The 115,343-nt window shown below is 42.7% G+C and carries 92 protein-coding genes, 3 tRNA genes, 2 pseudogenes and 1 other annotated feature (2 of these 98 only partly in view); of the genes and pseudogenes, 47 read left to right on the plus strand and 50 right to left on the minus strand.

The window, feature by feature from the left end; translation table 11 throughout:
* On the plus strand, positions 1-468 hold the 3' portion of the coding sequence (gene creA, locus WDV74_RS13655; protein WP_338883334.1) for a protein CreA. The gene continues 9 nt to the left of window position 1, outside the view; only the last 468 of its 477 coding nucleotides appear in the window; its start codon lies off the left edge, out of view; the stop codon is at positions 466-468.
* A gap of 98 nt (positions 469-566) precedes the next feature.
* Here the strand turns inward: creA and arcA are convergent, their stop codons facing one another.
* Positions 567-1,283, minus strand: a complete 717-nt coding sequence (gene arcA / locus WDV74_RS13660; protein WP_074022800.1) for a two-component system response regulator ArcA — start codon at positions 1,281-1,283, stop codon at positions 567-569.
* A 427-nt stretch (positions 1,284-1,710) separates the two neighbouring features.
* Positions 1,711-1,857, minus strand: a complete 147-nt coding sequence (locus WDV74_RS13665; RefSeq protein WP_338883335.1) for a hypothetical protein — start codon at positions 1,855-1,857, stop codon at positions 1,711-1,713.
* A gap of 120 nt (positions 1,858-1,977) precedes the next feature.
* Positions 1,978-2,093 (plus strand) — a sequence feature (Thr leader region).
* Between the two features lie 25 nt (positions 2,094-2,118).
* Between WDV74_RS13665 and thrA the strand changes: the two genes are divergently transcribed.
* The 3 genes from thrA to thrC are packed head-to-tail and all read left to right on the plus strand — an operon-like array spanning position 2,119 to position 6,820.
* Positions 2,119-4,593, plus strand: a complete 2,475-nt coding sequence (thrA, locus tag WDV74_RS13670) for a bifunctional aspartate kinase/homoserine dehydrogenase I (protein ID WP_338883337.1) — start codon at positions 2,119-2,121, stop codon at positions 4,591-4,593.
* On the plus strand, positions 4,575-5,525 hold the full coding sequence (gene thrB / locus WDV74_RS13675; RefSeq protein WP_338883338.1) for a homoserine kinase: 951 nt from the start codon (positions 4,575-4,577) through the stop codon (positions 5,523-5,525). Before thrA ends, thrB begins: the two co-directional genes overlap by 19 nt.
* 2 nt (positions 5,526-5,527) lie before the next feature.
* Positions 5,528-6,820, plus strand: a complete 1,293-nt coding sequence (gene thrC, locus WDV74_RS13680; RefSeq protein WP_338883340.1) for a threonine synthase — start codon at positions 5,528-5,530, stop codon at positions 6,818-6,820.
* A 55-nt stretch (positions 6,821-6,875) separates the two neighbouring features.
* Here the strand turns inward: thrC and yaaA are convergent, their stop codons facing one another.
* Positions 6,876-7,652 carry a peroxide stress protein YaaA gene (gene yaaA / locus WDV74_RS13685; RefSeq protein WP_338883341.1) on the minus strand — a complete coding sequence of 259 codons (777 nt, stop codon included), beginning with the start codon at positions 7,650-7,652 and terminating at the stop codon, positions 6,876-6,878.
* A gap of 170 nt (positions 7,653-7,822) precedes the next feature.
* Here yaaA and tal point away from each other — a divergent pair, with 170 nt between their 5' ends.
* Both tal and mog read left to right on the plus strand, forming a co-directional pair.
* The gene (gene tal, locus WDV74_RS13690) at positions 7,823-8,776 is read left to right on the plus strand and encodes a transaldolase (protein ID WP_338883343.1); all 954 of its coding nucleotides are present in this window, start codon (positions 7,823-7,825) and stop codon (positions 8,774-8,776) included.
* A gap of 123 nt (positions 8,777-8,899) precedes the next feature.
* On the plus strand, positions 8,900-9,475 hold the full coding sequence (gene mog, locus WDV74_RS13695; RefSeq protein ID WP_273558054.1) for a molybdopterin adenylyltransferase: 576 nt from the start codon (positions 8,900-8,902) through the stop codon (positions 9,473-9,475).
* 68 nt (positions 9,476-9,543) lie between these two features.
* Here the strand turns inward: mog and ascB are convergent, their stop codons facing one another.
* From ascB to WDV74_RS13710, 3 genes and pseudogenes are all read right to left on the minus strand, one after another.
* Positions 9,544-10,944: a 6-phospho-beta-glucosidase gene (ascB, locus tag WDV74_RS13700; protein ID WP_338883345.1), complete on the minus strand. Its 1,401-nt coding sequence runs from the start codon at positions 10,942-10,944 to the stop codon at positions 9,544-9,546.
* A gap of 90 nt (positions 10,945-11,034) precedes the next feature.
* A pseudogene (locus WDV74_RS13705) lies at positions 11,035-12,398 on the minus strand (PTS transporter subunit EIIC); the annotation flags it as partial.
* A gap of 40 nt (positions 12,399-12,438) precedes the next feature.
* Entirely contained in the window at positions 12,439-13,080 is a 642-nt protein-coding gene (locus WDV74_RS13710; protein ID WP_338883347.1) for a metalloregulator ArsR/SmtB family transcription factor, read from the minus strand.
* Positions 13,081-13,215: 135 nt separating this feature from the next.
* Between WDV74_RS13710 and WDV74_RS13715 the strand changes: the two genes are divergently transcribed.
* Both WDV74_RS13715 and WDV74_RS13720 read left to right on the plus strand, forming a co-directional pair.
* Positions 13,216-13,713 carry a DUF2938 domain-containing protein gene (locus WDV74_RS13715; RefSeq protein ID WP_338883348.1) on the plus strand — a complete coding sequence of 166 codons (498 nt, stop codon included), beginning with the start codon at positions 13,216-13,218 and terminating at the stop codon, positions 13,711-13,713.
* A gap of 509 nt (positions 13,714-14,222) precedes the next feature.
* Entirely contained in the window at positions 14,223-15,410 is a 1,188-nt protein-coding gene (locus WDV74_RS13720; RefSeq protein ID WP_338883349.1) for a Cmx/CmrA family chloramphenicol efflux MFS transporter, read from the plus strand.
* A 230-nt stretch (positions 15,411-15,640) separates the two neighbouring features.
* Here the strand turns inward: WDV74_RS13720 and trxA are convergent, their stop codons facing one another.
* Entirely contained in the window at positions 15,641-15,961 is a 321-nt protein-coding gene (gene trxA / locus WDV74_RS13725) for a thioredoxin (RefSeq protein ID WP_338883350.1), read from the minus strand.
* A 733-nt stretch (positions 15,962-16,694) separates the two neighbouring features.
* Here trxA and WDV74_RS13730 point away from each other — a divergent pair.
* From WDV74_RS13730 to WDV74_RS13765, 8 genes are all read left to right on the plus strand, one after another.
* Positions 16,695-20,126, plus strand: coding sequence for an amino acid adenylation domain-containing protein (locus tag WDV74_RS13730; protein WP_338883351.1), 3,432 nt, complete (start codon positions 16,695-16,697; stop codon positions 20,124-20,126).
* Positions 20,110-21,762 (plus strand): GMC family oxidoreductase N-terminal domain-containing protein, encoded by a 1,653-nt coding sequence (locus tag WDV74_RS13735; protein ID WP_338883352.1) that lies wholly within the window; start codon positions 20,110-20,112, stop codon positions 21,760-21,762. Before WDV74_RS13730 ends, WDV74_RS13735 begins: the two co-directional genes overlap by 17 nt.
* Positions 21,752-22,480: a thioesterase domain-containing protein gene (locus tag WDV74_RS13740; RefSeq protein ID WP_338883353.1), complete on the plus strand. Its 729-nt coding sequence runs from the start codon at positions 21,752-21,754 to the stop codon at positions 22,478-22,480. Before WDV74_RS13735 ends, WDV74_RS13740 begins: the two co-directional genes overlap by 11 nt.
* Positions 22,481-22,516: 36 nt before the next feature.
* Complete coding sequence (locus WDV74_RS13745) at positions 22,517-23,653, plus strand: acyl-CoA dehydrogenase family protein (RefSeq protein ID WP_338883354.1); 1,137 nt, start codon at positions 22,517-22,519, stop codon at positions 23,651-23,653.
* Positions 23,654-24,042: 389 nt separating this feature from the next.
* Positions 24,043-24,507 (plus strand): group II truncated hemoglobin, encoded by a 465-nt coding sequence (locus WDV74_RS13750; RefSeq protein WP_338883355.1) that lies wholly within the window; start codon positions 24,043-24,045, stop codon positions 24,505-24,507.
* 41 nt (positions 24,508-24,548) lie between these two features.
* A complete protein-coding gene (locus WDV74_RS13755) occupies positions 24,549-25,394 on the plus strand; it encodes a metallophosphoesterase (protein ID WP_338883356.1) in 846 nt (281 codons plus the stop codon).
* 34 nt (positions 25,395-25,428) lie between these two features.
* The gene (locus WDV74_RS13760; RefSeq protein ID WP_338883357.1) at positions 25,429-26,004 is read left to right on the plus strand and encodes a flavoprotein; all 576 of its coding nucleotides are present in this window, start codon (positions 25,429-25,431) and stop codon (positions 26,002-26,004) included.
* Positions 26,005-26,311: 307 nt separating this feature from the next.
* On the plus strand, positions 26,312-27,583 hold the full coding sequence (locus WDV74_RS13765) for an MFS transporter (protein ID WP_338883358.1): 1,272 nt from the start codon (positions 26,312-26,314) through the stop codon (positions 27,581-27,583).
* 72 nt (positions 27,584-27,655) lie between these two features.
* Here WDV74_RS13765 and satP read toward each other — a convergent pair whose 3' ends face one another.
* Positions 27,656-28,228, minus strand: a complete 573-nt coding sequence (satP, locus tag WDV74_RS13770; protein WP_338883359.1) for an acetate uptake transporter — start codon at positions 28,226-28,228, stop codon at positions 27,656-27,658.
* Positions 28,229-28,576: 348 nt separating this feature from the next.
* On the opposite strand from satP, the gene dnaK reads away from it, so the two are divergent.
* The gene (gene dnaK, locus WDV74_RS13775; protein ID WP_273558057.1) at positions 28,577-30,487 is read left to right on the plus strand and encodes a molecular chaperone DnaK; all 1,911 of its coding nucleotides are present in this window, start codon (positions 28,577-28,579) and stop codon (positions 30,485-30,487) included.
* Positions 30,488-30,591: 104 nt separating this feature from the next.
* Complete coding sequence (gene dnaJ / locus WDV74_RS13780) at positions 30,592-31,728, plus strand: molecular chaperone DnaJ (RefSeq protein ID WP_338883360.1); 1,137 nt, start codon at positions 30,592-30,594, stop codon at positions 31,726-31,728.
* A gap of 108 nt (positions 31,729-31,836) precedes the next feature.
* On the opposite strand, the gene tnpA (WDV74_RS13785) is transcribed toward dnaJ, so the two are convergent.
* Positions 31,837-32,253, minus strand: coding sequence for an IS200/IS605 family transposase (gene tnpA / locus WDV74_RS13785; protein WP_338885602.1), 417 nt, complete (start codon positions 32,251-32,253; stop codon positions 31,837-31,839).
* Positions 32,254-32,275: 22 nt separating this feature from the next.
* Between tnpA (WDV74_RS13785) and WDV74_RS13790 the strand changes: the two genes are divergently transcribed.
* Positions 32,276-33,484, plus strand: a complete 1,209-nt coding sequence (locus WDV74_RS13790; RefSeq protein WP_338883361.1) for a transposase — start codon at positions 32,276-32,278, stop codon at positions 33,482-33,484.
* Positions 33,485-33,554: 70 nt separating this feature from the next.
* Here the strand turns inward: WDV74_RS13790 and WDV74_RS13795 are convergent, their stop codons facing one another.
* The gene (locus WDV74_RS13795; protein WP_338883362.1) at positions 33,555-34,400 is read right to left on the minus strand and encodes a DMT family transporter; all 846 of its coding nucleotides are present in this window, start codon (positions 34,398-34,400) and stop codon (positions 33,555-33,557) included.
* A 207-nt stretch (positions 34,401-34,607) separates the two neighbouring features.
* Here WDV74_RS13795 and nhaA point away from each other — a divergent pair, with 207 nt between their 5' ends.
* Positions 34,608-35,792, plus strand: a complete 1,185-nt coding sequence (nhaA, locus tag WDV74_RS13800) for a Na+/H+ antiporter NhaA (RefSeq protein WP_338883363.1) — start codon at positions 34,608-34,610, stop codon at positions 35,790-35,792.
* A gap of 213 nt (positions 35,793-36,005) precedes the next feature.
* Positions 36,006-36,932, plus strand: coding sequence for a transcriptional activator NhaR (gene nhaR, locus WDV74_RS13805; protein ID WP_338883364.1), 927 nt, complete (start codon positions 36,006-36,008; stop codon positions 36,930-36,932).
* Positions 36,933-37,006: 74 nt separating this feature from the next.
* Here the strand turns inward: nhaR and rpsT are convergent, their stop codons facing one another.
* Complete coding sequence (gene rpsT / locus WDV74_RS13810; RefSeq protein ID WP_038240544.1) at positions 37,007-37,267, minus strand: 30S ribosomal protein S20; 261 nt, start codon at positions 37,265-37,267, stop codon at positions 37,007-37,009.
* Positions 37,268-37,615: 348 nt separating this feature from the next.
* On the opposite strand from rpsT, the gene ribF reads away from it, so the two are divergent.
* From ribF to ispH, 5 genes are all read left to right on the plus strand, one after another.
* The gene (gene ribF, locus WDV74_RS13815; protein WP_338883365.1) at positions 37,616-38,560 is read left to right on the plus strand and encodes a bifunctional riboflavin kinase/FAD synthetase; all 945 of its coding nucleotides are present in this window, start codon (positions 37,616-37,618) and stop codon (positions 38,558-38,560) included.
* A 26-nt stretch (positions 38,561-38,586) separates the two neighbouring features.
* Positions 38,587-41,400 carry an isoleucine--tRNA ligase gene (ileS, locus tag WDV74_RS13820; protein ID WP_338883366.1) on the plus strand — a complete coding sequence of 938 codons (2,814 nt, stop codon included), beginning with the start codon at positions 38,587-38,589 and terminating at the stop codon, positions 41,398-41,400.
* On the plus strand, positions 41,400-41,912 hold the full coding sequence (gene lspA, locus WDV74_RS13825; RefSeq protein ID WP_338803733.1) for a signal peptidase II: 513 nt from the start codon (positions 41,400-41,402) through the stop codon (positions 41,910-41,912). Before ileS ends, lspA begins: the two co-directional genes overlap by 1 nt.
* Before the next feature lie 115 nt (positions 41,913-42,027).
* Positions 42,028-42,498, plus strand: a complete 471-nt coding sequence (gene fkpB, locus WDV74_RS13830) for an FKBP-type peptidyl-prolyl cis-trans isomerase (protein ID WP_273558062.1) — start codon at positions 42,028-42,030, stop codon at positions 42,496-42,498.
* Positions 42,479-43,432 carry a 4-hydroxy-3-methylbut-2-enyl diphosphate reductase gene (gene ispH, locus WDV74_RS13835; RefSeq protein ID WP_338883367.1) on the plus strand — a complete coding sequence of 318 codons (954 nt, stop codon included), beginning with the start codon at positions 42,479-42,481 and terminating at the stop codon, positions 43,430-43,432. The genes fkpB and ispH overlap by 20 nt, the downstream gene beginning before the upstream one ends.
* 145 nt (positions 43,433-43,577) lie before the next feature.
* Here the strand turns inward: ispH and WDV74_RS13840 are convergent, their stop codons facing one another.
* Positions 43,578-44,219, minus strand: a complete 642-nt coding sequence (locus WDV74_RS13840; RefSeq protein ID WP_338883368.1) for an alanyl-tRNA editing protein — start codon at positions 44,217-44,219, stop codon at positions 43,578-43,580.
* 93 nt (positions 44,220-44,312) lie between these two features.
* On the opposite strand from WDV74_RS13840, the gene WDV74_RS13845 reads away from it, so the two are divergent.
* The 4 genes from WDV74_RS13845 to carB all read left to right on the plus strand — a co-directional run bounded on the left by WDV74_RS13845 (position 44,313) and on the right by carB (position 51,100).
* Positions 44,313-45,299 carry a LysR family transcriptional regulator gene (locus WDV74_RS13845; RefSeq protein ID WP_338883370.1) on the plus strand — a complete coding sequence of 329 codons (987 nt, stop codon included), beginning with the start codon at positions 44,313-44,315 and terminating at the stop codon, positions 45,297-45,299.
* A 138-nt stretch (positions 45,300-45,437) separates the two neighbouring features.
* A complete protein-coding gene (gene dapB, locus WDV74_RS13850; RefSeq protein WP_338883372.1) occupies positions 45,438-46,259 on the plus strand; it encodes a 4-hydroxy-tetrahydrodipicolinate reductase in 822 nt (273 codons plus the stop codon).
* Between the two features lie 438 nt (positions 46,260-46,697).
* The gene (gene carA / locus WDV74_RS13855) at positions 46,698-47,858 is read left to right on the plus strand and encodes a glutamine-hydrolyzing carbamoyl-phosphate synthase small subunit (RefSeq protein ID WP_338883374.1); all 1,161 of its coding nucleotides are present in this window, start codon (positions 46,698-46,700) and stop codon (positions 47,856-47,858) included.
* A gap of 17 nt (positions 47,859-47,875) precedes the next feature.
* Positions 47,876-51,100, plus strand: a complete 3,225-nt coding sequence (gene carB / locus WDV74_RS13860; RefSeq protein WP_338883375.1) for a carbamoyl-phosphate synthase large subunit — start codon at positions 47,876-47,878, stop codon at positions 51,098-51,100.
* Between the two features lie 90 nt (positions 51,101-51,190).
* Here carB and WDV74_RS13865 read toward each other — a convergent pair whose 3' ends face one another.
* The 19 genes from WDV74_RS13865 to WDV74_RS13955 form a co-directional block, all read right to left on the minus strand.
* Positions 51,191-51,430: a helix-turn-helix transcriptional regulator gene (locus tag WDV74_RS13865; RefSeq protein WP_338883376.1), complete on the minus strand. Its 240-nt coding sequence runs from the start codon at positions 51,428-51,430 to the stop codon at positions 51,191-51,193.
* Between the two features lie 54 nt (positions 51,431-51,484).
* Positions 51,485-52,318 (minus strand): pilus assembly protein, encoded by an 834-nt coding sequence (locus tag WDV74_RS13870; protein ID WP_338883377.1) that lies wholly within the window; start codon positions 52,316-52,318, stop codon positions 51,485-51,487.
* A 64-nt stretch (positions 52,319-52,382) separates the two neighbouring features.
* A complete protein-coding gene (locus WDV74_RS13875) occupies positions 52,383-52,946 on the minus strand; it encodes a fimbrial protein (RefSeq protein WP_338883379.1) in 564 nt (187 codons plus the stop codon).
* Positions 52,947-53,056: 110 nt separating this feature from the next.
* Positions 53,057-53,815, minus strand: coding sequence for a fimbria/pilus periplasmic chaperone (locus tag WDV74_RS13880; protein WP_338883380.1), 759 nt, complete (start codon positions 53,813-53,815; stop codon positions 53,057-53,059).
* Positions 53,816-53,945: 130 nt separating this feature from the next.
* Positions 53,946-56,633, minus strand: coding sequence for an outer membrane usher protein (locus tag WDV74_RS13885; protein WP_338885616.1), 2,688 nt, complete (start codon positions 56,631-56,633; stop codon positions 53,946-53,948).
* Between the two features lie 434 nt (positions 56,634-57,067).
* On the minus strand, positions 57,068-57,607 hold the full coding sequence (locus WDV74_RS13890) for a fimbrial protein (protein ID WP_338883381.1): 540 nt from the start codon (positions 57,605-57,607) through the stop codon (positions 57,068-57,070).
* A gap of 723 nt (positions 57,608-58,330) precedes the next feature.
* Positions 58,331-59,047, minus strand: a complete 717-nt coding sequence (deoD, locus tag WDV74_RS13895; protein ID WP_338883382.1) for a purine-nucleoside phosphorylase — start codon at positions 59,045-59,047, stop codon at positions 58,331-58,333.
* 73 nt (positions 59,048-59,120) lie between these two features.
* Positions 59,121-60,344 (minus strand): phosphopentomutase, encoded by a 1,224-nt coding sequence (gene deoB, locus WDV74_RS13900; RefSeq protein ID WP_338883384.1) that lies wholly within the window; start codon positions 60,342-60,344, stop codon positions 59,121-59,123.
* 77 nt (positions 60,345-60,421) lie between these two features.
* The gene (gene deoA / locus WDV74_RS13905) at positions 60,422-61,789 is read right to left on the minus strand and encodes a thymidine phosphorylase (protein ID WP_338883385.1); all 1,368 of its coding nucleotides are present in this window, start codon (positions 61,787-61,789) and stop codon (positions 60,422-60,424) included.
* Between the two features lie 84 nt (positions 61,790-61,873).
* Complete coding sequence (gene deoC / locus WDV74_RS13910; protein WP_338883387.1) at positions 61,874-62,653, minus strand: deoxyribose-phosphate aldolase; 780 nt, start codon at positions 62,651-62,653, stop codon at positions 61,874-61,876.
* Positions 62,654-62,761: 108 nt separating this feature from the next.
* Positions 62,762-64,027, minus strand: coding sequence for a NupC/NupG family nucleoside CNT transporter (locus WDV74_RS13915; protein WP_338885617.1), 1,266 nt, complete (start codon positions 64,025-64,027; stop codon positions 62,762-62,764).
* A gap of 300 nt (positions 64,028-64,327) precedes the next feature.
* On the minus strand, positions 64,328-65,098 hold the full coding sequence (locus WDV74_RS13920) for a TatD family hydrolase (RefSeq protein ID WP_338883389.1): 771 nt from the start codon (positions 65,096-65,098) through the stop codon (positions 64,328-64,330).
* Positions 65,099-66,217, minus strand: coding sequence for a DUF6363 domain-containing protein (locus WDV74_RS13925; protein ID WP_338883391.1), 1,119 nt, complete (start codon positions 66,215-66,217; stop codon positions 65,099-65,101).
* A 269-nt stretch (positions 66,218-66,486) separates the two neighbouring features.
* Complete coding sequence (locus WDV74_RS13930) at positions 66,487-66,885, minus strand: BON domain-containing protein (RefSeq protein WP_338883392.1); 399 nt, start codon at positions 66,883-66,885, stop codon at positions 66,487-66,489.
* A 208-nt stretch (positions 66,886-67,093) separates the two neighbouring features.
* On the minus strand, positions 67,094-68,683 hold the full coding sequence (prfC, locus tag WDV74_RS13935) for a peptide chain release factor 3 (RefSeq protein ID WP_338803746.1): 1,590 nt from the start codon (positions 68,681-68,683) through the stop codon (positions 67,094-67,096).
* A 197-nt stretch (positions 68,684-68,880) separates the two neighbouring features.
* Positions 68,881-69,864: a nucleotidyl transferase AbiEii/AbiGii toxin family protein gene (locus WDV74_RS13940; RefSeq protein ID WP_338883394.1), complete on the minus strand. Its 984-nt coding sequence runs from the start codon at positions 69,862-69,864 to the stop codon at positions 68,881-68,883.
* Positions 69,865-69,880: 16 nt separating this feature from the next.
* On the minus strand, positions 69,881-70,486 hold the full coding sequence (locus WDV74_RS13945; RefSeq protein WP_338883395.1) for a DUF6088 family protein: 606 nt from the start codon (positions 70,484-70,486) through the stop codon (positions 69,881-69,883).
* Positions 70,487-70,590: 104 nt separating this feature from the next.
* Positions 70,591-71,043, minus strand: coding sequence for a ribosomal protein S18-alanine N-acetyltransferase (gene rimI, locus WDV74_RS13950; RefSeq protein ID WP_338883396.1), 453 nt, complete (start codon positions 71,041-71,043; stop codon positions 70,591-70,593).
* A complete protein-coding gene (locus WDV74_RS13955; protein WP_338883397.1) occupies positions 71,012-71,422 on the minus strand; it encodes a DNA polymerase III subunit psi in 411 nt (136 codons plus the stop codon). The genes rimI and WDV74_RS13955 overlap by 32 nt, the downstream gene beginning before the upstream one ends.
* A 135-nt stretch (positions 71,423-71,557) precedes the next feature.
* Here WDV74_RS13955 and rsmC point away from each other — a divergent pair, with 135 nt between their 5' ends.
* The 3 genes from rsmC (at position 71,558) to WDV74_RS13970 (ending at position 73,008) form a co-directional block, all read left to right on the plus strand.
* Positions 71,558-72,571 (plus strand): 16S rRNA (guanine(1207)-N(2))-methyltransferase RsmC, encoded by a 1,014-nt coding sequence (rsmC, locus tag WDV74_RS13960; RefSeq protein ID WP_338883399.1) that lies wholly within the window; start codon positions 71,558-71,560, stop codon positions 72,569-72,571.
* A 217-nt stretch (positions 72,572-72,788) separates the two neighbouring features.
* Positions 72,789-72,875, plus strand: a tRNA-Leu gene (locus tag WDV74_RS13965).
* A 46-nt stretch (positions 72,876-72,921) separates the two neighbouring features.
* A tRNA-Leu gene (locus WDV74_RS13970) sits at positions 72,922-73,008 on the plus strand.
* Between the two features lie 32 nt (positions 73,009-73,040).
* Here WDV74_RS13970 and WDV74_RS13975 read toward each other — a convergent pair.
* The 5 genes from WDV74_RS13975 to WDV74_RS13995 form a co-directional block, all read right to left on the minus strand.
* Positions 73,041-73,319 carry a DUF1435 family protein gene (locus tag WDV74_RS13975; RefSeq protein ID WP_273558088.1) on the minus strand — a complete coding sequence of 93 codons (279 nt, stop codon included), beginning with the start codon at positions 73,317-73,319 and terminating at the stop codon, positions 73,041-73,043.
* 136 nt (positions 73,320-73,455) lie between these two features.
* Positions 73,456-73,998 (minus strand): GNAT family N-acetyltransferase, encoded by a 543-nt coding sequence (locus WDV74_RS13980; protein ID WP_338883400.1) that lies wholly within the window; start codon positions 73,996-73,998, stop codon positions 73,456-73,458.
* Positions 73,999-74,071: 73 nt separating this feature from the next.
* Positions 74,072-75,565 (minus strand): aldehyde dehydrogenase family protein, encoded by a 1,494-nt coding sequence (locus WDV74_RS13985; protein WP_338883401.1) that lies wholly within the window; start codon positions 75,563-75,565, stop codon positions 74,072-74,074.
* 15 nt (positions 75,566-75,580) lie between these two features.
* A complete protein-coding gene (locus WDV74_RS13990; protein ID WP_338803755.1) occupies positions 75,581-75,961 on the minus strand; it encodes a cupin domain-containing protein in 381 nt (126 codons plus the stop codon).
* Positions 75,962-75,993: 32 nt separating this feature from the next.
* On the minus strand, positions 75,994-77,295 hold the full coding sequence (locus WDV74_RS13995) for an FAD-binding oxidoreductase (protein WP_338883402.1): 1,302 nt from the start codon (positions 77,293-77,295) through the stop codon (positions 75,994-75,996).
* Between the two features lie 439 nt (positions 77,296-77,734).
* Between WDV74_RS13995 and WDV74_RS14000 the strand changes: the two genes are divergently transcribed.
* Positions 77,735-78,685 carry a nucleoside hydrolase gene (locus WDV74_RS14000; RefSeq protein ID WP_338883404.1) on the plus strand — a complete coding sequence of 317 codons (951 nt, stop codon included), beginning with the start codon at positions 77,735-77,737 and terminating at the stop codon, positions 78,683-78,685.
* 28 nt (positions 78,686-78,713) lie between these two features.
* Here the strand turns inward: WDV74_RS14000 and WDV74_RS14005 are convergent, their stop codons facing one another.
* The 3 genes from WDV74_RS14005 to WDV74_RS14015 form a co-directional block, all read right to left on the minus strand.
* Complete coding sequence (locus WDV74_RS14005; RefSeq protein ID WP_338882223.1) at positions 78,714-79,613, minus strand: IS982 family transposase; 900 nt, start codon at positions 79,611-79,613, stop codon at positions 78,714-78,716.
* A gap of 154 nt (positions 79,614-79,767) precedes the next feature.
* On the minus strand, positions 79,768-80,556 hold the full coding sequence (locus WDV74_RS14010; protein ID WP_338885618.1) for a sulfite exporter TauE/SafE family protein: 789 nt from the start codon (positions 80,554-80,556) through the stop codon (positions 79,768-79,770).
* 266 nt (positions 80,557-80,822) lie between these two features.
* Positions 80,823-81,062, minus strand: coding sequence for a helix-turn-helix transcriptional regulator (locus WDV74_RS14015; protein ID WP_338883405.1), 240 nt, complete (start codon positions 81,060-81,062; stop codon positions 80,823-80,825).
* A gap of 149 nt (positions 81,063-81,211) precedes the next feature.
* On the opposite strand from WDV74_RS14015, the gene WDV74_RS14020 reads away from it, so the two are divergent.
* The gene (locus WDV74_RS14020; RefSeq protein ID WP_338883407.1) at positions 81,212-81,424 is read left to right on the plus strand and encodes a helix-turn-helix transcriptional regulator; all 213 of its coding nucleotides are present in this window, start codon (positions 81,212-81,214) and stop codon (positions 81,422-81,424) included.
* 39 nt (positions 81,425-81,463) lie between these two features.
* Here WDV74_RS14020 and sugE read toward each other — a convergent pair whose 3' ends face one another.
* Positions 81,464-81,778 (minus strand): quaternary ammonium compound efflux SMR transporter SugE, encoded by a 315-nt coding sequence (sugE, locus tag WDV74_RS14025; RefSeq protein ID WP_338883409.1) that lies wholly within the window; start codon positions 81,776-81,778, stop codon positions 81,464-81,466.
* Positions 81,779-81,980: 202 nt separating this feature from the next.
* Positions 81,981-82,547 (minus strand): elongation factor P, encoded by a 567-nt coding sequence (gene efp / locus WDV74_RS14030; protein ID WP_189758276.1) that lies wholly within the window; start codon positions 82,545-82,547, stop codon positions 81,981-81,983.
* A 40-nt stretch (positions 82,548-82,587) separates the two neighbouring features.
* On the opposite strand from efp, the gene epmB reads away from it, so the two are divergent.
* Complete coding sequence (gene epmB / locus WDV74_RS14035; RefSeq protein ID WP_338883411.1) at positions 82,588-83,616, plus strand: EF-P beta-lysylation protein EpmB; 1,029 nt, start codon at positions 82,588-82,590, stop codon at positions 83,614-83,616.
* Between the two features lie 170 nt (positions 83,617-83,786).
* Here epmB and WDV74_RS14040 read toward each other — a convergent pair whose 3' ends face one another.
* The 4 genes from WDV74_RS14040 to WDV74_RS14055 all read right to left on the minus strand — a co-directional run bounded on the left by WDV74_RS14040 (position 83,787) and on the right by WDV74_RS14055 (position 86,939).
* Positions 83,787-84,128, minus strand: coding sequence for a DUF4156 domain-containing protein (locus tag WDV74_RS14040; RefSeq protein WP_338883413.1), 342 nt, complete (start codon positions 84,126-84,128; stop codon positions 83,787-83,789).
* Positions 84,129-84,237: 109 nt separating this feature from the next.
* A complete protein-coding gene (gene groL, locus WDV74_RS14045) occupies positions 84,238-85,884 on the minus strand; it encodes a chaperonin GroEL (protein ID WP_338883414.1) in 1,647 nt (548 codons plus the stop codon).
* Between the two features lie 58 nt (positions 85,885-85,942).
* Complete coding sequence (locus tag WDV74_RS14050) at positions 85,943-86,236, minus strand: co-chaperone GroES (protein WP_074020370.1); 294 nt, start codon at positions 86,234-86,236, stop codon at positions 85,943-85,945.
* 175 nt (positions 86,237-86,411) lie between these two features.
* Positions 86,412-86,939: an FxsA family protein gene (locus WDV74_RS14055; protein WP_338883415.1), complete on the minus strand. Its 528-nt coding sequence runs from the start codon at positions 86,937-86,939 to the stop codon at positions 86,412-86,414.
* 379 nt (positions 86,940-87,318) lie between these two features.
* Between WDV74_RS14055 and aspA the strand changes: the two genes are divergently transcribed.
* From aspA to WDV74_RS14085, 6 genes are all read left to right on the plus strand, one after another.
* Entirely contained in the window at positions 87,319-88,743 is a 1,425-nt protein-coding gene (aspA, locus tag WDV74_RS14060) for an aspartate ammonia-lyase (RefSeq protein ID WP_338883416.1), read from the plus strand.
* Positions 88,744-88,883: 140 nt separating this feature from the next.
* Positions 88,884-90,185 (plus strand): anaerobic C4-dicarboxylate transporter, encoded by a 1,302-nt coding sequence (locus tag WDV74_RS14065; RefSeq protein WP_338803762.1) that lies wholly within the window; start codon positions 88,884-88,886, stop codon positions 90,183-90,185.
* Between the two features lie 147 nt (positions 90,186-90,332).
* Positions 90,333-92,105 carry a protein-disulfide reductase DsbD gene (locus tag WDV74_RS14070; RefSeq protein WP_338883417.1) on the plus strand — a complete coding sequence of 591 codons (1,773 nt, stop codon included), beginning with the start codon at positions 90,333-90,335 and terminating at the stop codon, positions 92,103-92,105.
* Between the two features lie 18 nt (positions 92,106-92,123).
* The gene (locus tag WDV74_RS14075; protein WP_338883418.1) at positions 92,124-92,696 is read left to right on the plus strand and encodes a transcriptional regulator; all 573 of its coding nucleotides are present in this window, start codon (positions 92,124-92,126) and stop codon (positions 92,694-92,696) included.
* A gap of 129 nt (positions 92,697-92,825) precedes the next feature.
* A tRNA-Phe gene (locus WDV74_RS14080) sits at positions 92,826-92,901 on the plus strand.
* 1,609 nt (positions 92,902-94,510) lie between these two features.
* Entirely contained in the window at positions 94,511-95,680 is a 1,170-nt protein-coding gene (locus tag WDV74_RS14085; protein ID WP_338883419.1) for an MFS transporter, read from the plus strand.
* A 221-nt stretch (positions 95,681-95,901) separates the two neighbouring features.
* On the opposite strand, the gene WDV74_RS14090 is transcribed toward WDV74_RS14085, so the two are convergent.
* From WDV74_RS14090 to WDV74_RS14100, 3 genes and pseudogenes are all read right to left on the minus strand, one after another.
* Entirely contained in the window at positions 95,902-97,215 is a 1,314-nt protein-coding gene (locus tag WDV74_RS14090; protein ID WP_338883421.1) for a sodium-dependent transporter, read from the minus strand.
* Between the two features lie 38 nt (positions 97,216-97,253).
* Positions 97,254-97,373, minus strand: a pseudogene (locus WDV74_RS14095) (branched-chain amino acid transport system II carrier protein); the annotation flags it as partial.
* A gap of 1,544 nt (positions 97,374-98,917) precedes the next feature.
* Positions 98,918-100,114 carry an MFS transporter gene (locus WDV74_RS14100; protein WP_338883422.1) on the minus strand — a complete coding sequence of 399 codons (1,197 nt, stop codon included), beginning with the start codon at positions 100,112-100,114 and terminating at the stop codon, positions 98,918-98,920.
* A gap of 148 nt (positions 100,115-100,262) precedes the next feature.
* Between WDV74_RS14100 and WDV74_RS14105 the strand changes: the two genes are divergently transcribed.
* From WDV74_RS14105 to WDV74_RS14125, 5 genes are all read left to right on the plus strand, one after another.
* On the plus strand, positions 100,263-100,850 hold the full coding sequence (locus WDV74_RS14105; protein WP_338883423.1) for a TetR/AcrR family transcriptional regulator: 588 nt from the start codon (positions 100,263-100,265) through the stop codon (positions 100,848-100,850).
* Between the two features lie 1,103 nt (positions 100,851-101,953).
* Positions 101,954-109,120 carry an amino acid adenylation domain-containing protein gene (locus tag WDV74_RS14110; RefSeq protein ID WP_338883425.1) on the plus strand — a complete coding sequence of 2,389 codons (7,167 nt, stop codon included), beginning with the start codon at positions 101,954-101,956 and terminating at the stop codon, positions 109,118-109,120.
* Positions 109,117-110,316, plus strand: a complete 1,200-nt coding sequence (locus tag WDV74_RS14115) for an FAD-dependent monooxygenase (RefSeq protein ID WP_338883426.1) — start codon at positions 109,117-109,119, stop codon at positions 110,314-110,316. Before WDV74_RS14110 ends, WDV74_RS14115 begins: the two co-directional genes overlap by 4 nt.
* A 453-nt stretch (positions 110,317-110,769) precedes the next feature.
* Positions 110,770-111,705, plus strand: a complete 936-nt coding sequence (locus WDV74_RS14120; protein WP_338883428.1) for an SDR family NAD(P)-dependent oxidoreductase — start codon at positions 110,770-110,772, stop codon at positions 111,703-111,705.
* Positions 111,683-113,425, plus strand: coding sequence for an aldehyde dehydrogenase family protein (locus WDV74_RS14125; protein ID WP_338883430.1), 1,743 nt, complete (start codon positions 111,683-111,685; stop codon positions 113,423-113,425). Before WDV74_RS14120 ends, WDV74_RS14125 begins: the two co-directional genes overlap by 23 nt.
* 18 nt (positions 113,426-113,443) lie before the next feature.
* Here WDV74_RS14125 and WDV74_RS14130 read toward each other — a convergent pair whose 3' ends face one another.
* Both WDV74_RS14130 and tnpA (WDV74_RS14135) read right to left on the minus strand, forming a co-directional pair.
* Positions 113,444-114,484, minus strand: a complete 1,041-nt coding sequence (locus tag WDV74_RS14130; protein WP_338883023.1) for an IS630 family transposase — start codon at positions 114,482-114,484, stop codon at positions 113,444-113,446.
* Positions 114,485-115,039: 555 nt separating this feature from the next.
* Positions 115,040-115,343, minus strand: partial view of an IS200/IS605 family transposase gene (gene tnpA, locus WDV74_RS14135; RefSeq protein ID WP_338885602.1) — the 3' portion only. 113 nt of this gene lie beyond the right edge of the window; only the last 304 of its 417 coding nucleotides appear in the window; the start codon falls outside the window, past its right edge; the stop codon is at positions 115,040-115,042.

Below are 115,343 nucleotides of genomic sequence, written 5' to 3' on the forward strand. Positions count from 1 at the left end.
ATGAAGAAAATAGTGATAGCGGCTACCTTACTTTTTTTGCCTGTAGTTCTGCATGCCGAAGAGATCGGTTCTGTTGACACAGTGTTCAAACTTTTTGGACCCGATAACAAGATAGTAATAGAAGCCTTTGATGACCCTGACGTGACAAATGTCACCTGTTATCTGAGCAGAGCCAAGACAGGAGGGCTTAAGGGAGGATTGGGATTGGCAGAAGATACATCTGATGCAGCCATATCCTGCCAGCAAGTTGGACCGATTGAAGTAGCAGATAAGATAAAGAAATCCCCAAAAAAAGGGCAAGTCGTCTTCCAGAAACGCACGTCCTTGGTATTTAAAAAATTGCAGGTTGTCCGCTTCTATGATCCAAAGCGTAATTCACTAATTTATTTAACTTACTCTGACAAAGTCATCGATGGTTCGCCTAAAAATGCAATCAGTGCTGTGCCGATTATGCCGTGGAAAGAGTGAATAACTCATCACCGAAACAAGAAAAGCCCTGATGCCATAAGACATACGGGGCTTTTAAGATACGCCATGTAGAAAATCTACTTACTAAAAAGTATTAATTAGTCTTCTAAATCACCACAGAAACGGTAACCTTCACCGTGGATGGTCGCAATAATTTCTGGGGTATCTGGTGTCGATTCGAAATGTTTACGAATACGACGAATAGTCACATCAACAGTACGATCGTGAGGTTTCAGTTCACGGCCCGTCATTTTTTTCAACAATTCTGCGCGAGTTTGGATTTTTCCTGGATTCTCACAGAAATGAAGCATCGCACGGAATTCGCTACGCGGCAGTTTGTAATGATCTCCCATCGGGCTAACCAAAGATCGGCTATTAATATCCAACTCCCATCCATTGAACTTATAACTTTCAACTTGGCGACGCTCTTCACCTGGATGACTCAGGTTCATTGTCCGCGAAAGCAAATTACGTGCACGGATGGTTAATTCACGTGGGTTAAATGGCTTAGTTATATAATCATCAGCACCGATTTCGAGACCAAGAATTTTGTCCACTTCATTATCACGGCCGGTTAAGAACATCAACGCAACATTTGCCTGCTCACGTAATTCACGGGCAAGAAGTAAGCCATTTTTACCTGGCAGATTGATATCCATAATGACTAAATTGATATCGTTATCTGACAAAATGTTGTGCATTTCTGAACCATCATTGGCTTCATACACAACATACCCTTCAGCCTCAAAAATACTCTTAAGGGTATTGCGTGTGACAATTTCGTCTTCAACAATCAAAATGTGCGGGGTTTGCATGGTTGCTACCTAAAATCGCTAAAAAACAGAATCTGTATGGCACAAGCTGCTATTATTAAAAGAAAATATGCTGATCTTGTTCTGAATGACAGAAAACCAGCTTATGCCCGAAATAAACGTTTTGATATGTTTTACGCTAAAAGCTAGCGTCGCTTTCCTAGAGGGCACATACCCGATTAAACGAGGCTTCTATATTAGTCTATTAACAGCAATATAACAGCTAGTAATGCATTTGCCTTCTAAAAAAACTAACTTTTGTTGATACATATCAAAATCAATTGTAGCACGTTAACATTAATTGTAATTGTTAATTTTTATCCAGGCCATTTGTTATTAAATTGAATAAATTGCGTTAATGAATGTTAAATTATCGTGAATACTTACAAAGATTCACTTGACATTAAAATATCCAGATGACACTTTTTTATCATAAAGACAAAATAATTACAAAATATGTTTTTTGTAAAATTAAATGCTGATAAATAACCTGATTAACCAAATAATGATTTGCCACTTGGGCTATATTTTGAATAATTTCAATACGGAAAATGACGTTTTTTTCTTCTTTCGCCATAAAAAATATTTGACATTGACCACAATTTAATTTAACCAATAGGGGGTCAAGCGGATCAAAAAGACAGACAGGAAACTATGCACCACATCAGCCCGAAAAAAATGGTTCTTGCAAACACCACTACAACCATTACTACAACCACGATTACCACCGGAACCATGAGTTGCGGTGCGGGCTGACGCATACACATAAAACAACAATAAGCCCGTATCCCACAAGATACGGGCTTTTTTTTGGACAGAAATCAGGAGAAGAACGTTAATGCGAGTATTGAAATTTGGCGGAACCTCAGTTGCGAATCACCAGCGTGTACTGAGTGTTGCAGATATCGCCGAGAATGAGTTATCCCTTGGGCAAGTTGCCTTAGTACTTTCTGCACCAGCAAAAATCACAAACCATCTGGTGGCGATGATCGAAAAAACGGTTGCCGGGCAAGATATTGTTTCCAACATGAGTGATGCTAGCCAAATCTTTACTGATTTGCTGTCAGGATTGAAAGAGCAACAGCCAGGGTTTGATTATGAACGTCTGAAAGGACTAGTAGAACGTGAGCTAGCCAGCCTTAAACAGACTCTGCACGGCATTTCCTTGTTAAAACAATGCCCAGATAGCATTAATGCCTCCCTGATCTGTCGTGGCGAAAAACTGTCGATTGCCATCATGGAATCCGTATTACAGGCTCGTGGTCATAAAGTGACTGTCATTGATCCGGTCAAAAACCTTTTAGCGCATGGGCATTGTCTCGAATCCACCGTCGATATCCATGAATCGTCCAAACGCATTGCAGCACTTAACATTCCTGCTGACCATATTATCCTGATGGCGGGTTTCACTGCGGGCAATGAAAATGGCGAATTGGTCGTGTTGGGACGCAACGGTTCTGACTATTCAGCCGCAGTATTGGCAGCATGTCTACGTGCGGATTGTTGTGAAATCTGGACGGATGTAGACGGTGTTTATACTTGTGATCCAAGGGCAGTGAAAGATGCACGCTTACTGAAGAGTTTGTCATATCAGGAAGCAATGGAATTATCTTATTTCGGCGCGAAAGTCCTCCATCCTCGCACTATCGCCCCGATTGCCCAGTTTCAAATTCCTTGCCTGATAAAAAATACTGCCAATCCCGATGCACCGGGTACTTTTATTGGCGATGCACGCATTAATGATGGGCAAAAAGACCAGAACATGCCGATTAAGGGCATTACGAATCTAAATCATATGGCGATGTTCAACGTTTCTGGCCCTGGCATGAAAGGTATGGTCGGGATGGCGGCACGGATCTTTTCCGTCATGTCACGCAAAGGTATTTCCGTTGTATTAATCACACAGTCTTCGTCAGAATACAGCATCAGCTTCTGTGTACCACAAAAAGAATTGGCAAAAGCACAAAAGGCACTGACAGAAGAATTTTACCTGGAGCTGAAAGATGGAGTGCTTGATCCCATCGACGTGATCGGTAATCTTGCCATTATTTCTGTCGTTGGCGATGGTATGCGCACTCAGCCAGGAACGTCTGCCCGCTTCTTCTCCGCATTGACTCGCGCCAATATCAACATCATTGCCATCGCGCAAGGCTCTTCTGAACGTTCCATTTCCGCCGTTATTGAAAACGATGCCGCGACCACAGCTGTTCGTCTTTGCCACCAAATGCTGTTTAACACCGCTCAGGTTGTTGAAGTCTTCGTTGTCGGTGTGGGGGGGGTAGGCAGTGCGTTGATCGAACAAATACGTCGTCAGCAAACCTGGCTCAAACAGAAACACATCGATCTGCGCGTCTGTGGTATTGCTAATTCCCGCGCTTTATTGACTGATGTACAAGGCATCTGTCTGGATAACTGGCAACAGGCTCTCTCAGAAGCCACCGAACCTTTTAGCTTGAGTCGCCTGATCCGCCTTGAAAAAGAGTACCATCTCCTGAATCCTGTCATTGTCGACTGCACTTCCAATCAGTCGATTGCGGAACAGTATGCAAGTTTCCTCAGCGATGGCTTTAACGTTGTCACCCCCAATAAAAAAGCCAATACCTTATCAATGGCTTATTATCACCAAATCCGTCAGGCCGCCGAGAAATCGAAACGTAAGTTCCTGTATGACACTAACGTAGGGGCTGGATTGCCGGTTATCGAAAACTTACAGAATCTGCTTAATGCCGGTGATGAATTAGTGCAGTTCAGTGGCATCCTGTCGGGTTCTTTGTCCTATATTTTCGGTATGCTGGATGAAGGTATGACGCTGTCACAAGCGACCTGGCTAGCCAAAGAGAAAGGCTTTACTGAACCCGATCCACGCGATGATCTCTCCGGCATGGATGTTGCGCGGAAGCTGCTGATCCTGGCACGTGAGGCAGGTTATGAACTGGAACTGGACGATATTCATGTCGAACCCGTTCTGCCTATATCGTTCGACGCCAGTGGCGATGTTGATAGTTTCCTGCAACATTTACCGCAACTGGATCAGGAATTTAGCCAACGTGCAAAACAAGCCGCAGAACAAGGAAAAGTATTACGTTATGTTGGCTTAATTGAGCAAGGCCGTTGTACAGTGAAAATTGTCTCTGTTGATGGCAACGATCCGCTTTATAAAGTCAAAAATGGCGAAAACGCTTTAGCTTTCTACACCCGTTATTATCAACCCATTCCGCTGGTATTACGTGGTTATGGCGCAGGAAATGATGTAACGGCAGCCGGTGTTTTTGCTGATATATTACGCACTCTATCATGGAAATTGGGGGTTTAATGGTTATCAGGGTTTATGCGCCTGCCTCTATCGGGAATGTTGGCGTCGGATTTGATGTGCTTGGCGCAGCAGTTTCTCCCATTGATGGCTCGTTACTTGGAGATTGTGTCTCTGTAAGAGAAGCTGATAGTTTCAGTTTGAATAATAAAGGACAATTTGTTGGCAAATTACCGGCCGATCCCAAACAGAATATCGTCTATCAATGCTGGCAGCTTTTTTGTCAACGACTGGGAAAAGACCTGCCCGTTACCATGACATTAGAGAAAAATATGCCGATCGGTTCGGGATTAGGCTCCAGTGCCTGCTCTGTCGTCGCCGGTTTAGTCGCATTGAATGAATATGCTGGTCGCCCATTTAACCAACACCAGTTGCTGGAGATGATGGGAGAATTAGAAGGACGTATTTCCGGTGGTGTTCATTATGATAATGTCGCTCCCTGCTATTTAGGCGGATTGCAATTGATATTATCTCAGGAAGATACCACCTGTCTGCCTGTTCCCACATTTGCGGATTGGCTATGGGTAATGGCTTATCCCGGCATCAAAGTATCGACAGCAGAAGCCCGTGCAATCCTGCCCAATCACTATGCCCGTGAGGACATCATTGAGCACGGACGTCACTTTGCTGGCTTTATCCATGCCTGCCATACCCAGCAATCAGGGTTGGCTGCCAAATTAATGCAAGATGTTGTGGCAGAACCTTATCGCACACAACTGTTACCCGGCTTTGCTCATGCACGTGATGCAGTCAAAACATTAGGAGCGCTGGCGTGCGGCATTTCCGGCTCCGGCCCGACACTGTTTGCCATTTGCCATGAAATGGCTGTAGCAGAAGAAGTTGCACAGTGGCTGCAACAACATTACATACAGAATGATGAAGGCTTTGTACACATTTGCCGTCTGGATCTCGCAGGCGCACGACAGGTAAAGTAACCATGAAATTATATAACTTAAAAGATAACGGTGAGCAGGTCAGTTTTTCACAGGCGGTAAAACAAGGATTAGGTAAACAGCAGGGCCTCTTTTTTCCGCAGAATTTGCCAGAATTCAGCCGTAATGAAATTGACGATTTATTGAAATTGGATTTTGTCAGCCGCAGCCAACACATTCTCTCTGCTTTTATTGGCGATGAAATTCCCACAGAACAATTGGCAGCCCGCGTAAAAAACGCGTTTGCCTTCCCCGCCCCTGTAGCAACTGTCGAAGATGATATCGCTTCACTGGAGCTTTATCACGGTCCGACACTGGCGTTCAAAGACTTTGGTGGCCGTTTTATGGCACAAATTCTTGCTCAAATTGCAGGAGAGCAGCCCGTCACAATTTTAACTGCAACATCCGGTGATACCGGCGCCGCAGTGGCCCATGCTTTCTATGGCTTGCATAACGTACAGGTGGTGATCCTTTATCCCGAAGGCAAGATCAGCCCATTGCAGGAAAAACTCTTTTGTACTCTGGGTGGCAATATTCATACAGTTGCTATCAAGGGGGATTTCGATGCTTGCCAGGCATTGGTCAAACAGGCTTTTGATGACGAAGAACTGAAACAGGCTTTACATCTCAACTCAGCTAACTCAATTAATATCAGCCGCCTACTGGCACAAATCTGTTATTACTTTGAAGCCGTTGCGCAGATCCCCGCAGAAAAACGTGAGCAATTGGTCATTTCCGTCCCAAGCGGAAATTTTGGTAATTTAACCGCCGGGCTGCTGGCAAAATCATTAGGACTACCGGTAAAACGTTTTATCGCGGCAACCAACGTCAATGATACCGTTCCTCGTTATCTAGCGGCAGGTAAGTGGCAGCCACACCAGACCATTCCGACGCTATCCAATGCCATGGATGTCAGCCAGCCCAATAACTGGCCACGTATTGAAGAATTGTTCAAACGCAAAGGCTGGGCACTGAGTGAACTGGCAAACGGGGTTGTGGATGACTCAACCACTCAAAGCACCATGCGCGAACTGGCGGCAAAAGGCTATATTTCCGAACCACATGCTGCCATCGCTTATCGCGTTCTGCGAGATCAATTACAAGAAGGGGAATATGGCTTGTTCCTGGGCACTGCTCATCCAGCCAAATTTAAGGAAAGCGTCGAAGCCACTCTCGGCCAACCATTGTCCTTGCCACAAGCGTTATCTGAGCGCGCAGATCTGGACTTGTTATCCCACTTTATGCCCGCTGACTTCTCAACATTGCGTGAATTTTTGATGGAAAAAACATCGAAATAACATGGCATTTATCACTCCGCCTATTTATAGGTGGAGTGATATCAGGTATTGAAAATTAATGTTGCTCAGAACGCTTAAATACCAACTCATCTCCTTTAGAAAGAGATTCATCAAAAGCGTATCCTTCCAGATTGAACGCCACCAGTTGTGCTGGTTCGGTCAGTTGGTTCTGAATAATAAAACGACTCATCAGGCCACGGGCTTTTTTAGCATAGAAACTAATGACCTTGTATTTGCCATTTTTTTCATCCAGAAAAACAGGCTTGATAATTCTGGCTGCCAGCTTTTTGCTATTTACTGATTTAAAATACTCATCTGATGCCAGATTGACCAGAATCTCATCACCTTGCTGTTCCAGAGCCGCATTTAAATTTTCAGTAATGCGGTCGCCCCAAAACTGATACAGATCCTTACCACGTGGATTTTCCAGCTTAATACCCATTTCCAAACGATAAGGCTGCATCAAATCGAGAGGACTCAAAACGCCATACAGACCAGATAAAATTCTTAAATGTGTTTGGGCAAAATCAAAATCGTCAGCAGAAAAAGTTTCAGCCTGCATACCGGTATAAACATCACCTTTAAATGCCAAAATCGCCTGGCGGGCATTGTCTGGCGTGAAATGGGGCTGCCATTCACCAAAACGAGCAGCATTCAATCCTGCCAACTTATCACTAATATTCATCAAACTGCCGATTTGCGCAGGCGTTAAAGTCCGGCAAATCCCGATCAATTGTTGGGCTTCCGCCAATAACAGTGGTTGACTATATTTTTGTGTTGCAAGTGGGCTTTCATAATCAAGTGTTTTTGCCGGTGAAATGGTAATAAGCATTATTTTTTCCTAATAATCCAGACTTCCCTCACTTTAGCAAAAAAGACAAAAAGAGGAGAATCTTAGCAAGAGAATTTTCCTACCTTACAGCCGCGCCTGACCATGTTATTATCACCAGATGGCGAGGCAATGTTGCCAAAAATTTTACGTATAACGATGAGATATTAAACATGACCGATAAACTGACTTCCCTGCGTAAACTGACAACAGTAGTAGCAGATACCGGGGATATTGAGGCGATGAAACTGTATCAGCCGCAAGATGCGACCACCAACCCTTCCCTGATTTTGAATGCAGCACAAATTCCAGAATATCGCCAACTGATCGATGAAGCTGTTGAATGGGCGCGTGGTCAAAGCGATTCCCGTGAACAACAAGTTATTGATGCCAGCGATAAATTGGCTGTCAACATTGGCCTGGAAATTCTGAAACTGATCCCTGGCCGTATCTCCACTGAAGTTGATGCACGCCTGTCTTATGACACCGAAGCAAGCGTAGCGAAAGCAAAACGTCTGATCAAGTTGTACAACGAAGCAGGTATCAGCAACGATCGCATTCTGATCAAACTGGCTTCTACCTGGCAAGGTATCCGTGCTGCGGAACAACTGGAAAAAGAAGGCATCAACTGTAACCTGACTCTGTTGTTCTCCTTTGCCCAGGCACGTGCTTGTGCAGAAGCGGGGGTCTACCTGATCTCTCCATTTGTTGGCCGTATCCTTGACTGGTATAAAGCAAATAGTGACCAGAAAGAATTCGCACCGCATGAAGATCCAGGCGTGATTTCCGTTACTGAAATTTATCAGTACTACAAAGAACACGGTTACAACACGGTTGTTATGGGTGCAAGTTTCCGTAACGCGGGTGAAATTCTGGAACTGGCAGGCTGTGATCGCCTGACAATCTCTCCAGCATTGCTGAAAGAGCTGTCAGAAACAGCGGGTGAAGTTGAACGTAAATTGGGTTATGAAGGCGAAATCAAAGAGCGTCCAGCACCAATGACTGAAGCTGAGTTCTACTGGAACCATCACCAGGATGCAATGGCAACGGAAAAACTGGCAGAAGGTATCCGTAAGTTTGCAGTAGACCAAGGCAAACTTGAAAGCATGATCGCTGACTTGCTGTAATTTCAAGCGATACGCTATTTTTTCTTGTACAAAGGCGACAAAATAGGTCGCCTTTTGTTTATTTCACGTTACCACCCACAAATTTTATTATTTTTCCTATTATTATAATTAATTGAGGTTTGTATGAATGTATTGCGCATTGGCCTCGTGTCTGTTTCCGATCGTGCTTCAAACGGTGTTTATCAGGATAAAGGGCTGCCCGCACTGGAAACATGGCTGAAAAAAGCGATTACCACACCTTTTAGCGTAGAAACCCGCCTTATTCCTGATGAGCAAATCCTGATTGAACAAACATTGTGTGAATTGGTCGATGAACTGGGCTGCCATTTGGTACTCACCACGGGGGGAACAGGACCTGCGCGTCGTGATGTCACGCCAGATGCAACGTTGGCAATTGCTGATCGTGAAATGCCCGGATTTGGGGAACAGATGCGTCAAATCAGCCTTCAATTTGTGCCAACCGCCATCTTGTCCCGACAAGTCGGCGTGATCCGCAATCAAGCACTGATTCTCAACCTTCCCGGACAACCGAAAGCCATCGCAGAAACACTGGAAGGATTAAAAGACGAAAATGGCAAGGTATTGGTAGCGGGAATTTTTGCCAGTGTTCCCTATTGCATCCAATTGCTGGATGGCCCTTATGTGGAAACGGCTGAAAGCGTTGTCGCCGCGTTCAGGCCGAAAAGTGCACGTCGTTAAAAGTCCAATTCATTGAATACCATAAAGGTTCTGAACAGGCTCAGAACCTTATGGATAAAAAAATAGAATTACTCACCCAAACTACTGCCATTGGTTTCAATCACCCGCTTATACCAATAAAAACTCTTCTTACGACGTCGCTCCAATGAACCGGTTCCTTGTTCATTCTGGTCAACATAGATATAACCATAACGTTTGCTTATCTCACCTTTTGAAGCACTGACCAAATCAATCGGCCCCCAACTGGTATATCCCATAATATCCACACCATCTTCAATCGCTTCTCTGACCTGGATAAGATGATCGCTAAGGTATTGAATACGATAATCATCCCGAATACTGCTATCCGCTTCCGGTGTATCTTTCGCACCCAAGCCATTCTCAACGATAAACAAAGGTTTCTGATAGCGATCCCATAGCAAATTCAATATCGTGCGTAACCCAAGGGGATCTATCTGCCAACCCCATTCTGAACTAGGCAAATAAGGATTAGTCACCATATGCAGAATATTACCCTGCTGTTTCTGGTATTCCGCCTCATCTGCGGTCATACAGCCGCTCATGTAATAACTAAATGAGATAAAATCAACCGTATTTTTCAGATCATGCTTATCTTGCTCTGTAATCGTCAGTTCAATGCCATTCTCGCGAAAATAACGCAACATATAGCCAGGATAATTCCCACGGCTTTGGACATCGCCAAAAAACAACCACTTTTGATTTTTCTGAAGCGTTGCCAATACATCTTCGGGTTTACAGGTTAATGGATACATCAAACCACCCAGCAACATATTACCAATCTGGGCATCAGGAATGATCTCTCGGCACAATTTCACTGCCCTGGCGCTGGCAACCAATTGATGGTGAATAGCTTGATAGATCTCTGATTGAGTACTGTTTCTCGATAATCCAACACCTGTCAGCGGTTCATGCAGCGACATATTGATTTCATTAAATGTCAGCCATAACTTCACTTTACTCTGGTAGCGATTAAATACCGTGCGCGCATAGTGTTCAAAAAAGGCGATCAATTTGCGATCTCCCCACCCGCCATATTTTTTGACTAGCGTCCACGGCATTTCATAGTGAGATAATGTGATCAAAGGTTGGATGCCATATTTGGCCATTTCGTCGAATAGTCGGTCATAAAATGCCAGGCCCGCTTCATTGGGTTGCTTTTCATCCCCATGAGGAAAAACCCGGCTCCAGGCAATCGAGGTACGTAAGCATTTAAATCCCATTTCTGCAAACAGGGCGATATCTTCGGGGTAACGGTGATAGAAATCGATAGCAATATCCTTGAGATATCGAGTTTCATCCGCAGGATCACGTTCAACAACGGGGCCAGTAATCCCTTGTGGCAAAACATCTGAAGTGGAAAAACCTTTTCCATCCGTCAAATAAGCACCTTCAACTTGATTGGCAGCAATCGCGCCTCCCCATAAAAAATACGTTGGAAACTGTTTCATGCAAACCCTCCCCTCATGGATATTTAAGGCTTATGTAGGAATTCAGATTGGTTTTTTATCGGTATTGTTTTCTGTAGGTGAATTGGTAACAGCAGGCAGGCCAAATAACCACGTCAAAATGGTCGCGATAATAAACGCCAGCAATGTGCCAATCATTGCGCCCCATACGGTATTATCGATTCCTGATGGCGGGATCATTTGAGTAAAAGTAAAAATATTGCTTAGTCCTATTGAATAGACAGCACTTTGGTAATAACCAACCACAGAGCCACCAATCGCACCAGCAATACAGCCAAAGATAAACGGCCAACGGTAAGGCAGGGTAACCCCATAAACCGCAGGCTCAGTGATACCAAAGATACCGGCGGTAACAGCAGAGCCAGACAACATTTTTTAGCATCGCGGGTACGCAAGAAAACGCCCAATGCAGCCCCCGTTTGCCCTATTACGGCCGGTAACAACAAGGGAGTTAACGTATCATGCCCCAAAACCGTTAAGTTGTTGAACATGATTGGTACTAATCCCCAATGCAGCCCAAAAATGACACAAACTTGCCAGATTGCTCCCATAATTGCCCCTGCCAGAGCCGGTGCAAACTCATACACTGCCTGATAACCATAAGCCAATGAATGGCTTAGCGATGTCGCCACTGGCCCAATGACAATAAAGACGAGTGGAACAACCAACATCAGGCAGACAAGGGGAGTAATGAAGGTTTTAATGGTGGCGGGCAGGCGTGAATCCAATTTTTTCTCTATTTTACAGCTTATCCAAGAGGCAAAAATAATGGGGATCACAGAAGAGCTATAATTCAAAAATGAGAGTGGGATACCCATAAAGTATTCAGTTGTGCTGCCAGCAACTATAGATGCCTCGAAAGCAGGGATAATTATGGGATGTACCAAGGCTCCGCCAATTCCCATTGTAATAAATGGATTGCCCCCAAACTTTTTGCCTGCGGTATAGCCAAGTAATAAAGGGAAAAAATAAAACAACGAGTCACTGGCGGCATACCAGATACGATAAGTACCGCTGTCAGGTGTTAGCCAATGAAATGCAATGGTAACGGCAAGCAAGCCTTTTAAGATCCCGGAAGCTGCCATTACCCCTAAAAATGGGGTAAAGATACCCGAAATAATATCGATAAAATGGTTAAATAAGTTATCGCGCTTGCCAGTTGGATTTGGCATTGAAGGTGTTTCATCAGAAGATGCCAACACTTGTTGGATAACCTGATATACCTCTTTGACTTGATTACCAATCACAACCTGAAATTGCCCACCACTTTCGACAACCGTAATGATATCGGGATGGGCTTTTAGTTTATTGATATCAGCGAGTGAACGATCCCATAGTTTAAAACGCAACCGAGTCGCACAATGAACGAGACTGGCAATATTTGCTTTACCACCAACACCCACAATGATTTCATGGGCCAGTATCTGGTATTTCATGCCATTTCCCTCATTTTCTGCACTGCCTGTGCTTAAAAAATCAAGATTTTGTTTTGATCCCCATTCCGGCCTCTTTCCAACCCGAAAAACCTTTTTTAAACCGACGGGCTTGAATTCCCTTAGCACGCAGCAATGCGAGGGCATTGGCAGAAAGCACGCAATAAGGGCCACGGCAATAAGCGATCAATTTCTGATGAGTAGCCAATTCATCCAGTCTGTTCTCCAACTCATTAACAGGAATATTAATGGCATTGGGTAAATGGCCTTGTTCAAACTCTTCTTCGGGTCTGACATCCAGTAATATCGTGCTGTTTTCCTTAATTCTGTCCAACAACTCATCCCATGAAATTATTTCCTGGTTGTTTGAATCATCAATCAATCTGCGCATTTCTTCGCGGTTAAATTCGGCATATCGCTGGAGTACGGAAATAACCTCCATAATGGGTCCTTCGCTCTGACGATAAAACACATGCTTGCCTGATTTACGGGACTGAAGTAACCCTGCACGTTTGAGCTGCTGGAGATGCTGGGAAGTATTAGCAATTGACAAACCGGAAAGCTCTGATAGCTTTTCCACGGAATGTTCAGTGTTAACCAAACATTCAAGTAGTGCCAACCGATGAAGATTTCCTAGTACCTTAGCAATTTCCGCAATCTCGACAATAAGTTGTTTATCAAACATTGACTTTACGCTTCCACCATTATTACACTCAATGCATTAATTGAATGTAATGGTATCAGAGTTTCTATGCCATTTCGAGTACTTGCTGATTGATTGACCATTAATAGATAGCCACAATTCGGAGGATCGCAACAGATGAATGAAGGATTGGAGTTTATTGTTTATTCTGTACTGATTGGCGCTGGTGCAACGGTTGTTATGGATCTTTGGGCGGTTTTCATAAAACGGTGTTTCGGCATTCCCTCACTGAACTATAGCATGGTAGGACGCTGGATTGGGCATATTCCCAAAGGTAAATTAACCCATACTAGCATTCTACAGGCTGAACCGGTGAAAGGTGAAACCGGAATTGGTTGGTTTGCTCACTATTTGATTGGCATCATTTTTGCCGGCCTTCTGTTACTCATTTATGGTTTAGATTGGGCAAAAAACCCAACTTTTCTGCCAGCTTTAATTATCGGTATCGTTACTGTAGTTGCCCCTTTCTTCATTATGCAACCTGGAATGGGACTGGGGATGGCTGCATCTAAAACACCGGCTCCCAACACAGCCAGATTAAGAAGCCTGATAACACATACTATTTATGGTATTGGTCTATATTTATCTGCGTTATTATTAACATTATTTTCTTGATTTTATTTTTAAGTAACCGTCGATAAATTTGTATTATTTTTATCGACGGAATATACATTTTTACTTTCACCTCTTTTTCTTATTGTTATCCAATTTGGATCTTATCCATCATTTTTGCTGTTTCAGCCGGAATGGAATTTATCGTAAGTTTTAGACTGCTTACGCATATACCAATCTAATTTCAAGATGCGTGTGATTTCTCCACGCTTTGCGGGGAAAAATCAGGTTTCATATCGTGTTGTAAATTGCAACTTGAAGTTTAATGCGTATAGAAATATTGGATAGATTTAAACCAGTCAGACGCCAAAATATCCCTATAGATATTTCCCCAATGAATTAATTTGATGACCCAAGGTGGATGAGCCAAAACTCATCGGCCAAATTTATTTTTTCACTGTTATTTTTAAGCGCTTATTTTTGATAAATTGAGCTTAAAACACAAACAATAAATTGTTTAATTGAATAACAATACTGTACTCTACCTTTAGTCAACAACTCTGGAGTTCACTATGTCTATCTCAAATGTCACCCAATCAAAGATCCCTATAGCAGTCTATCTCCTTGGTTTAAGTTTGTTTGCAATGGGAAGCGCTGAATTTTTAATTTCAGGCGTGTTACCGAAGATTGCCGAAGACTTGCAGGTTTCTTTACCCTCCGCAGGTATGTTGATTTCAGCCTTTGCCATTGGTGTCTTGTTGGGAGCACCACCGTTGGCTGTGGCAACACTGCGCTGGCCAAAACGCGCAACGTTGTTAATCAGTCAAGCATTATTTGTTGCGGCTACTGCCATTGGAATGCTTGTGCCAGACTATTGGTCATTGTTGATTGCCCGCATTGTAAGTGGTGTAGCTTACGCTGGGTTTTGGGCCGTTGCTGCAACGACAGCCGTTAATTTAGTGGCTCAGGATCGTACCGCTAGGGCATTATCCATTGTGGTGAGTGGACTAAGTTTAGCAATGGTTGTCGGAGGGCCACTGGGAACCATGATCAGTGATATAGCTGGTTGGCGTGCAGGTTTTTGGGCTGTTGCAGTAGCAACTTCAATTACAGCATTTGCTTTGTGGTTCATGCTGCCTGACATACAAAGCAAGGGACAGGAACTTACATTGCATACTGAACTAAGAGTCATGGCTAAACCCAAATTGTGGATTGCGTATGGCACTACCATATTCACAACAGCAGCTTACATGGCGACATTTGGCTACTTAGGCGCATTGCTTATTGATACGAGTCAATTAGCTGTTGCTTGGTTACCCGCAGTGCTCTCCCTTTTTGGTATTGGCGCTTTTATCGGGTTAACTATTGGTGGGAGGACAGCCGATAAATATCCATTCAAGACTCTGGTTATTGGAACACTTGGCGTAATTGTTATTTCTCTCGCATTGGCTGTTTGGGCAGAAAATTTGATAGCGGCAATTTGTTTGGTATTTCTACTTGGGATGTTTGGCTTTGTTGTTAACCCTGCTGTGATGAATAGGGTTTACACAATCGCAGCAGATGCGCCAACACTAGCCGGGGCAACCAATGTATCAGCTTTTCAATTTGGGATTACATTAGCTCCCTTATTGGGTGGATTAGCTATAAAGGCAGGTTATGGGTTACCTTCTGTGGGTTGGATTGGAGCGCTATTAGCAACAGTAGCTATTATTCCAATTTTACTTGATGCCTATTTTCATAATAAGAAATATTCGGTTTAATTAACTCATTCCCTGATGATATTGTCGATCGCGATTACTGCAAAGGTGTTCTGTGGGCAACAGGAAACGCCAGAATGATCTTTAAAGCCCTTCGGGCTTTTCGCCTTATATCCCCGCCCTGAAAGCGGGGCTTTACGACGTTTTTTGCTAATTAAAAACAAATGATGATATTGGTTTAGACGGTTAGGTAAGGCAGGCTCTTCAAACCCTCAAGTTTAATTTGACCTGAACTATAAATTTTGAGAAACCATATTCTTAAATTGTGATAATGAAGCAACCCCAACAAGAGAATCTACAGGTTGTCCATCTTTATAGACTAATGTCGTTGGTATACTACGAATACCATATTTCATAGCGATATTTTGGGCATCATCAATATTGATTTCCCCAAAAGTGGCACTATCTTTCATATCGATTGATAACTGATTAAACGTTGGCGCTACCGCCCGACATGGACCACACCATGGCGCCCAAAATCTAACAACACAAATCCCTTTAGTACTGACCACACTATCAAAATTATCTTCGGTTAATTCAATTAATGTACTCATATTGGATCCTCAGTAAAAACTTTTAAGTTACTAAAATGTAGCTTATAAATGAAATGTGGGGGCAAAATACCCCACACCCTTAATTCAATTATTATATTGAACATTATAGTTAGATCAATAGATCTTTTCCTATCAGCAAGATAGACATAAGCTATCAATTAATAACAATCAGTTATTAAAACCCTTAAAATAAATCACACAAATTTATCCAATCAATATTGGATAAATATAATAATCAAAAAATTAATTATATAAATTCTAATGAATAAATTTAACCAGAGAGAAAAACAATGGAGAATTTGCCAATCATAAATACAATAATTTCATAAAATGACCATTAAGAAAGTTAAAAATAATGCAATAACATAATTTCAAAATGTTATTAATTTACCTACAGCGACAACAAGAATTGTTAATAAAACATTATTATTTGATATTACATTTAGTTATAAACATGTTATTTTTGCACGAAAGAAAACCAACAAATAGAACTTAAACACATTACTAAGATTAATGAGGCGTCTAAATATGCACTGCTTTTATCTTAAACATGCAGGTCAATATATTAATCTGATAGTAAATGATATTTATTTTCACCAAAATAAATTAGTGAACTGTAAAAAGATTATTTATTGATAATTTCAACCATATTCCCAGCACTATTTTATTTCAAAGATAAAAAATAACCTCAAAAACATAAATTAACCTATTAATCAAATACAAGGGATAATGCATGCAAAATTTTCTCCAGGCATTACAAGAATCCGGATTAGAAACCGCTAATCTCCCTGAATTATATAAACCAGAAAATACAATTTTAGAAGTAGAGCTATCAAAATTAAAAGAGCAGGTTAATGGGATACTCAAAAACAGATTACCATTAATAAATGATATTATTCCTGTAACTCCGCAAGAAGATACGATTGAGTCAGAAAACTCCCCACTAACAGATATTCAATATGCCTATTTAATTGGGCGTAATCCTGGACTAGAACTAGGAGGATTAACCAGTTGCCTATATATTGAATTAAATATTCATTCATTAGATATAAATTCATTAAATAACGCATTAAACAAAATCATTGAATATCACCCTATGTTAAGGGCAACTTTATCTTTAGATGGGCAACAGCGAATTTTACCCGCACCATTAAATTACGTCATTCCTATTCAGGATGGTAGAAAGTGGTCAGAGTCAGAAAAAGACAATAGGCTGGCAAAACTTCGTCAGGAAATGGAAACTCAATTATTACCTGTCGATAAAGCACCTACATTCGATATACGGGCAACAATATTAAATAATGATATTACCCGTCTGCATATTTACTTCGACTTGATGTTTGTCGATATTCATAGTGTCCGTTTGGTATTACGTGACTGGTGGCAAGTTTATCAAGGCCATAAACTACCTCTTCTACCTGACAATCTAAATTTTCCCAATTATATCAAATTAGAACGTTATCTACAGGGACAACCCCAAGGATTACGCGATAAAAATTATTGGGAACATCAGCTAGAGCATTTACCTCAACCGCCTGAGTTACCGTTAAAAAATGCGCCAGAGATAATTTCTCCGCCTGTATTCAAACGTTACAGCCGAACAATTTCTTCTGAAACATTATTAGCGCTTAGAAAAAAAGCAGAATTACGTAAGTTAACGTTAGAAACTGTACTTCTCGGCATGTACACAGAAGTGCTTCGCCAGTGGTCGAAACGTCAAACTTTTACACTGACAGTTACGCAATTTGGTCGCCGCCCCTACTTTGATGGTATTGAAAATGTAGTCGGTAATTTCCTGCAACCCATGTTACTGGGAATTGGAGGTACAGGAGAAGAAAGCCTCAATGATCGTTTGGTACAGATCCAGACTAATTTGATGCTGAACCGCTGGCACTGTTCCTACAATGGTGTTCAAGTTCTAAGAGAACTGACCCGCCGCAGTCATGGCAATCGGGCTGCAACCGCCCCCGTCGTATTTAGCAACACCCTGACAGCCAATTTGGATAACGTTGTGGCAGATATTGGCTGGACGGAAGCGACCCAGGTTTATAGCAGCAATCAAACTCCACAAATCTGGTTAGAGAACCAAATTGTTCGTGTTGATGAGCATGTACAAATTAACTGGAATACAGTTAATGAGCTATTCCCTGATGGCATGGTGGAAACCATGTTAGATGCCTATATGGCACTGATAACGACTTGTGCAGAAGACGATTCAATCTGGGATCAAAACGTATCATTGGTGAAATTACCTGCCTCAGATTTACTGGAAAGAACAAAAGCCAATGCAACAGATACCGAGCTTGATATCAAACTGCTACATGAAATGGTTTTGCAAGCCGCTGGCAAATTTCCCAATGCCATTGCTCTTATACAAGGCGAAAAACAAGTTACTTATGCAGAAATGGCTAACAGAGCCTATGCGATAGCACAACAACTACGAACTGCTGTCCCCATTCATCCCAATGATATTGTCGCTGTTTCCCTGCCACAAAGTCCTGAGTTAGTCATTGGCTTACTGGGTGTTCTTATGTCAGGTGCTGCCTATGTCGCCATTGATCCCCAACTACCTGCGGAACGCCGCATGAGTTTACTCAACCGCTGTTCAGCCAAAGGGATTGTCACTGACAGCACGGTTTTTGCACATGATGAATTTACGGATTTACTTCGCATCAATCTGGATGAGTGTTCTATGCATCAGGCAATGGATACAGAGCAAATAGCTACGGCACATTGGTCTGCCATGCCTTCAATGCAAGGATTAGATGATCTGGCCTATGTCATCTTTACTTCCGGCTCAACGGGGGAGCCGAAAGGGGTGATGGCTTCCCACCGTAATGCGGCCAATACCGTGCTTGATATTAATCATAAATTTCAGGTAACAGAAAAAGATGTTGTGTTGTCTGTCGCACCTGCTGGGTTTGATTTGTCCGTCTATGACTATTTCGGACTATTAGGGGCAGGAGGAAAAGTTATTTTTTCCATGCCAGAAACAGCCAATGATCCAAAAATCTGGCTAGACATGCTAATCAAACACCAAATTACGATCTGGAACAGTGTTCCCGCTCCCGTGAAAGTATTGGTAGACAGAAATAGTTCCGCACTGTCTGCAACCCAATTAAAGCTAATCCTCATGAGCGGAGACTGGATACCTGTCGATCTCCCTGAGCGTATTCGGGAAAGTTTGCCAAATACTGCGATCATCAGTCTCGGTGGAGCGACTGAAGGCTCTATCTGGTCGATACATTATCCCATTGAGAAAATTGACAAAAACTGGAAAAGCATTCCTTATGGTAAGCCGTTAGCAAATCAAACTTTCCATGTTTTGAATAACTGGCTCCTTCCCTGCCCCAAATGGGTAACCGGAGAACTCTATATTGGCGGAATCGGCGTAACTCAAGGTTATTTGGGAGACGCAGAAAAAACAGCCCTACGCTTTATTACTCATCCCACCACGGGCGAAAGACTGTACAGAACAGGGGACTTGGGACGATATATTGCCGATGGTTTGATAGAGATTTTAGGGCGTGAAGATAATCAGGTAAAAATCAATGGCTATCGCATTGAATTAGGTGAAATTGAAGCCTGTCTTTTAACCCACGACAATGCCAGCCATGTCGTCATTGATGCCCCCGTTCATGCCAAAACCGGGCAACGACATATCGTCTCCTATGTTGTGCCTGAAACACCAGAAACGTTGGATGAGCCGACTCATTTTCAGGATCAATTGAGGGAAATTGCCCGCAAAACGTTGCCCTCTTATATGGTGCCCAGTTATTACATTTTATTGCCCCATATGCCATTAACCAGTAATGGAAAAATTGACCGTAAAGCGCTGCCTGTTCCCTGGTCTGACAGCGAAGAACACGCTGATGCTCCAGTTGCACCGGCGAATGAGATAGAAGCAAAGATCCTGAAACTCTGGCAAGCACAGCTTCAGCATGACGATTTTGATGTCACCGATGGTTTTTTTGATATTGGCGGTGATTCACTCCATGCCGTCGGTTTACTGAGTGCTCTGCGACAGGAATTTAATATTACGCCAGTTGGCGAACAGGACATTATCGAAGGGTTGTTCATGAACTCTAATATTCAGTCTTTCTCTCGCATCATCGAAACAATCATCCAATCCCAAACGGTGAATGAGCATGACCAAAACATATGATTATATCGTGGTAGGCGGTGGTTCAGCAGGATGCGTGGCAGCCTCTCGCCTGTCTGAAAATAGCACAAAATCCGTACTGCTGATCGAAGCAGGCCACGGATCTGATGTACACAACCCTGCTAGCCCACTCAGGGATGCGTCAAGGTTGGTGCTGGAAGGGTATAACTGGGATTACGAAGCCAATGTGCGCAATGATGATGATCGGTTCGCCGCTCTCATTGCTTCTCCTGCTCATAAACCAGATAACAAACAACAAACTCGTAAGCACAAGGAGCGCAAACCGTTCAATTATCGCGTGGGGAAAGTCCTTGGGGGTTCTTCCGCCATTAACGGTGCCATTGCCCTGCGAGGATTTCCAAGCGATTTCGATCAATGGACTCAAATGGGTTGCCCTAATTGGTCTTGGCAGCAGGTTCTGCCGTGGTTTAAGCATTTGGAGAATGACACTGACTATCTCGGTGATGATAACCACGGCTCACAAGGACCGATGTGTCTGCGCAGACCAGCAAATAACGAGATCCACCCTCTTGATATGGCTTTTGCCCATGCCTGCGAACAGTTTGGTGTACCTTACGTCGATGATCTCAATATCGGTGAAGATCCCGCTGTCGGCCCTGTTCCCGCCAATGTCGTTAACGGCGCCGAAAGAGTCGATGTGTATCGTTCATACCTTGAACCGATCCTGAATAGAAAAAATTTGCATGTGCTGACAGATACCTTGGTCACCCAGATCATTTTCAACGGTACTGTCGCTTCAGGAGTAAAAATTATTCAGGCGGGAGAAGAGCAGGTTTATCAGGCCAAACAAATTGTTCTCTGCGCTGGCGCAATTGGTTCAGCAACTTTATTACAACGCTCAGGTGTCGGTGATCCAGTACATCTGAACAAATTAGGTATCCCTGTTGTTGCGCAAGTGCCCGCCGTTGGCAAAAATCTAACTGACCATGCTTCCGTGGTACTCTGGGCACTGCCTAAAGCCGGTGTTTGTACTACGGGCTTGCCGTGGCGGCAAATTGCTGCCCGTATTAGAAGCGGTTATGACGCAAAAGTTGATGTACAGATTGGCTTGCTGAACAATGTTGCCAGTGACACCGTACCGGGGTTCAGAGATCGAGTGACTTATCCAATGCTGGTTGGTGCTTCCGTCATGTTAATGCGCCCAGAGATCCAAGGACGAGTTTTCATCAATTCCGCTACGCCCACGGTATTACCCCAAATTGATCTGCCATTGACTCACTCCCCATCAGATATCGCACGCCTTGTCGGGGGAGTACGTAAGATTTGGCAAGTTTTACGCCACCCAGAAGTGGATGTTTTCCTCGATGGCATCCAATTTTGGTCAGACTCCATGATTCATAACGATGAAATCATGAACAGTGCAATCAAAAACCTGGTTAATCCAGGCTGGCATGCATCTGGAACGCTCAGAATGGGCACCCATGATGATCCTGATAGCGCCACGCAAGAAGATGGCCGAGTCCACGGCATTACGGGCGTGACAGTTGCTGACGCTTCTCTATTCCCCACCATTCCTTCTATGCCAACGAATCTGACAACCATTATGACTGCTGAACGCATTGTCAGTTTTTTAATAGAGAGAGAAACCACCAGCGAGCGGAGGACAAATGGCAACTAATCGCAGACGGGTGATTTATGCCTTTCCCCATGCAGGAGCAACAACAGCGATTTATCGCCCCTGGCTAAATGATCTCATGACCACCCAATTTGCAACCTTACAACCCGTTGCGATCCCAGGTCGTGGTTATCTAGCTAAAGAGCCTGAAATTCACGATCTCGACGCCCTGATTGAACGACTGGCATCAGATATCTGGGCCGATTTCCAGCAAAAACAAGTGCAAGGTATTACGGAGTGGATCACCTTTGGTCATAGCTTTGGTGGCGTGCTGAGTATCGCGGTGGGGCAGGCGTTAATGAAAAACTATGGCACTTCCCCTTTATTTAGCGTGGTATCCAGCTCTGTCCCCCCTCATCGTCAACCCAAAGATGAACGGCATGAATGGACAGATGAGCAATTGATTCAGAAAACCAGAGCGGATCAAGGGACACCCGAAGCAATTTTAAACGAACCTGCGCTGATAAAACCCATCATCCGGCAATTGCGCAATGATTACCTGATACGCAGCCAATTTCCCCGGCTTGGCAATATACAAGTGAACTATCCACTGGTGCTGGTTTCCGCCACTCATGACAGTTATGTCACTTTAGCAGACATGGAAGCCTGGAAAAATTACACCGCTAACGATATTTCACTCACCCATATTGAAGGGGATCACTTTGCTGTGTACCGCCACTGGGATGTTATTAAACAAATCTTGCTGAATAAAACCATTTAAATAAAACAATGAGCCGCCAAAGAACCTGGAGTGAATATGCGTATTGAGATTAATAATTTTGATAATTACCGGAAATCCTGTCGTGAATTCCTGGAGCGTGAAATCATCCCTGAGCATCAAAGATGGGAAGAGAATGGGCTGGTTGAGCGCACCTTTTGGGAGAAATTAGGTCAGTCAGGGTTATTAGGTATGAGTGTCAGCCCTGAGTTTGGGGGATTGGGAAAAAACGATTATCGGTTCGCGGTCATTCTGACAGAGGAACTTATCAAAGCAGGTGTGACTGTACCAGGGATCGTTGCTCATAACGATATTGTTGCCAGCTACATTTTTGCTCTCGGTAATCAGGAGCAGAAAAAAAGATGGCTACCAGAATTGTGTAGCGGAAAACGGGTTGCCGCCATTGCCATGACGGAGCCGAGTGGGGGTTCCAATACAGCAGACATTAAAACCGTGGCTAAACGTCAAGGCAATAACTATCTGGTGAATGGCGGCAAAGCTTACATCACCAATGGCATCAATGCGGATCTGATCGTGGTAGCGGTAAAAACAGACGAGGGGCAACAAGGCCAGGGTATCAGTTTACTGGCAATAGAACGGGATATGCCCGGATTCACCAGAGGAGAGCCATTAAAGAAAATTGGCTGGCATGGCAGCGACACGGCTGAACTTTTTTTCCATGACTGTAAAGTTCCTGTCACCAACCTGATTGGCCGTGAAAACCTCGGTAACTATTACTTTATGTCGGCTATGCCCCGCGAACGCCTCAGCATCTCAACCGTGGCGGTTGCCAGTGCAGAACATATATTGCAGAGCACACTGGAATATGTGAAAGAAAGAACAGCCTTCAATCAACCGATCGGCTCTTTTCAATACAACCGTTTTGTTCTTGCGCAATTAGATACCGAAGTAAAAATTGCCCGAATCTACCTGGATAATGCCGTTGATCTTTTTAATCAGGGGCTTTTCAGTTTAGTCGATGCGGCTCGCATCAAATGGTGGACGACCGAACTGCAAATGAAAGTAGCAGATCGTTGCCTACAATTGCACGGCGGCTTAGGTTACATGCGGGATTCCATTGCTGGCAAGAATTGGCTGAATAGCCGCGCCCAGACTATTTACGGTGGAACCAGTGAAGTGCTGCAAGAAATCATCAGTAAATCAATTGGACTTTAAAACACAATAATTCACGGTTGGATAGGATATGTTGGTATGAATCAAATGAACAGCAAATCGTGTCTCATTCGATCAGTCAATGTTAGTCAACGGAACTCGATCATTCTTAATTGGGCAAAGACCGGAAACTGGGATATGGCTGTGGACGATGCAACCTGCTTCTTTAAGATAGATCTAGAAGTTTCTTTTATTGCCTATCGTGGTGTTCGACCCATCATATCAATGGTGAATTATTCAGATTCTTATTCATTCGGTGACAATCTCATACCAAAGGGGCGGTTGGATAAGGTCAAGGCCATTGCGTCTTTGGAGTCAGGGTAATAGGTATCAAAAAGTAGTCATTACCTGAGTCGCAACATCATTAATATATTCATACGAGAGGTTATGTTATGGCAAATGAAACACCGACCTTATTTGAATGGATGGGTGGCCGTGAGGTGCTTATGAAACTCATGGACACCTTTTATGCCAAGGTCGAAAAAGATGAACTGCTTGCTCCGCTGTTCAAAAACATGAAATCCGATCATCCAGGCCATGTCGCCATGTGGTTGGAAGAAGTGCTCGGCGGAGAAGATCGCTATACCAAAGATCGTGGCGGCTTCAAAGTCATGCTAAGCCGCCACAGAGGCAGAAGCATTCAATCCGAACAAAGAAAAAGATGGGTAGAACTGTTGATGGAATCTGCTGATGAAATCGGTTTACCTTCTGATCCTGAATTTCGTTCAGCATTTGCAAGTTATATCGAATGGGGTTCACGCAGAGCTGAGGCCAATTCTCAACCCAATGCGACCCCTTCACGTCGCGAAACTGTACCCAAGTGGGGATGGGGAGAAGCGCCTCCAGGAACGCCCTAATTTTTAAAGAAACTTACAGGTAAAGTTAGAGAGGTGAGTTTATGCTGTTGGCCGTCAGTGACTTACATGTGTCTCACGCAACAAATAGGGCTATCGTTGAATCATTTAGACCATCAACACCGGACGATTGGCTACTGTTGGCAGGCGATGTTGCAGAACAGGAGTCAGATTTTACCTGGGTCATCAGTATGCTTTCACAACGGTTTGCTCAAGTCGTCTGGACACCAGGAAATCATGAACTTTGGTGCACACCAAAAGATCAATTAAAGTTACCTGGCGTACTGCGTTATGAACATTTGGTCAATATCTGCCGACAACATAACGTACTCACCCCTGAAGATGAGTTTCGTCATTACCGCATGGGGAATGGGGCAACGGTGATCATTGCCCCTATTTTTACCCTATACGATTATTCATTTAGAAATACCTGTGACTATACAGCGGAACAGGCCATCGAGCGCGCTCGTCGTTGTGGTGTCATTAGCTCTGATGAGTTCTTCCTGAAAACCTATCCTCATAGAAATATTATCGATTGGTGTCAGGAACGTATCCAATATACCCAAAAACGCTTGAATGCCATTCCAGATGGCGAAAATATCGTACTAATAAGCCATTTTCCCATCATCCGTAAGCCGCTCGAGTCCTTACGCAATAGCGAATTTTCTATTTGGTGTGGCAGTGAAAAAACTCACCGATGGGCATCAAAAAAAGGGGTTCGTATGGTGGTATATGGACACTTACACATTCCCAATCTCGAATATATTCAAGATGTTGCTCATTTGGAAGTCTCTTTGGGATATCCGCGGGAATGGCAAGAGCGTCGTAATAAAGGTTCTTACTTAGTACAACTAGACGGATTACTGGAACACGCTAACGCATATAGCTAATCATTTATTTTTAGAACAAGAGGCTAATTTACCGATGAAAAATGATGAAATAATTCCACAGATAAAACCTCGGATCTTAATTGGGGCAACCGGATCAGTGGATATCACTCTCCTCCCCCAATATCTTTCAGCAATTAAGGCGACAATTGACTGTACATTAACAGTATTGATGACAAACAATGCCACCACCTTTTTACCCGCCTCAACCGTAGCACTCTATGCCGATCGGGTCATTAGTGGAGAGATGCCACACGATTGGCCAACAGACAAACCTTCACGTATTGTCGCGGATCATGACATTCTGGCAGTCTTACCTGCAACCGCTAATACACTTGCAACCGTTGCTTGTGGTGGCGCAACCAATCGATTAACTACGGTTATTCTGGCCTCCACATTTCCTGTGCTTTTTTTTCCTGTCATGGGACACGTGATGTGGGAAAAAAAAGCGACACGCCGCAATATTACGCAATTACGTGATGATGGCTATTACGTTATTGAACCCGTTTGGCACGAAAATTTTGATGTTTCACTACAACGAATAGTTGGGCATCCTTCATTGCCGGATATTGAAACCGTTATTTCATTATTGAAACAACATCTGCCAAAATAAGTTCTGAGATCCATCGCGTTATGGAAGAGTATTTCGCCCCTTAATTGACAAAAAATATTCGACATGAAAGTGGTATAACATGTGGGTTGGGTACTCTTCTATTTCACATTTCTCCTGAATATGTAGCTGTAAATTCTTCCTCTGTTCAAATCTAAGTGACATATTACCACAATGGATTCTTTTTAAAATTTGTAGAATAAATACCTTTTAATATAGCATAAGTTTTATTTTCATCTATTTTGAGTCTGGTCAGAACATTGAAAATAAATACCTCAGAACCCATTTTATAACTATAAATCGGTAACTTATGTCAGAACACTATAATCGTCCATTAAATAAACAAGATTATAAAACACTGTCCTTAGCGGCTTTAGGTGGCGCTCTGGAATTTTACGACTTTATTATCTTTATCTTTTTTGCTGTTGCACTTGGGGAACTCTTTTTCCCTGCAGATATACCTGAATGGCTCAGACAACTACAGACATTTGGTATTTTTGCGGCGGGTTATCTGGTTCGGCCTTTAGGTGGGATCATCATGGCCCATTTTGGTGATCTCATTGGGCGTAAGAAAATGTTTTCACTCAGCATATTGTTAATGGCTGTACCAACACTGGCTATCGGCATGTTACCCACCTATGACGCCATAGGCATGGCTGCCCCTATCCTGCTGCTACTGATGCGGATTATGCAGGGAGCCGCAATTGGTGGAGAAGTACCCGGAGCCTGGGTTTTTGTGGCAGAACATGTTCCCCATAAACGCATCGGATTTGCCTGTGGTGTTTTAACGGCAGGATTGAGTTTGGGGATTTTATTTGGTTCTCTCGTCGCAACCATTATTACTTCGATTTATTCCAGACAAGAAGTCCTAAATTGGGCATGGCGTCTGCCATTTTTCTTAGGCGGTATTTTCGGTTTATGCGCTATGTATCTGCGCCGCTGGCTGCATGAAACCCCTGTCTTCAAGGAAATGCAGGAACGCAAAGCATTGGCAGAAGAGCTGCCACTAAAAACTGTCGTTTTTAATTACAAGCGCGCCATCTCTATTTCCATGCTGCTTACATGGCTCCTTTCTGCTGGCATTGTCGTTGTCATCTTGATGACGCCAACCTATATGCAGACAGTATTTAATCTTGAACAATCACTGACGTTGAAAGCAAACAGTCTGGCGATTATCTCATTGGCGATTGGCTGTATCTCTACCGGATACTTATGCGATAAATGGGGAGCCGGTATCGTGCTGATTATAGGTTGCATCCTATTGGCTGCCACAACATGGTTTTTCTACCACAATATCAGCCATGAACCGCTCAAACTATTTAGTGCTTATTCCCTCACTGGTCTGACTGTCGGTGTGATTGGCGTCACCCCTTTTGTTATGGTGAAAAGCTATCCACCAGAAGTCAGGTTTAGTGGCATTTCATTTGCATATAATTTGGCTTATGCCATTTTTGGGGGGCTAACACCGATCTTCGTCACCTTACTGCTGACATATACCGCACTGGCACCCGCTTACTATATGATGACCCTATCGGCTATTGGCCTATTATTGGGATTTTACTTGCGGAAAAAATCTATCTGAAAAAGTAGGTAGGAAATTAGAGGATTAATAAAGCACAGGATGAGCATAAATGGCTCATCCTGTTAAAAACGGTTAAGCGTGTTTCACTTCACCAATTGGCAGAATAGTACGGCCATATTGCTCATTCAGAACTTCAGCCATTGCCAGATAAAAAGCACTTGCACCACAGATAACACCTTCAAAACCTGCGAAAGTCAAAATGCTGGCATTGCTAGTGATATTGCCGATTGCCAGCAATGCAAACAGCAGCGTCAGGCTGCCAAATACAAATTGCAGGACACGGTTCGCTTTTAACGTACCAAAGAACATAAACAGCGTGAAAATTCCCCACAGGGCAAGATAAATGCCAAAGAACTCGTGATCAGTTGCTTCAGCCAACCCCATTTTGGGCAGGAAAAGCAAAGCGATCAGGCTCAACCAGAACAGGCCATAAGAGGTAAATGCGGTTGCAGCAAACGTATTTCCTTTTTTGTACTCAAAGATGCCTGCCAGCACCTGAGCCAAGCCACCGTAAAAGATTCCCATGCTCAAAATTGCCGATGCCAATGGGAAAAAACCTGCATTGTGCAGATTCAACAAAATGGTGGTCATGCCAAAACCCATTAAACCCAGTGGGCCTGGGTTTGCCAACTGATTAGAATGCATATTTCCCCTAGAAAATACAAATAAAACAAAATATTAAAAAAGTTATCGTGGCACTTTCCTGCACCAAGAAACCATAAAAGGCGGCGGATCATAATGTGATGACATCAACTACACAATGGCCTGAGAAAAATTTTTTTATTAAATCTCAATTTTTTTTCAATTCTCCCCTTGATGATGAGATGAATGACCCCATCTAAGTCCCAACTACAGTTACTACTGAATAGTTCAGCATTAGCTGGAAAACAAAATGAGGAATTTCTGGCAAACAGGGCCATTGAAAAGCAAACATTCGCCCTCATATAGCTAGTAACTTGACCGAATATATGAATTTTTTGTGGAGGCGTTTAGATGGGTAAAATTATTGGTATCGACTTGGGAACTACCAACTCTTGTGTAGCAATTATGGACGGCACAACCACTCGTGTGCTTGAAAACAGCGAGGGTGACCGTACCACACCTTCTATCATCGCATATACTCAGGATGGTGAAACTCTGGTTGGTCAACCAGCTAAACGTCAGGCTGTTACTAACCCGCAAAACACGTTGTTCGCCATTAAGCGTTTGATTGGCCGTCGTTTCCAAGACGAAGAAGTGCAACGTGACGTCTCTATTATGCCATACAAAATCATGGCAGCCGATAACGGCGATGCATGGTTGGAAGTGAAAGGCCAAAAAATGGCACCACCTCAAGTTTCTGCTGAAGTTCTGAAAAAGATGAAGAAAACAGCGGAAGACTATCTGGGTGAACCAGTAACCGAAGCTGTTATCACGGTTCCTGCATACTTTAACGATGCACAACGTCAGGCAACTAAAGATGCTGGCCGTATCGCAGGTCTGGAAGTTAAGCGCATCATCAACGAACCAACTGCGGCAGCGCTGGCTTACGGCCTGGACAAAGAAGTTGGCAACCGCACTATCGCGGTTTATGACCTGGGTGGTGGTACTTTCGATATATCTATCATCGAAATCGATGAAGTTGATGGCGAAAAAACGTATGAAGTTCTGGCAACCAATGGTGATACCCACTTAGGTGGTGAAGACTTCGATAGCCGCATGATCAACTATCTGGTTGACGAGTTTAAGAAAGAACAAGGCATCGACCTGCGTAATGATCCACTGGCAATGCAGCGTCTGAAAGAAGCGGCAGAAAAAGCGAAAATCGAACTTTCTTCTGCACAGCAGACTGATGTAAATCTGCCATACATCACAGCAGATGCGACCGGTCCTAAGCACATGAACATTAAAGTGACGCGTGCAAAACTGGAATCTCTGGTTGAAGACCTGGTTAAACGTTCAATCGAGCCTCTGAAAGTCGCACTGAATGACGCCGGTCTGTCTGTATCTGACGTCCACGATGTGATTCTGGTTGGTGGTCAGACTCGTATGCCAATGGTGCAGAAAGCCGTTGCAGACTTCTTCGGCAAAGAGCCACGTAAAGATGTGAACCCAGACGAAGCAGTAGCAATGGGTGCTGCGGTTCAGGGCGGTGTACTGGCTGGCGACGTGAAAGACGTTCTGCTGCTGGACGTCACACCACTGTCTCTGGGTATTGAAACCATGGGCGGCGTGATGACTTCCCTGATTTCCAAGAACACCACTATTCCAACTAAACATAGCCAGGTGTTTTCTACAGCGGAAGATAACCAATCTGCGGTAACGATCCACGTAATACAGGGTGAGCGTAAACGTGCCAGCGATAACAAATCTCTGGGTCAGTTCAACCTGGATGGCATTCAACCAGCAATGCGCGGTACTCCGCAGATCGAAGTGACTTTCGATATCGATGCTGACGGCATCCTGCATGTTTCTGCGAAAGATAAAAACACAGGTCGTGAACAAAACATCACCATCAAAGCGTCTTCTGGCCTGAACGAAGAAGAAATCCAACAGATGGTACGTGACGCAGAAGCAAACGCAGAAGCTGACCGTAAGTTTGAAGAGCTGGTTCAGATCCGTAACCAAGCTGACCAACTGATCCACGGCACTCGTAAGCAAGTTGAAGAAGCGGGTGATAAACTGGCAGCAGACGATAAAGCAGCTATCGAGAAAGCAACTTCTGAGCTGGAGACCGCGGCAAAAGGCGAAGATAAAGCTGAAATTGAAGCGAAAATCCAAGCTCTGGTTGAAGCATCCCAGAAACTACTGGAAATTGCCCAACAGCAAGCCCAGGCTGGTGCTACCGATGCTGGCGCAAACAACGCGAAGAAAGATGACGATGTTGTAGACGCTGAATTCGAAGAAGTTAAAGACAAAAAATAATAGCCCTTAGCGGGCAAAGTAACAGGGCGCCTGTTACTTGTTAACTGGCACGGGCGTTGAGGTAACTCCACGCCCGTGTGTGCGTGTTAAGGGTAAACAATACGATGGCAAAAAAAGATTATTACGAAGTTTTGGGCGTTTCCAAAACCGCAGACGAAAAAGAGATCAAAAAAGCCTATAAACGGCTAGCAATGAAATATCACCCTGACCGTAACCAAGGTGATAAAGAATCAGAAAGTAAATTCAAAGAAATTAAAGCAGCGTATGAGATCCTGACAGATCCTCAAAAACGTGCTGCTTATGACCAATATGGTCATGCTGCCTTTGAACAGGGCGGCATGGGCGGCGGCGCAGGTGGTTTCGGTAATGGAGCTGACTTTAGCGATATCTTTGGTGACGTTTTCGGCGATATTTTCGGTGGTGGCCGTCGTCAGCAGCGTCCTAGCCGTGGCTCAGACCTGCGTTACAACATGGAATTAACCCTGGAAGAAGCTGTCCGTGGTGTGACCAAAGAGATCCGCATTCCAACCCTTGAATCTTGCGATACCTGCCATGGCAGCGGAGCCAAAGCAGGAACCAGCCCAGAAACATGCCCAACCTGTCATGGGGCTGGCCAGGTACAAATGCGCCAAGGATTTTTCGCGGTTCAACAACCTTGTCCGCAGTGTCATGGACGCGGAAAAATCATCAAAGAGCCTTGCGGCAAATGTCATGGACATGGTCGTGTTGAAAAATACAAGACACTGTCCGTTAAAATTCCAGCGGGCGTCGATACTGGTGATCGCATTCGCTTGAGTGGTGAAGGTGAAGCAGGTGAACACGGCGCACCATCCGGCGATTTGTACGTTCAGGTTCAAGTCAAGGCTCACCATATCTTCGAGCGTGACGGCAGCAACCTCTATTGTGAAGTGCCGATCAACTTCGCAACGGCGGCATTGGGTGGCGAAATTGAAGTTCCAACCCTTGATGGTCGTGTCAGCCTGAAAATTCCTGCGGAAACCCAGACTGGCAAGCTGTTCCGTATGAAAGGCAAAGGTGTTAAATCCGTCCGTGGCGGTGTCCAAGGCGACTTGCTGTGCCGTGTCGTAGTAGAAACACCGGTTAAGCTGAATGAAGAGCAAAAAGAGCTGATGCGCAAATTGGGCGAATCTTTTGGCGGGAAAAGCGGTGAAACCAATAGCCCTCGCTCCAAAAGTTTCCTTGATGGCGTGAAGAAATTTTTTGATGATCTGACCAAGTAATTTAGATCTCTCATAAATCCCGCCTGATTATTTTTCTAATGTATTGGCGGGATTTCTAATTTATCAGGTGCGCCGTAAAACCCCGTCCTTCAGGGCGGGGTTTTACGACTAACCTGGTGTTTTCTGCTGCTCGATGTATTGCCGGATGATCGAGATCGGCGCACCTCCGCAACTGCTTGCAAAATAGCTCGGTGTCCACAGAACGCCTTTGTAGTAATAGCGTAGAGCAATATCTGGACGGTCACGCCGAAGCAGCCTGCTGGAAACGCCTTTAAGACTGTTGACCAGATTCGATACTGCGAGCTTTGGCGGGGAGTTGATCAGCAAATGCACGTGGTCGTATTCGCCGTCCATTTCAACCAGTTCAACACCAAAATCAGCACATACGCTGCTAAAGTAGCTGCGTAGCTTTTCGATGGCATCAAGATCGAATATCTTTCGTCGATACTTGGCGACGAATACCAAGTGGACGTGCATCAGGAAAACACCGTGTCTTCCGCGTCGACTATCAGTTTCTTTTGTCATAGACCAAAGTATAATGATAGTCATGATACGACTTCAAGCCTTCAAATTCCAGTTAAGACCAAATGGTCAGCAGGAGCGCGATATGCGACGCTTCGCAGGGGCTTGTCGCTTCGTTTTTAACCGTGCACTGGCACTCCAGAATGAGAACCATGCAGCAGGGAATAAATATCTCCCTTACACCAAAATGGCTTCATGGTTGATTGAGTGGAAATCCGTACCTGAAACACAATGGCTGAAAGAATCTCCCTCGCAACCGTTGCAGCAGTCACTGAAAGATCTGGAGCGCGGCTACAAAAATTTCTTCCAGAAGCGGGCTGCATTCCCCCGCTTCAAAAAACGTGGTCAACATGACTCATTCCGCTACCCGCAGGGCGTGAAGCTCGATCAGCCCAACAGTCGAATCTCGTTGCCAAAGTTAGGGTGGATACGCTATCGCAACAGCCGTGAAGTCATTGGCGAAGTGAAAAACGTCACGGTCAGCCAGTCATGCGGCAAATGGTACGTCAGTATCCAGACTGAATACGAAGTGACTGACCCTGCTCACAATGCAGAATCAATGGTCGGACTGGATGCCGGAGTAACAAAACTTGCCACGCTTTCAGATGGCACGGTATATCAGCCAGTAAGCAGTTTCAAAGCAAACCAACGTAAGCTGGCAACACTCCAGCGGCAGTTGAGTCGCAAAGTAAAATTCAGCGCAAACTGGCGGAAACAAAAACGGAAAATCCAGTGTTTGCACTCGCACATTGCCAATATCCGGCGCGACTACCTTCACAAAGTCACCAGTGAAATCAGCAAAAACCACGCGATGATCGTCATTGAAGACTTGAAGGTCAGTAACATGTCGAAATCGGCAAAAGGCACGGCAGAGAAGCACGGAAGAAACGTCAGAGGCAAATCAGGATTGAACCGCTCGATACGGGATCAAGGCTGGCATGAAATGCGCCGTCAGCTTGAGTACAAGCAGCTCTGGCGCGGTGGTCAGGTACTGGCGATACCTCCGGCATACACCAGCCAGCGGTGTGCCTGCTGTGGTCATACGGCGAAAGAAAACCGTCAGACGCAAAGTCAATTCGTGTGTCAGGTATGCGGCTACACCGCGAACGCGGATGTAAACGCCGCACGTAATATTTTAGCGGCAGGACATGCCGTGCTTGCCTGTGGAGGGATGGTGCAGTCAGACCGCCCGTTGAAGCAGGAACCCACCGAGGTGAGTCAGGCTTCGGTCTAAACGCTGTAGGAATCCCCGTCCTTTAGGGCGGGGAGGATGTCAATAAGCCACCTTCAATTTTAAAGGGAATTTACCCCAGCTTCGTGACAATCACCCCAGCGACAATCACAATACAAGCCAATAATCGCATTTTACTAAATGGCTCTCGCAAGATAACAACAGACAATAACATCGCAAATAACACGCTAGTTTCACGTAATGCCGCAACCAGCACGATGGGAGCATGACTCATCGCCCAAATCACGATGCCATAACTGAGTAATTGCATCAGCCCGCCCAATAACCCCTGTTTCCAATATTGGTGAAGTTTCCGTCCAGCCGTATTCCAATACCTGAAATACATTATCGCCCCCATGACCCAACCATTAATAGCAAACAACCATAAGATATAGGCTAAGGTATCATCGCCAGCTCTGGAACCAGCGCCATCGGACAAAGTATAACCGGCGGTAAATGCCGATGTTGTGATTGCCGCAAGTAACGTTTTACGATCCAGATAAAGAGCATTTTTCCCATGCGGAAAAGCAATTAATATAATCCCCACGATAATAAGACCTACCCCCAGCATGGCAAGAGGCGGTAACATTTCCTGCAAAATTATCCAACTCAATAACGCGGTAATGAGCGGCGCACAACCTCTGGCAATAGGATATACCTGCCCCAAATCTCCCGTCGCATAAGAGCGGCTTAAAAACAGACAATAAGCCGTATGTAAAATAGCAGATAAGATTAACCACGGCACAGAAGGTAATGACGGTAACCCAACCCAAAATAGCCCTAATGTGGCGATAATTCCGGCAAAAAAGACAATAATTGAAATGCCCAGGAATCGATCAGCGCTAATCTTAACTAAGGCATTCCAACTGGCATGTAACAAAGCAGCGCCAAGGACAAACAGGAAAAGTAATGTTGTCATGGAGTATCTTACTCATCTCGTTATTACAAATAATGATTAAAATTTCTTCTGCTATACAGTGTAATTTATAAAATTTTTAAAAAATATTATTTCAATATGTTATGATTCGAATATCACGATCAATTTAGCATAAATAATCTACTTTTTCCGATGTTATGACTAGCATAACATGCATGACCTTGAGCAATTTCATAAGTTAATTTATCCATGACAGCAATCATTCGCCAATTTTTGAAATTAGAGGCCGCAGGAGGGATCCTTCTCATTATCGCGGCCATCATTGCGCTGGTTATGGCGAATACGCCATTGCAGGGTATCTATCATCACTTTCTCAACCTTCCTGTTGTAGTGCAATTTGCAGCGCTGGAAATCAACAAACCATTATTACTATGGATAAATGATGGATTAATGGCGGTGTTCTTTCTCATTGTCGGGCTAGAAGTGAAACGAGAACTCATGGAGGGTTCACTGGCCGGCCGTGATAAAGCCATTTTCCCAGCCATCGCGGCATTAGGAGGGATGTTGGCACCGGCATTGATCTATCTGCTGTTTAATGGCAGTGACGAGATCACCCAACAAGGTTGGGCAATTCCCTGCGCAACAGATATCGCTTTTGCATTAGGGGTCATGGCGTTGCTGGGGAAACGTGTTCCCACCGCATTAAAAGTATTTTTGCTTGCGCTGGCGATTATTGATGATTTAGGTGTCATCATCATTATCGCACTGTTCTATACCAAAACAGTGTCCCTGGCTGCATTAGGCTTGGCTACCGCCATGATTGGGCTACTGGCCTGGATGAATTGGAAAGGCATCGCTAGAACATCCGCTTATCTGATTGTGGGTGCGGTGTTATGGGTGTGTATCTTAAAATCAGGTGTCCATGCCACATTGGCTGGCGTTATTGTCGGGTTTCTGATCCCTCTTCGAAATAAAAAAGGCGAGTCACCTTCTGAAACTTTGGAACATGAACTGCATTCCTGGGTGGCTTATTTCATTCTGCCACTGTTTGCTTTTGCCAATGCTGGTGTTTCATTACAAGGTGTCACATTAGATGGCTTAACCAGTATATTGCCTATCGGCATTGCTCTTGGCCTGTTTATTGGCAAGCCATTAGGTATTTTTCTGTTTAGCTGGATTTCGGTAAAACTGGGAATGGCTAAATTGCCGGAAAAAATTGGCATGAGACAAATCTTCGCTGTTTCCGTACTGTGTGGGATCGGTTTTACCATGTCTATTTTTATCTCAGGTCTGGCATTTGAAGGTCTCAATGACACTTTCAGCACATATTCCCGCTTAGGTATATTGATAGGTTCTACCACCGCAGCCGTTGCTGGTTATGGATTACTAACCATACTGTTACCGAAGAAAAAAAACGTAGTCAAAAACAGATGAATAGACTAATTTAAGCACAGATATAGAAAGAATTTCCGAGGTAACTCATTCTCTTAATATTCGCGGCAAAGCGTTTATAACTGCGATGCCGCGAATATTTTCATCGTCATAGAAAATAACAATAGAAAAATAGGAAAACGCCATAATTTGGCAACCTGAAATGTATGGTCACGACTGTTATACAGATGTGAGGCAATACACAAGGATAAATATATGCGGGTTTCACATTTAAATTTTAATCACCTCTATTATTTTTGGCATGTTTGCAAGGAAGGTTCGGTTGTAGGGGCAGCAGAAGCGCTATACCTGACACCACAAACCATTACAGGGCAGATAAAAGCGTTGGAAGAGCGTCTGGGAGGGAAGTTATTTAAGCGCCAAGGAAGAGGATTAGTTCCTTCAGAGTTGGGGCAATTAATTTTTCGCTATGCGGATAAGATGTTTACACTCAGCCAGGAAATGATGGACATCGTGACTTACAGCCGAGAATCAAATCTGCTGTTTGATGTAGGTGTCGCTGATGCACTGTCCAAACGTTTAGTGAGTAAAGTACTGGAAACAACCGTTGTTGAGCACGAAAAGATCCATTTGCGTTGCTTTGAATCGACACATGAAATGCTGCTTGAACAGCTCAGCCAGCATAAATTGGATATGATCCTATCCGATTGCCCAGTGGATTCGTCTCAGCAGGAAGGATTGTTCTCAGTGAAATTGGGCGAATGCAACATCAGTTTTTATTGCCGCCAGCCGATCCCAGAAAAGCCCTTTCCAGCCTGTTTGGAAGAGCGTCGTTTATTAATCCCAGGCCGCCGCTCGATGTTAGGCAGAAAGCTCCTGACATGGATACGTAATAAAAATCTTGAAGTTGAAGTGCTGGGCGAATTTGATGATGCCGCTTTGATGAAAGCATTTGGTCTGTATCACAACGCTATTTTCATTGCTCCCTCTTTCTACGCCAATGATATTTTCGCTGATAGTGATATTGTTGAAATAGGTCGATTGGATACGGTACAGGAAGAGTATTACGTTATCTTTGCCGAGCGTATGATTCAGCATCCGGCAGTTCAGCGCGTGTGTAACAAAGATTTTTCCGCTTTGTTTAACTCGCCACCAAAAAGTCGCCCTGAAAAATTATATTAAGATTCTGATCTAAAACCCGAAGATACAAAAAACCGGCTTAAAGCCGGTTTTTTTAGCATCATCAAAACCAATGATTACATTGCTTTGATTTGTGCTGCCAGAGCAGATTTATGACGTGCTGCTTTGTTTTTGTGGATCAGACCTTTGCAGGCGTGACGATCAACAATTGGTTGCATGTCATTGAATGCTTTCTGTGCAGCTTCTTTGTCGCCAGCAGCGATAGCCGCGTAGACTTTCTTGATAAAAGTGCGCACCATAGAACGACGGCTCGCATTGTGCTGACGGCGTTTCTCAGACTGTACGGCGCGTTTCTTAGCTGATTTGATATTAGCCAAGGTCCAACTCCCAAATATATTCTATCGAGGACAATTCAAAGGCCGAGGAATATGCCTGTTCAGCCTTCTTTTGTCAATGGATTTGTGCAAATAAGCGTCGTTGTACAGCGACGCTGGTTACGTTGTGATGGGGCAGGATTTTATCAGCTTACTCAGAGGGAATACAGTCTTTCGCAATAAAAAACTGAATGAATCACAGAGAAATGCGATAAATTAAATATTTTTCGAGCATCTAGCCTATTTTTATTGTATGAATCAGGTTATTAATTAAAACCCTTTGTGATCGTGGGTTAACCTTGTGCTTTGTACAAGGTATAATCCGGCAATTTCCACGGTATTGAGCCAGCTATGGAGCTAATTCGCGGTATACACAATATCCGGGCGCGTCACCATGGTTGCGTGCTGACGATTGGTAATTTTGATGGTGTCCATCGCGGGCATCAGGCTTTATTAAAACACTTGAAGCAAGAAGGGCTGCGTCTCGGATTACCGACGATGGTCATGATTTTCGAACCGCAGCCTCTGGAAGTTTTTGTGGCAGATAAAGCCCCAGCTCGCCTCACCAGGCTGAGAGATAAAATAAAATATCTAGCCCAAAATGGCGTTGATTATCTGTTATGTGTGAAATTTGACAAACATTTTGCAGCCAACTCACCTGAAGCCTTTGTTTCACAGTTGCTCGTTGAAAAACTGGGTGTTAAGTTTTTGGCAATAGGAGACGATTTCCGTTTTGGCAAAAATCGCCGCGGAGATTTCCACTATTTGCAGCAAGCAGGTAAACAATACCGTTTTGATGTCGCCAGCACAGACAGTTTTTGTGACAGCGGTCTTAGGATCAGCAGTACAATCATTCGTCAGGCACTGCAAAATGATGACCTGACTTTGGCCGAAATATTACTGGGGCATCCTTACAGTATAAGTGGCAGAGTTGTTCACGGTAAGCAATTGGGACGCACCATCGGTTTTCCCACTGCCAATTTACCGTTGAAACGTCTCGTGGCGCCTGTTAATGGCGTTTATGCTGTAGAAGTCTATGGATTAGGTGATAATCCCCTACCGGGTGTTGCAAATATAGGCAATCGCCCTACGGTTGCAGGCCTGGGCCTGCAACTTGAAGTGCATTTGATTGATACCCAAATGGATCTGTATGGGCGTCATATCGATGTAGTATTACGTAAAAAATTGCGTAATGAGCAGCGATTTGCTTCGCTTGATGCGCTGAAACAGCAAATCGCAAATGATGTGGTTGCAGCGAGAGACTATCTCTTGCAGCGATCCAAGTCATGTATCTAGCGGAAAATTGGAACTGAGAATCTATAATGAGTGACTATAAAGACACCCTGAATTTACCGGAAACAGGGTTCCCTATGCGCGGGGATTTAGCAAAGCGCGAACCAGATATGTTAAAACGTTGGTACAAAGAAGGTTTGTACCAGGCAATTAGAAAAGCAAAATCTGGCAAGAAAACGTTTATTTTGCATGATGGCCCTCCATATGCAAACGGCGATATTCATATTGGTCACTCAGTTAATAAAATTCTCAAAGATATTGTTATTAAGTCCAAAGGGCTGTCAGGCTTCGACTCGCCTTATATTCCAGGTTGGGACTGCCACGGTTTGCCTATTGAGCTTAAGGTTGAGCAGATTATCGGCAAGCCTGGGGAAAAATTTTCCGCCGCTGAATTTCGTGCTGAGTGCCGTAAATATGCCATGACTCAGGTTGAAGCACAGAAAGCGGACTTCAAACGTCTGGGTGTTCTGGGTGATTGGGATAAACCTTACCTGACCATGGACTTCAAAACTGAAGCTGACATCATTCGTGCACTAGGCCGTATTATCAAGAATGGACACTTACTGAAAGGGGTAAAACCCGTTCACTGGTGTACTGACTGTGGTTCCTCCCTCGCCGAAGCGGAAGTGGAATACTACGATAAAACCTCCCCTTCCATCGACGTGCGCTTCACGGCTGTTGATGCTGATGCCGTGTACACCAAATTTGATGTACAACCCCAAGGTCTGCCTGTTTCTTTAATCATCTGGACCACCACCCCATGGACATTGCCAGCAAACCGTGCGATTGCCTTGGGTGCAGAAATCACCTACCAATTGGTCAAAATCAATGATGAATGCATCATTCTGGCGGCTGAGCTTGTCGAGAGCGTTATGCAGCGCGCGGGTATCACTGCATGGGAAGTTTTAAGCGATTGTACGGGTGAGGCTCTGGAACTGTTGCGCTTCAGTCATCCATTCATGAGCTACGATGTGCCTGCTATCCTCGGTGATCACGTCACGCTTGAAGCAGGTACAGGGGCAGTCCATACCGCGGGTGGTCACGGTCCAGATGATTACGCTATCAGCTTAAAATATGGTCTTGAAATCGCCAACCCGGTTGGGCCGAATGGCTGCTATCTCTCTGGCACTTATCCTTCTCTGGATGGACAATTTGTCTTTAAAGCTAACGACATCATCGTTGAATTGCTGAAAGAGAAAAGTGCATTACTGAGTCTGGCAAAAATCCAACACAGCTACCCGTGCTGCTGGCGCCACAAAAAACCCATTATCTTCCGTGCAACACCACAATGGTTTATCAGCATGGACAAAAATGGTTTGCGTGAACAATCGCTGAAAGAGATCAAAGATGTCCAGTGGATCCCAGGCTGGGGACAAGCACGTATCGAATCAATGGTAGAAAACCGTCCAGACTGGTGTATCTCTCGCCAGCGTACATGGGGCGTACCAATGTCTCTGTTCATTCATAAAGAGACACAAGAACCACATCCTCGTACCGTTGAATTGATCGAAGAAGTCGCCAAGCGTGTTGAAGTCGATGGCATTCAAGCCTGGTGGGATCTGGACACAGCAGACCTGCTGGGTGAAGAAGCCGCAGATTACACCAAAGCGCCAGATACACTGGATGTTTGGTTTGATTCAGGCAGTACCCACTCTTCGGTTGTGGATGCCCGTCCAGAATTCAACGGCAATTCAGCCGATCTGTATCTGGAAGGTTCCGACCAGCACCGTGGCTGGTTCATGTCTTCACTGATGCTGTCCACTGCGATCAAAGGCAAAGCCCCTTATCGCCAGGTTCTGACTCATGGTTTCACCGTTGATGAACAAGGGCGTAAAATGTCCAAATCCATCGGCAATACCGTCAGCCCGCAAGATGTGATGAACAAACTGGGGGCAGATATCCTGCGTTTATGGGTGGCAGCCACTGATTATACTGGTGAAATCGCTGTTTCTGACGAGATCTTGAAACGTTCGGCTGATGCTTACCGTCGTATCCGCAATACCGCCCGTTTCCTGCTGGCAAACCTGAATGGTTTCAACCCAGAAGAGCACATGGTAAAAGCGGAAGATATGGTGGTTCTGGATCGCTGGGCTGTCGGTCGTGCTCAGGCCGCACAAGCTGATATCCTTAAATACTATGAAGAGTATGATTTCCACTCTGTCGTTCAACGCTTGATGCAATTCTGTTCCGTGGAAATGGGTTCGTTCTATCTTGATATCATCAAAGATCGCCAGTATACCGCGAAAAGTGACGGCCTTGCTCGTCGTAGCTGCCAAACTGCCTTGTTCCATATTGCAGAAGCCTTGGTTCGCTGGATGGTGCCGATTCTGTCGTTTACTGCTGATGAAATTTGGCATGAATTGCCAGGCAAACGTACTCAATACGTCTTTACCGAAGAGTGGTATGACGGATTGTTTGGTCTGGCAGATGGCGAAGATATGAACGATACTTTCTGGGCTGATCTGCTAACGGTACGTAGCGAAGTGAACAAAGTTCTGGAACAGGCGCGTAATGACAAACATATCCGTAGTTCACTGGAAGCGGCTGTCACACTCTATGCCGATGCAGCACTGGCAGAAAAACTCAACAAACTGTCTGACGAACTGCGCTTTGTCCTGCTAACCTCCCAGGTTGAAGTTGCTGCTTATGCAGCCGCCGATGAGAATGCACAGCAAAGCGAAATTGCAGGCTTGAAAATCGCCTTGCGCAAAGCAGACGGAGAAAAATGTCCACGTTGCTGGCATTATGCTAAAAACGTGGGCCAGGTGGCGGAACATGCAGAACTTTGCGGCCGCTGTGTGACTAACGTTGCCGGTAACGGTGAAGAGCGTAAATTTGCCTGATGAGTAAACCCATTTGTTCCACCGGACTTCGCTGGCTTTGGCTGGTTGTTGTGGTATTAATACTGGATTTGGGAAGCAAGCATTTAGTATTGCAGCATTTTACGCTGTACGAATCCATGCCATTGATACCTTATTTCAATCTGACTTATGCCCAGAATTTAGGGGCAGCCTTTAGTTTTCTGGCCGATAAGGGCGGCTGGCAGCGTTGGTTCTTTGCATTGGTGGCCGTTGTCATTACGGTTGTACTGTTGGTAATGATGTATCGTTCCCATGCCAGGCAAAAACTGAGCAATATTGCCTACGCTTTAGTGATTGGTGGTGCTTTGGGAAATTTGTTCGATAGGCTGGTGCACGGCTTTGTTGTTGATTTTATCGACTTTTATGTCGGAGAATGGCACTGGCCTACCTTTAATATTGCTGATTCTGCAATTTGCATCGGGGCTGCTCTCATTATCATTGAGAGCTTTATCAGCCCTGATGGCAAGGACAAACAAGCAGTCTCGAAAACTTAGTCATTGAAAGAATGATAATAAACCATCCCCAGCTTAGTTAACCGGGGATGGTAACTTCGTCTATACCCAATAGCGGTATATTTGTAATCATTTTTAAGTAAAAGGCTTGAGCAACATGTCAATGCAGGTGCAAACGCACAGTGCAGTTTTATTACATTTCACCTTAAAGCTGGATGATGGCTCTACAGCGGACTCAACTTACAACCAAGGTAAACCCGCATTATTCCGCCTCGGTAATGGTAGTCTCTCAGCCCCACTGGAAGAGCAGCTTCTTGGTTTGAAAGTCGGTGATAAACATCAATTTACTCTGGCTGGAGAAACCATTTTTGGCAAACACAATCCTGATTTAATCCAATATTTCACTCCTCGTGATTTTTCCGATGCCGGTGTGCCAGAAGTGGGAACCATCATGTTATTTACCGCCATGAACGGCAGTGAAATGCCTGGATTTATCAAAGAAGTGGCTGAAGGTTCCATTACTGTTGATTTTAACCATCCACTGGCTGAACAAAACATCACTTTTGAGATTGAAGTGTTGGAAATTGACCCTCAGTTGGAGGAAACCCATGCAAATATTGCTGGCTAACCCTCGTGGTTTCTGTGCGGGTGTTGATCGTGCTATCAGCATCGTAGAGCGTGCACTGGAATTGTACGGTGCTCCCATCTATGTTCGCCATGAAGTGGTACATAACCGTTATGTGGTTGACAACCTGAGAAAGCGTGGCGCCATTTTTATTGAAGAAATTTCAGAAGTGCCTGATGGCGCTATTTTGATCTTCTCTGCCCATGGTGTTTCCCAAGCCATTCGTGCAGAAGCCCGCTCCCGTAATTTAACTATGCTGTTTGACGCGACCTGCCCGCTGGTCACCAAAGTTCATATGGAAGTCGCTAGGGCAAGTCGCAAAGGCAAAGAGGCGATTTTAATCGGGCATGCTGGTCATCCCGAAGTTGAAGGCACCATGGGGCAATACAATAATCCCAACGGTGGCATGTATCTGGTGGAATCACCGGAAGATGTATGGAAACTGCAAGTTAAGGATGAAAATAACCTCTGCTTTATGACCCAAACGACACTTTCTGTTGATGACACCTCAGAAGTGATTGATGCGCTTAATGCAAGGTTCCCCAGTATTGTCGGTCCACGCAAAGATGATATTTGCTATGCCACGACTAACCGTCAGGAAGCCGTGCGTGATTTGGCATTAGGGGCTGATGTCGTGCTGGTGGTTGGTTCTAAAAACTCATCAAATTCAAATCGCCTGGCCGAACTTGCACAGCGCGTAGGCAAGCCTGCCTATTTGATTGATTCTGCCGAGGATATCCAAGCAGAGTGGATCACAGGTGTGAGCGCAGTAGGTGTCACAGCGGGTGCATCGGCACCTGATATTTTGGTACAACAAGTGATTGAATGCCTGAAAAATTTCGGCGCAAAAACAGTTAACGAGCTACATGGCCGAGAGGAAAATATTGTTTTTGAAGTACCAAAAGAGTTACGGGTTGAAGTGAAAGAAGTTAATTAACTTCCGTTTTATTGAAACTCGGTTTTTCTAGATTGGAACGTATAATCGATTTATCTTGATACGATTTCCAATAAAAACTGAGTTTCAATGTTATCTTGAGAGCTATATCAAAAACACAAGAAGAAAATATTTATTATTTAGTGAATTACGATGGCAATATTACATCATATTGCACTGATAACTTACCTTTCTTCTCTTGTATAGCCTGTATCTGTAGCCCTTGAATTTGCCTTAATGACGATACATGTGTTCCACCACAAGGATAAGGTATAAATTCGCCAAAACCGACTTTCCTAAATCCATCATCATACATAGTTATTTGGCAAAGCAAGTTTTCATCAATAAATTGGTCACATTTTTCTTGGAGATTTTCAATTGAAAAGGTTTGTGCATGAGGTCCTGGCTTAAAGGTAACACTGCTTTCTCCAGGCCAGTGATGTGCCTTGATAGGATGCCAACCCAGAAGTTCGGCAATATGTCCGATAAGGTGTCCCGCAGAATGCAGCTGTGAATGTAATTGGCGACGTTTCTCATCAACACGGGCAAAGGCAATCCCTCTGTTTACTGGGCGGGTTGTGTAATGTACTATTCTATCGTTTTCTGACGCGACATAAATGACCTCTACATCATTAAGCCAGCCAATATCGCTGGGTTGACCGCCACCTTGAGGATGAAATGGAGTTGCTTTTAATTGGATCGCATACCGTTGATCGTCACAGAGTGAACAATCCAGAATTTCGACTTCACCTGCCAATATAGAGCTCGATAAATAAAGACGTTCAGACATAATCATATTCTCGGGTATCAAAACATTTCCCTTGATTGTATTAAATAGACCTAATTGTGATAATCCATCAAAAAATCAAATAACTTTTGACTTATGAGCATAAATAACACGATAAATTTAATGCGGGAGATGGCCATTTTCGCAAAAGTAGTTGAAACAGGTAGCTTCTCAGAAACAGCGCGTCAACTTGCAGCGACTCCTTCCGCCATCAGTCGCTCTGTAGCCAAACTGGAAAAAGCACTTGGAACTCGCCTCTTACAGAGAACAACACGCAAGCTACGTTTGAGTGAAAGTGGACAGGAAGTTTACAAGCGTTGCCTGGACATGATACATGCTGCCCAAGAAGTTATGGCTGTATCAGGAAATTTTAGCCATGAGCCACAAGGAATAATCCGAGTCAGTGTTCCTAAAGCGGTAGGGCGTTTCGTTGTTCATCCGCATATACCTGCTTTCCTTGCCCAGTATCCCAAAGTAGACGTGAACCTACGGCTTGATGATCGGTATGTGGATTTGATAGATGATCAGATTGATCTCGTTATACGAATTACTGATCAACCTTCTCCGGGCCTTATGGGGAGACGTTTATTGAACATTTGGCATATGTTATGCGCAACACCGGAATACCTTGCAAAACATGGCATCCCACAACACCCAAACGACCTGAAAAATCACAGCTGTATCTATCTTGGAGAAGAGCCAGGTGATTCGCGCTGGAAATTTAGTCAGGGAAGCAAAGTTGCTAACGTCAATATTCATGGGCGTTATGCTGCTAATCATACGGGAGTCAGGCTTGACGCAATATTACAACATATCGGTATCGGCAGCTTACCTTACTTTACTGCTAAGCATGCCTTACAACAGGGACAACTACTTCAAGTACTCCCTGATTGGAACTTTAAGACTAACTACACTGGAGAGCTCTGGATACTCTATCCACCAACACGACATTTACCACCAAAACTTAGTGTATTCATAGAATTTCTAGCTAAATGCCTCCGTGACGAAGCCAGCCCGGACAAAATAATGCTAAATATAGTTCAACCAATTATTACGAATTACCAGAAGCAGGAGAATAGATAAATTTTTTATAATTTCCAACCTGATCTCTGTTTTTCTTATGATCAGGCTATAAATCTGGCGCTGCCAGTCCTTGCCAGTTAAGCTGTAGAACAGTTTCCTTTGTCACCTCAATTAAAAACGATTTACAGAGAGGGCCTTATGGCTGATACAGATATTCGCGTTGCTATCGTGGGCGCTGGCGGACGCATGGGACGCAATCTTATTCAGGCCGTCCAGCTGTTGGATGGAGTTACACTGGGCGCAGCATTGGAGCGTTCCGGTTCTTCATTGGTGGGAACCGATGCGGGAGAGCTGGCAGGAATAGGTAAAAATAGTGTGATGATTAATGATGATCTGCATCAAGTCATTGAACACTTTGATGTCCTGGTCGATTTTACGCGTCCTGAAGGCACATTAGCCTACCTCTCCATTTGTCAACAGCATCACAAATCAATGGTCATCGGCACCACCGGTTTTGATGATGCCGGTAAGCTAGCGATTACGGAAGCCTCCCGTGAGATCCCTATTGTTTTTGCCGCAAATTTTAGTGTTGGCGTCAATTTGGTACTAAAACTGCTGGAAAAAGCTGCCTCAGTGATGGGTGAATATTCCGACATTGAGATTATCGAAGCCCACCATCGCCACAAAGTGGATGCACCATCAGGAACCGCACTGGCAATGGGAGAATCTATCGCCAATGCATTAGGCCGTGATCTCAAAACCAGCGCTGTTTATGCCCGCGAAGGCTATACCGGAGAACGCGATCCTAAAAGTATTGGATTTGCCACCATCCGGGCGGGCGATATTGTTGGGGAACATACAGTAATCTTTGCCGATATCGGTGAACGTGTAGAGATAAGCCACAAGGCTTCAAGCCGAATGACTTTTGCTAATGGCGCAATTAAGGCAGCAATGTGGTTAAAAGGAAAAAATAGTGGGCTTTATAATATGAAAGATGTACTCAATCTTGACAGTATTTAATATTTAAAAATTATAACTATATGTAATTACGTAACTATTTTTTAAATAGTTGCGTAATATTGATATAGATAAATTTTATTAAAAAAAACCAAAATTAATCACCATTTTTATAAGAATAGTTAGTCTTTTTGTGACCTTTTTCCTATAAACACGAAAAAAGCCCTATATTTTTTCTGTTCTTAAGTTTTCTCTCACCATAATCGTTTATCTGCTCCCACTTTCCTTATGTTTTTCAGCTACATTAACTTAAAACAAGAGTGAGAGTTGTAAAAAAGCCAATAAAAATGCCATTTTTTGTAGACAACCCCCACTCTCATCATTAGAATGCGCGCAATTTGCCAAAATTTTGACAAAAATCCATGATTGGCATTGATTTTAAGGATTAACTCTGAATTAATATGCATAGGATGCGACTAATTATTCATCTTGGAGGGCATTTTGATTAAGTCAGCTATATTGGTTCTGGAAGATGGAACCCAATTTCACGGTCGCGCAATTGGTGCAGAGGGTGTGGCTGTTGGGGAAGTGGTCTTCAATACTTCAATGACCGGATATCAAGAAATACTTACCGACCCTTCCTATTCCCGCCAAATTGTTACTCTTACTTATCCCCATATTGGTAATGTCGGCATCAATGCCGCTGATGAAGAATCCCCCGCCATTCAAGCCCAAGGCTTAGTTATTCGTGATTTACCCTTAGTGACCAGTAACTTCCGCAGTGAAGAAAACCTGTCTGATTACCTGAAACGTCATAATATCGTCGCCATCGCGGATATCGATACACGCAAACTGACCCGCCTGTTAAGAGAAAAAGGGGCACAAAATGGCTGTGTCATTGCCGGTAATGCGGCCGATGCCCAAATTGCACTGGAAAAAGCAAAAGCATTTCCGGGCTTGAAAGGCATGGATTTGGCAAAAGAAGTCACGACAGCACAATCTTACCAGTGGGTACAAGGAAGCTGGACATTAGCAGATGGGCTACCTGAAGCTCGCAAAGAACAAGAATTGCCTTACCACATTGTGGCCTATGATTTCGGGGTGAAGCGCAACATCCTGCGTATGCTGGTTGATCGCGGCTGCCGCGTTACCGTTGTACCGGCACAAACTCCCGCCGATGAAGTGCTGAAAATGGCACCAGATGGCATTTTTCTGTCCAATGGACCTGGTGATCCAGAACCGTGTGACTATGCTATCGAAGCGATTAAAACCTTCCTGGAGACCGAAATTCCTGTATTCGGCATCTGCTTAGGGCACCAGTTGCTGGCGCTGGCCAGTGGTGCAAAAACCATAAAAATGAAGTTTGGTCACCATGGTGGCAACCATCCTGTCAAAGATCTGGATCGCAATGTTGTCATGATCACGGCACAGAACCACGGTTTTGCTGTTGATGAAAGCTCACTGCCAGCCAATTTACGTGTAACACATAAATCACTCTTTGATGGCACCCTGCAAGGCATTCATCGTACCGACAAACCAGCATTCAGTTTTCAGGGGCACCCTGAAGCCAGCCCTGGTCCACATGAAGCTGCTTCACTGTTCGATCATTTTATCGAATTAATTGAGCAATATCGCCAGACAAACGTTCAGAGCACTAAATAATCAGGAGAAGAAGAAAAATGGCAAAACGTACTGATATTAAAAGTATCCTGATCTTAGGTGCTGGCCCTATTGTTATCGGCCAGGCTTGTGAATTTGACTACTCTGGTGCGCAGGCTTGTAAAGCACTGCGGGAAGAAGGTTATCGTGTCATTCTGGTAAACTCGAACCCAGCAACGATAATGACCGACCCAGAGATGGCTGATGCAACTTATATCGAGCCGATCCATTGGGAAGTGGTACGCAAAATCATTGAAAAAGAACGCCCAGATGCCATCCTGCCAACAATGGGTGGGCAAACGGCACTAAACTGTGCATTGGAGCTGGAGCGCCAAGGTGTCCTGGCAGAATTTGGCGTCACCATGATTGGTGCAACCGCTGATGCCATTGATAAAGCAGAAGATCGCCAGCGCTTTGACAAGGCGATGAAGAAAATTGGCCTGGATACCGCGCGTTCTGGCATTGCGCACACGATGGAAGAAGCGCTGGCAGTAGCCGAAGATGTGGGTTTCCCTTGCATTATTCGCCCCTCTTTTACCATGGGCGGAACCGGCGGTGGTATCGCTTACAACCGTGAAGAGTTCGAAGAAATCTGCGAACGCGGCTTAGACCTCTCTCCAACCAATGAATTGCTGATCGATGAATCTTTGATTGGCTGGAAAGAGTATGAGATGGAAGTGGTGCGGGATAAAAACGATAACTGTATTATCGTCTGCTCCATTGAAAACTTCGATCCAATGGGTATCCATACTGGTGACTCCATCACCGTAGCGCCAGCACAGACACTGACCGATAAAGAATACCAAATCATGCGTAACGCTTCGATGGCGGTATTGCGTGAAATCGGCGTAGAAACCGGTGGTTCCAACGTTCAGTTCGCAGTGAACCCGAAAAATGGCCGCCTGATCGTCATTGAAATGAACCCACGTGTCTCCCGTTCCTCGGCACTGGCGTCTAAGGCAACAGGTTTCCCCATCGCCAAAATCGCCGCAAAACTGGCAGTCGGTTATACCCTTGATGAATTGATGAACGACATCACGGGCGGACGCACCCCTGCGTCTTTCGAGCCTTCCATCGATTATGTTGTGACGAAAATTCCTCGCTTCAACTTTGAGAAATTTGCCGGCAGTAATGACCGCCTAACCACCCAGATGAAATCTGTTGGTGAAGTGATGGCGATTGGCCGTACTTTCCAAGAGTCCATGCAGAAAGCCCTGCGCGGTCTGGAAGTCGGTGCGACCGGATTTGATCCTAAAGTCAATCTGGATGATCCACAATCCCTGACCAAAATTCGTAGTGAATTGAAAGATGCCGGCGCCGAGCGTATTTGGTATATCGCTGATGCTTTCCGCGCTGGCATGTCTGTTGATGGGCTTTTCAACTTGACCAATATCGACCGCTGGTTCCTGGTGCAAATTGAAGAATTGATCCGTCTGGAAGAACAAATTGCCGAACAAGGTGTTAACAGCCTGACCCCTGATTTCTTGCGTCATCTGAAACGTAAAGGCTTTGCTGATGAGCGTCTGGCGAAACTGGTAGGTGTCTCTGGTAAAGAGATCCGTAAGCTACGCCATGACTACAACTTATATCCAGTTTATAAGCGAGTTGACACCTGTGCGGCAGAATTTTCTACCGATACTGCATACATGTACTCCACATACGAAGACGAATGTGAAGCCAATCCGAACAATGATAAACCGAAAATCATGGTATTGGGTGGAGGTCCTAACCGCATCGGGCAAGGCATCGAGTTCGATTACTGCTGCGTACATGCTGCACTGGCTCTGCGTGAAGACGGTTTTGAAACCATCATGGTGAACTGTAACCCAGAAACGGTTTCTACTGATTACGACACGTCCGATCGTCTTTACTTTGAACCCGTCACACTGGAAGACGTGTTAGAAATTGTGCGTGTTGAACAACCAAAAGGCGTTATTGTTCAATATGGCGGCCAGACACCACTGAAACTGGCTCGTGAACTGGAAGCTGCCGGTGTCCCTATTATCGGCACCAGCCCTGATGCGATTGATCGTGCAGAAGATCGTGAACGTTTCCAGCAAGCGGTTAATCGCCTTGGCCTGAAACAACCAGCCAATGCCACAGTGTCCACTATCGAGCAAGCGGTTGAAAAAGGTAACGAGATTGGTTACCCGCTGGTCGTTCGTCCATCTTATGTACTGGGTGGACGTGCAATGGAAATCGTGTACGATGAGTTGGATTTACGTCGTTACTTCCAGACTGCGGTTAGTGTATCCAATGATGCCCCCGTCCTGCTGGATCGATTCCTTGATGATGCTGTTGAAGTCGATGTGGATGCTATCTGTGACGGTGAACGTGTCCTGATTGGCGGCATCATGGAACATATCGAGCAAGCAGGTGTTCACTCCGGTGACTCCGCCTGTTCTTTGCCGGCTTATACCTTGAGCAAAGAAATTCAGGATGTGATGCGCCAGCAAGTTGAAAAATTGGCCTTTGAACTGCGTGTCCGCGGTCTGATGAACGTCCAATTTGCAGTGAAAGACAATGAAGTCTACCTGATTGAAGTGAACCCACGCGCAGCGCGTACCGTACCATTTGTTTCCAAAGCAACAGGTATGCCACTGGCAAAAATAGCGGCACGTGTGATGGCCGGCCAGTCTCTGCTTGAGCAAGGGACAATTGAAGAGATTATTCCACCTTACTACTCCGTGAAAGAAGTCGTACTGCCATTCAATAAATTCCCAGGCGTTGATCCCATTCTGGGACCAGAAATGCGTTCTACCGGTGAAGTAATGGGGGTTGGCCGTACTTTTGCTGAAGCATTTTCGAAAGCAATGTTGGGCAGTAATTCCATCATGCGTAAGAAAGGCCGAGCATTACTTTCTGTGCGCGAAGGTGATAAAGAGCGCGTTGTTGATTTAGCGGCTAAATTACTTAAACACGGCTTTGAACTGGATGCGACACACGGTACAGCGATTGTCTTGGGTGAAGCGGGGATCAACCCACGTTTGGTGAATAAAGTTCATGAAGGGCGCCCGCATATTCAGGACAGAATTAAAAACGGTGAATATGACTATATCGTTAATACCACCGCAGGTCGCCAAGCTATTGAAGATTCAAAACTGCTGCGTCGCAGCGCACTACAATATAAAGTGCACTATGACACAACCTTGAATGGTGGCTTTGCAACCACTATGGCTCTTAGCGCTGATCCTACTGAGCAGGTTATTTCTGTACAGGAAATGCATGCCAAGATTACTCAATAAAATAACCCTACCACAGTAAAGATACCGCCATTTTTGGCGGTAAAAAACAAAGCCATTCCTGAATTGGAATGGCTGATACTGATTTTGCTATTATAAACCCAATATTGTTTCCGCTACACAATCATATTGATTGTTCATATGAATCTTAGGGGGAGCAAAACAATCTTCCAAAAACCAGTCAGCGGGAGTTTCCAAGGCAATAGAAATATCAACCAAATGCTCTAGACTGATTTTATTGGTTCCTCGCTCATAACGTGACAATTGCTGATGGCTAACTCCAATTTTGTCTGCCAGCTCTGCTGCTGTCACTCCAATTTCTTTTCTTTTCATTTGGATTCTTTTTCCTACCAGCATACTGACTTGCATAATATTTTTACTCTCAATTTATAAATAAGTTAAATAAACTATTGCGGTACCTTCATATTTTCCGGCTTTCGGTGGCGTTAATGTGTGTAACACTGATGTCAGTTTGAAATTCTTGCCAATATTCTTCCCATCAGTAGTGACTCTCACCCCATCTGCCGCATTCTTGTAATTAATCTGCAACGTCGAATATATTTGCTTATCGGAATCAAGATAAACTTTTGCTTCATTATTGGTTGATCTGGCATGCAACATAATTCCGTCGCTACCAACAGCACATGTAAATGTTCCCTCAATTGTGCGGGTGGCATTATTCACTTCTGCTGCGGTTAATTCCCCATAAGCAATTTCAGAAGGTAATTCAATTTTACAAACTTGGTTCGGAGGAGGCATTTTGTTGCAAGTGGAATTGGGAAATTGTTGAGCACTACCATATGCCTTCTCTATATTATCGGTATAAAATAAACCGATACAATCCGCCTCTGTGGTCATGATAGTAAATGTAACCTGTTTAGGAATGCCAAATTTACGTTTATAAGCTCGCATAACATCAGCGGTTGTCCGGTATTGACCTGCATTCAAACATACCCTTGCCTCTTTACATGCGCCGTACATTCCTGGCTGCCCCCTCCAATACTGGACATCCGGGCCAACATAGCATTCGTGACGCCCATAACAAGGATTCGGTATCCCTTCTTCCTCTGTCCATGCAATAATTTCCATGATTGTGGTAGCCTGGTTACCAGAGCGAAACGTATCCACCGGCATAACATAAGCCCCACCATAACCACGGGTGGCACTAATCAAAAAAAGCAGGGCTGCTAACTTCAGCAACGATTTTTTAATATGGCGCATAACTTATTTTCCAATAACATCAGACTCTGACGAAAAATCGTGAATGAAAAACCAGTCAGCATGACTAGTCGTAATTAACTTCAAAAGTTGCGGTTGAAGTAAATGAACCAAAACCAATCTTTTTCTCTTGAATAGCACGGGGAGCTGCTTGTACATAAGCTCGGAATGGAATCACATTTTCTTTGCTATTGGCTAATAATGGAAATTCACTGGTTTTATTAAACGGCACAGGTGTACCATCAATTTTTTCCATACCAATGGCAACACCGTGAATGGGGCCATTAGATTTCATTGACAAAAACCCCGGTAACTCTTCGCTTGTCTCACCCAAGAACTTAATTTTTAGGCGCTTTATCGTCTGAGGATCACAATCCTCTAAATACAGATAAAATATCTCGCCTTCTGTACGATGTTTCAGATAAAGCTCGCTGTTAAGAATGTTTCCAAAATTCACATTTATATCTTGATCTTTTGTCTTAATCGAACAAGTTGGAGAAAGTACAGTTAGCGTAATTCTGACATCCTGACGCAGACTATTTCGTGCATGTGCACTTTGTTGGCTACCAATGCCGAAAAGAAATAGCATCGGTAACACATATCTGGATAATCTGATGCTTAACGGATTCATTATTATTTGCCCCACATTTATCCAATCACTTACCGAAAAAACTCAGCATATTTCAGCTAATTCTGTGTTGATGCCCCATCAATTGATGGAACATCATCGGTACAACTCAATCAGCTTTCATTAGTCACAACTTTTGTCAATGCGCAGGTATTGCCACTACAACTGAATGTTAACTGTGGACGTCCACCATAATCATTGACATAAGTCAGTACTGGCGTATTCCCTAATGAGTTTGCGGTTCCTCCAAGTTTTTCACTGCTTCTGGGTGCTAACATTAGGGGCTTAAATGCCTCTACACTTTCACCGTTTACCTTATTCGATGCTTCTGAAATAGTGACATAATAAGGTGTTGGGTTATTCACCACATATTGATTGCCTTCGCGGGTTAAGGTGAGTTTTTCCTGCCAGGGATTATCAAGATCAATACGCCGTGCAATCACAGCTTCCGGACGGTAGAACAGCTTGACACGTGTTTGCAAAGCGATTTGCAGCACATTCGATTTTTCACTACGTGGTGGAATTTCACGTATGTTGAAATAGAACAGACTTTCCCGATCTTGTGGCAATTGGGTTATCGTCGGAAGTGTTTGAATTTTGACTTGGCTCTTTGCTCCAGCTTCAACACGTTGTACTGGAGGAACAACCACAATCGGGCCATTGATCTTATTTCCCTTATCATCTTCAATCCATGCCTGTGCCAAATAAGGCAAATCAAGATGCTGATTTTCAATGTTCAAGCTGACAGATTTTGTATTGCCATTAAAAATCACGCGAGTACGATCTAACGCTATCGCTGCCGTTGCCTGATGAATTGGCATCAAGCAACTTACCGTCATAGCGGTTATCATTAGAATATTTTTCAGTTTCATAGTGTCATTTGCTCAAACTCAAAAGAGACTCATGTTTATATTTTCTGCACTAGCTAATCGCCATACTTTTCAAATCGAATAAACATAATACTCTATTAAATAACGATTTTTATGATCATTTCATTACAATTTACTTATCATCGCCTGCTAAAAACTGGCAAGGTAGCAAAAGTGAAGTTAAAGTCTCTGACGTCATTTCATCTGGGACTGTAATCTCGCACTGAGCTCGTCCATTCCAATGTACTTGCAGTTTTTCACCCTGATTTATTCCGCCCAGATAAGCATATCCATCATCACTGACAATCCCAATTTCACGCTGGCCGGAATTTAAAACAGAAGCACCAAAAGGTGGAAATGAATTGTCAGGTAATTGAATGATTGTCATTGCCTTACTTCCTGATATTACTTGGAATTTACGATAACCAATGGCGCCTTCCGTTAATGTTGCCTGCTGAACAGAACGCAGTGCTTCTACATCATCAGGTAAATTATCTAAGTCAATATTTGCCCTGTTGCGATAGTAGTTATTCACATCGGCCAGCACGGCTTTACCAAAGTAGTTGGTATGTACCGCTGAACCAAATCCTCGGATGGGCACGTTACTAACGCCTTCTGTATCTACCAACAAGCGAGTCGCACCAGGCATATTGATACGGTGCAGTGCAGCTCCTTTTGCTGTGACCGTAATCCCACCTTGTAGGCCAAGTGCTGCCGTAGTATTACCGCCATCCTGATAACTTGCACTGGCAGTGAGTAACGCCTTGTCACCATAATGGTTGTAATAGCCATCAGCTGACGCTTTACCGCCGATCCTCGTCCCCACCGAAATACGGTAATTATTACGATCATCAATACGATCAAAATAGCCCACTGTATGCGCATTACCCTGACGGTTAAGCAACCCGTTATAGCTGACAGTCCCACTTTCTCCCCACGGAATGGAAAGATTCAGATACATGCCATCATCTTTTTTATTGTCAAAATTGTTACGATAAGCTGACAAATTGACGCTAACATTTTTATAACGCCCAATATCAAAATACTTGGATAAGGAAATGTTATAGCGATCGTTTGTTGGACGATTCCAGTAAGTTTGATGGCTGTAAGTAAGATGAGTACTTAGCTTGATATCTGTAAATTGTTTGTTGAAGGTAATGGTATACATCTCTTTGCCACTATTGGAAGAAACGTTGCGATAGCGGCGATCGATATACTGCCCCATATTCATGAAATTGCGCTCAGAGAAGCGATATCCGGCAAACGTCACTTGACTGTTATATTGATCAAAACGTTTCGAATAACTGAGACGATAAGATCCACCTGTGAGGGTTTTGTTTTCTCCCGGTAATCTTGCCCTCGATTCCGTCATATCAAGCGACAATGCGCCAAACATCATCAAGTCGCGACCGATCCCCAATGACAAGGCGTTATAATCTCCCGCGGCTAAGAGACCGCCATACAGCGACCAGCCATTGTTAATTCCCCACGAGAATTCACCCAAGCCAAACGCTGGCCCTTCACGGCGGTGCTTATCATTAGTAGATTGGCCACCAACGAATTTGTACTGTACTCGTCCCGGACGTGTCAGATAAGGAATAGTTGCAGTATTCACCTGAAACTCTTGAACACCACCGTCTTGCTCTTCGACTCTAACATCCAGTGTTCCTACCACCGCATCACTAAGATCCTGAATACGGAATGGGCCAGAAGCGACCTGGGTTTCATACAGCACCCTCCCTTGTTGCCTGACCGTTACCTTGGCATTAGTCCGTGCTACACCTGTAACTTCAGGCGCATATCCACGTAAATTGGGTGGCAACATATTTTCATCAGTCACCAAACTGACACCCGTATAGCGGAAGCTATCGAAAATACTGGAATTGAGGTAATCCTCACCCAATGTCAGTTTCGCTTCGAGACGAGGGATCGCACGATACACATAGTAACGGCTCCAATCCCAATCACGTTCTCTTCTCCCTGAATCATTCCATTTATCACCATCCTGATTTTTGAAACGGTTATATCTGGCCTGCCAATCAGCCCGAAAACGCCATTCCCCTACGTTCATACCCGCTGTTCCGATAGCACTTATCTGTTGGTTACTACTGCCGTGAGTAGGTTTAGAGGTTTGTGCGTTAACGTTATAATCAAACAGCAATCCAGATATCCCATTGTCCCAGCGAGCAGGGGGATCCCAGTCTGGTAAGTCATATTCCAGATAAATTTTAGGTATGATTAAATAAAGCGTATAAGTAGCGAGATCACCTCTGGCTGACATACCAGGCAACGTATTGAGATCAAGGCATTTACCTTCATTTTGCCAACCTAATTTTTCTTCCCATTTTTGTTTCAATGCAATCTGTTTCACCAATTCAGGAGAAATACAGGCCTCACTACCTGTTGGCTCATCAGGTGGTGCAATAAAATCGATAGCATAGGTATCCGGGAGTTCATTTTGATTCATCCGGACACTCATCATGTAGTTACCTGGCATGATGTAACCTGCACGAGCAAATTTGTCCAAATCAATATTGGCACGTTCATTGACATCCAGTGCACCAATATTGAATTCAATTGATGGCCTGGAATGCGTGACCTGAATGCCAGACAATGCGAACAATACAAGGGCAAAAAGAGGATTAATTCCGAATAGTAAGTGATCTATTTTTATTTTATTAGCTATTCTTTTTTGATTAATCACATTTTTTTTATTAAAAATGTTTTTTCTATTATCAGATAAAAAATCGTGATTCATAGAATTTGAAAACAAAGCCATAGCATCCTCTGAACAATGAATCGTTAATAATCCAGTTTGAATTCAGGCGCTGCCTGACGCGAGCAAGTCTGTAAGCGCACAGGGGTTCTTACCTCATACATGGCGTCATTAAAGTTCATCGATCTAAATTGAGGATCCTGACCGATACTGAGGTTGCAGAGATAGCCACATGTCCTACCTAGCCGTAATATGTTACGTTCTCTGTTTGTGCTTCATTGTTTAAATAAATAAAAAAGGGTATTTCAATTTACCTCTAGAGGGATCATTTTGTTAATGACACAATCTGCTTATTCATTCACTAATAATATTGACTTACATCAATAAAAAAGATCTTGTTGCAGAATAATATAGTCATACTTTACTTACACATTATATCCCAGAAATACCCTAAATATATTATCAGGAAAGTCAGTGCAAACAATTAAAGTGAATTTCCTGATATTCAAGCAAGAAAAATTATCAGATAACCTGCAATATTATAGGTAGTTTAAAGTAAAGTTTGCGATAGCAGTGAAATCACCTGGTTTTACAACTACAGAATTTTTACCGTCTTCTCCTACAGCTGTCAGGCCTTTCAGATGTGCTGCGAAATTCAGATCGTTGTTACCTTCATGCAGAGACATTGCGCCTGACTCTGTACCCAAAGGAATAATCTCATTGCCATGGTTAGTGATAGCGATTGCCGCACCTTGTGCTGTACCTTCGATAGCTAACAAACCTTTCTCACTCGCTTCTGGGCCAGTAAAGGTGGTTTTTACGCCATTTTTAGTATCAGCAGTACAACCTTCTAATTCAATTTTGAAAGGCTTAGAAGCTGAACGGCCACCATCTTTCAGAGAAGTACTGGAAACAGCACCCATATCAACTTCAACATTAGTGTTTTTGATTGAGCAAGGTGCATCGATGATAGAACCTGTGAATTTAACTGTACCACTACCTTGGTTAGCAGCACTTGCAGCACCAGCAGTTAAAGCCACACCAAAACCTAAAACCATCGCTAATTTGTTCAGTTTCATAATTTAACTTATTCCTTTAAACGTAAAGTAGATATTAATAACCAAAGGGAAGCTGAAGCACAGAAATTAATTTCTGACACTTAAGCATATGATTATTTAGTTTTTTGACATAAATCATAACCAGTCAAAATAAACCAAACCGGCAATATCATTCTACATAATAAACCTTAAGTCAAATTTCAGCCGATAAAACTACTTATGCTCTTTAACATCATATTAAATATGAATTTTTGCAAAAAAGTACGCATAATGAGTAGTATATTTTACTAATTATTTTCCAATTTTGGATTATTCCCCTAAGTTGTATCGAGCAATGTTTAGTAATTTAGCATCTTAATTGGTGTTGTTTTATTGTTCTATTTTATTTCCCAGAAAGGGATAATAAATTTATTATTCTGGTATAAGCATAAAGTTCAGTTTTTATTATTGTTATTATTGATAAATTCCCTATAAAAATAGGTTTTTTATCTAAATAGCATAATTATCAAGCTAATTGTTAATTAAGAATATTACTTAAAAAATCTTTCAGGATTATATTAGGTTTATTGTTTTTATTCATTTTCTAACGAAATTAAAAATAGGAATATCCATTAAATAAACGACTAAAGCCTATTCTTAATAATAGGCATAAAATTGGTGTATAATTTAGAAACAAAAAACCCTTTCCAATAACAGAAAGGGTTTATGATTTTTTAATAAGACACTAAAACTATTTACTCTTTTTTAATTGTCACCCAGCAAAACGGATTCAAGTGCTATCTCTATCATGTCATTAAATGTATTTTGACGCTCTTCAGCAGTGGTTTGTTCACCAGTACGGATATGGTCAGACACAGTACAAATCGTCAACGCTTTTGCCCCAAATTCAGCAGCCACACCATAAATACCCGCGGCTTCCATTTCAACACCCAGAATGCCGTACTTTTCCATGACGTCGAACATTTGCGGATCTGGCGAATAAAACAGATCCACAGAGAAAATGTTACCAACACGCACATTGACATCTTTTGCCTTCGCCGCATCCACGGCATTACGCACCAGATCAAAATCAGCAATGGCAGCGAAATCGTGATCTTTAAAACGCATACGGTTTACTTTGGAATCGGTACATGCCCCCATACCGATAACTACATCGCGGAGTTTAACGTCTTTGCTGACGGCGCCACAGGAACCGATACGAATGATTTTTTTAACGCCAAATTCAGTGATCAACTCTTTGGCATAGATAGAGCAAGATGGGATACCCATTCCATGGCCCATAACAGAGATGCGGCGACCTTTGTAAGTACCAGTGAAACCCAGCATACCGCGAACATTGTTAACCTGGCGAGCGTCTTCCAAGAAAGTTTCCGCAATGTATTTTGCACGCAGTGGGTCACCAGGCATCAAAACAACATCAGCAAAATCGCCCATTTCAGCATTAATATGTGGGGTGGCCATAAATTTATTTCCTTGTTTTTATTACGTATCAAAATAGACGAAAAGGGGGAGATCCATAGATCTCCACCAAAACTTAAAACATCGCTTTACCGTAATCCATTGGAGTCAGATCAAAGTATTTTGCTACTGTCTGCCCCATATCGGCGAACGTCTCACGATGTCCTAATGAACCTGGTTTGACTTTAGGTCCGTAAACCAGAACCGGGACATGTTCACGGGTATGATCTGTTCCCGCCCAAGTTGGGTCACAACCATGGTCAGCGGTCAAGATCAGAATGTCATCTTCTTTTACCAATTTCAGCATTTCTGGTAAACGACGATCAAACAACTCCAAGGCTGCCGCGTAACCGGCAACATCACGGCGGTGACCGTAGGAAGAGTCAAAATCAACAAAGTTGGTAAATACGATGGTGTTATCCCCCGCCTGCTCCATTTCAATCAGAGAAGCATCAAACAGGGCATCAATGCCTGTCGCCTTGACCTTTTTGGTGATCCCGACATTCGCATAGATATCTGCAATTTTGCCAATGGAAACCACTTCACCTTGCTTTTCATCAAGTAGTTTTTTTAGGATAGTTGGGGCTGGTGGCTCAACGGCCAAATCATGACGGTTGCCAGTGCGTTGGAAACTCCCAGCCTTATCCCCCACAAATGGACGGGCAATAACGCGGCCAATGTTATATTCGCCAATGTTCAACTCTTCACGAGCGATTTCACATAGCTCATATAGACGATCCAAGCCAAATGTCTCTTCATGGCACGCAATCTGGAAAACAGAATCCGCAGAAGTATAGAAAATCGGTTTACCGGTTTTCATGTGCTCTTCGCCTAACTTATCTAAAATAACAGTACCGGAAGAGTGACAATTACCCAAGTAGCCTGGCAGATTTGCTCGTTCGACCAGTTTATCCAGCAATTCCTGTGGGAAACTGTTTTCTTCATCGCGGAAATATCCCCAGTCAAACAGAACCGGAACACCTGCAATTTCCCAATGTCCTGACGGCGTGTCTTTACCAGAAGAAAGCTCACTCGCGTAACCATAAGCGCCAATAATTTCAGCTTCTTTATCCAGGCCAATCGGGAACGTTCCGCAAGACTCTTCCGCTGCCTTACCCAATCCCAAACGGCTCAGGTTTGGCAAATGTAGTGGCCCATTACGGCCAATATCAGCTTCACCACGGGCACATCGTTCTGCAATATGACCCAAAGTGTTAGATCCCTTATCACCAAACTTTTCAGCATCAGCAGTTGCACCGATACCAAAGGAATCCAATACCATGATGAATGTACGTTTCATAATTTTCTCCTGCGTCAATTCACGCTATCAATGCGGAAACTGCCAGCTATTAAAATCAATTTCAATGCTTATATACTTTATCCACGGATATAACGATAAACCATCGGTGTAGTGGCTTGTATCTCGTTTTCCTTAGAAATTTCTTTAAAAATAAATGCCTTACGTATTGCTTCTGCGGCTTCATGCCAAGCCTGCTCACTGCGAGAATGAATCATGGCCAAAGGGGTATCCGCATTCACTTTTGTACCAAGAGCAATGATATCACTCAGCCCCACGCTGTGATTAATAGGATCTGTCGCCTTACGGCGTCCTCCTCCCAATGCAACAACAGACATTCCTAGGGCTCTGGTATCCATTTCTGTAACGATGCAACTCTTTTCAGCTAACATTTGCCCAGTTAACACCTCTCCAGCCAATACTGGTTTGATGAATTCCGCAGTCGAGAGGTAGCGAGTGTAATTTTCGACAAAATCAGTCGGCCCTTTCTGTGCAGCCACCATGCGACCAAATGTTTCCGCCGCTTTGCCACTGTCCAGTACTGTTTGTAACTTATAATATGCATCATCATGATCAATGGCCAAATTACCTGAAACCAGCATTTCAGCGGACAATGCCATGGTAACTTCAAATAACCTAGGGTTACGGTATTCCCCCGTCAAGAATTGGACAGCTTCACGCACTTCCAAAGCATTACCTGCGCTGGATGCCAAAACTTGATTCATATCTGTCAATAGCGCCGTAGTCTTACATCCCGCACCATTGGCAACTTCAACAATGGCTTCGGCCAGCCGTTCCGATTGCTCGTAGGTCGGCATAAATGCCCCAGAACCCACTTTCACATCCATGACCAATGCATCCAGTCCTTCAGCCAATTTTTTACCCAAGATAGAGGCGGTAATCAAAGGAATAGAATCAACGGTCGCCGTAATATCACGTGTCGCATAAAAGCGTTTATCCGCAGGTGCCAGTGAACTTGTCTGTCCGATAATGGCAATGCCTACATCACGAATAATGTCACGTAAGCGGTGTTCATCAGGGAAAATGTCAAAACCGGGAATAGCTTCTAATTTATCCAGTGTTCCTCCAGTATGTCCCAAGCCACGCCCCGATATCATCGGCACATAGCCCCCACAGGCCGCTATCATTGGACCCAACATCAAGGAAGTGACATCCCCTACACCGCCCGTCGAGTGTTTATCGACAATCGGGCCGGGTAAATTCAATTTTTTCCAATCTAAAACAGTACCAGAATCACGCATCGCTAATGTTAGAGCAACACGTTCCTCCATCGTCATGTCATGGAAATAGATGGTCATTGCCAGTGCAGCAATCTGCCCTTCGGAAACTGTGTTATCACGGACGCCGTTAATAAAAAAGCGTATTTCTTCTTCATTCAATGAATGACCATCACGTTTTTTGCGGATAATTTCCTGTGCCAGAAACAAAGCTACCTCCCAATCATTATTATCTGAAAAGAATGGCAGTAATGCACACTAGCTTAGCCTATGTGCAATCAGTCATTATTGATCTCAATAACCACTACTCTGTTTTTGGTTCTGGTGTCCAAGCGTAGTCAGCAAACTGCCCAACAAACTGGAAGCACCAAAACGGAAATGGCGGGAATCAACCCATTTGTCGCCCATAATGCGTTCGGCCAACGCCAAATATTCTGCTGCTTCTTGAGTCGTGCGCACGCCACCCGCCGGTTTAAAACCAACGCGATCACCTACCCCCATATCACGGATCACACTCAACATAATTTCGGCACTTTCCAATGTTGCATTAACCGGAACCTTACCCGTTGAGGTTTTGATGAAATCCGCTCCAGCCTTAATTGAAATTTCAGAGGCTTTGCGAATCAGAGCGGCTTCTTTTAATTCCCCCGTTTCAATAATGACTTTTAGCCAGACACCTGATTCAGCACAGACTGTTTTACAAGCTGTTACCAAGTCAAAACCAATCTGTTCATTACCAGCCATCAAGGTGCGATAAGGGAAAACAACATCCACTTCATCGGCACCATAGGCGATGGCGGCACGAGTTTCAGCCAGCGCAATGTCAATATCATCATTGCCATGTGGGAAATTAGTCACCGTGGCAATGCGAATATCAGGGGTTCCCTGTTCGCGTAATATCTTACGTGCCACGGGAATAAAACGCGGATAGATACAAAGCGCGGCCGTATGTCCGGCGGGACTGTTTGCTTGACGACAAAGTGCTATTACTTTCTCATCTGTATCATCATCATTAAGTGTAGTTAAATCTATCAAACCCAGCGCACGCTGAGCGGCGGCAATTAAATCGGTCATAAAACTCTCCAACGGTATGATTATCGTGACTGAATCAGACAACAGATTTAAAACAAAAGCAGGTGAGATCCCTCACCTGCATTCAATTGGATATATATTCTCTATGGCTTACAACGAGAGGAAGAATCCAGCAATTGTTGCACTCATTAAATTAGAGAGTGAACCCGCCAATATAGATTTCAAACCGAAACGGGCAATGTCACCGCGACGGCTTGGTGCCATACTACCTAAACCGCCCAAAAGAATCGCAACGGAAGACAGGTTAGCGAAGCCACACAAAGCAAAAGAGATAATGGCTTTAGTATGGTCAGAAAGCACTTGCAGACCCGCAGCCTGAACGACATTATCCGCTTTCAGATATTCACTAAAGTTCATGAATGCCACGAACTCATTGACAACTAATTTCTGCCCGATGAAAGAACCCGCAATGGTTGCTTCATTCCACGGAATGCCGATCAGGTAGGCGATTGGTGCAAAAACCCATCCCAAAACCAGTTCCATCGACAATTGAGGATAATCAAACCAGCCGCCGATCCCTCCCAAGATACCATTCAGTAAAGCAATCAGTGCGGTGAATGCCAGAAGCATTGCGCCGACATTCAGAGCCAAGTGCATACCCGATGCCGCACCCGATGCCGCAGCATCAATCACATTTGCAGGACGATCTTCTGCCGCAATCAACGATGCCACATCAGCAGTATCGTGAGTTTTTTCTGTTTCTGGCACCATCAATTTCGCAAACAGTAAACCACCTGGGGCTGCCATAAATGAAGCCGCAATTAGGTATTCCAATGGAACACCCATAGATGCATATCCCGCCAATACAGAGCCAGCAACAGAAGCCAAACCACCACACATCACAGCGAACAACTCAGATTGGGTCATCGTCGCGATATAAGGGCGCACAACCAGAGGGGCTTCAGTATGACCCACGAAAATATTTGCTGTTGCAGACAAAGATTCAGTCCGTGATGTTCCCAATAGTTTCTGCAATGCACCACCCAATATTTTGATGATGAGCTGCATAATACCCATGTAGTACAACACCGCAATGAGTGATGAGAAGAAAACAATGACTGGCAAGACACGCAAAGCAAAGATAAAGCCACTGCCGCCAAACAATTCAAACATTTTGTCGGAAACCAGGCCACCAAAAATAAAATCTATCCCTTTTTTTCCATATCCAATCACATTGGAAACGCCTGAGGACATTCCCTCCAGAACGTCTTTACCGGCTGGTACGTAAAGTACAAATGCCCCCATGGCAACCTGAATCAGAAAGGCGCCTAGGACAGTGCGGATTTTAATAGCTCGATAATTACTAGAGAAGAGTACTGCGATAAGAATCAGCACTGCCATCCCGATCAGGCTCATAAGGAGTTGCATTGGAAGAATCCCTGTTCACTGAATAAAAATAATAAGAAAATATGTCAGTTATTCCATAAGTTTCCACTGACATTATGTGTGGGGCGATTATACCTAGGACTAAAAAGGAACAAGCAACTAACATCACAAATTAATACAACAAAAAGTAATATAAAAACGAAAAATGAGATATAAATCACAAAAAACCATCGGGTTTCGGGGGGTATTAGATAATTTAACGGAGAAAAAGGTAAAAAACAGGATAAATAAGCACGGAATAAAAGTTAAGCATTATTAATGTATTATATATCAACTCAATGTAAATAGGCTCATACTATTTTGGTAAATTTGGTTGGCAATTTCATCTGCTGCTTCTCGACGCAACTCACACAATACGGAAAAAATCTGTGCAACTTTTTCTGGCCGATTTGGCTGCCCCTGAAATCCCGATAACGGCATATCAGGCGCATCCGTTTCCAATACCAAAGATGACAGAGGTAATTGCGAAATAGTGTTACGTGTCTTTTGCGCCCTATCGTAGGTAATTGTTCCCCCAACACCAATGTAAAATCCCAGGCGAATAAAGGCCTGAGCTTGGGATAAACTCCCCGCAAAACCATGAATAACCCCTGTTCGTGGTAATCTATGTTTTCTCAAGATTGCCGCCAATTGATCATGGCTTTTTCTGGAATGGAGGAGCACAGGTAAATCATATTGTTTAGCGAGTTTTAGCTGTACCTCTAACATGCTTTTCTGCTTTTCAAGCTGTGGATCTGGCATATAAAGGTCAAGACCAATTTCACCTACTGCAACACATTTATCTTCTTTTTCTTGTAGTTTTTGCGTCAACTCATCCAAATGAACCTCTTGGTGTTCAGCAACATAGAGTGGATGCAAACCAAATGCGGCATAAATTGGTGGATAAGTCTCAGCCAGCACAGAAACCCGCTGGAAGTTTAATTGACTTATCGTGGGAACGATAATTTTTTCCACACCCATTTGTCTGGCTTGTTGCAAGCTCGCTATTTCATCACCAGCAAAAGGGGAAAAATCAAAATGGCAATGTGTGTCAATAAACATTTAATTGTCCAGGTTATCTATCATAAGAGTCCCTGTCGTTTGCACATTCTCCACCACCGCTGGCACAGGAGCTTCCAGCGGTGGGCAATGCTTGCCACTGTTTAGGAAATGGTTTCTCCGAAAACAGTGACGAGCAGAATTTAACCCTGTACGGCATACTCCATAGCTGTTACGTTCTGTATGCCCAAATTCTCCTTCAACAAAAGTATGCCCAATCGTTGCCAGAAAATACCGTCCGCAACGCCGTCCCAAATGATAATCCTGATTTAACGAACTAAGCCGGCTGCCTAAAGCCATTGTTGCCAATGGTGCCGGTGGATAAATTTCGAAGATTTGTACATCATCCGGTGGATTTTCGATAAATTTCTGCGTTTGACGGTAACTCTGAGCATGGAGATTGAGCATCTTGACCATTTTTTGCAAGCTACTAGACTCTAACCAACGATCCATGCGCTTGAACCACTGAAGTGTATAGTAAAGCTGTGAAGGTACTGTTCGAATCACAACGATAGTATCTGCCCCACGACGATAGGCTTCCTGAACCGGGATCGCATCACAAATGCCACCATCTTGATAAACCACATCACCAAAGGTAACGCCGTTACGATAAAACCCCGGAATGGCGCTTGAGGCTTTAACAAGATCCATCCAATTTTTGTCATCAGGATGCAGGTAAGTCGGCTCAAAATTATCAGCGCGGCAAGCGCACATGTAGAATTCACGCCCAGCATCAAACTGACGCATTGCGACAGGAATATTGAGTGGTAATTGCTTAGATATGGTATCAATATACCAATCTAAATCGATCAAATGCCCACCGCGCACAAAGCGCAATGGATTAAAAAAAGCAGGGTCAGTTGTATAACGGTTGATTACTTTGCGCGCATACCCCCTCTGACCACAAATATAGGCAGAAAGATTTTGCGCTCCCGCAGAGGTTCCAAGGAACAGTTCAAACGGATTAAAGCCGAGACGAAGAAATTCATCCAAAACACCAGCGGTAAAAATACCTCGCTGACCACCACCTTCACAAACAAGTGCAATTTTCCCTGGTTTGATCTGTGACTTATAAGCTAAAGGTTCAATATTACCCAGTGTTATTGGAATATGTTTCCCCACTCTTCTCTCCCTTTGAAAGCCGCCGAATATCTATACAGTATATCGTTACTCAAACAACTTGCTTGTAACATTTTTATAAAAAGTGAGGAAATAAAGCATCAATAGTTAAATTGATATGAGAATAGCAAGTTACCAAAATACCGCCAGCGAATAGCATTCCTATGCATAATCTCGTCACTTAACAAGATATTATTTGAGGAAAAGAAGCAGAAAGAGTGGCTATTATCGGCCACTCTATTCTCAATATTTGTTATTTTTTCAGATTAAGATTATTTTTTAATCTCTATCGTGCTTTTTACTGATTTGACACCTTTTATTCCATGAACAATCTTAACTATTTTCGCCGCTTGATGTTTGTTTTTGACAAAACCGGAAAGATGGACAATGCCTTTTTCCGTTTTCACCGCAATGTCACGGCTATTTATGCCCTTATGTTCCAGCAATTTTTTCTTCACTTTTGCTGTAATGGCACTATCGTCTAAATAAGCATCTGCTTTTTGCAAGGAGTTATCAATTTTATCTCCTGCTTTGTCTAGAGATTTATCGATTTTTTGTCCTGTACTCTCCAACGTTTTTCCCACAGAAAGATCCGCTGCCAGAGCACTACTGGTCAATACCGAGCCTAGTAAAACAGCCAGTAGTGAATGTGTAAACTTAATACTTTTCATCCTACCACCTTATTTAATTTCAGCCTAAACACAGTTATCAAAACAGTATGCAGTATGTCAATTAGGCAATGGCGATAAAATCAGATTTACAAAAAATAACGTATATTTTCATTAACACAGGAAGTTATTCTTTTATTGGCATGAAAAACAGCATATGCAGATAGAATAAATAATAAGGGCCAACAGAATAGTTGGCCCAGAAAGAGGATTAATGTTCCCGTGTTTTGCGGAAGGAAACATCAGGATAGCGTTCACTGGTCAAGTTTAAATTGACCATGGTTGGTGCGATGTAGGTTAAGTTATCGCCACCATCGAGAGCCAGGTTCTGCTCATTTTTGCGCTTGAACTCTTCCAATTTCTTCGCATCGCTGCACTCTACCCAGCGAGCCGTAGAAACATTAACGGGTTCATACAGCGCTTCAACGTTGTATTCACTCTTCAAACGGGCAACAACTACGTCAAACTGAAGCACACCTACCGCCCCGACGATCAAATCGTTATTGGACAGCGGGCGGAATACCTGCACAGCACCTTCTTCTGACAATTGCACCAGACCTTTCAGCAACTGTTTCTGCTTCAATGGATCGCGCAGACGAATACGACGGAACAATTCAGGGGCAAAGTTAGGGATGCCGGTAAACTTCAACTCTTCGCCTTGGGTAAAGGTATCACCAATCTGGATAGTGCCATGATTGTGTAGACCGATAATGTCCCCAGGATAAGCATGCTCGACATGAGAGCGATCCCCTGCCATAAAGGTCAGTGCATCAGAAATGACAACATCTTTCTTAATGCGAACTTGACGCAGTTTCATGCCTTTTTCATATTTACCGGAAACAACACGCAAAAATGCCACACGGTCACGGTGTTTCGGGTCCATATTCGCCTGAATTTTGAAAACAAAACCGGTGAATTTTTCTTCACTGGCAGAGACTTGACGCGCATCAGCCTGACGCGGCATTGGGGTTGGAGCCCATTTAACCAGGCCGTCCAACATGTGATCAACGCCAAAGTTACCCAATGCAGTACCGAAAAAGACCGGGGTTAATTCTCCCTGTAAAAAGGCTTCCAGATCGAATTCATGGGATGCACCTTTGACGAGTTCCAACTCTTCACGCAATTGATCCGCCAGCTCTTCACCCACTGCCGCATCCAGTTCAGGATTATCCAATCCCTTGATAGCGCGAACCTCCTGAATGGTATGTCCCTGACCTGATTGGTACAGGTAAGTTTCATCAAGGTAAAGATGATAGACGCCTTTAAAGGATTTACCACAACCGATTGGCCATGTAATCGGGCTACAGGCTATGTTCAGCTCATTTTCCACTTCATCCATCAGCTCCATTGGATCACGAATATCACGGTCGAGCTTGTTCATGAATGTCAGGATCGGCGTATCACGCAGGCGAGTGACTTCCATTAACTTACGGGTACGATCCTCAACCCCTTTCGCGGCGTCAATAACCATCAAACAGCAGTCAACGGCTGTCAAAGTACGGTAAGTATCTTCCGAGAAGTCTTCGTGCCCTGGGGTATCCAGTAAGTTAACCAAACAATCAGCATAGGGAAACTGCATCACGGAAGTGGTAATAGAGATACCACGCTGTTTTTCCATCTCCATCCAGTCTGATTTAGCGTGTTGGTTGGAACCTCGGCCTTTTACCGTCCCCGCTTTCTGGATCGCCTGTCCGAACAGTAATACTTTTTCGGTAATGGTTGTTTTACCCGCATCCGGGTGGGAAATGATTGCAAAAGTGCGTCGTTTCGCAACTTCCTGCTGAAATGAGGAGTTTGACATCAATTAGAATCTTCTAGTCCATAGGCGGATTGATATCACTTGGAAAGCGCCTCGTGATTGGCGCCCCACTTGCAAATCCGTCGTGTTAATCGTGATTGGCGCTTATTTTGGCTGAACTTGGCGTTATAAACAATCAGTGATTTGTAGACGATTATCCAAATCAACTTCAAATAACGTCGAGCGCAGTAAAAGTCGAATTACTGCCATGCGTTAATTTTGTATTCAATTTGTTTTACAACCTCTATCAGTTCCCCGAACGAAGGTGCAATACCGTATATCATCTCGGCAGAAATCATGTTTTGGTAATCAGCTTTAAGCGCCGATAACCCTTCGCTATTTGGCAACAATAATAATCGTCCAGCTAAACATTCTTCATATCCGGCATAACTTGCGTTAAAAAAGACTGACTTATGCCTGATGACATCTTCAAGAAGAGTGCGATCACGCATGGCCTTATAGCCGACTTCATGCCGAGCCAACATCACTAAATCGTACCAATGCCTTGAAAGGCGAGCTGCACTTTCTCTGAGACCACGACGACACTCAACATGAATCAACGTGGCTTTTTCCCAAAAAGTACGCTCTGGAGACAGAACAATGACTTGTCCGGTAGGAAACTCAAGTTCGGGGATTAAATCCGACACATAAGGTTTAACAACATGCAATTCATTCGGATCGATAACATTGCGTCCCCCTAATTCAATTAGAACTTCACTCCTTAAATACTCATCAACTTCCTCGGTAACAGATGGATAGCTCACCCAAATTTTTTCACCTGAATCATCAATTCGAATTGAGTGTAATTCAGCAGAAGGAAGTTTATTTAATTGAGAGCGAATATGAGGAACTACAATGTCATTTGCATACTGTTGCACATGCTGCTTAAGTTGTTCACTCAACTTTCTTAACTTATTTTTACTATGGCTGCCCCAAAAAGGATCAAAGCCATTTGCAAAATGCCGATAATCAAGGGTGATATCAATATCTTCAGAGAATCGATTGATAATATTAAAAACTTTTGATAACGAAGTTCCCCCTTTAAAGGCCATAGGAGGCGCGTCTGTTAGGCTGAATAATGTTTTTAATACCCAGCAAACCCAAATATCTTTTTCTAAGACATTTTCAGAGCGCCCTAACTGCTCCGCTGCATATCCCAAAATCGCTTGTTGTTCATCAGGCATAATCGCAAAATAAGAGTCAGTCATGGCGGGAATCACTATTAACATAGTGAATGACTGATGACATCCACGCAGGTAATTTGCAAGTTTTTAGTAAACCAAATTCGTCCTCACTCATTAAGCTACGGACTTGCTCTACAGTGGCAGGTGTAACTGATTCTTTTCCCAAATACCATAAAGCTGAAATAGCCATACCAATTTTCGTACCTGCATATTGAAGTTTACGTTGGCTGGAAGTATGGATCAGTTTTACTTTACGATTTCCAATCCTTACCTGCCTTGATGAACCACTGGTATAGTAAACCAAAGTCGTTGGCATTTGAGTACTCAACTTAAACCTACGAGCAGCCTCAGCACCATGAATTTGGATCGTTTCACCATTTTGACGTGTGATCATTTCAACCACTCTTGCGATATCAGGATGCACTTTTCCAACGAACCGATTCACTTTTGGCTTGATAAAGATACCGCGTGCAACACGTTCAATTTCTCTCTTTTCGACCAAACGTGAAAGCGCCTTGTCAACCGCAGCACGTGAGCCAAAAGACAGGAAAGATTCACTCGTAAATAGCTTTCCTGCTCCATAACTGTGGATGCATTGCCTTATCGATTTTGAAGTTGTCATTATTTCCTCCATAAGACAGAAAAACTCATATATTTTCTGACATCTGGCAGCAAATTATGACCACAAAAAGAGCAAAAATCAACCAACCGATCAATAAATAGTTATCATTTTCCACCAAACAACGGCAATGCCATAATAATGGCGTCTTCCTTACCTGCCGCTGTCGGGTAATAATTCTTGCGGATGGAAACTTCATTGAAGCCCATCTCCTCGTATAAACGAATGGCGGTTTGGTTAGAACGCCGGACTTCAAGCCACAATGTATTGATCTGTTTTTCAGGTAATATGTTGATGAGATACGTCAGCAATGCCCTGCCATAGCCTCGTGATTGATATTCAGGATGAATAGCGATATTAAACAGTGTTGCTTCATCCATAACATACTGTGTTATCGCAAAACCGATAATCTGGTCATTCTGCGTTATCTTATAATTGAGATAACGTTCCCCCTGATTAGAGTAAAAGGTCTTTTCACTCCATGGAAACGCATGGCTGGCCTGTTCTATTTGAAATGCGACCGGAAGATCAACGGAAGTTAATAGAGAAATATTCTTCATAATGGTAAATTTGTTGCCAAAGAGCGCGTTTTGCATTCCCATCAAGAGATAAATCATTTAATGCCGGGCTTCTCAAAGAAATCCCTTGTACTGGTAAGGTAATATCAACCCCCAGCAGCCAACTCGGGCAGTGGATTGATTCCGAAAGTAGCTCAACATCTTTTGTCGTGATGCAATATACCGATGAGGCATCGATCCCCATGGCTGTAAAAATATCAGCAAACAATGAATGACTTAAGTCAATGTGATCATGGCTAATGATCAATAGACGGGTTGAATCAGGGATGAGGACAGATAATTCACCTTGCAAAGCCATTGGGTTACGCAAAACCCATTGGGTGATCCCCAACCGGGAGAGTAATCTGTCACGCTTTGTCATCGTGTTTTATTCCATCTGCCATAAAAAATAACAGGTAATATATTATCAGAGGGCTTAGCTCTGCGCCAACCAGCCTATCAGTACTGCCCGCTGATATTGATATTTAGAAAAAGATTTAAAAGGAGCTATACATAGATGTCAGTATTAACCCCGGCCAGTGAAGTTATCCTGCGCCATCATGAGCAATTTCGCTCCCATCATCTGCTTTTTGCCGGTGATCTTCAGGATAACCTGGCAACGGAAATCGAAGCTGCAAGTGTGCGTGTGCATACTACCCAATATCACCACTGGCAATCCCTGATCCGCCAGCTTGGTGATAATGTCTGGTTTGGCCTTGTAGCGGACAGCGAATTTATCAAAGGATGTGATACGCTGATTTATTACTGGCCAAAAAGCAAACAGGAAGCACGTTTTCAACTACGCAACCTGTTTTCCATCCTGCCACCCGGTACGGATATTTTTATTGTGGGTGAAAACCGTAGTGGTGTACGCAGTATTGATAAGTTAATGGAAGGCATCGCTACTTTCCGCAAAATTGATACGGCACGCCGTTGTAGCCTGTTTTATGGTCAATTGAAAGACCAGGTTCAATTTGATCAAAACAATTGGTGGAACAGCTATCAAGTGGAAGATATCGCTGTTAATACACTGCCCGGCGTATTTAGCCAGGATAATTTGGATATCGGCAGTCGTCTGCTGCTTTCTACTTTCGATACCCCTATCTCTGGCAGTCTATTGGATATGGCTTGTGGTGCTGGAGTATTGGCTGCCGTGTTGGGTAAAAAGAACCCGGATTTGTCCCTGACACTAAGCGATGTTAATGCTGCCGCCATCGTATCCAGTAAGGCGACCCTGCAAGCCAATAAGCTGAAAGGCAATGTCGTCACAAGTAATGTATATTCTGCCATTGAAGAAAAATTCGACTGGATCATTTCCAATCCTCCCTTCCATGATGGCCTGAAAACCAACCTGGCGGCGGCTGAAAATATGATCCGCATGGCACCCAATTATCTGAAATCCGGTGGTAAATTGCGGATTGTTGCAAACGCTTTCTTACCTTACCCTAATCTGCTGGATAATGCCTTTGGCAGCCATGAAGTCATTGCGCAAACAGGTAAATTCAAAGTATATCAAGCAACTAAAAAATAATTCGGATAGCAAACGCAATCCCTGTGTTGCCTGCCCGTTAAATTGAGGCAGGCAATTTCTATTTTCCGGCATGTCATTTCTGCCCTTACCAAACATATCGACATGTTGGTTTTTACACCAATCACACATTTTCTCCCTAAATAATGATTGACGCCAGCCATAAAATCTCTAGAATGCGCCTCCATGCTATTCGTTTAAGCAATAGTATCTGATTAACGCGAGGGTGGCGGAATTGGTAGACGCGCTAGCTTCAGGTGTTAGTGTTCTTACGGACGTGGGGGTTCAAGTCCCCCCCTTCGCACCAAATCAGATGGCTATCGGTTGAACAAACTAGATAAATGGCAGTACCTGCGAGGGTGGCGGAATTGGTAGACGCGCTAGCTTCAGGTGTTAGTGTCCTTACGGACGTGGGGGTTCAAGTCCCCCCCTTCGCACCACTGTTACATTTTTCTTCTCTCCCCGATCTTCCTTAATGTCCCAGATAACGCAAGCAGGCGAACAAGCTGCATATCACCGCAATGCCAGCAGGTATCAATAGAAAATGACGGGCATTACGATGCAGTAACAGAACAAGTGTCAGCAGTAAGGCACCTTGAATGATAAATTTAAATTGTTCTATTCCTGCACCGACTGTTTCCAGCACTGATACAACCAATGCTGATGTGATCAGACTGGATAACAGTAACCCCCAGAATCCCATCATACTTTGGCAAAAAAACGGCTTTAGCTTCCACTTTTCGCTAAACATAGTCAGCTCCCACTACAACAATAATGATTCTCAATACCAAATATGATAGCGAATTAATCACAAGTTGAAAGTAAATCACCGAGATGATAAGCAATATGATAGAGAAAAGAGGCGGGAGAATATTTCCCGCACTGTATTAAGTATCGATGGTATAAACCAGGTGAATATCGTCAGGTTCCCGTTGGTAAAGTTCAATATCAGGCTGAGCAATCAGCACACATCCTATATGCCGATAGAAATTCACCGCATTTTCAGACGGTATTGATGAGATATATAACCCTTTCGCACCTTTTGCCTTGGCAAAATCAATACAGCAATGAAATAACTGTTTTCCCAATCCTGAAGCACGATATGCCTTGCTAATATGCAAAAAAGACAATTGAAGCAGGTCACTATTTTCACCTCGCCAATGAGGATCAACGCTGGCGACAGCAATCAATTTGTCATTTGCGTTCTCTGCGAAAGCGCCTAGAAAGAATGCCCCGCGATCATAACTATCCAGAAGAATTGGGGTATAAATTTCAGCTTCCCCTTCCGGCCAACCTCGCATATCAAAACATTGCGGCGTAAGTATTAATTGATCTCGTTGCTGGACATATAAATTTTCAATCAATTCAGTGCGATCAATATTCCAGACATCAGGGATTTCCTGGCGAGATAACTGACGGATCTTCCTCATTTGTCACCATAATTTACTATCATAACTACGCTATCTTTTGCATAGAATAAAAAAGCTATTATTAACGTCTCCATTAATAACGCATCATGACTGATTTCAGCTCCGTATAATGTTCTATGAATGCACTGCCAAACTCACGGCCAACTCCTGAAGATTTAATCCCTCCAAATGGAACCGCAGGATCAAGGAACGTATGCATATTAATCCATAGCATACCCGCTTTAATGCAAGGGGTCATACGCATCGCTTTACTCATATCATTCGTCCAGAGGCTGGCAGACAACCCAAATGGTGTCGCATTCATCATGGTAATAAGCTCTTCCTCATCATCATAACTGAGGAAAGTGCCAATCGGCCCGAATGTCTCTTCGTTCATTAATGTATCTTTAACACTATTGGCTTTAATCACTGTTGGTGCGACAAAAAATCCCGGTCCCTCCAAAGCATAGCCTCCGTAGACAATTTCATTGCCCTCCTGACGCGCAGTTTCAAACATAGATAAAATTTTTTCGTAATGTTTTTTGTTTGCCAAAGGCCCCATTTCTGTTGATTCATCAAGGGGAGAGCCAATTTTCATCGCAGATAAACGTTCAGTAAGTAATGCCAAAACAGCATCCATGTGAACGGATGGAATATAAAAGCGCTCCGCGGCTGCACAAATTTGCCCTTGATACACATATCCCGCTTCCAGTATGCCATCAACGATCTTTTCAACGGTCATATCAGACAGAAAAGCTGCCGCGTTTTTACCGCCAAGCTCCAGTGTTGTGCGCTTCAATCCCTGCTCCAAGGCCAATTTCCCCACGCTTATTCCTGTTGGAACGGAGCCTGTAAAAGTGACTTTGGCACATTGAGGGTGATTAACCAGAGAAGATCCAACCCGAGTGCCTGTACCGTTGACGATATTGATCACACCATCTGGAATTCCCGCTTCTTTTGCCAGTTCAGCCACACGAAGTAGGGTTAAGGGCGTATATTCACTGGGTTTAAGCACAATCGTACAGCCACAGGCCAGTGCCGCCCCCAATTTCCAGATCGCAATCATGATGGAAAAATTCCACGGAATAATGCCAACTACGACGCCGATAGGCTCACGGCGCGTGAATGCAGAATATTTTTCCCCTTTAAACGATGGCAGTGATACATTCAGTGTTTCACCCGTAATTTTGGTTGACCATCCGGCAAAATAGCGTAAATAATCGGCTGATGCATCTACATCCAGCATACGGGATAATTGAATCGGTTTACCGGAACATAAACTTTCCAGTTGTGCTAACTCGTCACTATTTTTTTGTAATAGATCAGCCAACCGATTCAGGCAATTCCCCCGTTCCATAGGAGAAGTTTGCGCCCACACGCCGTGAAAAGCATCTGATGCTGCCTGCATTGCCTGATTAACTTCATGTTCTCCTCCTTGATTGACCGTAGCTATCACTTCGCCAGATGCCGGGTTAACGATAGAGAAAGTTTCATTTTCCTGACCAAGAACAGAGACTCCATTAATATAGTGACCATGAGAGTGCTGCAAAAAAGTTGTCACTGACTCCAGTAAATGAATGTCACTCATCACCTTTTCCTCTGCCTAATCAGACAATTGCCCATTTATACAAGCCATATAATGTTTGACGAAACGCTCACTGGTGATTTCCCACAATACTTCGCACCCTTTTGCCGCAAACCACGAGTCGCCTTTATGGTATTCGACCATCACCCCTGTTTTGACATCTGTCAGTTTCACTGAACCCTCATGCACTGTTGCCATTTCATCAAAGGGATAGATCATTTTAAATTTGCCTTTAGTGCAGGCAAAAATACCACATGTCAGATTATCCGATGGTTCCCCGTGGATCATGGCGACACTTGCCTGCGGATCGCCCTCCACCACAACAGAACCAAGATTAGTGACACTGCCAATTGGCATTAATTCAGGAAGAGTTTTATCTAACAATAATGGCTTTATCATAACTTTTACCTTTAACTGTGACCGTTGAAAAACTAACGACGCCCTTTCCAGTAACCTGAAGCCTGATGCCAAGTCTTACCGACAGAGAGCAGTACATTTCTCAGTTTATCTTTCCCGATAATATCGAGGTGTGGAATCGAACTAAGTAGCGAATAACGCTCCGAACCTTCACTCATTCCCTCAGCCAAAATTTTGCAGATGATGTGGCTTGGCGTTACCCCAAATCCCGAATAGCCTTGAACATAGAACACATTTTTATGATTAGGCAGAGAACCCATTTGTGGAAACAAATTAGCGCTGCAACATAATGGCCCGCCCCATGCCAGTTCTATCTCCACATCTTTCAAATAAGGGAAGGTCTTGAGCATGAGATTGCGGTTCCATGCTTTTAAATCGGAAGGCATATATTCAAGAAAGTGTGTTGCGCTGCCATATAACAGGCGATTTTCTTTAGTAACACGGTAGTAATCGATGACTGGGCTAATATCACTGTAGGCCCCTCGAATTGGGCTGATCCTTTCAATCAAATCATCCGACAGTTCTTCCGTCATCAATTGAAAAGCATAAGTATTAATTGTTTTTCTATAAATAGCCGGTTCAAGTCCATCCAAAAAGCCATTACATGCCCACAGCATCTTATTGGCGCGCACTGATCCTGTTACTGTACGTACGGTAACTCTGGAGCCATACTCTACGCTCACAACCTGACTGTTTTCGAAGATTTTGACACCATATTCAGTAACAGCTTTGGCTTCACCCAGCAGCAAGTTGAGTGAGTGAACATGTCCCCCACCCATATGTTTTAGTGCACTGGTATAACGGTCTGAACCAATAACTTTTTTAACATCTGCACCCGTATAAAGCTCAATTTCTTCACCAGGGGAAGCCGAACGAAATTCCTGTAACCAACTATGCAGGGTTTTATCATGACGCGAATTCCAACCAAGATAGGCATAACCTTGGCAAAAGTCAGCCTGAATATCATATTTGGCAACTCGATCACGAATGATTCCCGCTCCCAAGCTACTGATTTTAAATATAGCTTCCAGGCCTTTTTTACCCACGTGGCGTTTGATCTTATCCAAATCATGGCCAATCCCCGTCATCACCTGCCCACCATTACGGCCTGTACCGCCATACCCCAAAGTTCGGCCTTCCAAAATAGCAATATTGGTGATGCCTTTTTCTGCCAGCTCTAATGCGGTATTGATACCGGAAAAACCTCCGCCAATGATAACAACATCAACATCTAGATCTTCTGTCAGCATCGGAAAACGAAGATCATATTTTTTCGTCACCGTATAGTATGTTAATGAATCAAGCTTATTATTCATGTTATACCCCATGAGCATCTGCTTATCCCCTGATGGTGTAACCTTGCTATTCCTTTTATCAGGGGTGCTTATCACATTTTTTGAACATTAGTTATTCATGTGTATTAACAAAACAATAAAGAACAAAATATTAATAAGTTAACAAACTAACAAAATTAGACATTAATGCATTTTATGTCTGGTATATATGAATCATATGTGCTTGAAATTCTCAAATCATTTGTTGTTTTCATGTTAATGGAATCACAATTATTAAAATATTTATTAATAAATTGTGATTCTTATGTTTTCATTTTGTGATAGAGTTGGAGGAAATTTTTTCTGTTAGTAAATTATCCTGACCGTAAATATTTACATATGTACTTAATAGGTTTCGAGTTGTAACCGACAAAACAGCAACTTGAGAAATGAAGGTCATAATCACTGGAAAGGAATGAATATGCTACCCAAGAAAATCATCCTCGACTGCGATCCTGGGCATGATGATGCCATTGCTCTCCTGCTTGCCCACGGGGATCCCAATATTGAATTGTTGGCTGTAACGACAGTTGTTGGTAATCAAACCCTGAATAAAGTCACCCGCAATGCGCTTTGTGTTGCACGCATCGCTAATATTCATAACGTTCCTTTCGCAGCAGGTTGTCACCGCCCACTTGTTCGGGAGATCAATACAGCCCCAGACATTCATGGTGAAACGGGTCTGGATGGCCCTATTCTTCCTGAACCTAGTATGAAACTGGATGCGCGCCATGCAGTTGATCTCATTATTGATGTGATTATGGAAAATCCGCCCAAAAGTGTGACTTTGGTGCCAACTGCAGGTTTGACGAATATCGCTATGGCTGCGCGCAAAGAACCGAAAATTGTTGAGCGGGTAAAAGAAGTTGTATTAATGGGAGGGGGCTATCATAAAGGAAACAGAAGCGCAGTTGCGGAGTTCAATATCGTGATCGATCCAGAAGCTGCCCACATTGTCTTTAATGAAAAATGGCCGTTGACAATGGTCGGTTTAGATCTCACTCACCAAGCGCAAGCAACTCCTGAAATTATTGAAGCAATTGCCCAGATTAAGACACGTCCTGCCCAATTCGTTTTGGATGCTCTGAAGTTTTATGGTGACAGGTATCTTGAGCATCAAGGATTTGGCTATCCTCCTGTGCATGATCCCTGTGCTGTAGCTTATGTGATCGATCCGGATGTTATGACGACCCAAAAAGTCCCCGTTAATATCGAACTGATGGGAGGCTTAACAACAGGAATGACTGTTGCAGATTTCCGTTTTCCGCCACCTGAAGATTGCCATACGCAGGTTGCTGTCAAATTGGATCATGCCAAATTCTGGCAATTGGTGATTGATGCTCTAAAAAATATTGGTGAAACAACTTACTGATATTACTAATTTAACGCGATGCTCAACTTTAGCTCCCTATAACATGGGCTTGTTGAAGCCAGTCGCGTTGACTTTTACCTTGTTTAAAATTGGCAAAAATACCCAGTGTATGAGAAAGCAGTTTTCTGGCTATTCGATTACTCAAATGCCACAAATCCCGTGCCCAGCACTTCTCGATAGCAAATTGCCCAGCGAGTTGACCAATGACGGTTTCAATTAAGCGCCGTTTGGCATTAATGCGCTTTCTTGTTTCTCTGGGGACTGGGTCATCCATATTGGCACGCACCGGGGCTATCATTTCAATACCCGACTGCTTCATTTCCTCTTGAAATTCAAAACCTAAATAACCTTTATCGCCGAGCAAACAGCCTTTTATTGGGCTAGTCAAGTCCCAGACCGCTTCACGCTCACTGACATTGGCGGGCGTCAATGTGAATCCCGTTACTACGCCAATTTCATCTATCATGAGATGCCCTTTAAAGCCGTAGTAAGTTTCGTTTTTGGCGGCGCAGTACCCATAATCAGCTTGTCCTTTAAAGCTGGCACTGCCTTTCGCTCTTTTGAATCCACAGATGGGCAACGGAAATCCGTCGACAATATGTACCGGCCTATCGAACGCACCCAATAACCTCGCCAGCTTTTCTTGCAGCTTTTGTTTAACAGCCCAAAGATTCGCAACCTGTTTAGCAAAATTGGCGCGTGAACCCAGTCCCGGAAACCACTCGCACCAGTGATCACGAAAGTACGTCCAAATTCCTTTATCCGTTGAAAAGCCTAAGAATTCACCCACCACTTCCATCGTGATGGCTTCCGCATCGCTCAGCTTAGGTGGGTATCCCCGGCTTCTGAATCGAGAGCTTTGCTGTAACGCCGTTAAATTATCGTCTACCCAACAAAACACCCAAATGATAAAATCTTGCTGTGACATAGCCTTTGTTCCTTTATTTCTCTCAGTTTGGCGACTTAAAGTTATAAAGGAGCGGCTATGTCATTTCAACTCACCATAAAAGTCGAGCATCGCGTTAATTTACTCTTTTACTATTGAGGTTATCTCTCTGCCTCAATAGTCAAAAGAATTTCTATTAAACTAACCGAATGCCCATCAACACAGCACTACATAAGATCAGGAATAATGTGGCATATTGTAGTACTTTATCAGACACATGCTTGATCAAATAATTGGCGAAAGGGATAGCCAGCAAAGAACCAACAAACAATACCAACGCCAGTTTCCAGTCTGTATGCCCTCCATAGGCATAAGCGAAAGCAGATGAGCCGGATAACATCATCGTAATAAACAGGGAAACACCAACCGCTTGTTTAATACTCATTTGCCCATAGCGTAATAATAGTGGCAATACCACTATGCCACCACCCACTCCTGTTGCCCCAAGTACTAATCCAGCTCCCGTACCGGGTAACAAGAAAGGCTTAATCAACCTAGGTTGTAATTGTGGTTGTGTTTGGCTCATGTGTAATTGTGGCTGGTGTATTCGACGGTAAAAAAGATAAAGGGAAAATAAGATAGCCAATAAAACCAGTAAATTAATTCCCCATTCAAATTGTACCCGATTATGGCTTAAATGACTCAACATCGTGACGCCATAACTGGCGAATACCGTACTGGGTATCATGATCAGTAGAATAATCAAAGATTGGCGTAAGGGAATATTTCCCATGCGAAAATGTATATAAGAAGATGATATTTTCATCAACATTGAAAGAAGATTAGCCGTCGCAACAGAAGACAATGCATCTAATCCAAAAAAATAGGTCAAGATTGGTAAAACTATCACTCCACCACCAACACCGGTAGTAGTGATAATCACGCCAACAATCGCCCCAATCACAAGTTCAAGGATTAATAACATCATCTCGTTCCCAGCTGATATCTAATCAAAAATCATTTTCTTACCAAATTTCAGCAAGCACTGCACATAATATGACAAAAACAAATATCATATTCAAAAATAGAATATAACTTTCAGTCTAGTACTCAAGCCAAACGATAAGGGAACATGATTCTTTCAAGTCGCAGCTTTATTGGCTGCAACTTTGCAATTGAAAGTAAAGAAAATGAAGAGATGGGAGGATTAGTTGCTAAAATTTAACCCGCATTATCTTTTGATAATGAGATTTAGTGAGGAGGATATATTGTCCCAAAATCGAACAATTCACTGAGTTCAATCTGTAATCCATTTGCTATCACATAAATAATTTCCAAGGTGGGGTTCCTGACACCACGTTCAATGCCACTGACATAAGTACGATCCAGTCCACACTTATCGGCAAAAGCCTCTTGTGACATCCCAGCTTCTATCCTGAGATACCTAATTCTTTGACCAAAAAGGGATCTGATGTTGTTCGATTTTTTCATCCGATAAGTATCGATTCATGTTACTTATCCGACCACGGACTATAAGTCACGTTTCAGCTAGAGTTATGCTATGATGTGTGACTTATAGTCTACTGAATACTCATTTACTTTTTAATTAAAAAGATAATTGATAACTGGAGAGCTTAAGGATGGAAAAAAAAGACTGGCATTCTGCTGACATCATCGCTGAATTGAAAAAACGCGGAACAACACTATCGGAAGTATCACGATCAGCAGGGCTGGCATCATCAACTCTTGCCAATGCATTGCAACGACACTGGCCAAAAGGCGAACGCCTTATTGCGACAGCACTTGGACGAACACCAGAAGAAATATGGCCTTCGCGTTATGAAAAGAAATAATCATAAGCCCAGCACAGTGCTGGGTTTATTCATAAGCAATCAACCCGCCAACTTTAAGCCAATAATCCCAATCACAATCAGGCCAAGGCTCAATATCCGAACTAAATTCGCAGATTCCCCCAGCACCATGATGCCGAAAACCGCCGTACCCACCGCACCGATACCTGTCCACACTGCATAGGCAGTTCCTGCCGGTAGATTTTTCATGGCATAAGCCAGTAACCCCATACTAACCACCATCGCGCTGATCGTAATTAAACTCGGCACCCAGCGTGAAAAACCGTGGGTATATTTTAGGCCTATCGCCCACACGACTTCCAACAAACCAGCAATAAGAAGGATCAACCAAGACATGTCTTTCCCTTTATATAAGGATAAGTGGGGCCGTCCCCGATGAGATGACGTTTATCCAGGTCGTCCAGGATAACGATAAGAAATGAAATTGGATTATAGCTACCCGATTTAATAGCTGCAATGAGACTAACCAAGAAGGGATGATAAAAAACCGCAACCTCTGGACGAAGAGGCTGCGATTTTTTTAGAATAGCAAACGCGGTTATTTCACGCGAGAAACGTATTCGCCAGAACGAGTGTCAACTTTGATCACTTCGCCGATCTGGACAAACAGAGGAACTTTAACGACAGCGCCGGTACTCAAGGTTGCAGGTTTACCACCAGTACCAGCAGTATCACCTTTCAGACCTGGATCAGTATCAACGATTTCCAGTTCAACAAAGTTTGGTGGAGTTACAGCGATAGGACGGCCATCCCACAGAGTCAGAATACATTCTGCCTGATCGATCAGCCACTTGGCATTATCACCAACGGCTTTCTCATCCGCAGCCAACTGCTCGAAAGTTTCGTTGTTCATGAAATGCCAAAATTCACCGTCGTTGTATAAATAAGTCAGGTTGACATCCATGACATCTGCACTTTCAGCAGAATCTGTTGATTTAAAAGTTTTTTCCAACAGTTTACCAGAGATCAGTTTGCGAATACGAACGCGGGCAAATGCCTGTCCTTTACCTGGTTTAACAAATTCACTGTCAAGAATAGCGCACGGCTCGCCATCTAACATGATTTTAAGACCTGAACGGAATTCATTGGTACTATAAGTAGCCATGGAGATCCTCTAATTTTTAACAAAATGGCTTAGCCAAAAAATGGCACACATTATAACCCATATTCACCCTGTCAGAGAAGCCTGGCTACAACAACTCGCGGATGTTATTACTGATCCCAATGAGTTGTTACAACTGTTATCCTTAAACACACATACGAAACTGCAAGAAGGCAATGAAGCAAAGCGCTTATTTCCTCTGCGTGTGCCAAGAGCATTTGTAACACGAATGAAAAAGGGTGATCCCCGTGATCCTCTTCTATTACAAGTCCTGACCTCACGGGAAGAGTTTGCTATATCCCCTGGTTTCACCCCTGATCCATTGGATGAACAACGCAGTGTTGTTCCAGGTCTATTGCATAAATATCACAATCGAGCCTTGCTATTGGTCAAAGGGGGTTGCGCGGTTAATTGTCGCTATTGTTTTCGCCGCCATTTCCCTTATGAGGATAATAAAGGCAATAAAAACAATTGGCTGCTTGCTCTGGATTATATTGAACAACACCCTGAGCTTGACGAAATTATCTTCTCTGGGGGCGATCCATTAATGGCTAAGGATCATGAACTGGACTGGTTGATCAGCCGTCTTGAATCTATCCCACACATTAAGCGGTTACGTATCCATACACGTTTACCGGTTGTGATCCCTGATCGTATCACGCTTTCATTGTGTAATCGTCTTGCACAAACTCGTTTGCAGGTCATCATGGTAACCCATATCAACCATGCGAATGAAATTGATAATGCGTTACGCACAAGTATGATTCGACTAAAACAAGCTGGAGTGACACTGCTGAATCAAAGTGTGATGTTACGTGATGTCAATAATAATGCAGAGACTTTGGCTGATTTAAGTAATGCACTCTTTGACGCAGGCATATTACCTTACTACATTCACGTTCTGGATAAAGTTCAAGGTGCCGCACATTTTCTCGTGGACGATGAAGAGGCAAAAGCTGTCATGCGAGAATTATTAACTAAAGTATCCGGTTATCTGGTTCCAAGCCTGACCAGAGAAATTGGTGGAGAACCAAGCAAAACCCCACTGGATTTAGGGCTAGCACAAAACTAGTGATAATTCCTATGCCAATCGATAACAGATGAGTTTAATTCCATCATTATTGAGTTCTTCTGAATGGGCAGCGCACAAAAACTGAATATATTCGCGACTCTTAATGTTGCGAAACATTCTTTCTGAGCCTTGCCCAAACCACTTTCTCACTAGGCACATCTATTTAATATCTAAGGGCATTTATAGGCCTGACCAACCATTTTGCTATCAAGGGGGACAAAACTAGACAATAACCCCTCTGATGGACTATTTATATCATAAATAACGTTGCCGCCCATTTCAGCCACTTTATTACGCAAGTCATTGGCTGCACTACGCATAGAACTACTTTCATTGCTAACACCATTGAGCCAGTTGCTTTGGGTACCACTAACTTCACCTAATCGCTGGCATTCACTACCTGGTTGAGTGTCCACAAAACGCACATTAGCGCCAGCAGAGGTTAATTGATGAGCTGTTGTACACCCTGCCAACAGTAATACTGACGCACTAAATAAAATCTTAATTCGCATAACTTCCCTCATTGATTATAGGAACAATAAAAAGGCGAGCAAGTTTTCCCTGCTCGCCTTTAAGGGCTTTCCTAACAGATGGACAATGCCATCATCAGGATGAACAGCATCACATCATGCCGCCCATTCCACCCATACCGCCCATACCGCCAGCTGCACCTAAGTCAGCTTTGTCATCTTTAGGCAGTTCAGTCACCATTGCTTCGGTAGTGATCATCAAACCAGCAATAGAAGCTGCGAATTGCAGTGCAGAACGGGTTACTTTAGTTGGATCCAGGATACCCATTTCGATCATATCACCGTACTGTTCAGTTGCAGCGTTATAACCGTAGTTGTCTTTACCTGCTTTCACGTTGTTTACAACAACAGAAGGCTCTTCACCTGCGTTGTCTACGATCTGACGCATTGGTGCTTCCATCGCACGCAGTGCAACGCGAATACCAACGTTCTGATCTTCGTTGTCACCAGTCAGGTTAGAGATTGTGCTAGCAACACGAACCAGAGCAACACCACCACCAGCAACAACACCTTCTTCTACAGCCGCACGAGTTGCGTGCAGTGCATCGTCAACGCGAGCGCGTTTTTCTTTCATTTCAACTTCAGTTGCTGCACCTACTTTGATTACAGCAACACCGCCTGCCAATTTAGCAACACGCTCTTGCAGTTTTTCACGGTCATAATCAGAAGTAGATTCTTCGATCTGCTGGCGGATCTGAGTAACACGTCCAGCAATTGCGCTTTCTTCACCGACACCATCAATGATAGTTGTAGTGTCTTTGTTAATAACAACACGTTTTGCCTGGCCCAGATCTTCCAGAGTCGCTTTTTCCAGCTCCAGACCAATCTCTTCGGAGATAACAGTACCGTTAGTCAGGATAGCGATATCTTGCAGCATGGCTTTACGGCGATCACCGAAGCCAGGTGCTTTAACCGCAGCAACTTTCACGATACCACGCATGTTATTCACAACCAGAGTTGCCAGTGCTTCGCCTTCAACATCTTCAGCAATAATCATCAAAGGCTTGCTTGCTTTAGCGACGCCTTCCAGAACTGGCAGCAATTCACGGATGTTGGAGATTTTTTTGTCAACCAGCAGGATGTATGGGTTTTCCAGTTCAACAGAACCCGCTTCTGGTTTGTTGATGAAATAAGGAGACAGGTAACCACGGTCGAACTGCATACCTTCAACAACATCCAGTTCGTCTTCCAAGCCAGTACCTTCTTCAACGGTGATTACACCTTCTTTACCAACTTTATCCATCGCTTCTGCGATCAGTTTACCTACGGTTTCGTCGGAGTTTGCAGAGATAGTACCAACCTGTGCAATAGCAGTGGAATCAGAGCAAGGTACGGACAGTTTTTTCAGCTCCTCAACAGCGGAAACAACTGCTTTATCAATACCGCGTTTCAGATCCATTGGGTTCATGCCAGCAGCAACAGCTTTCAGACCTTCGGTGACGATAGCTTGAGCCAATACGGTTGCTGTGGTGGTACCATCACCTGCCGCATCATTAGCTTTAGAAGCGACTTCTTTAACCATCTGAGCACCCATGTTCTCGAATTTATCTTCCAATTCGATTTCACGTGCTACAGATACACCGTCTTTAGTGATGACAGGCGCACCGAAAGATTTATCCAAAACTACATTACGGCCTTTAGGGCCCAGGGTCACTTTAACTGCATCAGCCAGTACATTCACACCGCGTAGCATTTTGCTGCGAGCATCATTACCAAATTTTACGTCTTTAGCTGCCATTGTGTCTTTCCTTTAAATTCGTTCAATCAAGAAGATCTAAGCGTAATAAGATTCTCAATTACGCTTCAACAATTGCCAGAATGTCGCTTTCAGACATGATCAATACTTCTTCATTATCGATCTTTTCTGTTTTAACGCCGTAACCTTCATTAAAAATAACGGTATCACCTACTTTTACGTCCAGCGCCTTCACTTCCCCATTTTCGAGAATGCGACCATTGCCGACTGCCAAAACTTTCCCACGGGTAGATTTGCCCGCAGCAGAGCCCGTCAAAACAATACCGCCAGCGGATTTTGATTCAACTTCTGTACGCTTGATAATAACGCGGTCATGTAATGGACGAATTTTCATTGATAGATCTCCTATAAATAAAGTCCATATCAGGTAAGAGGATTGATACCAGAACCCAACAGAACCGGTATCACGAAGCTACAAATTGGGGCTTGAGATCATGACTTCAAGGGTGGGTAACAAAAAAATTTTACTTTTTTCTTACTCTCTGAAATCTCAACCAATGTAACGGCAATCATTTCTTATTGCGCTCACTGTCAGATTCACCATAATTTTTTTGGTCATCCGATATACGAGAAGCGTCATCTTGCCTGCGCTCATATTCTCCCTCAAAAGTCTGCCCGTTCTGCCCATAACCGCCACGATGATTACCATAATTACCGGAACCATAAAAAGTATTCGGGCGGTAAACCTTAATATGAGGCAATAGCTTCGCTGTCAGAAGTTTCTGTACGGGAGACAATAGCAACAGTAACCCAAGAAAATCGGTGAAGAAACCGGGCAATATCAGCAAGAATCCAGCGATGACCAGAGATACACTTTTAACAGCTTCTTCCGCAGGACTCTCACCGGCTGCGAGTTTTTGCTGCATAGAGAGGAAATTCTTAATACCTTGATTACGCACAAGGGATACACCAAGACAAGACGTCAGGATAACCAATAACAGAGTCAACAAGACTCCAACTTCGGAGGCAATCCGAACAAACAGGACAGACTCGATGTAAACCAGAAGGCATATAAGGATAAGCGGGAGCCAACGCACGTGGTTCTCCTTTCATTATTATTGAGGGTTCACACTATTCGATCATTCACACTCTGTGTGACACCTAATATCGGGTTAGATCACATAATATGGTGTTAGATAATCTATGTGGGGATAATCGTGGCTGTTTTCAACACTTCAAACCCTCAACTTTTTCCTCCCGTAATCGTGACCTTAGTCACACATATGTTATTTCATCAATAAAATAGCACTATAAAGTGATCCAGGTTCAAGGCATTTCTTACAAATCCACATATGATCGCGCCAGCAATTTCATGATAAGTGTTTAATATCAGGGAAATTGTTGGCGGCAACATTATTTTTCAACAAACACGTAATAGAACAGTCAAAAAACGTATCCAATTTTAAGAAGGTTCTCATGTCAAACAACATTCGTATCGAAGAAGACCTGTTAGGTAAACGAGAAGTTCCTGCTGAAGCCTACTACGGTATTCACACTCTACGTGCGATTGAAAACTTTTATATCAGTGACCGTACCATCAACAATGTGCCTGAGTTCATCCGGGGCATGGTGATGGTGAAGAAAGCTGCGGCACTGGCAAATAAAGAACTCCATACTATTTCTGGAAAAGTGGCAGATATTATCGTCAAAGCGTGTGATGAAGTTCTCATTAAAGGCAAATGTATGGATCAATTCCCTGTTGATGTCTTTCAGGGCGGCGCCGGTACTTCACTAAACATGAACACGAATGAGGTGCTGGCAAATATTGGCCTGGAGTTGATGGGACATCAAAAAGGTGAATATGAGTACCTGAACCCAAATGATCACCTAAACAGAAGCCAGTCAACCAATGATGCTTACCCTACCGGTTTCCGAATTGCTGTTTATAACGCCCTGATGCACTTAATTGATTCCATTGAGTTGCTGAAAGAGGGTTTTGACAAAAAAGGCGTTGAATTCGATGACATCCTGAAAATGGGCCGTACCCAGTTGCAAGACGCGGTTCCCATGACTCTGGGCCAAGAATTCCGTGCTTTTTCTGTACTGTTGAAAGAAGAGATCAAAAACATCACTCGCACGGCAGAGCTGCTGCTAGAAGTAAACCTTGGCGCGACTGCTATCGGTACTGGCTTGAATACTGCACCAGGTTACCAAAAGCTGGTCGTTGAAAAATTGGCCGAGGTTACAGGATTGCCTTGCCAACCAGCAGAAGATTTGATAGAAGCCACCTCTGACTGTGGCGCTTACGTCATGGTTCACAGTGCGTTGAAGCGTCTGGCTGTTAAGATGTCCAAGATTTGCAACGACTTGCGTCTGCTCTCTTCCGGCCCTCGTGCTGGCCTGAATGAAATTAACCTGCCAGAATTGCAGGCGGGTTCTTCTATCATGCCAGCGAAAGTTAACCCTGTGGTGCCAGAAGTTGTTAACCAAGTTTGCTTCAAAGTCATCGGTAATGATACCTGTGTCACTATGGCAGCAGAAGCAGGCCAGTTACAGCTTAACGTCATGGAACCGGCGATTGGTCAGGCTATGTTTGAATCTATGTCTATCCTGAACAACGCCTGCCGTAATTTGGTGGAAAAATGCGTCAATGGCATTACTGCCAATAGAGATGTTTGCGAAAACTTCGTATTCAACTCCATCGGGATCGTGACTTATCTGAACCCCTTTATTGGTCACCACAATGGCGATATCGTGGGTAAGATCTGTGCTGAAACAGGCAAAAGTGTCCGTGAAGTTGTGCTTGAGCGCGGTTTACTGACCGAAGCTGAATTAGATGATATTTTCTCCGTTGAGAACCTAAAACATCCAACTTATAAAGCAAAACGTTTTGATGACTAATTAAATGATTATAATAACGAGTTCGTCTTAATTATTAAGGCACGCTATTCCAACCGGAAGCGTGCCTTTTTAATTTTCTGCAAACACAAACTATTAACCATAGATTTTCATAATACTAAATAAATGAAGGAGTATTTAACATGTTAGCCGTAGAATTGGTTATTGTTCTGCTGGCCATTTTTTTGGGGGCACGATTAGGGGGAATAGGTATTGGTTTTGCTGGTGGGATTGGTGTTCTCGTCCTTGCCGCCATCGGTGTTAAACCAGGCAGTATTCCATTTGACGTAATTTCAATTATCATGGCCGTCATTGCTGCGATATCAGCCATGCAAGTGGCGGGGGGACTAGATTATCTTGTTCAGCAAACTGAAAAATTACTGCGCAAGAATCCCAAATACATCACAGTTCTTGCACCTATCGTCACTTATTTTCTGACACTATTTGCAGGCACGGGTAACATCTCACTGGCAACATTACCTGTTATTACAGAAGTTGCCAAAGAGCAAGGCATAAAACCATGCCGTCCACTCTCTACTGCCGTTGTCGCTGCCCAGATCGGGATCACTGCTTCACCTATTTCTGCGGCGGTTGTTTATATGGCATCGATTATGGAAGGGCAAGGCATCAGCTATATCCACCTGTTAATGGTATTACTGCCTTCAACATTTTGTGCCATCATCCTTATGTCATTCATTATTTCATGGCTGTTTGATGCAAAATTGTCGAATGATCCTGTTTACCAAAAACGCCTTGAAGATGGCTTGATAGAAATGCGTGGCGCCAGCCAGATTCAAATCAAACCCAAAGCAAAATGCTCTGTTCTGTTGTTCCTGCTCGGTGTTGTCGGTGTTGTCATTTATGCGATTATTAATAGCCCAAGTGTCGGCCTGGTTGCAAAACCGCTAATGAACACCACCAATGCGATTTTGATCATCATGCTCAGTGTCGCTACGCTCACCACCATTATTTGCTCCGTCGATACTGATGCCATCCTGAACTCAAGCACTTTCAAAGCAGGTATGAGCGCATGTATTTGTATCTTAGGAGTTGCATGGTTAGGCGATACATTTGTTCAAGCGAACATAGACTGGATCAAAGAAACCGCGGGTAGTTTGATTCATGCCCAACCCTGGTTACTGGCAGTCATCTTCTTCTTCTGTTCAGCATTACTCTATTCACAAGCAGCAACAGCTAAGGCATTAATGCCAATGGCTCTGGCTCTGAATGTCACGCCATTAACGGCGATCGCTTCTTTCTCCGCAGTGTCTGGTTTGTTTATCCTGCCAACTTATCCGACACTGGTTGCAGCCGTACAGATGGATGATACCGGAACCACCCGTATCGGACGTTTTGTCTTCAACCATCCATTCTTTATTCCGGGTACTCTTGCCGTTGTATTAGCCGTCACATTCGGTTTTCTGTTTGGTGGTATTATCCTGTAGCTTCACAATTTCGATTATTTGGCATTATTATTTCAGGGGCGTGCCAGCCCCTGAAATCTTCCTGACACATCTTTTCCTGTAAAAAACTCTGCATTGTCTTAATATTAGGAATCAAACCCACGATACAGGCAGGCTAAAGACTATCTTATGATGAAACGTATTCTTATGTTGCTTCTACTGTTCAGCAGTATCGCTCTGTCGCCTAACAACGCTAGCGCACTGTTTGAACAACCAGGGAAAAGCCTCTACCTTCCTGCTGATCAGGCATTCATGTTCGATTTTCAGCAACAAGGAAATAAACTCACTCTGAACTGGGATATTCAACCTGGTTATTACCTTTATCGAAAACAGTTCAATATCATTCCCAATCAAGAAGTATCATTGGGTGAAATTTCATACGCCAAAGGCGTCGATCATGAAGATGAGTTTTTTGGTAAGACAGAAGTCTATTTTCAATCGGCACGGATTGATATTCCCATTCTGTCTGCCACCAACAACGGCTCTCTCCAGATTACATACCAAGGATGTGCAGAAGCAGGTTATTGTTATCCGCCTGAAACCTTAAGCGTACCATTGCAAGCCGTTGCTGCTTCTCTATCAGGCAATAAAACCGCGCCCCCCACCAACATAACGACAAATAAAGAAGACTCCTTACAAGCACCTCTGCAACAGGGAGATATACCATCCGAGTCCCACGATGTGCCATTTTCGCCACTCTGGGCGTTATTAATTGGTATTGGTATTGCTTTTACTCCCTGCATACTGCCCATGTATCCGCTGATTTCCAGCATTATTTTGGGCCAAAAACGTCCTGAAAGCCTGAAACGGATTTTTTGGCTTGCCATGAGTTACGTTCAGGGAATGGCGCTCACTTACACAATACTTGGCTTAATCGTCGCGGCGGCTGGCTTGCAATTTCAGGCTGCCCTGCAAAATCCTTACATCCTCGTAGGGCTGTCAGTGCTGTTTATTTTGCTCGCCTTATCAATGTTTGGGCTATATACATTACAACTTCCTTCTTCGCTCCAAACTCGCCTCGTGGATTGGAGCAACCAACAACAAAGTGGCTCTTACATTGGCGTATTCGTGATGGGAGCTTTAGCCGGTTTAATCGCCTCTCCCTGCACTACCGCACCACTCAGTGCTATTTTGCTTTATATCGCCCAAAGCGGTAATACATTAGTCGGCGGCTTAACGTTGTACCTCTACGCATTGGGAATGGGCTTACCGCTTATCGCCGTCACACTATTTGGTCACAAACTCCTGCCACGCAGCGGCCCATGGATGCAATACGTTAAGGAAGCCTTCGGATTTATCATATTGGCTCTGCCAGTTTTCTTGCTGGAACGTGTACTGGGTGACACATGGGGCATAAGATTGTGGAGCCTATTGGCTGTTTCTTTCCTTGGTTGGGCATTCGCATTAACTTTAAACAGCAAAAACGGTTGGATACGAACCTTACAAGTTATCTTACTTGCTTTGGCACTCATTGCTTCACGTCCTTTACAAGATTGGGTATGGGGAAACCCTGTGGCAGAACAACAAAAAGTTACTTTGCAGTTTCAACAAGTCTCTGATTGGCAAGAGTTAAGTCAAATTTTGGCGGAAAATCATCATCGACCGATTATGTTGGATCTCTATGCTGACTGGTGTGTCGCCTGCAAGGAGTTTGAAAAATATACTTTCAGTGATCCAAAAGTACAGGCACAATTAAGCCAATTCCTCTTGTTACAGGCAAATGTCACGGATAACACCCCAAAACAAAAAGAACTGTTGCAAAAACTGCAAGTGCTGGGACTCCCCACTATCTTATTTTTCGATAAGGGAACAGAGCTAACCGATGAGCGAATCAATGGATTCATAGATGCTCAGCGTTTTAATCAGCATGTACAGCAATTACAACATCGACAACCAAAATAATCTGGAAGGAGAGCCACCGTGCAACGTGAATATGTGCTTAGCCATGTCCTGAACTTATTAGAGCAACATGGCCTGTCAGCGACACTGGAGACGCTTTTAGCCTCTATCGATATTGATATCAACCATATAAAACATTTTTGGCCTGATCGTGAAGCCTTACTCTACGACTGCCTGCGCCATCACAGCCAGCAAATTGAAATCTGGCAGCGCCAAACTCTATTGGATGAAGGCCTAAGCCCTGAGCAAAAATTACTGGCACGCTACGACGCTCTCAAAGAAAAAGTACAAGAACAGCGTTATCCTGGCTGCCTGTTTATTGCTGCTTGCAGCGCATTTCCTGACACCAACCATCCAATCCACCAATTAGCAGAATTACAAAAACAGAACTCTTTCCATTACACGGAAGAATTATTACAACAACTTGATATTGACGATAGCAAGCAAGTCGCTCAACAGATGGAACTTATCCTTGAGGGGTGTCTGAGTAGGCTATTAGTGAAAAGAGATTTTGAAGATGTGATCACTGCGAAAATTCTGGCTCAAGATATTCTAACCATCGCAAAATGCCGAAAAAATGGGGCATTAAGTTAATAAAAAACGGCATTAGCTGAATAACCACACTGAATTGGTATAAAAATAAAGCAAGCAATCAATTTTTATCGTTTTTTTGCAAAAAGTGTTTGACGGATTAGGATGAATACGGTTTAATGCGCCCCGTTAGCCCGGATAGCTCAGTCGGTAGAGCAGGGGATTGAAAATCCCCGTGTCGGTGGTTCGATTCCGCCTCCGGGCACCACTTCAACTTCCAGTGAAGTCCAGCCCAGTCAAACAATTTCTGTCAAACCCAGCAAAATCAACACCCTTTCTTATTTTTAGGTCTAGTTTCGTCTGTTGCAAATCAAGATGCAACGAAGGGCATAATTCGGGGCACTTACTGTTTGATTCAGCCAGTTTTTAGCTCCGGTCAAAGCCGTTGATGAATAGGGCAATCATGATATCACCCAGCGATTACGGCAATATGTCACTACTATCATACGCTACGCCGTCCAAAACGATATTCTGGAGTCCAACCCAGCTAATGATATGGCCAGGCACTCACTACCACGAAATCCCGCCACCATTCTACTCTGCCTCATGAATATTTACCTGATTTCCTGAGCCATTTATCTGCCTATAGCGGTGGTGCTGCTGACGTTTGTCCACTCCAATGAAGTGAGATTTGCCCACTGACAGGAAATCGACTTTCAAAATGCCATCTGGAAAATTTCCGCTACACGAAAACCCATCTAAAAGCGTTCGCTTTTCTGAACGTTGCATGAAAATGAAAACCGATCACCTTGAGCCGCTTAACCATCAGGCTGCTTTACTTATCAAAGAGTTACACATCGAGCACCAGTTAAGCCATATCGAACGAAACAACATCCGGGCAGCGTACATTCTACATCCAAACATTTCATCTAGACGAACGGCAGCTGATAGTACAATGGTGGGCAGAATTATCTGGGTGCTAAACGAGAAAAGTCAATCACCCCTTATGACTTTGTCAAACCACTTCGCGACAGAATGGTGAGGATATTACATCACTGGTTATAGTTGACAGGCCACGCGATCCGGTTGAAGAGGAGGACATCGGGCATATATCCAATAAAACAGATAACCATGCGGTATTATGGCCGTGTATTCGGTCACGTGCCGCCCTGAAAGGACCTTGTATGTTCCCTTGTCCGTTGATTTAAAAGCAATGGGTATGAATATGAAGAATTCCAGCCGTTGGTTAACCAAGTTAAAGAAAGACGGACTGATTAGCCTTCGTACCTGAAGTCTATATTCACTTTCATCTTTTCAACATCCACTGTCACTATACAGCCTGACCAATGAGGAGATCACCCCAAATGAATATTTTCTACAAAAAATTGTCTTAGTGAAACTAGATGGTGTCCCTTAATTATATAATCACCGACAAAAGAGTCGAATACAGCCTAATTTCACCATAGACAGGTAGTTTCATGTATAGCCTTTTCGTAACATGTTGCGATACGCTGGTTACCTTTGAGAAAACTAAAATAGCGTTTGATGTAAAACGTATGAAATATTAACTTAGCCTCATTTTCTGCACATAAAATATCTGCTCCCAAAGGGAGTTAGACACTTTATATCAACTCTCGCGATAAAAATATTGCTTTATCTCCCTTCATTGTTGGGTTGGCGGTGGACATGGACGAGGTCTACGCTCTGGTATTCTTAATATCCCAGGTATAGTAGGATTTGGTTGTGTAGTTGTAATTAAAACGAAATAAGCTATGTTTTCCTTCATTTAAAAGAAGCAATAAATAAACTAAGGTCTATGGTCCCAAGAACATTCAATTCTTAGTGATATTGGGTATATATAGGATAGGATTTGATTTATGCGAACGACATCAGCACTTTTTCTCCTCTTCGGCACGACTTTTACTGCAGGTGGATATGGAGCAACTTTCTTAATTTCTGAATTTTTTCGGGCACAGGGAGGGAGTGATATTGACGCAGGAATGACACTGAGTGTGGCTTTAATCGGCACGTTGATTGGTGTTCCTTTAGTTGGATGGTTTGCTGGGAGGCTGGAATCATCGCGTTTCGCAGCCTTAGCTGCTTTATCTGTATCGTGTGGTTATTTTCTTCTCAGTTGTTCCGCTGGTGATCTGAGTTACATACCACGTATAGGGGCTTTTTTGATTGGCCTCGGTTGGGGTATGTTCTATATCAGCGGGCCAATGGCTTTGTCTGAACGTATTTCTGATGCAGATAGGGGATACTGGTTTACACGTTTCAGTGCTTTCCAGATGGCAGGAATTTGTGGTAGCCCAATTATACTCTCTATCATTGTTGAACAAGTAAAAATACCTATCCTAACAGCATTTCTCCTTGTTGGTATTATTGCTATTTTTGCATCTCTATTTTTAATGACATTTGGATTTAGAGAGCCACACGATCAACAAGAATTATCATTAAGACCTTGGGTAAAGAATATATCGAAGATTGCGGCCACGAGTGCAATCCGTCCGATTATTATGGTAGGGTTAGGAGGCTGCGTGTTCTCTGGCATGATGTCGTTCCAGAGTTCAATAGTAGAAGGAACAAACTCAAGCGCCAATACATTTTTTGCTGTTCATGTAGTGACTGTAGTTATATCACGGCTTCTGTTGGCTCGTTATTTATCAACTGTGCCTCGTATTCCTCTTGTCATCACACTTATGTCATTTTTAGTTCTGGGCATAGTATCTTTGTTAGGTATACCTGTTCATTCAATCTTTCAAATTACAGCAGCTATTTTAACAGGTCTTGGATATGGATTAGTATATCCTGTTATCCAAACTTGGGCGATAAACGAATCTGCTCTAGAGCATCGCCATGCAGCTCTTACTTGGTTCGTTGTTTCCTACTTTATTGGGATATTCGGGTTTCCGATAATAGGTGGCTGGATATTAGTTGAAGCTGGGAAATCTTTATTTATCACTACACTCGCTGCGATAGCCTTTCTTGAGCTCGTCATGGCGTTACCGAGGCGACAAGCGGATAGTGTTGTTCTAGAGAAATAAAAAAGGTTCTGTTGTATTAAGAAAGTGAAAATACACTGATCTATTTGGTCACACATTCAATTCGTTGATTGATACTAAACATAGTTTTGATGATGGCCAACGGGCGGTTTTGGTGGATAAACTCGCCCGTTTAAATTTTTACCTAAGTTGTAGCAGTGTTACGACATTGCAGCATCATTCTCTATCAAATAAAAATGAATGAAAAATGATACTTAACATAATCAAATAAGACCGTGTACCAAAATTACCCCGATACATAAAGGTCCAACATATCGCCATATAAACCGTAAACACTGACGCTTCCGCAATGACATATTATCCGGTATTAATGCATTGACCTTACGTGACCAGCCAAATACGAGGCAAATAATAATTCCGAATAATGGCATGAGAACATTGGAAGTAATAAAGTCCAACATGTCGAAGATGGATTTTCCACCTAATGTGACGTGACTTAACGGACCAAAAGATAAGGAAACAGGGATCCCCATCAACATAATCGATGCCGTAACTATTAAGCTGGTTTTACGACGTGACCAATGAAAACGCGTCTGAACATAAGCAACAATGTGCTCAAGTAATGAAATTGCTGAGGTCAGTGCAGCCATTAATAACAATAAAAAGAAAGTGACTGCTAAGATTGAACCACCTGGAAGACTAGCGAAATAAATTGGCATCGTCATAAATGTTAATCCAGGACCCGCATTTGGTTTTAAACCAGCAGCAGCCAAAGCAGGAAAAATCATCAGACCAGCCAATATACAAACCAGACAGGAAAGGATGACAACCCAAATACTCGATTTACCGATGCCTTTGTTATTAGGCAAATAGGAGCTGTACGTAATGTGGATCCCTAACCCGATAGACAGGGAAAAAAATGCCAATCCCAACGCATCTAGAACACCTTTTCCGGTCAAGCTATTGAAGTCTGGATATAAGAATAGTTTTAGCCCTTCTGATGAACCCGGTAAACGGATGCCAACAATAATTAACACTATCATGATCAAGAATAACAGTGGCATCATGACCTTAACTGATTTTTCCAAGCCTTTTTGCACACCAGATAATACCACGAAGCAGGTTAACCCTGAAAATGCCAAATGTGCAATTATCGGCCACCATGGATTGCTGATAAAATTGGTGAAAATAGATGTCAGTTGAGAAACATCTGTAATATTCAGTTCTCCTGTACTTGCCATCACTGTGTAGCCTATGGTCCAACCACCGACAACACTGTAGAAGCTATAGATACACCATGAACTGAATACACCTATAAGGCCAACCCATCCCCAATGTTTACCAAGTAATTTTTTAAACGCATTAACGGCCACTTCACCCGTACTGCTTCCCAGCATGTTTTCAGCTAACAGAACTGCTAATCCAATGACAAAACTAAACAATAAAAATACAACCAAAAATGCTCCACCACCATTCGTTGCTGAAACATACGAGAATTTCCAGATAGCACCAATGCCAACGGCAGATCCGGTTGCTGCTAATATGTGCCCCAGACGGGATGTCCATTGTTGACTCATGCTAACCCCCGAATAGATACAGTGTCAGCACATGTATCATGCTCACCTGCCTGTAGGCCAACCATAGGTGGGAAAAGGATATTTCCTGCCCCGACGAATAGGGCAAAAGTCATAAAGCTCAATACCCAAAGATCTTTAGATGATAAACGGTATGTCATAATAATTGTTAACTTATTGTTGTAAAAAATTTCATATGTAATAGTAACTATCACAACTATTTGAATTTCCAAGGGCGAAACTGGATTCTGATTTAACAATCAGTGATAAACATCATATTCACTGATACTCGCAAGATACAGAACGATAGTGGTAATAACAGCTAGAATCGCCAATAACTTACCCCAAATAAACCTCTTAAGTGCTAAAAGACATGCACCAACACCTCCCCTGCTACTTCATGTGAACCTTTTGGATAAGTGCAACAAACCAACCTGATCCCACACAACACTCTAACAGATTAATGGAGTTATACCCTGTGGGACTCTGTCAGCTCTAAGAAGATTTTATCCCTCTTGGATTGGACTGTAATGCCTAATTCATTGGAAGTTATATCAAAGATATTATCTCCTTATAACCTAAAGCATTAACAGAGAGCACTAATAGGCTTTGCTGTTACTTTCTGAAAACAACAGATCTACTTATGGTTCTTTTTTGAACCAAATTTGTTTATGAAAAGTTCATCTTCGAGCCTTAGACAATAAATAAATATTCATACTCCCGCCCTACTAAAAAACAACACAAATTAAGGGAAAATAAATCCTTTCCATAATATAAATCAAGATAATTAGAGTAGCAAACAAAAAACTGGCAGTGTTAAATAACTTTGATTAAACATGAATGTAATTTTTACTTCAACTTTCAGTAATATTTATATTTGTATTACTGAAATTAGTTATATCAACACAATCAGAGGTATCCTGTTAATATTAGAAAGGTTTCATATAGGTGGAATTAATTATGTATCAGATAAAGATCAATTGCTTGAATACAAGGTGTAATCAAGAATTTTTTACTCATAAGAGATTTTCAAAGACAAAAACTGTAGACATTTACGGCAAAAAGAAAGACATCATAGATATTTTCCTATCTATATTAGCATCAAAAACAGTTATAACAACCATTATATTCCAGATAAAAAACTCATAAACATGAAAAATAGAATCATCAGATCTGATAGAAAACTGACTCAAATATACCAATCTAACTTCAAGATTCATGTGATTTCTCCCCGCAAAGCGGGGAGAAATCAGGTTTCATATCGTGTTGTAAATTGCAGCTTGAAGTTTAATGCGTATATGTGATATTTGTTGCTTGGACATGTACATATATTAAAATCAAACCCCAATTATACTTGAGGATGCTCTAAAGAAATATTTAATAAAATAGTCATACACATGGAAATAAACCACTATGATTAATCCACCTAAAATAGGAAGAATAAACATGGCTCTATTTCGAATCAATAAATATTCATTAAAAAACAAACCAGACATCTATACCAATCTAACTTCAAGATGCCTGTGATTTCTCCCCGTGAAGCGGGGAAAAATCAGGCTTCATACCGTGTCGTAAATGGCAACTTGAAGTTTAATACGTATAGGTGTGAATTAATAGGCTTCCAAGGTGTCCAGAATTATCATGCCACACTACAAAAAACCCTCTGCCAACTAATCTGACAGAGGGTGCACAAGTTTTACGTTAATCAAGATATAGCACGATGTGTACGTATGCGCATAAAACCATACAATGTAACTAAAACCACCCCCAATCCAGCAACCAAAGAAACAATAAATCCACCACTAGCACCATATATATCAACAAATTGCCCCGCCGCTGCGGCTCCAAAAGCCGCTCCTATATTAAGACCAGAAAGTAACCAGGTTAGTCCTTCCGTTAATCTCCTTTCTGGAACCATTCTTTCAACCAATGCCATGGATATGATCATTGTTGGTGCAAAGAATAAACCTGCTATGAAGACAGATATAGATAAACTGAAAATGCTGTTAGCAATTAAAAAAGGAAGAGTAGTCAAAGCGGTAGCCAATCCCCCTATAAGAAGGAGTTGGTGCAATGGAGTCTTTAGCTTAAGTGCACCAAATATCAATCCAGCAAGACAAGAACCTATAGCGTAAACAGATAACACGATACTAGCTGCTGCTGGATGCCCCAATTGCTTAGCAAAAGCAACACTAACTATATCCACAGTACCAACAATAATACCCATAAAGACAAGTAGTAATGCCAGAATCCATACGCCAGAAATTCTAATAACTGAACCTTTTATTTCCTGTGTAACTTTCTGAGTCTCTACAGGCGGTTCTGTACTTCGAAACATAACAAACAAACACACACCTACAGCTAACAGAAGCGCTGACGCAAGTGGTCCCGCTTGTGGAAAAACAGCTATACTTAAACCAACTGATATAGGCGGCCCAGCAATAAACGAAATTTCATCAAATACTGTTTCAAGGGAATAAGCTGTTTGTAGCTGAGGTTGTCCACGATAGATGGCGGTCCAACGGGCACGTACCATAGCGGACATACTAGGCATAAAACCTGCCAGAAAAGCACATAAAAAAAATGTCCAAACAGGAGCATTCCAATACGTACAAGCCAAAAGAGCTAATATACCTAAAACACTTATCACGGTAGCAAGGGGCAACACACGACGCTGACCATAACTATCGACTAAACGAGAAATTTGTGGAGCTACCAATGCATAAGTTAATACAAAAGTTGCTGATACTGCTCCTGCTAATCCGTAGCTACCACTTAGCTGTGATATCATAGTGATGATACCAATTCCCGTCATTGGAAGTGGCATACGAGCCACAAAACCTGCCAAGGAAAATCCCATCGCACCAGATGCCTTGAATAATTCACTATAAGGATTGCTCATATTGCTTCTCATTGTGATAATTGGTTGTACAAAATTTAAGATATCGGCGCATATACATACGCTATGTATGTTAAACAACATATCAACATACTCAACGTATGTCAAAGGGTTACTTCTATACTATTAAATGAATCCTAACGGAGGATAAATGACTCGGCGAACCCGCACAGAAATGATTGAAGAGACTCGCACTAAACTATTGGCCACTGCGCGTCATGCCTTTGGCTCTTTAGGTTATTCTAATACCTCAATGGATGATTTTACTTCCAAAGTAGGGTTAACTCGTGGGGCTTTGTACCATCATTTCGGTGATAAAAAAGGCTTATTAATGGCCGTTGTTGAGCAAATCGATTCAGAAATGGATCAATATCTCCAGTCTATATCTGATAATGCCATTGATTCATGGACTGGATTTCGCGATAGGTGCCGAGCCTACTTAGCAATGTCACTCAACTCAGAGTTTCAACAAATAGTGTTAAGAGATTCAAAAATCATTTTAGGTGATCGGTTTAGAGAATCCCAGGCGCACTGTATTTCATCAATGAGAATCCTTTTGAAAAAAATGGTTCTTGAAAAGAAAATAAAAGATGTTGATACAGAAGTTTTGGCTTGTTTAATAAATGGAAGTTTAGTTGAAGCAGCTTTATGGATTGCTGATGATGTTGATCCAGAAGCTAAACTTTTAAAAACTTTTTCTGCCTTTGACTTATTTCTTGAAGGCTTAAAATGTGATTGATTTTATCCATCATTGATATCATAGACGTCCCTTTTTCAGTGGAAAACAATGTCATTTTTTTGCCAGATTCAGTAAATTTCATAAAAAATCATTATGAATATAACCAACATAGTAAAGATTAACCTTGTCAAAAGTATTTTTCAGGTCTACGTCTGGTTGGAAGGTACCTCAGCTGCTTCTAGAACGTCACCATACATAAATCCGGCGAATTGCCTGTTTTTACTTTCTATACCAATCTAACTTCAAGATGCATGTGATTTCTCCCCGCGAAGCGGGGAGCAATCAGGTTCCATATCGTGTTATGAATTGCAACTTGAAGTTTAATGCGTATAAAACAAGTGAAAAGATGGATGAAAAACAATGACTAAAATTGACTATTTAGCTAACCTGAACTCTGGATAAAAAATTGAACTAAGCGCCTGTTCCAAGATCAGAACTTTTGAACTAAAAACTGCTCTTAATTAAGGAACAGGCATGAATAAATAAATTAAGCCATTTTCTCGACAATGGTTAATAGCTGGCTATCGCCAACGCTCCCGGATGGATAGTTTTTGACTCGATAAATATGCAGGGTAAATACTAAAAACGACCAATCTCCATATAATTATTCAATTTTTGTACAAAGTTACCCCACTGATCTGGTATAAAAAAACACCTTGAATATATAATCTAATTTATTAACAAAAAATATTAGATATATAATTTTACAAATATCATTAAAAAAAGAAAAACCTTTTATTTTATAAAAAAATAATTAGTGAGATAAAATTTATTACTTATTTATATTATAAAAATGAGAGAAAAGTCACCTTGTTAAATTTAATTTACAGTCTAGTCTTATATACCTAATAAAAACTCAATCAATAACAAATGTCACTTGACAAAGTTTGTTGCAATGTGCCAAATTTGTAAGCCACATAATAGATATTATTGGTATATCCACCCAATTAAAAACAATACACCATTAAAATAATAAATATTTTATGACAGTCCAACACTAAGGGACTCGAATGAATAAATCAATGTGATATAAGTCAATAGAGATAGTGCCAAAAATAATTTAATTAACGCATTTCAACTTCCTAATAATGAAACAAATAATTATGAAAAAACCACTAGTTTTATCTCTTACTCAGTATCAAAAAGAAATTTACTATGAAACTCAACGTAACCCAGAAAGTGGTCAATTTACTTTTTCCTCAGCAAGGATATTAAAAGATAATATTCACTTTGAAAAACTTTTTCATTCAATTAATAAGGTAATTAATCATGATGTCACAAGCCGATTACGTATTGTTGAACAATCAGGGATACTGAGCCAACAGATACAAGAGATAACAAAAAATCAAGCTGAACTTATTGATGCTCAAGGAGAGGAGGCTGCTGTAGTCTTCAGTAAATGGTCAGAACGAATTTTTAATCTAGATGACACATCACTCATCGAGGCTGCTCTAATACGAAATCTAAAAAATGGCTGTACTGCTATTTTCCTTCGTGCTCACCATATTGTTTGTGATGGTTGGGGAATAAACCAATTAGCAAAAAAAATTCTCCAAGATTATCAGAATAATGAGATTAATCAGGGAATATCATATGACAACGCTGAAGAATACATCTCAGCAATAACTGAGCAAGAAAAAATTCTCTCACAACCTGAAATAGAACAACAAACAGCAGAGTTGGCTATACTTTCGCAACGCCATGAGCCTATTTTTTTTAATCGAAGAAAGAAAGTTAATCTCCCTCGCTTTATATGCCACCGATATATCTTGGCGAAAGATGAAGTCGTAAAAACTATTTCTCAAGGCATTAATCCCTACCAAGTTGTTATGTCTGCGGTAGCTATTTTATTGTCACAGATACATAATAACACCCAGTTAACAATAGGTGTTCCTCTACGTAACCGCCGTACTAATCAGCTCAATATTGCTGGCCAGTGGGCTAATACATTACCACTTGCTGTTGAAATAAAAGCAAATGACACCCTTATTGCTCTAGCAACCCGTATTAAAAAAGACACCCAAAAACTGAAAAATTTTGAACATATTCCTCTCGGACGTTTGCTTAAATCTATGGGAACAACAAAACGTCAATGGTTCGATGTCACTGTATCCTATAACCAATTACCTATAGAAAATACTTCCGACTGTTCCGATAAAAGCGTAGATAACTATGCAGCGGCACATGAAGATGATGCAATTGCTATCCACATGAATACTTATGGGGAAAATAGTGATGTCATTATTGATATTACTGCTGCTGTAGATATTTTCGATGAAAATTATACCTTTAAAATGTTTTCAGCTTCTTTAGAACGTATTATCAAACAACTTATTGCATCACCAACACAAACTATCTCGGAGGTGAATACCTCTACGGCAGAAGAAGTAGCTCAATTAGCTCTTTTTGAGCAAGGACCCATTACAGAATTCTCGCAACAAGAGACCTTATCAACATTATTCGATGCTCAGGTTTTATTACACGGGAACGCCGTTGCTATTGCAAACTCTGACGGGCATCCCGCACTGACTTATTCTCAGTTCCAAATCCATATAGATAATATGGTTACAGTTTTACTAAAAGAGGGGGTACGGAAAGGGGATATAGTCGCAATATTGATGGATCGTAGCACAGATATGCTAATAGCCATTTTTGCTGTACTAAAATCAGGTGCTGCTTATCTACCTATAGATCCTAATTATCCGCAAGAACGGATTAATTATATGCTGAATGATAGTGGTGTTGGGGTAATCATATCCGACAAAACACATCAATCTTTAGTCGCTAACTCTTATACTGTCATTGATGGTAATAGCATTTCAACTCAAGAAGAACATGTAAAACAACCCAATTTATCTACAGCGGACTCCCTGGCATATATGATTTATACATCAGGCTCCACCGGGCAACCTAAAGGAGTTATGATCGATCATTATTCCGCAGTAAATCGGATTGAATGGATGCAGGAACGTTATCCACTGGATAATACCGATGTCATACTACAAAAAACACCGATTTCATTTGATGTATCCGTCTGGGAATTATTTTGGTGGTCGATTTCTGGGGCATCTGTCCACTTATTACCACCCGGTGCTCATAAAGATCCATTAGAGATAATAAAAGCAATCAGTACACATTATGTGACTACATTGCACTTTGTTCCCTCTATGCTCCAGCCTTTTTTAGATATTTTAGAAGCCGAACCTGAATTAGTAAATAAATTAACTAGCTTACGCCGTGTATTCACCAGCGGTGAAGCTCTTCCTCCGACACGAGTTAATCAGTTTCGTAAAATCTTTTCTACCTTTGGCTTACATGCACCAGCGTTGATCAATCTATATGGCCCAACAGAGGCAACAGTAGACGTATCGTATTTCGAGTTTCTTCCTGAAAATAATGATGTTATTAACCGAGTTCCCATTGGTTTTCCGATCAACAATATTTCACTGAGGATTATGTCTCAGCATGGTACTCGACAACCAATAGGGATTGCGGGTGAACTGCAAATCGGTGGGATTGGATTGGCTCGTGGCTATCACAATAAGCCAGAATTAACCGATGAGAAATTCATTTTAGATAGAGAACAACGCTGGTATCGTACAGGAGATTTAGCAAGATGGTTATCTGACGGTAGTATCGAATATCTAGGAAGAATTGATAATCAAGTAAAAATTAGAGGAAACCGCATTGAATTAGGGGAAGTGCAAAATACTCTCGAACGTATTCCTGGTATTACCCAAGCTGAAGTTTTGCCACAAAAGAACAATAATGGCGATACTTATCTTTGTGCATATTATGTTACAAGTAACCAGAATTTTACTTCCGAGAAACTACGTGAGACTTTACTGGAATTTTTACCCGATTTCATGGTTCCACTGAGATTTTTTCAAGTTCCTTCCATTCCTCTCACCCCAAACGGTAAAGTTGATCGGCAGGCTCTTAGTACATTGGTGAAAGCAGATGATTCGAGTAAACATAATGATGCTCAGACTGAAACTGAATATAAATTGGCAGAAATTTGGAAACAAGTATTAAAGGTTGAACAGCTCAGCGTACAAGATAATTTTTATACACTAGGCGGCGACTCTATCTTAATGCTGAAAGTCCGTTCTGAAGCTGAAAAAGCGGGAATAAGTGTCACTCTTTCTGAATTATCACAATATTTGACAATAGCAGAGTTGAGTCAACAAATTGACATTACTCATAAAGTTCAAAGAACCGTTAATTTACCCCCTTTTACACTAATTGAAGAAAAAGAGCGTGCGAAGCTCTCTCAATATGCTGATGCATTCCCTGCAACTCAGCTCCAACTTGGCCTGATATATCATAGTCAGCAGAGTAAAGGTTCAGCCACCTATAAGGATGTTTTCCGCTATACACTGAAAGGAGAATGGAAACCTGAAATCTTCCGTAAAAGTGTAGCGGCAACTATCCAACGCCATCCTATTCTTCGTTCACACTTTAACCTGGCTGATTTCAGCGAACCCTTGCAACTCATTAATCACAGTATCGATCTTAATCATGCAGTAGAGATTACAGATCTTAGCTCACTTACATTGGCTGAATCTGAGCAACTCATAAAAGAGTACATGAAAAAAAGAAGTCATCAGGACTACCATTTTGATCATGCGCCTTTATATCACATCTGTTTGTTCAAGACTGTAGATGCTATAGAGATGGTATTTAGTTTCCATCATGCCATTCTGGATGGTGGTAGCGTGGCAAATCTAATACGTGAACTATTCTCCCGTTACCTTAATGATGGTATCTATTTTTCTGAAACTGATGTACTTCCATCACCTGCTCTGTATATACAAGATGAACTTTACGCATTACAAGATCAGGAACATAAAATATTCTGGAAGGAAATGTTTAACGGACTTCCCCGAACGCAATTCCCTAGCTACCGATTGTACGAAAGTTTGCCAAAAAATCGGATTTTCACAAAAACAGCAATCATTCCAGAAGAAATCGAAAAAAAACTAAAGGCATTGGTACAACAAGAAAGTGTTTCAATTAAATCGGTTTTCTTTGCTGCACATTGTTTAACTATAGCGATAGTGACTAATCAGGATGAAATCGCAACGGGATTAGTCACCCACGGTAGACCTGATGTACAGAATTCAGAACAAACACTGGGTTTATTTCTCAACACACTGCCCGTTCGCTTCTCTGCATCTAACAAAACATGGAAAGATTGTATCCATTCTGTATTCAGCGCTGAACAACGACATGCGCCATACCGTAAATACCCACTTAATGCTATCCAGCAAGTGGCAGGTGAAGGCGCAAAAATAAATTCCGCCTTCAATTACATTCACTTCCACATATTATCTGAAGTATTTAGCACTCCTGCTTTATCTTTAATCGCATTTGATCCGTGGGAAGAAACTAACTTTGAATTATTACTCAATGTCATGACTGACTTCATCACAGGTCAAAACCATCTACGATGTGATTTTGATGGAAATGTTTTCTCACAAGTGCAAGCTGACACTTATATGGATACCTATATGGCCATATTAAACAGAATGGTCAGCAGTGGTGATCAACGGGCAACACTGAGCCAGCCACTCACACAAAGAAGCAAAGAAATACCATCCCAAGAATTCATATCAACGCTAACGATGATTGTAAAAAATGTACAGGAACAACCTGATGCAATAGCAATTCGTTATCACAACCTGCAATGGAGTTATAAAAAGCTATGGCGAGAATCGGGTAAAATTGCTTCTGCGCTAATTTCCGAGGGGATTGTTCAAAATACGCCTGTAGCTATTGCTCTTGAACGTTCACCTATATTAATTGCCTCTCTGGTTGGTGTGATGAGAGCTGGAGGCGTATGTTTGCCATTGGATCTAAGTTATCCGGCTCAGCGTATTGAAGCTATGGTGGCACAAACTCAGCCAATATTTACTCTTATTGATGATAAATCCGATACGTTATTCAACGTAATGACAATCCCAACAATGAGAGTGGATACGTTAATAAACGGAAATACGCAGATACCAGATATAGAAATAGCTCCTGAGCAGTTGGCTTATTTACTGTTTACATCAGGTTCAACGGGTAAGCCCAAAGGCGTGGCAATGCCACATCGAAGCTTGTCGAATTTGATTACCTGGCAGAATCAAACTCACACTGGTAAGAATATCCGTTCTACCTTGCAGTATGCCCCCCTGAGTTTTGATGTTTCATTTCAGGAAATCTTCTCTACACTTACTTCTGGTGGAGAATTACATCTTATTAGTGAAGATGAGCGACGTGATCCTTTGCAATTACTACGTATTATCAATACCTACCAAATAGAAAGGATCTATTTGCCTTATGTGGCACTTCAGCAATTAGCAGAAACAGCAGTAGCACTGGACATCTACCCAAAAAATCTAAAAGTTGTCATTTCATCAGGTGAACAACTTCGGATCACAGAAGATATTCGTACATTTATTGGCCAAATAAATAACGGTATCTTAGAGAATCAGTATGGCCCTACAGAATCTCATGTAATCACTGCATTTACTATGCAAGGCGATTCAAAGTCTTTCCCTGCACTTCCACCAATTGGTAAAAATATTAACAACTCGGATGTCGTTCTCCTTAACAGTAAATTAGAAGAAGTTTCTTCGGGAGAACAAGGTGAAATTTATGTTCGGGGTTTACCTGTCGCGCTAGGTTATTATCGTCAACCTGAATTAACAGCTGAGCGCTTTATAATACTCAAAAATAGTAATGAACCACTGTATCGCACCGGTGATCTGGGAGTAAAACTTAAGGATGGAAATATTCTCTGTTTAGGTCGCAAAGATACACAAGTTAAAGTCCGTGGTTATCGTATTGAATTGGCAGAAATAGAATTAGCAATATCAAGTACTCCTGGTGCTGACGAAGTACTGAAAGACGTTGCTGTTGTTGTTCAACAGCATGGCGAAAGTGATGGTTTCTTGGTGGCCTTCCTGATTGGGGAAAAAAACGAACTATTTGCTGTGCGCGTACAACAACATTTATCTGAAATACTTCCTAAACACATGCTCCCTTCCCAAATAGAATGGTTGGGATCACTACCTAAAACCCCAAGTGGAAAACGTGATGATGCAGCATTACGTAATATACGGATCATGTATGGGGATAATGATGTCGAGAATACGGCTCCGCGGGACAACTATGAGCAAGTATTATGTGATTTGGCTGCGGACTTGTTGAAAATACCCAGCTTATCTGTTCATCAAAACTTGTTTGATATCGGTGGTACCTCATTGACAGCCATGAGAATGGTTGTTTTGGTAGAAAAATATTTCGGTACCAATATCCCTCTGTCTCTTTTCATTAGTAACCCAACTGTCGCACAGTTAGCAGCACATATCAGAGAAAAAGGAGGATATCCAAAATTCAGTCCTCTTGTTCCCATGCGTACTACAGGCCATAAACAGCCACTGTTTTTTGTCCATCCAATGGGGGGAAATGTATTGTCCTATTTACGATTAGTGAAGCATTTCCCTGAAGATCAACCTTTCTATGCATTGCAGGCTCACGGAGTAGACGCAGGATCTACCCCCTTAATCAGTGTACAAGAACAAGCTGCGAATTATCTGGAAGCCATACGTCAAATCCAGCCACATGGCCCATATTCAATCGGAGGTTGGTCTTATGGTGGATTTGTTGCATTTGAGATGGCACGCCAGTTGAAAGAGCATGGGGAAGAAGTTACCGATCTTTTCGTCTTAGATACGGTTGCTCTTAACACGGAATCTCAGGGAAAAGCGAATGAAGAAGCACTGCTACGATGGTTTTTCTGGGAATTATTGTGGCTTAATGAAGGAGCGACTCTCCCTGAGCAAATTGTACCGGAACATATAACTTCTTTACAGGAACGATTCGAATATATCACTGGGCATGGAATTGCCACAGGAGCAATTCCACAAGGCAGCTCCCGTGCTGTCGTACAAAGATTATTCGATGTGTATAAGACCAATTGGAAAGCAGCTACAGATTATGCTGCCTATAAAGCAGATATCAATATGACTTTATTACATGCGACGCGTCCACTACCAGAAGTTTTACGCTCTATGCATGATGCGATAAAAAGCGAATATCGTGACCCTAAAAATGGCTGGGAAAGCAAGACGACCGGCCATATCAATGTCATTGATGTACCAGGTGATCATTTAGAAATCATGGAAGAACCGTATGTATCTGAAGTTGCGAGAGTTATTCTTCAAGAAATGAATGCCCACGCTAAAGCACAAGTATTGTTAGACTTGGAGGAAGTATGAATCGTCCATTAAAAGTAATCATAGTTGGAGCCGGTATTGGTGGGTTAACAGCGGCTGTAGTATTACAGAAGATTGGCTATTTTGTTGAAGTTTATGAACAAGCTCCCACTTTACGTACAGTAGGTTCTGGTTTATCTGTCATGTCCAATGCCGTTGCGGCTTTATCCTCTATTGGTATTAATCTAAAGTTGGAACATTTTGGCGCACCAATTAAATACTTTGAAATTAGGAACGTCAAAGATCGTTTAATACGTAGATTACCAATACCTGAAATTTCATTTTCTAATGGATTCGATAGTGTTTGTATATCACGTAAAGCATTGCAAGAAGCTCTGCTACAGCAGCTTGATAAAAATATCATACATGTCGGAGCTAAAGTCACTAATATTATTGAGAAGGATGATGGTGTTTCTGTCCATTTTAGTGATGGTAGAGAAACTCATGGAGATTTGCTCATTGGTGCTGACGGAATCTATTCTTTTGTCCGTGATTATATTCAAGGGAATAAACCCATTCGTCCAGCTCATTATATTTGCTGGTTAGCTATTACTCGCTATCAACATCCACAGATCACACCAGGCTACGTTGGCCATTATTGGGGGGCAGGAAAACGAATAGGTTTGATCGATATAGGTGGAGGTGAAGTATATTGGTGGGGGACTGCGAATATGCAAACTGAACAATCCCTCAAATGGAAAGGAAATAATAGAGACATCCTGTCGTATTATAAAGGATGGCCAGCTATTGTTTCCGACATTATCCTACAAACCCCATCCGAAAATATCATTACTGTCCCTGCACAAGATAGGCCGTTTTCACCTCTTTGGGGAAAAGGCAGAATCACTTTATTAGGAGACGCCGCCCATCCTATGCTGACAAGCCTTGGTCAGGGGGCTGGTATGGCTATCGAAGATGCAGCTATTTTGGGACATGTTCTTAGACAACAGTTAGATCCAATTTCTGCTCTGCGTCAATATGAAAAAATTCGTATTCCAAGGGCTGAAATGTTAGTGAATGCATCAAGAATGTTGAGTGAAACTGAACAAGATGATCGTACCTTTCATTGTTTGATAAGGGATCTCTCTTTACGTTTTATGCCAATGATAAAGCTCAGAAAAAATCTCGAAAAATCATTGAATTTTTCGACAGGAAACTTTGATATTCACGCTGATACATCTCTAAATTCCTCCCAGTGAATGTCATGAGCGCATCCCAACCACTTATCAATATTGTGTTGGGATACGCCGTCGCTGTGGGTAATAACGCTGCCCGGCTTGTGTGGCGGTGGTAGGAATGGCGAATAAACTGGCTCGCGCTTATTTGGGCTTTGGTTGCCCATCTGCGGGAATATCAAAAAGATTATACCAGTGTCAGGCCTTATTGAGGCATTTCACTGGTCAACTTTAACTTTTAACCACGAGGATGAATGCAGGAAAAATTGCTGAGGCAAGAGTCATGATGACAAAGGTAGGTAAAAACCGTGGCTTGCTAAACCTAAATAATTACCTGAGCGTAAAGCGCGTTAGGATAATGTATATATATCAAGGCCCACAATATCAGTTGCAATAAGGCTGGATATAAAATTACAACCTACCGTCGGTGTCAAAGTGATTTTTGTCTTGCAAATGAAATGCATTCATAGAGTAATTATGGATCAACAAACATTTTCAGTCTCAAACGAATGTAAGTCCATACTAATCACAGGAGCATCCACAGGTCTTGGCGCTCAGGCTGCTTCTTATCTTGCTAATCGAGGGTTTACTGTTTTTGCAGGCGTACGGAACATAAGTAACGTAGTACCAACCTCAACCCCCAATATTCATTACATACCACTTGATATCACCCAAATAGAAAGCATTGATCATGCATTATCATTAATTAAAAAACATGATGCCCCACCGCTTTGGGCCATTATAAATAACGCAGGTATCTGTGTCCCCTCACCATTGGAAATGTTACCTGCTGATGAATTGAGATATCAGTTGGAAACTAACGTAATAGGTCAACTGTCTATAACTCAGAAAGTTCTCCCTCTTCTTCGCTACAGAAAGGGACGTATCATTAATATTACTTCAGGTTTAGGGAATCTGGCGCTGCCGTATTTAGGCGCTTATTCTATAGCCCAGTTCGCAAAAGAGGCTTTTAGCGATGTGCTACGACGAGAATTATACAACTCAGGTGTGGATGTGATAGTCATCCAGCCGGGTGCCATCAATACTCCTATTTGGGATAAATTTCTGTCTGTTGGACGAAACATTATAGCTAACGCTAATAGCTCCTTGAAAAGGATTTATGGTCGCTCCTTTCAAACATTTTTAGAAACAAGCCCCGTACATGCTCAGGCAAGCCCAACAACACCAGACCATTTTGCTCAAGTGGTTTACTTGGCTCTGACAGATAAATCACCTAAAACCAGGTATGCCGTTGGTCAAGATTCGATGGATTTTCGTACAAAAGCACGTACCTTACCAACTCGCACAGTGGATGATGAATTATCAATTGTATCTCCACGCTCTGATGAATTTATAACCGAATTTTCTACCAAACAAACTGGGAACTATTATGATAAAAACAAAATGGAGTGAGACAATAAACAGTTTTGTCAGTCAATTCGATGAAAAGCGGGTAGAACATTGGTGGAGAGAACATTACCCAATTCTGTTGGAAACACTAGAAGCTATGAAAATTGGAAGACATTGGCAACCTTTCTCCGATAATTTAGCTGATTATCCTCTGTCAGAACAGAAAAAGGGCCAACATGACTTCATGTCGCTACTAAATACATATTTCAGTCAAAATAATTGGGATGAAATCCAAGATGCAAAAATAAAAGAGTGGTATACATCTGAACGTTCACCCTATGGTTTTGATTTAAACATTAAATATCCCATCATTGATGCCGATGTCGCCTGTACCGAAGCAGTAAAAACTTTATCTCTATGGGGGGCAGTTCCATATAATTTAAGAGCCGCTATATTGTTAGAATCGGTTTTTCGATTACACAAAGCCACTTTTTTGTTTACTGAAGTAGGGATGCACACGAGTGGTCACAGTTATTTGATGGGATTTCACGCCAGCGCAATACACGCCCAATATAGAGCGTTGGAAGCCATTGCTCGTATCTACCAACAGTTAAACTCCGTACAAAAAGAAAATCACTGGGATATTTGCATTGGTGGTGCACCAAGCATGAGATACCAGAGAACCTTTTCACATCAACCACTGGGTCTAAGCCTTGTTATTTGTGGGCGTATTGTTCCAACATGGAACTCTTATCCCTCTATTTTTGCTTCTTTAATGGCCGGAAATCCAGTTCTGATCAAGCCACACCCGCAAGCTGTTTTACCATTAGCACTGACCACCTCTATTCTCAGAGAAGTGATAACTGAAGCGGGTCTTCCTGCTTCTATTGTGACTTTATTGTTAGACAGTAATCACCACCAAGTCACAAAATCAATAGCGACAAAATCAGATATTAAACTAGTCGACTACACGGGTAACACAGAAATGGGTATTTGGTTGGAGACCCATGCTAAGCAAGCTCGTGTTTTCACCTTAAAGAGTGGGACAACTCCGGTTATTATTCATTCCTCAGACAATTATCAGGGCATGTTACGTAATCTTGCTTTTGGCCTTTGTTCATATTCAGCACAGCTTTGTACATCTCCCAAATTGCTCTATTTACCAGAGAAAGGAATACAAACTCCTAACGGCATGATTAGCTTTGATACTTTTGTGAAAGATCTTTCATCAATGATAGATAACACATTATCTGTAGTCGATAATCCTAAAGATATTCTGGGAACATTGGTTAATCCGGAAAATGTAAAATATCTGACAGATGCTAATGCGGGTATTTATGGTAAGGTGATTAAAAAGTCACAACGATTCGTAGATAAGGATTATCCACATGCTGAGATTTGGGGACCCGGATTGGTATGTATGGAGATGCATTCAGAAAGGACTTGTCCACTACCAGAAGGGGGAATTACTTTAATTATTCGAGTAAAAAATATTGAAGATAGTCTTTCCCACATTGAACGAATCGCAATGGAAAAAGGCTGCTTATCTATCGGGCTTTACACCACCAATGAAATACTAGAACAGAATGTGTCAACCATGGCAGCCAAAATAGGCGCTGTTTTATCGATTAATTTTTCAGGTAATTATTTCTTGAGTCAATCAGAAGTTTTTACTGACTTACATGGCGGGAGTATAAATCCCTCATCAAATACAGGTTATGGTGAACCAAGTTTTTATTCGTCGCGGTTTAGACTGACAGAAGTCAGAAAACAAATACACTAATTAAATATAAATAAACTTTCATAATAACGATACACTCATTTTTTTCATTCCCGGTTGTTGCCCGAATGAAAATGCAATCATAAATTCTTCAACGCACGCTAAGAGTTGCCACATATACTGACAGCAATGATTTCGGGTGACGGTTTCATGCAAGGATTGCCACAAGCGTTCAATCTTATTTAGCCATGGCGAATAGACCGGTAAAAATAACAGGTTAAATTGAGGATTTTGTTTTAGCCATTCCCTGACCTTATGGCTTTTGTGAATACCATAATTATCCAAAATCAACGTGATACTTTTGGCTTGACGATACTGACGATTAATTTTCTCTAACATATTGATAAATAAATCAGCGTTTTTCTTTATACCACCGACATAAGTCACTTGACCTGTTCGGACATCAAGGCAGCCTGCAAGGTAGTGCTTTTGGTTTTTCCCCGGTGTCATCACGCGTTTTTGTTGTCCTTTTAGACACCAGTCTGCCCCGATTTTAGGATTCAGATCGATATCGACTTCATCTTCATAAAAAACAAGATGTTGCTCTGATGCGTTGGCTAAGGCTTCGGTGATTTTTGCCATTTTTTCGTCATACTCCGGATCAGGCTTTTTGACAGTAGGCGCCGCTCTTCGCCAGACAATACCCACCTGACAAAAGTAACGATAAAGCGTACTTTTCGACAGTGATACCCCTAATAATTCATTGATTATCTGAGTGATAAGTTCAATACTCCAGCGTGAACGCAAACAGTCAAAATCCTGCGGGGAGTGTGATAATAAGAACGACAACAAGCTAAAAATCGGGGCTAAATTCCATCGAGTAGGCCTTCCTCTCGGTAAGCTTTTTAATCCTTCCAGCCCATATAACGTTAACCAATTTATCCAACGATGGACGGAAGAACGTGAACAATGAAGGGTTCTGGCGATGTAAGAAACGGTCTGACCTTCATGTAACATCAAGAGTGCCATGAGTCGGCGGGCGTAATCTTTATCCCGGGTTTTATGAATAAATTTTTTCATCTGACGTCGTTCATTTCGGGGTATTGGTGCTATGATTCGCATCACTCAGTCCATTTTGGGATTTTTTTGATTTGGCGATTAATCAGATCGCAAAAATTGGACTGAGTTCCCTTCAAGTGATCTACTATTTTGAAAGCTTATTTATTTCATTGTAAAAAATAATACTTCCATTATTACAAAATACATAAAGTAATGATAACCCTTTATTATTTAACTCTTTAATTTATTAAATATGGATTTCACCCTATGTATTATGGATGAAATTCAAACAAGTGTTGTTGTATTTTTAATAAAATAAAAATACCAAGAAGTTATATTAAAATTAATATAGGTAATTTTAAATGACATTCACCAAGATAATTATGCGTTTTTTTTGGGAACCGGCTCTTATGACTGAGCTTGGGTTAATTTATATGCATTAAACTTCAAGTTGCAATTTATAACACGCTATGAAACCTGATTTCTCCCCGCAAAGCGGGGAGAAATCACACACATCTTGAATTTAGCTTCCGAAGGCTGGACAGTTCAGATATCACATTGCTGATAAACCCTAGCTAAAATAATAGGGTTTATCCATTATCAGGCGCGGTTTTCCGACTAACCTGGTGTTTTCTGCTGCTCGATGTATTGCCGGATGATCGAGATCGGCGCACCTCCGCAACTACTTGCAAAATAGCTCGGTGTCCACAGAACGCCTTTGTAGTAATAGCGTAGAGCAATATCTGGACGGTCACGCCGAAGCAGCCTGCTGGAAACGCCTTTAAGACTGTTGACCAGATTCGATACTGCGAGCTTTGGCGGGGAGTTGATCAGCAAATGCACGTGGTCGTATTCGCCGTCCATTTCAACCAGTTCAACACCAAAATCAGCACATACGCTGCTAAAGTAGCTGCGTAGCTTT

Source organism: Xenorhabdus sp. TH1, assembly GCF_037260955.1.
Taxonomy (GTDB): Bacteria; Pseudomonadota; Gammaproteobacteria; order Enterobacterales; family Enterobacteriaceae; genus Xenorhabdus; species Xenorhabdus griffiniae.

Excerpts from the sequence above, each read along its gene's own strand:
- arcA (WP_074022800.1), bottom strand. The coding sequence starts at position 1,283 with ATGCAAACCCCGCACATTTTGATTGTTGAAGACGAAATTGTCACACGC.
- WDV74_RS13665 (WP_338883335.1), bottom strand. The coding sequence starts at position 1,857 with ATGGCGAAAGAAGAAAAAAACGTCATTTTCCGTATTGAAATTATTCAA.
- thrA (WP_338883337.1), top strand. The coding sequence starts at position 2,119 with ATGCGAGTATTGAAATTTGGCGGAACCTCAGTTGCGAATCACCAGCGT.
- thrB (WP_338883338.1), top strand. The coding sequence starts at position 4,575 with ATGGAAATTGGGGGTTTAATGGTTATCAGGGTTTATGCGCCTGCCTCT.
- thrC (WP_338883340.1), top strand. The coding sequence starts at position 5,528 with ATGAAATTATATAACTTAAAAGATAACGGTGAGCAGGTCAGTTTTTCA.
- yaaA (WP_338883341.1), bottom strand. The coding sequence starts at position 7,652 with ATGCTTATTACCATTTCACCGGCAAAAACACTTGATTATGAAAGCCCA.
- tal (WP_338883343.1), top strand. The coding sequence starts at position 7,823 with ATGACCGATAAACTGACTTCCCTGCGTAAACTGACAACAGTAGTAGCA.
- mog (WP_273558054.1), top strand. The coding sequence starts at position 8,900 with ATGAATGTATTGCGCATTGGCCTCGTGTCTGTTTCCGATCGTGCTTCA.
- ascB (WP_338883345.1), bottom strand. The coding sequence starts at position 10,944 with ATGAAACAGTTTCCAACGTATTTTTTATGGGGAGGCGCGATTGCTGCC.
- WDV74_RS13710 (WP_338883347.1), bottom strand. The coding sequence starts at position 13,080 with ATGTTTGATAAACAACTTATTGTCGAGATTGCGGAAATTGCTAAGGTA.
- WDV74_RS13715 (WP_338883348.1), top strand. The coding sequence starts at position 13,216 with ATGAATGAAGGATTGGAGTTTATTGTTTATTCTGTACTGATTGGCGCT.
- WDV74_RS13720 (WP_338883349.1), top strand. The coding sequence starts at position 14,223 with ATGTCTATCTCAAATGTCACCCAATCAAAGATCCCTATAGCAGTCTAT.
- trxA (WP_338883350.1), bottom strand. The coding sequence starts at position 15,961 with ATGAGTACATTAATTGAATTAACCGAAGATAATTTTGATAGTGTGGTC.
- WDV74_RS13730 (WP_338883351.1), top strand. The coding sequence starts at position 16,695 with ATGCAAAATTTTCTCCAGGCATTACAAGAATCCGGATTAGAAACCGCT.
- WDV74_RS13735 (WP_338883352.1), top strand. The coding sequence starts at position 20,110 with ATGACCAAAACATATGATTATATCGTGGTAGGCGGTGGTTCAGCAGGA.
- WDV74_RS13740 (WP_338883353.1), top strand. The coding sequence starts at position 21,752 with ATGGCAACTAATCGCAGACGGGTGATTTATGCCTTTCCCCATGCAGGA.
- WDV74_RS13745 (WP_338883354.1), top strand. The coding sequence starts at position 22,517 with ATGCGTATTGAGATTAATAATTTTGATAATTACCGGAAATCCTGTCGT.
- WDV74_RS13750 (WP_338883355.1), top strand. The coding sequence starts at position 24,043 with ATGGCAAATGAAACACCGACCTTATTTGAATGGATGGGTGGCCGTGAG.
- WDV74_RS13755 (WP_338883356.1), top strand. The coding sequence starts at position 24,549 with ATGCTGTTGGCCGTCAGTGACTTACATGTGTCTCACGCAACAAATAGG.
- WDV74_RS13760 (WP_338883357.1), top strand. The coding sequence starts at position 25,429 with ATGAAAAATGATGAAATAATTCCACAGATAAAACCTCGGATCTTAATT.
- WDV74_RS13765 (WP_338883358.1), top strand. The coding sequence starts at position 26,312 with ATGTCAGAACACTATAATCGTCCATTAAATAAACAAGATTATAAAACA.
- satP (WP_338883359.1), bottom strand. The coding sequence starts at position 28,228 with ATGCATTCTAATCAGTTGGCAAACCCAGGCCCACTGGGTTTAATGGGT.
- dnaK (WP_273558057.1), top strand. The coding sequence starts at position 28,577 with ATGGGTAAAATTATTGGTATCGACTTGGGAACTACCAACTCTTGTGTA.
- dnaJ (WP_338883360.1), top strand. The coding sequence starts at position 30,592 with ATGGCAAAAAAAGATTATTACGAAGTTTTGGGCGTTTCCAAAACCGCA.
- tnpA (WP_338885602.1), bottom strand. The coding sequence starts at position 32,253 with ATGACAAAAGAAACTGATAGTCGACGCGGAAGACACGGTGTTTTCCTG.
- WDV74_RS13790 (WP_338883361.1), top strand. The coding sequence starts at position 32,276 with ATGATACGACTTCAAGCCTTCAAATTCCAGTTAAGACCAAATGGTCAG.
- WDV74_RS13795 (WP_338883362.1), bottom strand. The coding sequence starts at position 34,400 with ATGACAACATTACTTTTCCTGTTTGTCCTTGGCGCTGCTTTGTTACAT.
- nhaA (WP_338883363.1), top strand. The coding sequence starts at position 34,608 with ATGACAGCAATCATTCGCCAATTTTTGAAATTAGAGGCCGCAGGAGGG.
- nhaR (WP_338883364.1), top strand. The coding sequence starts at position 36,006 with ATGCGGGTTTCACATTTAAATTTTAATCACCTCTATTATTTTTGGCAT.
- ribF (WP_338883365.1), top strand. The coding sequence starts at position 37,616 with ATGGAGCTAATTCGCGGTATACACAATATCCGGGCGCGTCACCATGGT.
- ileS (WP_338883366.1), top strand. The coding sequence starts at position 38,587 with ATGAGTGACTATAAAGACACCCTGAATTTACCGGAAACAGGGTTCCCT.
- lspA (WP_338803733.1), top strand. The coding sequence starts at position 41,400 with ATGAGTAAACCCATTTGTTCCACCGGACTTCGCTGGCTTTGGCTGGTT.
- fkpB (WP_273558062.1), top strand. The coding sequence starts at position 42,028 with ATGTCAATGCAGGTGCAAACGCACAGTGCAGTTTTATTACATTTCACC.
- ispH (WP_338883367.1), top strand. The coding sequence starts at position 42,479 with ATGCAAATATTGCTGGCTAACCCTCGTGGTTTCTGTGCGGGTGTTGAT.
- WDV74_RS13840 (WP_338883368.1), bottom strand. The coding sequence starts at position 44,219 with ATGTCTGAACGTCTTTATTTATCGAGCTCTATATTGGCAGGTGAAGTC.
- WDV74_RS13845 (WP_338883370.1), top strand. The coding sequence starts at position 44,313 with ATGAGCATAAATAACACGATAAATTTAATGCGGGAGATGGCCATTTTC.
- dapB (WP_338883372.1), top strand. The coding sequence starts at position 45,438 with ATGGCTGATACAGATATTCGCGTTGCTATCGTGGGCGCTGGCGGACGC.
- carB (WP_338883375.1), top strand. The coding sequence starts at position 47,876 with ATGGCAAAACGTACTGATATTAAAAGTATCCTGATCTTAGGTGCTGGC.
- WDV74_RS13865 (WP_338883376.1), bottom strand. The coding sequence starts at position 51,430 with ATGAAAAGAAAAGAAATTGGAGTGACAGCAGCAGAGCTGGCAGACAAA.
- WDV74_RS13870 (WP_338883377.1), bottom strand. The coding sequence starts at position 52,318 with ATGCGCCATATTAAAAAATCGTTGCTGAAGTTAGCAGCCCTGCTTTTT.
- WDV74_RS13875 (WP_338883379.1), bottom strand. The coding sequence starts at position 52,946 with ATGAATCCGTTAAGCATCAGATTATCCAGATATGTGTTACCGATGCTA.
- WDV74_RS13880 (WP_338883380.1), bottom strand. The coding sequence starts at position 53,815 with ATGAAACTGAAAAATATTCTAATGATAACCGCTATGACGGTAAGTTGC.
- WDV74_RS13890 (WP_338883381.1), bottom strand. The coding sequence starts at position 57,607 with ATGAAACTGAACAAATTAGCGATGGTTTTAGGTTTTGGTGTGGCTTTA.
- deoD (WP_338883382.1), bottom strand. The coding sequence starts at position 59,047 with ATGGCCACCCCACATATTAATGCTGAAATGGGCGATTTTGCTGATGTT.
- deoB (WP_338883384.1), bottom strand. The coding sequence starts at position 60,344 with ATGAAACGTACATTCATCATGGTATTGGATTCCTTTGGTATCGGTGCA.
- deoC (WP_338883387.1), bottom strand. The coding sequence starts at position 62,653 with ATGACCGATTTAATTGCCGCCGCTCAGCGTGCGCTGGGTTTGATAGAT.
- WDV74_RS13915 (WP_338885617.1), bottom strand. The coding sequence starts at position 64,027 with ATGAGCCTGATCGGGATGGCAGTGCTGATTCTTATCGCAGTACTCTTC.
- WDV74_RS13920 (WP_338883389.1), bottom strand. The coding sequence starts at position 65,098 with ATGTTTATTGACACACATTGCCATTTTGATTTTTCCCCTTTTGCTGGT.
- WDV74_RS13930 (WP_338883392.1), bottom strand. The coding sequence starts at position 66,885 with ATGAAAAGTATTAAGTTTACACATTCACTACTGGCTGTTTTACTAGGC.
- prfC (WP_338803746.1), bottom strand. The coding sequence starts at position 68,683 with ATGTCAAACTCCTCATTTCAGCAGGAAGTTGCGAAACGACGCACTTTT.
- WDV74_RS13940 (WP_338883394.1), bottom strand. The coding sequence starts at position 69,864 with ATGCCTGATGAACAACAAGCGATTTTGGGATATGCAGCGGAGCAGTTA.
- WDV74_RS13945 (WP_338883395.1), bottom strand. The coding sequence starts at position 70,486 with ATGACAACTTCAAAATCGATAAGGCAATGCATCCACAGTTATGGAGCA.
- rimI (WP_338883396.1), bottom strand. The coding sequence starts at position 71,043 with ATGAAGAATATTTCTCTATTAACTTCCGTTGATCTTCCGGTCGCATTT.
- WDV74_RS13955 (WP_338883397.1), bottom strand. The coding sequence starts at position 71,422 with ATGACAAAGCGTGACAGATTACTCTCCCGGTTGGGGATCACCCAATGG.
- rsmC (WP_338883399.1), top strand. The coding sequence starts at position 71,558 with ATGTCAGTATTAACCCCGGCCAGTGAAGTTATCCTGCGCCATCATGAG.
- WDV74_RS13975 (WP_273558088.1), bottom strand. The coding sequence starts at position 73,319 with ATGTTTAGCGAAAAGTGGAAGCTAAAGCCGTTTTTTTGCCAAAGTATG.
- WDV74_RS13980 (WP_338883400.1), bottom strand. The coding sequence starts at position 73,998 with ATGAGGAAGATCCGTCAGTTATCTCGCCAGGAAATCCCTGATGTCTGG.
- WDV74_RS13985 (WP_338883401.1), bottom strand. The coding sequence starts at position 75,565 with ATGAGTGACATTCATTTACTGGAGTCAGTGACAACTTTTTTGCAGCAC.
- WDV74_RS13990 (WP_338803755.1), bottom strand. The coding sequence starts at position 75,961 with ATGATAAAGCCATTATTGTTAGATAAAACTCTTCCTGAATTAATGCCA.
- WDV74_RS13995 (WP_338883402.1), bottom strand. The coding sequence starts at position 77,295 with ATGAATAATAAGCTTGATTCATTAACATACTATACGGTGACGAAAAAA.
- WDV74_RS14000 (WP_338883404.1), top strand. The coding sequence starts at position 77,735 with ATGCTACCCAAGAAAATCATCCTCGACTGCGATCCTGGGCATGATGAT.
- WDV74_RS14005 (WP_338882223.1), bottom strand. The coding sequence starts at position 79,613 with ATGTCACAGCAAGATTTTATCATTTGGGTGTTTTGTTGGGTAGACGAT.
- WDV74_RS14010 (WP_338885618.1), bottom strand. The coding sequence starts at position 80,556 with ATGTTATTAATCCTTGAACTTGTGATTGGGGCGATTGTTGGCGTGATT.
- WDV74_RS14015 (WP_338883405.1), bottom strand. The coding sequence starts at position 81,062 with ATGAAAAAATCGAACAACATCAGATCCCTTTTTGGTCAAAGAATTAGG.
- WDV74_RS14020 (WP_338883407.1), top strand. The coding sequence starts at position 81,212 with ATGGAAAAAAAAGACTGGCATTCTGCTGACATCATCGCTGAATTGAAA.
- sugE (WP_338883409.1), bottom strand. The coding sequence starts at position 81,778 with ATGTCTTGGTTGATCCTTCTTATTGCTGGTTTGTTGGAAGTCGTGTGG.
- efp (WP_189758276.1), bottom strand. The coding sequence starts at position 82,547 with ATGGCTACTTATAGTACCAATGAATTCCGTTCAGGTCTTAAAATCATG.
- epmB (WP_338883411.1), top strand. The coding sequence starts at position 82,588 with ATGGCACACATTATAACCCATATTCACCCTGTCAGAGAAGCCTGGCTA.
- WDV74_RS14040 (WP_338883413.1), bottom strand. The coding sequence starts at position 84,128 with ATGCGAATTAAGATTTTATTTAGTGCGTCAGTATTACTGTTGGCAGGG.
- groL (WP_338883414.1), bottom strand. The coding sequence starts at position 85,884 with ATGGCAGCTAAAGACGTAAAATTTGGTAATGATGCTCGCAGCAAAATG.
- WDV74_RS14050 (WP_074020370.1), bottom strand. The coding sequence starts at position 86,236 with ATGAAAATTCGTCCATTACATGACCGCGTTATTATCAAGCGTACAGAA.
- aspA (WP_338883416.1), top strand. The coding sequence starts at position 87,319 with ATGTCAAACAACATTCGTATCGAAGAAGACCTGTTAGGTAAACGAGAA.
- WDV74_RS14065 (WP_338803762.1), top strand. The coding sequence starts at position 88,884 with ATGTTAGCCGTAGAATTGGTTATTGTTCTGCTGGCCATTTTTTTGGGG.
- WDV74_RS14070 (WP_338883417.1), top strand. The coding sequence starts at position 90,333 with ATGATGAAACGTATTCTTATGTTGCTTCTACTGTTCAGCAGTATCGCT.
- WDV74_RS14085 (WP_338883419.1), top strand. The coding sequence starts at position 94,511 with ATGCGAACGACATCAGCACTTTTTCTCCTCTTCGGCACGACTTTTACT.
- WDV74_RS14090 (WP_338883421.1), bottom strand. The coding sequence starts at position 97,215 with ATGAGTCAACAATGGACATCCCGTCTGGGGCACATATTAGCAGCAACC.
- WDV74_RS14100 (WP_338883422.1), bottom strand. The coding sequence starts at position 100,114 with ATGAGCAATCCTTATAGTGAATTATTCAAGGCATCTGGTGCGATGGGA.
- WDV74_RS14105 (WP_338883423.1), top strand. The coding sequence starts at position 100,263 with ATGACTCGGCGAACCCGCACAGAAATGATTGAAGAGACTCGCACTAAA.
- WDV74_RS14110 (WP_338883425.1), top strand. The coding sequence starts at position 101,954 with ATGAAAAAACCACTAGTTTTATCTCTTACTCAGTATCAAAAAGAAATT.
- WDV74_RS14115 (WP_338883426.1), top strand. The coding sequence starts at position 109,117 with ATGAATCGTCCATTAAAAGTAATCATAGTTGGAGCCGGTATTGGTGGG.
- WDV74_RS14120 (WP_338883428.1), top strand. The coding sequence starts at position 110,770 with ATGGATCAACAAACATTTTCAGTCTCAAACGAATGTAAGTCCATACTA.
- WDV74_RS14125 (WP_338883430.1), top strand. The coding sequence starts at position 111,683 with ATGATAAAAACAAAATGGAGTGAGACAATAAACAGTTTTGTCAGTCAA.
- WDV74_RS14130 (WP_338883023.1), bottom strand. The coding sequence starts at position 114,484 with ATGCGAATCATAGCACCAATACCCCGAAATGAACGACGTCAGATGAAA.